Below are 115343 nucleotides of genomic sequence, written 5' to 3' on the forward strand. Positions count from 1 at the left end.
AAACCACAGATGCAAAAGGCAACGAAACAACAAAAATATATGATGGGGCAGGACGGCTGGCATACTTAATATCAGAAGGGAAAATAACCGGGTACACCTACGAAGCAAACGGGAACAGGCAAAGCGTAAAATATCCCGACGGGGCAACCGAAGAAAAATATGAATATGACAAAAACAACCGCCTGAAAAAGCTCACCAACATAAAAAAAGACGGAGCAATCCTGGAAGAATACAAATATACCTATGACGGAGCAGGAAATCAGACCACAAAAACAGAAACAATACAGGGAAAAGAAAAAGGCACCACAGCCTACCGCTATGACAGCCTGAACAGGCTCCTGGAAGTAACCGAGCCGGAGCAGGAAACAGGAAGCCGTAAAACCACAGGCTACACCTATGATGCCTCCGGCAACAGAGAAACAGAGCAGGTACAGGCAAAAACCGCAACAGGCACAGCCATAACCCTGACCACCTACAAAAACGACGAGCAGAACCACCTTGTAGCAGCAACGGAAGAAAAGGGTGACGGCACCAAAAAAACCACCGCCTACACCTATGACAACAACGGCAACCTGACCAGAAAAAGTATGGAGCAAACCCGTGAAATAGACCCGTCCAACCCTCCCAAGGCCAAATTCGGCATGTACATAGAAGGCCAGAAGGACGGAGCCACAAAAAATGCAAAGCCCATAGTGGCAGGCACAGCCAGCTATGAATATGACATGTGGAACCAGATGGTAAAAGCCACCACAGGAGAAGGCACAAGCACATATACATATAACGGGGAAGGCTACAGGACGGAAAAGACGGAAAACGGAAAAACCACCAGGAGCCTGTACGAAGGGGACAAGGTAATCCTGGAGACAGACGAAAACGGAAAACAAACTGCCAGGAACATATATGGAACAAACCTAATACAAAGGACAGTGACCACCAGGGAAAACGGGAACACAAAAGAGGAAACCTACAGCTACATGTACAACGGCCATGGGGACGTAACAGCCCTGCTGGGAGCAGATGGCACATTAGCCGCCAGCTATTACTATGATGCCTTTGGAAACGCATTGGAAACACACTACTACAATGCGTCAGGCACAGAAATCAGCAAGGCAGTTGACAATCCTTACCGCTATGCAGGATATGTATATGACAGCACAACAGACCTCTACTACCTTAACGCCAGAATGTATGATGCAAAGACAGCAAGATTTCTGCAGGAGGATACATATTTAGGAACTGCCAGTGACCCGCTGAGCTTGAATTTGTATACGTATTGTGCCAATAATCCGGTAATATATATAGACCCGACTGGGCATTACAAGGAAGGGGATGAAAAATATTCTGTAACAGTGCAGGAAAAGTTATATTTGTATGGATTGGCATATGCAGATGCGAAAACGGATAAAGATAAAAAAGATGCGGCAAATGCGGCAAATGCGTTAAGGCAACAGGCAGAAGCAAAAGAGGATTATCTATATACACCAAACGCAAACAATGAGGATATTGCATATGCACTGGGTTTAACGGCAAAAGCAAAAGCTGCATGTAATAACACAACAACTGCAAATGTAACTGCAAACAAAAGTACAACTGATGCTGGAAGGAATACATCAGGAAGCAATGCAAATAGTGCTACAAATACGGAGACAATTGAAAAAGAAAAATTCGCAAATCAGTATTATAGTGATGCAGTCCAGTATTACAATTATAGGAAAGATACAAATATGTTCTGGATTCCGTATAGTAATACGGTAAAAATATATATGGAAGCCCTGGACTATGCAGTGAAGAAGAATTTAATAGATAAAAATTCATCTGATTATAAACTAGCAGTTGCAAATATATATTTAAGTGCGTACTCTCAAGGAGATATAGCTGCTGATAGTTACTTACACATAATAGAAAATACTGACCCAAGTATTATGATGTTTGCGGCGGCTCTAAAATCATTGGAAAAGAGCGGAAAGTTTACTACTAATGAAATTTCTGACTTGCAAAATAGCTATGAGAAAATGAATATTGAAAGAACGAGTAAGGCTGCTGTACCAATGTCAATTGAAATGGTAGGAGAAGATGCTAACTTTGAGGCTGCTGCTAATAGAATAAAGCCGATGCAAGGATATACAGATGTTGTTGTTCATGGTGATGCGAATAGCTTCTATGTACTTAACAAAGGTCAATGGGTACAAATTGACCAACGCTCAATGGCAACATACTTAAAAAGCAATGGGTATACTGGTGGACCCATAAGATTAATATCATGTGAAACAGGGTCTCTCCCTAATGGAATAGCACAAAATCTATCAAACAAATTGGGTACTGAGGTAATAGCTCCGTCAAATACAGTATGGATACAGCCGAATGGTTCCTTGACAATTGGTAGAACAGGACAAGTCAATACTGGTAGATGGAATACCTTTACCCCAGGAAAACCTTAAAAAGGAGGACTGAAGATGAAGCTAAAAAAGTATGGGTTTTTTAAAGAATTACGTCACGGAGATGAAAATGGAATTAGCTTAAAAGTTTTAATAAATAAAAATGCAAGTACAAATGAAGACAAGTTTGTTAAGTACTTAAAGAAAGGTGTTGTATTCATAGCGTGTCCTGGGATTGTAAAAGATGTACTGGATGAAAAGGGCGGTATTATAGGAAGTCCACACATTCTTACTGATGGAGTTTGGGCATGGCCAGCTGATTTAATATACTACATAGAAAAATATCATATAAAAATACCAAATGACTTTGAAAAACATATGATGGATAATAGTTGGATACCACCTATTGAAGGGAATATAAATCTCGAAGAACTTGAACTGTAATTTTCAAGGTCACATAGCCTAGGCTGATGTTGCCTTCTCTTTATTGTACGAGTAGGCAACAAAAGAAAAAGGCACCACAGCCTACCGCTATGACAGCCTGAACAGGCTCCTGGAAGTAACCGAGCCGGAGCAGGAAACAGGAAGCCGTAAAACCACAGGCTACACCTATGATGCCTCCGGCAACAGAGAAACAGAGCAAGTACAGGCAAAAACCGCAACAGGCACAGCCATAACCCTGACCACCTACAAAAATGATGAGCAGAACCGCCTTGTAGCAGCAACGGAAGAAAAAGGTGACGGCACCAAAAAAACCACCGCCTACACCTATGACAACAACGGCAACCTGACCAGAAAAAGTATGGAGCAAACCCGTGAAATAGACCCGTCAAACCCTCCCAAGGCCAAATTCGGCATGTACATAGAAGGCCAGAAGGACGGAGCCACAAAAAATGCAAAGCCCATAGTGGCAGGCACCGCCAGCTACGAATATGACGTGTGGAACCAGATGGTAAAAGCCACCACAGGAGAAGGCACAAGCACGTATACATATAACGGGGAAGGCTACAGGACGGAAAAGACAGAAAACGGAAAAACCACCAGGAGCCTGTACGAAGGGGACAAGGTAATCCTGGAGACAGACGAAAACGGAAAAGAAACCGCCAGGAACATATATGGAACAAACCTCATACAAAGGACAGTGACCACCAGGGAGAACGGGAACACAAAAGAGGAAAGCTACAGCTACATGTACAACGGCCATGGGGACGTAACAGCCCTGCTGGGAGCAGATGGAACCTTGGCGGCCAGCTATTACTATGATGCCTTTGGAAACGCATTGGAAACACACTACTACAATGCGTCAGGCACAGAAATCAGCAAGGCAGTTGACAATCCTTACCGCTATGCAGGCTATGTATACGACAGCACAACAGACCTCTACTACCTGAACGCCAGAATGTATGATGCAAAGACAGCAAGATTTCTGCAGGAGGATACATATTTAGGAACTGCCAGTGACCCGCTGAGCTTGAATTTGTATACGTATTGCCACAATGAGCCTGTGATGTATAGTGATCCTACGGGGCATGCGGATGCAAAAATTACAGAGTTGGCTAAAGCAGCAGGAGGAGAAGCAAAATGGAATTCTCAAAACAGTTCTGTTACGGTAACTATCGGCGGGGTGTCCAGAACCTTTGGATATAACGAAATTAAATTGGTAAACGGAAGCGCAATTATTGAAAATGAAACTTTTGACATAAAATTCAACGCAACTGACAAGGGGGTTGAAATAAATACAACAGTAAATACAAAGACTGGAAAAATAGACGGTACTACTGAATACAGGAATACCTCAGCAGTATCCAAAAGTGTAACAAATACTTATAAGCCCACAAATACCCCTGCAAGTGGGAATAATACATCAACCAGTAATGCAAGCAGTACGACAAATAAGGGGACGGGGAATAGTGCTATTCAAACAGCAGGGAATGTGATACAGGGATTTTCAGCAGGTGTAATTGAAACAATAACATATGGTGTATCCGGCGATATGGATAAGTATTATTACAGGACAAATGAGCAATTATATTATACAGGTAAGGTAGTCGGTAATGTAGTAATAGGAACCGCAGGAACAGCAGAAGTAATTGCAGGTGGTGGATATATTGGAGTTACAGGTGGAATTGGAGCTTTGGTTGGGGGAATAGCTGTAGTCTCTCATGGTGTGTCTGTTATAGGTTCATCCGTTGTAAATGGTGTAAAAAACTATGTTATTTTGCAGGCTAATAGTGGTGAGAGTGCTCAGGGGGGGAGTAAAACTGGTTACGAACTCAAACCTGGAGTTGATGAAGACCTTCGAGGTACAGGCAAAACCTATCAGGACGCATTAGATGATGCTTTCAAAAAGACAGGAGTACCAAAGGAAGATTTTACAGTAACGAAATGGGCTAAAGACGCAAATGGTAAATCATATCCTGTAGAGTGGCGTGCATCTAACGGAGCTGAAGTCAATATTGATACAGGGCATACTACAAATGGTCCTGATGTTCCCCATATAGGGTATCAGACTGGTGGAAAAAGGGGAAGTGGCGGTGCAGTTCGTGGACATATACTTGTTGATGATGTACCTGTCAATAGGTAGAATACTAATAATATGGAGGTAATATCTGTGTGGAATATTAAGGGGCAAATTAAATCTGCAGCTGGCTCATTAAATGTTAATATCCAGGAGGTTCAAGTTTCTGATATTGATAATATAGTAAGTCAGGCGATAGACAAATTTGCAGGAGGAAACAAAGTAATTCCTTTTTGGGAGAACCTTATAGACTATATAAGTATAAATAATAAGGATGCATGGCTGTGGATAGGTGAGTTAATTGGTGATACTGAAACTATAATGTTTTTTAATACTTCGGACGAAAAAGCTGCATTTGCTTTCAACAATGGTGATAATGTAGTTTCAGTCTTGAGTGAAACCTACGGGTTTGAGTTTTATTTAACTAATAGAGCCACAGAATATTTATTATGTTTTAACCACCATGATGTTCTCATAGCTTGTGGTAATGCTATAAAATGGCTTAAAAAATATAAAACACCAGAGAACGATGCGTTCTTGCGGACTTAATATCAAAGTAGACAAGGAGCATATCAGGCTGTGTGACCTTGTTTTCTCTATGCCTAGGTTAACGTATAAAAAGTAAGGTGGACAGTTTGACCTTAGATTGAAACATAAATAGGATTAAAAAAAAGAATAAGAGATTTTCCATATATGCAGGCTATGTATATGACAGCACAACAGACCTCTACTACCTTAACGCCAGAATGTATGATGCAAAGACAGCCCGGTTCCTGCAGGAGGATACCTATCTGGGCAGTGCAGGTGACCCGCTGAGCTTGAATTTGTATACGTATTGCCATAATGAGCCTGTGATGTATGTGGACCCGACGGGGCATGCGGATGCAAAAATTACAGAGTTGGCTAAAGCAGCAGGAGGAGAAGCAAAATGGAATTCTCAAAACAGTTCTGTTACGGTAACTATCGGCGGGGTGTCCAGAACCTTTGGATATAACGAAATTAAATTGGTAAACGGAAGTGCAATTATTGAAAATGAAACTTTTGACAGAAAATTCAACGCAACTGACAAGGGGGTTGAAATAAATACAACCGTAAATACAAAGACTGGAAAAATAGACGGTACTACTGAATACAGGAATACCTCAGCAGTATCCAAAAGTGTAACAAATACTTATAAGCCCACAAATACCCCTGCAAGTGGGAATAATACATCAGGGAGTAATACAGGCAGTGCTAATAATACAAGTAGTGGGATGAATAATCATACGGAAAAAAGCTGGCCAACAACATCTGGAATATACAAGACAGAAAACTTGCCTAAACCGTTATTACATGACCCAATAGATGACTATTATGAACCTGTATATACTTTTTATATGACACAAGAGGATATAGACGGGTTTGTGGTAGTGACTTCCATGCTTCAGACAGAAATAAAAATGGCTTCAGGCGCAATAAAATATTTAGGATCATTATTTAAGGGAATTCCTAAAACTGGAAAGTTAGTTGGGTCAACTAGTGGACTTGAGTTACATGAGGTAACAATGATAGATGATTTAGTTGCAAAAGGGAATACTGTTGAAGTTGTCCCGCGCTCGAATGTTCAAGGTGTTAAGACATATGATTTAAAAGTAAATGGGGTTGCGACTGAGTTGAAAACACTTGCCAATCCTAATACAGGTACGGGAGCAAAAAGAATTTATGAGGGATTCCAACAAGGGGCTGATACAGTGATAATAGATGGTAGGCAGGCTGGATTAACATCCCAACAAGCACAAGAAGTATTGAGTAGGGCTGCAGGAAAATACACAAACAAGCAAATACCTGGGAATGTGCAGATTTGGACAAATGATGGAATAATTACTTATCCTTAAGGAAAAGAGAGGTGTGTTATTATGGCACGAATGACATGTAAGTGTGGAGAAGTCTTATCGAATACTCTTGCACCGAATGATATTCAATTAAGAGTGTTTACTGATAAAGAGTGGGATGATATTATCAATATTGGACAGATTGATACATTAGATTTACCGGACCCTAAAGTTGATGTTTGGAGATGCCCAAAATGTAAGAGGATGTACTTCTTTGAGGATGGTAATGATAAAGCTGCATTGATTTATAGGCTTGAAGAATAATAAATACTTTGTAGGTCACACAGCCTGATATGCTCCCTGCCAAGTAGACAAGGAGCATATCAGGCTGTGTGACCTTGTTTTCTCTATGCCTAGGTTAACGTATAAAAAGTAAGGTGGACAGTTTGACCTTAGATTGAAACATAAATAGGATTAAAAAAAAGAATAAGAGATTTTCCATATATGCAGGCTATGTATATGACAGCACAACAGACCTCTACTACCTGAACGCCAGAATGTATGACGCAAAGACAGCACGGTTCATGCAGGAGGATACATATACGGGCAATGCGGGTGACCCGCTGAGCTTGAATTTGTATACGTATTGCCATAATGAGCCTGTGATGTATAGTGATCCTACGGGGCATTTTGAAAAAACTGATGAACTAATTAAGGATCAAGCTACGCTTGGATTACTTGAAATTTACGGGAAAAACTGGGATACTTATAATAAAAAAGCTAATGAATATAAGAACAATGATAAAGAATTGTATGATTTCTATATTAGTTTAAGAAATGAACAGCATGACAAAGCAGAAGCCACTCGTGCAGATTATGTTGTCGATAATGGGAAATATGCATATGACTATGCTAAAGAAAAATTAGGTGAGGCAAAAGCAAATTATATATTAGCTGTTGAGAATTATTATAGTGATAATAAAGGAATGGCAAAAGAACAAGTCTATAGAGCAATGAATGTTAAACAGACAAATGATATAACATTTAATGAACAATTGCTATTTAATGCACAGCAACAAGCTAGGAATGGTTTGGATAAAATCCTCATGCAGAAAATAAATAAAAGTAATCCATGGGATATCTCCTTTAATTCTTTTTCTTTTGGTACTGAGTACTATAATAAGTCATATAATGCAAATACTAGTAATTCTGTTTGGCAAACTTTTGCATTTATTGGAGGTATGTTTCTCGATAAAAACAATCCATCAAATTCTGGACCAGATATAGCCGACAAAAGGTCACAAATAATAATTGATTATACATCACAAGGTTTATCTGGTTTGTTAATTGATGGGGGAGAACCAGGTGGAATGGAATTTTTAAATATAATTGATCCATTCCAGCATGCCAGAAATGCAAATAAAGCAGAAATGATATCAAATTTCGTGAATCAAAGTGAGTACAAATATTTAATTGATGCAGAACAAGGAAGTACAATTACAAAAAAATTTATTACTAAAGTTGATGAGTACAGAAAGGTGGTTGAAAAAAGAGAATATAAGTATGGAGATGATAAGCAAAGTAGGATATATAAAAAATTAATTCTTGAATATATAAATATTGTTATTAATGAAAATAAAAATCATGATGCAACAGTTAAGAAATTTAACTCACAATTAAGAAAATGTTTAATTAAAGATAGAAAGGGTAATTTTATGCATAGTAAAAGTAAAAAAACAATATATTGTATTTTTATTCTAATTCTAATAATTTTTACACAAAGCGCATGTGAAAGTAAATATAAAGAATTTGATTCGGCATTTATGTTGGACTATTATAAAATAATCCAGGACATAGATTCTGAAAAGGTTGATGATATTCTTTTTAAGTTACAATCAAAAGAAAATACTGAGATATTAGATAACATGAATAATTTATTAGAAGATAATAAAGAACTTAGAAAGAAAAATGAAAAAAGGTACGATGAATTACAAGAATTATATACCGGATTAATTGACTTGAAAGATGCATATAAAAAGTGGGAAAGTTATGATTTTGATAGACAGCAATACTTGAATACTCAATTAAATAATATATATGTTTATTTAAGTTTATTAGAGTCAGATAAAGAAGGGAACACTAAATAAAAATGAGTTAACAAGCACGAATAAAGTTGAGTTTCTCATTAGACTCACTTCAAAGGGTGTGTAAACCTCTTGGTTAATATAAGATGGTTAATTTTGCCAGGAGGTTTAATTTTGCCGCAAACAAATCAGAGTAGTCAGCTACAAAAGAATAGTTTTACCCTACAAAAACAAAACATCCCCCTGACCTTCCAGTCAGGGGGATGTTTGCATTACAAATATAGGTTTACAACCGGTATTTCATTGGACTAGAACTGGAATTGCCCCAGCAGGAAACCTTTAAGCTTGATTAAATCCAGAGCGTCTACCGAATCGCTTGAATCTACGTCTGCCGCCTTCAGACCGTCACCTGTCAGGAGCTGATTTCCCAGAAGATGGCTCTTTAAGAGCATCAAATCCAATGCATTTACTTCCTTGTCACCGTTTACATCACCCTTCATAATCTGTGAAGGAGTTTCAGGCTTGGTTCCGTCGGGTTCAATACCGCCTACCAGCACACCATTGTCGTACACGCAGATATTATCGGTTTTGACGGGAACTCCAGTCCAGTTGCTGGTTTCGATTTTTAATCCCTGATAACTCCAGTCGTCGGTAGGATTCCAGGAGTTCTGCCAGGCGTAGGTGCCCAACGCAAACTGGTACTTCTTATTGGAATTGGCTATTGCAAAGCCATCCCAGGTTATTTCAACGTAGTAGATCTTATTTGTTCCAAGTTTTGTACTGTTATATTTAATAGGCCCTGAGAGTACCGCATTATAATTGGTCTCTGCAGATGTCTGGTCGTATAGTTCTCTCATCTCAATATTATTGGGTTCCAGAGAGGACATTCCGGTTGCGTCGAAATAGTACCTTACTGAAAGATTTTTTGAGGTTTTCGGAGCATCGGAATTAACATAGAAGGTTACTTCTGTGGCTTTTGGTCCGTCAGACTGTTTTATATCCACACCAAAGGCATCTACCCAATAGGAGTTTCCGCCTTCGTCACCACCGCCCTGTTCTACCGGCGGGAAATCAGGTGTCACCTGCATGGAGGAATCGCCGAAGAAACGGTACAGACCTGCACATGCGCCAACGAATGCGGCATTATAGTCTATTGTTACTTCATTATAAATATAATCGGAAGTGACATCCTTATGCTCATCCTTTGAACCCGGGCCGCCCACCAGCGCCCCATAGAGCACGTGTTTATGCGGTGCGGGGTCTTCACATCTCGACAGGCCGGAAGCTGCCCTGTGATGTGGGAATTTAGCAGAAATATCACTGTAGCCTACTATGTAGCAGCGGTTTATTGGATTGTTGCCCATGAGGTACTGCATCTGGGATTTTGCCCATTGGCTGTATTTCGATGGAGTATCTCCGTGGTGCTTGTCATATACAAGGGCCAGAAGCTGAGTTGCCGTATTGTATCTTGCAGAACCCCACTGGTTGAGGAAAGCATAGCCCCCCGGCGTAATGGTTACATTTTTTCCTGACATCCAGCCGTCTACCGTTTTGGCGATCTGACTCCAGAAATTGATTTCCTCATAGGGACTCTTGTTTGTAGCGGCCTTGTAGCGATCTTCCAGAACTTGTCCGTTTTTATCGTACAAATCATCAATTTCTGCAATCAGGCATGCTGTGCCCGCCCACACATCATTCCAGCAGTGTGTCCAAGTGGAGGGAGCATAATAATCAAAATACTTGAGAACTTCACCTAAATAGTGGTCTTCCTTTGTTGCCAGATAAAGCCATGAACCCGCCCAGCAATAGTCATCCTGCCATTTGGAGGATGTATAGTAGCCCTTTGGTCCGTCTGCATTGCAGGATTTTGTGGGGCATCTTTCCGCAAATTCAAACAGAGCCTTTGCATATTTAAGGCATTTTGCAGCATATTGAGGGTCTTCATCCTTAAAGTTCATGTAATTTACCGCCAGTGAGGCTGCGGCAGCAGCAACACAGTCTGTTGAAGGCATTTCATCCGTGGCAAACCAGCCTCTTCTGAACATGTCATCATTTTCCGGTGCATTCCAGTAAGCATGGTCCACATCACCGTCCCCCACCTGGTAGCAGAAGGCAATTGCCTTTCCTGTACTGTCAAGGAAGGTGCATCTCATAAAATAGTCATTGAAATACCTGAGAAGGGTTTTTGCATGTTCAGCCTGCCCGGTAGTTTCGTATTGCTGCCTGAATTCATAAAAGCCCCAGCCAAGAGTAGAGCCGGAGTATGCTTCCGGCATACCGAATTTTACATGGTCGCCTGCATCGTGGAAACCGCCTGAAACATCAACAGCACCGTCACCGTCGGGGTCAAGCACGCTTTTGTTTTTTGTTATAAAACTCTGGGACATATTCGTATTAGTCGGGTCAAGGGGGAGTTTTGCGTCATATGTGTGACAGTCGTCTCTCCATTTGTATTGTCCGTTTTCATTAACGCCTGTGCCGCACATATTTGCATCATAGAAATATTGAGAATACTGAAGTGCCTTTGCGTAATTATAATCTATTCCTGCTGCACTGACGTTCGCACTGCCGGCAGGAACAGCCATAACTGTAAGAATAACCGCACTTATAACGGTACAGCCGGCCTTCTTTAAATAATTTAACACCTTCATGCTATTTCTTCCTTTCTTTTTGGCAAGTTGATTTTAATGGGCTATCAGCCTGTAAATAAGGCTTTCGGTCCCTATGGGCAAAAGAGTGAGGTTGGAGCATATGAAAATATGCTCTCATCCGGGGAATTTGCTATTTCCCGGCAGGAAATTCAGTTATCTGGCCAAGTAAATATTTTTTTATAAGGGAATAATCAATTGCATCTACTGAGCCGCTTCCATCAAGGTCTGCAGCTTTAATGGACTGATTGTTTTCAAGCACGCATTTCTTCATCAGGGCCAGGTCAATTGAATCTATCGACTTATCTCCATTTAAATCGCCATATAAAATTTCCGGTTCAACATTTATAGGATAGGTTTCAAGGTCCGGGAGCTCATCAAGGGTTATGCAGTACTCGCTTTTGTACATTTCTGCCAGCCAACTCACAGGATTGTTCTGTTCTCCTGTAAGATGCCAGCCATACCAGGGACAGAAATACAGCCAGGCGGCCCTTTCGTCAATAAGTCCGGAAACTCTCGGTATAGTATCGTTTTCGCTCATTGTAACCAGTTTTTTCCCGTTTGCCAGCTTGACCATATTATAGAAGGTGGAGGAAATAGCACTTCCGTTGGGCAGACCATCCTTGGCATTGTACTTGTCATAGCCCAGGATATCAACCACGTCGTCACCCGGATACCATTTGGGAGATGTATCGTAGGTATAGGAGGTCCAGACCCAGATAAGATTGTTAAGTTTATATTCGTTTGTAAATTTGTCATAGAGGAGCCTGTAGAGTTTGACACAATTTTCAGGACCCTGGGCACCCCACCAGAACCAGCCACCTTCTGCTTCGTGAAGAGGTCTGAAAAGGACTGGGACTCCTGCATCCTGAAGCTGTTTGAATTTGCCGGCCATAACCTTTATATCGTCCAGCAGCGCGGTATTTTCTGCCGTTCCGGAAGTCAGGGCTTTGGATATGCTGAAGGTTGTACTGTCGGTATAGAAACTGTTATCGGCTTTTTTGCCTATATTCCCCGGTGAGAACCAATGCCAGCAGACTGTGGGAATACCGCCCTTTACCTTGTACCAGTCGATGACTCTCTCGGCACAGAGATCATCCCAGAGCAGGCCGTTCCCCCTGTAATTCATAAAGTCAAAGCCTCTGACTGCAGGCATTTTGCCGGTTTTTTCCTTTATGTAGGTAAATTCGGCTTCCGAGCCTTCATAGTTGTGGGAGCCACACAACTCCTGCTGTCCTGAAAGAATGTGTTTTCCGTAAACATCCACAAGATAGCTCATGAGTGCCTTGGCCTCCTTGGTAGCGTTGGGATTGACCAGCTTTTTTTCCACGTTCAAGCCGGCTATGCTTTCATCGGCAGGCTTGACAATCAGGTAATCAAAAAAGGTATAGCCCCAGTAGCTTTCAAATTGGATATTATTTGTACCCTGATTGAGCTTCACAATGCCTGCCGACATTTCCTTCCAGCTAAGAGTGTAAGGAAAACTCACCTCTCCCTGGTTTGAGTCGTTAACATTGAGGTACTGCACCTTTTTGGTCTTGTCAAATGGCTGTGCATAACGTACGATAAGTTCGTAAAGACCGGTCTGGCTCACATTCACATTTACAGAAGTACTGGTGCCCTTTTGCCCTATAAAGCTGCAAGTGGCTCCTGTAAGATCGAAAGTCAGCCCGTCATCGGTTTTTCCCACGTAGTCCGTGTGAATTTCAGCATTGTTTTGAACGCCGTTTTCAAATTCATACTTGATTCCGTCAGGTGGTGCGGCTGCCGCCGCTGCACTGATGAATGACATTGCAGGTATAAATACTGCCAATGTCAATGCCAAGAAAACCCTAAATGTGGTTTTCTTCCTCATAAAATCGCCTCCTTTTCAAATATTTAGCAATATAATGCACTATTTTATCGCATTTTACATAAATGTAATAAAATAGGCTACATACACATATTATTACATTTTATCTCATCTTACAATTAGTTTATTTATATACTTAATAGGCAAATTTGTAAGGACAAATTTTAAATTCCGGATTTTGTGAATATAATTAGATAGAACTCCTCCGGCCCATTATGGGATGCAGGTATTGAAAAGAGGTCCAGGGTATGCCGAAAGTAAGCCCCAGGAAAGTAATCAGTATTTATAAGGGAAAAATTGATGTAAAGGAACTGATCTGCAAGATAATAATGCTGTCGGCTAAAGGATAGAAGTCAAGGATAGAAGGACACCAAAGTACCCCCGTCTTGCCGTGATAAAATAAAGGGATACAAACCAGGCAGAAGCTTGAGCTTCTGCCTGGTTTGTATCCATATATGCTGCAAGAACTGTTGTGTATAAACGGGTAATAATGATAGGTAAGGTTTGTGACAATAATATGTTAGAGCCGGAATCAATAATATGTATCAGCATGAAGTAATAAAGGGATCCCAGGTAACCACATGGGTTCCGTTTATTATTATTTTAACCTGGTAGGTCTGGCTGCCCTGGTTGATTGCGCGGCCCATCCAGTAGGTGTCGTCATCAGACTGGGGCTGGGGGGAGCCTTCTCCGCCGAAAACATTGCCGCTGGAAACCTGGAATCCTGCAATGGAAACAGTATCCTGGGTATCCGGGTCCAGTGGAACTGCCAGCCATGAGATATAGTCTCCTGTAAAGCATTTGGTGGATAGTTCAAGTGTTCCCTCGTTTGTACTGCCAAACTCTACCCTGTTGTCTATCATGTATATATTTCTGGTATCTCCGCTTATGACTCTGGCGGTATCAACTGTAATTATTATTTTGGTCTGGGCTCTGACCTGAGCCTGTAATTCATTTATAGTCATTGTTTGAGCCTCCTTCATAAAAATTTGCTTATTAAGCCTGTATTATTTTTAACCGCATATATTAAGACTTGGACTGATTTTTAACTGTACGGGATTTCTTCCGCTTTCCGAGATTAATAAATTGATGGGAGTGGCATAATTTCCGGAATTTTCTGCTCTTCCTACCCAAACATCTCCGGCGGTGCCGGATTGGGTGGGATTTCCCCCGTAGCCCCAGGCCAGGGATTGGTCAAAGCTTGTAATAACTACTGTGTCGTGGGTGTCCGGATCGATGGGCAAAATCCTCCAAGAGATATAGTCGTTGGTGTTGCAGTATGTATTTAGTGCGGCACTTCCCTCGTTGGTGCTTCTCGGAGCCCTGTTGTCTACCATGTAGATTCCCTGTGTGGAACCTGTTCTTGCCTTTGCAGTGTCAACATAAATTACAATTTTCACATTACAGTCTGATGGTGATGGTTTTGCTATTTGTACCATATTTTTACACTCCTTTCGGTATTTTTAAAATATTTTGTCATAAATGATATCATTTTCTGCTGTTATTATATGTCATTAAAAATGACGTGTCAATATATACTTTTATAAAATTTTCCAGTTATGATGAGGGCTCATGTCGAAATTTGAGACAGTAATATAATACAAAGAATAAAGCTGTGGCTGATAATATATGTCAGATATAATGAAAATTGATTGCCTATTGCAAAAAATTGTATTATTATTAATATAAATACAATTAGTCAAGTCAATTATCAGCGGCTGAAATCCAATAATTTAAACCGTAATTGACTTTGTGAAGCTGTAATAATACAAATGGAGGAAGAGTATGGGAGAGCAATTCAAGATTATTATTATTGATGATGAACAGGGGATTATTGATTCAATTAAGGCAAACCTGCCGCCTGAGTACATTGTAGACGGCTTTGCAACTTCCAAGGAAGGTATGGAGGCCATCAGGGATAACAGTTATGACCTCTTGATACTTGACTTTTTCATTGATGCCATGAACGGAAGACAGATAACCGAAAAAATAAGAAAGACAGATGATGAGATATACATAATGCTGCTCACAGGCAGGGCTGAAGAGGCTCCGGGAATGGAAATACTGAAGACCATGGACATCCAGATGTATTTTGAAAAATCAGCTAATTTTGAAGAATTGCTGATTATGATAGAATCTGCCCGAAAGTCCATAGAACACTCCCGAAGAGAGGGAAGCTTCGGAATACGCCTTAAAAGGCTCAGGAAAATACACAATATCAGTCAGGAGGATCTGGGTAAAATCCTCGGTGTGGGCCGTACCGCCGTGGCCAACTGGGAAACCAACCAAACTGAGCCCACTGGGGAAAATATTAAGAAGCTGGCTGACCTTTTCAGAGTCACAACAGATTATTTACTTTGTTACAATGCCAATTTCGGAGATTCTCCCAATCTGACCAAAAAATAATATTTTTATAGAGCTTTGACAGAGGCTTTAAAAGCAGAGGTTTTTATGCTTGAGACAACAATTAAAATATTAATTTACTTTTTTTCATCGGTAATACATTTTACCCTCTTCATACAAATAAAGAATATCAGGCATTCGAGGCTGCTGCATCGAATGTGCGCCTTGAATGTGCTGATATTATTCATCTGGACCGTACTGCGGCTGCTAAATGTTATTATAAGTGCTGCCACAGGCCAGATATTTTACCCCATATACCTGGCAGGCTCGGTATGTGTATTTTTTCTTCCGGCCACACTAGTGGCGCTGTCCATACTGCTGGTGAAAGAAAAAATAAACAGCATACTGATTTACATATTGATTTTTGCACCTCCGTCCATAAGTACCCTTATGCTTTTTACAAACAGCTTTCACCATCTGTTTATAAAAAGTTATTCTCCCAACGGCTATTCTTTCGTATTCGGCAGCTACTATTACGTTCACTGCACCTGGCAACTGATTTATGCAACCTTTGCCGTGGTTTACCTGCTGTTCTTCAGTTTAAAATATACCAACTGCCTTACCAGGCAAATTTTGCTTGTGGTTTTGGGAATCGTAACGCCCATAGCAGTTGACTACCTGGTATACGCCACGTATTTTTCACGGCTTCCTATTGCCATTCCTGACAGCATCTATACCTTGAGCTACTGTTTTACAGCAATCTGCCTGACCTTTGCAATTAGAAGATACAAATTCCTTGATATGCTCCCCATAGCTATCAGGAGTGTAGTGGATTTTATCAGCGATTCCTTTGTGGTAATAGACTATAAAAGCAATGTGCTTGAAGTAAGCAAAAACTTCAGAGAGCGTTTCGGGCAACTGATGGATATTGAGGAAAACAACTTTTTCACGGCTCTGAATGATGCCGGGCTGTATCAACTGGCAGGAAAATTGACTGAATATGTGTACCTGTCCGAACATTCTCATGAAAACGCAAAAATTGAATATGAACTTACACTTAAAAATGAACAGAGGTTTTTTGAGATTGAAATAATACATATCCATGCACACAAGCAGTTTATGGCCATACTGATTTTCTTCAGGGATATGACCGAGCACAGGCAGGTGTTAAGGCTTATGGAGGAAAACTCAAAACAGATGATGGAGCAGGCCCGGCTTATATCCCTGCAAAATCTTATCGGCGGCATATCTCACAATATAAAATCGCCGCTTATGTCGGCTTCAGGCGGAGTACTGGCGCTTAAAAACCAGACTTCAAAAATGGAAACCCTTCTGTCCGGCCTCAACCTGGGAGAAAAACATAGGGAATGTGCGGATATTATCAAAGATATGAAGAAATGGGAGGACTCCATAAAAAACTATCTTGTCTATATCTCGGATATTATCTCGGCGGTAAAGGAACAAACCACCAGTATGAACGGAAATCTTAACAAAAGCTTCACTGTTGATGACGTGCTGAGTAAAGTAACCATACTTCTGGATTTTGAGCTGAAAAAATCAAACTGTAAATTAGACTGCAGCGTGGACCTTGAGCGGGAAACCCAAATTGAAGGTGATATATCGGTGCTTACGCAGATTCTTGGCAATATCATAATCAATGCAACCCATTCCTATACCAACGGAGGAATTATCATTCTCAAGGCTGCAAGGAAGGGAGACGCGGTGCTTTTTACGGTACGGGATAACGGAAAGGGCATGCCTGCCGAGGTTAAGAGCAAGATTTTCAATGAAATGATTACTACAAAAGGCAAGGATGGTTCAGGACTGGGACTGTATTTTGCAGGCATAGCAATAAAAAGCAAATTCATGGGAGCCATTACTCTTGAATCGGAAGAGGGCGCGGGAACCACTGTTTATATAACAATACCTCTCAAGGAAAATAAAAACAAATAATATAAGACTTTGTACTAAAACTTAATTAAATTAATTGATAGTAAATAACATATTTGTTATAATTAAACAGAAAGTTACAAATTTTGTTATAATATGCAAAGAGGGGTGGTTTTATGTCGTTTATGGGCGCCAGGGTTGCGGTAAAACCCTGTAACGGAGAGTATCTGTCTTTTGAGTGCCATGGGAATTTGACATCGGTAGATTGTTGTGATGATACGGTACCCGAAATAATATTCAGTGTGCCTTTGGCAATAAATAATGCATACATTCAAACTCACACCAGGGATATGGTCACTGTTCGGGAAAATGGTCAATTGGGAATAAAATCCGGCAAGGAGAATATAAGTGAATCGGAGTTATTCGATTTCATTTGCCTGGGTTTGAACAGGGTTGCCATCAGGGCACATAATGGTAGGTTTGTAAGCTTCAACGCTGACAAAAACAAGATGTTGTGTGCAGAAAGCGAGTCAATCGGGCCAAATGAAACCTTTGAGGTCATTGTTGTATTCAAATAGGGCAAGTATGTAAAAAAGTCAGGCAGGTGAAACTGCAGGCTCATAGTTTAAACTGCAAAATTAAGGCTCCTGTTCATAATGAACAGGGCTTTATTTTTTGTACACGGAATCCGGCTGATTTTAACGACAGAAGACAAGGCAAGGTGGCTTCATTATTATTTGCAGAATAATACCCGTGCAGTTGCATACAATAATTAAAATATCATAGGTATGGTGATTATATTGACTTTTTGGAACAGAAGAAAGAGTATTGCAGGAAGAAATGGGCCGACCTCTCCCGAACAAGCTGATGCAGGCATTATAGGCACTTCCCTGGGAGAAAACATAGAGCTGTTTAAAAATATTTTTTGCGATGAGGACACCTTTGCTATAAGGAACATAGAAAACCAGCACAACAGGCACATAAAATGCTGTGTACTTTTTATGGAGGAAATGATTGATATCTCTACTGTCAACGAAAACATAATACGGCCGATAACACAGAACTCCAGCCTGAAAAGCTTAAGCGACACCCTGCTGCAGATGGAGAATAAAGTGATTACCTCCAGTCAGGTTAAGAAGAGCTCTGAAGTCAGCACGCTGATGCACTCAATCCTGATGGGAGACACGGTACTCCTGCTGGAGGGGGCACCACAGGCATTGATTATCAGTACCCTGGAGGTTAAGGGCAGAGCTGTGGAAGAGCCAGAGGGGGAAAAAACCATAAGAGGCCCGAGAGAGGGTTTCACAGAAGGGTTGATGGTCAATTTGTCCCTGATTAGAAGAAGGCTTGAAACCCCTGACCTGAAATCCAGGCTGCTGACAATAGGTGAAAAGACCCGTACAAAGGTATGCATCTGTTACATGGACAGTCTGGTCAACAAAGAAATACTAAGGGAGCTGGAGAGAAGAATAAAGAGAATCAATATAGACGGGGTTATAGCTTCAGGTTATATTGAAGAATTCATTGATGATGAGGCATATTCCCCCTTCAAGACAGTAGGGAGTACTGAGAGACCTGACGTTGTCGCGGGAAAGCTGCTGGAAGGGAGAATAGCGGTACTGGTGGACGGAACACCGGTTGTCCTGACAGTGCCATTTTTATTTCTGGAGTACTTTCAGGCAAGTGAAGACTATTATATAAATTTCTACTTTTCATCTATAAGCAGGATTCTCAGAATAATAGGCTTCATACTTACAGTGACAGTTCCTGCAATCTATGTTGCGCTGATGACCTTTCATCAGGAAATGATACCTACACCCTTGCTGATCAGCATATCTGCGGCCAGACAGGGAGTGCCCTTTCCCACCATAGTGGAGACAATGGTGCTTTTGTTTATTTTTGAGATACTGAGAGAAACCGGTACCCGCATGCCTACAAATATTGGACAGGCACTGAGCATTGTCGGCGCTCTGGTGCTGGGGCAGGCATCTGTGGAAGCAAAGCTTGTAAGTGCGCCTATTGTCATTGTGGTTGCCATTTCCGGCATCACCAGCCTTATGATTCCTAAAATACTGGGAGCGGCAATAATAATGAGGGTTATGTTACTGATATTAGCTTCATATATGGGTTTTTACGGGCTGATTTTCGGCATCACCGGTGTCCTGCTGCACCTGTGCGAGCTGCGCTCCTTTGGAGTGCCGTACCTGTTGTATTTAACCTCAATGAACCCCGGTGACTTGAAGGATGTTATCATAAGGGCTCCACTGTGGTACATGGATTCAAGACCAAAATTGATATCTGCGGGCAATAAGCTTCGTCACGCGATGGGAAGAAAAGGAAAATGATAAAAAGAGTGCTTTGTACCATTTTAATATGTTCAATACCTGCCCTTTTTACCACCGGCTGCTGGAACTACAGAGAAATAAATCAGATGTCCATTGTCTCGGGAGCTGCCGTTGATAAGACTCAGGACGGCAAATACAAGCTTACGGTAGAAATCATTGACCTGAAGAGCGGCGGAAAAGATGTGGTTATTCATTCAAAAAAGCTGGAGAGCTATGGAGATTCCTTTTTTGACGCAGTACGAAATACAATAAAATTCAATTCCCAGAAGCTGTACTGGGGCCATGTTGAAACAATTGTAATAAGCCAGAAAGTTGCCAGGGAAGGCATATTGCAGATTCTGGATTTTTTGGCCAGAGATGCCGAACCAAGATTATCCATTGATATTCTGATCTCAAAAGAGGATACTGCGGCCCAAATACTTAATTCCCAGAGCATAACCACTGAAGTCAGAGCATTTGAAGTAAATGAGATGCTTGATGTGGAAAAAGCTTTGTCCAAGTCTGTCAAGACGGAGGTATACCAATTTATTAATGCCCTGGGAGATGAGGGTGTTTCAGCAGTGGTGCCGGTTATAGGGTTAAAGAAAAATTCTGGGATTGAAACCTCCCAATTGTCGGGAACGGCAGTTTTCAAAAAGGATAAACTTGCTTACATGTTCAATGAAGAAGATACAAAATACTATCTCTTCATAATAAATAAGGTTTACGGCGGGCTATTGGTCCTGCAAGAAAAGCAGGGCAAGAACATTTCAGACATTACCCTTGAGATAGAGAAAAGCAAAACTGAAATAAAGCCGGTATACTCCAATGGTAAACTGCATTTTGAACTGACTATCAGGACAAAGACCAACCTGGGTGAAGTTGATAATAATGCGAAGTACAAAAATAATCTTGAATTTGAAAAAGTTGCAAACGAAGCTGAGAAAATGCTGAAAAAAGAGGTGGAGAGGGTTATTAGAGCTGTACAGCTTGAATATGATATTGACATTTTCGGCTTTGGAAAGAGTGTAAAAGAAGATATCCCTGATTTATGGAAAAAAATCCAACCTCAATGGGCTGATATTTTCAAGGATGTTCCGGTTAAAGTGGACGTTGATGTAAAAGTCAACCATTCAGGGCTGCTTTCCAAGTCGATTATGATGGGAGACTAGGTAATGATTTTTTTATTGGAATTAACAGGTATTATAATTTATTATATTGTAAGGGATCTTGTCCCAATAATCAAAGAAAAAAAGCGACTTGCTGCAGGAGCGTTTATATCGCTGATTATACTGGTGTATACCGCTTCAATACTGATTAGCCTTGAAGTAGTAATTCCAAGCCCTTCCCAGCCCTTGAAGAAGGTGGTAGCCACTATCTGGCATTTGCAATTGAAGTGATTTTATAAAACAGGGAAGGGAGGAAAGCATGGGTAAGGAGTTGATCACCGAAAGACAGGCTTTGGCCATAATGATTATGTTTACATTGGGCAGTACTCTTGTGCTGGGTGCGGGAGGTACGGCAAAGAATGATGTCTGGCTGTCAATATTGCTGTCCATGCTGATGTCAGTCCCCGTATTGCTTCTCTATTGCAGGCTTCAAAGGCTTTATCCGGATAAAAACATATATGGGATTTTTGACGCCGTGTATGGCAATATTATTGGAAAGCTCATGTCCTTTGTGTTTATCTGGTACGTATTTCATCTTGGTGCACTTGTAATCAGGAATTTTACAGAATTTATTGTCAGTGTTTCACTGCCCGAAACGCCGCAGAATATTATAGGCTTGTTTATGATAGTTTTATGCATATGGGCAGTGAAGGCGGGGATAGAGGTTATCAGCAGATGGACGTCCATTATGCTTCCCGTTATGGTACTGGTTATTTTGGCAGTGACCATGTTGTTTGCGCCCATACTTGATTTTGAAAACCTTAAGCCGGTTTTATATAATGGATTTGCTCCGGTGATGGACAGTGCTTTTTCAGTTTTTGCATTTCCGTTTTCTGAAACAGTAATTTTTTTAACTTTTTTCAACCAGCTCACTAAAAAAGAAAAGGTATACAAGGTGTACTTTTGGAATTTGATAATCAGCGGGACATTTATTCTGCTGGTTTCAGTCCGGACTCTTCTTTCCCTGGGATTTCCAAACATAGATATTTTGTTCTTTCCTACCTATGCTTCAGTAAGGTTGATAAATATTGGTGATTTTCTGGAGAGGATAGAAATTACCGTTGCAATGGTTTTCCTTTTTGCAGGCTTTATAAAGATAAGCGTGTGCCTGTATGGTACAGCCATTGGCGCCGCACATCTGCTGGGCTATTCAAATTACCGGAAAATAGTGGCGCCGCTGGGCCTGGCCATGTTAATCCTGTCAATAATCATTTATAAGAATACATCTGAAATGTTTGATTGGGCCAATAATATATACAAGTACTATTCCTTTACTTTCGAGGTATTTATGCCTGCAGTTACCTATATGGCAATTGGAGCCAGGAAGCTGCTTTCAAGGAAAAAGAAACCTGCCTGACCGGTGCTTGATTTTAGCTTTGACAAATGCTTTTTTTATTGATATACTGCTAAATAATTTAAATGGAAATATTAATTTATGCATGTCGGATTCCACAGGGGAATTTAAGGAGGTGGTGTTAAAGAAAGCAAGGGATTAATAGCAATACATAATTTATTTGCTCAGGTGCTTTGGGTATGTGAAAGCTCATAAACCCAAAGATAATAGGGAATCCGGTGAAATTCCGGAGCAGCACCCACTACTGTAACTTGGACGAAGCTTCCGTGAGACAAAATCTCGCCACTGATACCATATCGGGAAGGCAGGAAGCAGAGGAAGAAGAGAAGTCAGGAGACCTGCCTGGTCAAAAGCCGTTTATCGGCAAGAAAATATCTTGGGGAAGGAAGATAGGAGATAATTTATTATTGACCTGTTTTCTCCTGAAAAAATGGAGGGAATAACTATGTGTAAAAATGCAATTGTGGGCTATCCCAGAGTTGGTGGCCAAAGAGAGTTGAAATTCTGGACAGAGGACTTTTTAAAAGGCAAGCTCTCTGCCGAAACACTGGAAAGCAATTCAAGGAATTTAAGAAAAGAGCAGTGGCAACTGCTGCAGCAAACAGGTATAGATTTTATACCGTCAAATGATTTCTCTTTTTATGATGGGGTACTTGATACCGCATATCTGTTGAACGTAATACCTGAAACCTATCAGAAGCTGGAACTGAACGGCCTGGAAACATATTTTGCCATGGCCAGAGGATATCAGGGAAAAAAGGGCGATGCAAAAGCATTATCCATGCGAAAATGGTTCAATACAAACTATCATTACATGGTTCCTGTTCTTGACGAAAATACAAAAATCAGATTAAACGGAAGAAAGCCTTTGGAACAATATAATGAGGCATTATCCCTGGGAATTGAAACAGTTCCTGTAATAATCGGGCCCTTTACCTTTCTGAAGCTGGCCGATATAAGGGGTAATGCCGGCAGAGAGGCCTTTATACAGGACATTGCGGATGCATATGCTCAAATAATTCAGGAGTTGGGCAGCTTGAAGTGCAAATGGCTTCAGTTGGATGAACCTTCTCTTGTAACCGACCTTGACCAGGAGGATATCAGCCTGTTTACGGCAATATACACACGACTGCTTGGAGCCGGAAGAACTGTTAAAATAAAGCTTCAAACCTATTTCGGAGATATACGGGATATCTGCAGTGAGGTAATTAAACTTGGGTTTGACGGCATAGGCCTGGACTTTACAGAAGGTAAAAAAAATCTGGAGCTTGTGCAGGTTAACGGGTTTCCAAAAGCCACCCTGCTTTTTGCAGGTGTGGTGAACGGCAAGAACATCTGGCGGAACAATTATGAAAAGACTCTGCTGCTTCTCAGACAGTTGGAGGAGAAAGCCGAAAGGGACAGAATAGTTATTTCCACCTCCTGCTCTCTCCTGCATGTTCCCTATACCCTTGACAGTGAAAGCTCCATGGACGGCAAATACAAGCAGCACCTGGCCTTTGCACAGGAAAAACTTGAGGAATTGAGGGAATTAAGGGAATTATTCTCCGGCTCCGCATATTCTTCAAATGAAATATATCTGCGCAACAATTTGTTGCTGAAATCCAAACAGGAATTTTCAAACGAAAGTATAAAAGCAAAAATATCGGAGCTAAAAGAGGAGGATTTCATAAGAAATCCCGCTTTTGAAGTACGGGAGAAGCTTCAGAAAGAGAAACTGAAGCTGCCTGTGCTCCCCACAACCACAATAGGCTCTTTCCCGCAGACCGCCCCTGTGAAAGCCTGCAGGGCCAGCTATCGAAAAAAGGAAATATCCACTGAAGAGTACAAGGCATTCATAAGGCAAAAAATATCAGAGTGCATTGCCCTTCAGGAAGAAATAGGGCTGGATGTCCTGGTGCATGGGGAATTTGAGCGAAACGACATGGTGGAACACTTCGGTGAAAATCTGGAGGGTTGTCTGTTTACCGAAAAGGGTTGGGTGCAGTCCTATGGTACCCGCTGCGTAAAGCCCCCTGTCATATGGAATGACATAAAGAGAAGGAAGCCGATTACCGTAGAGTACAGCAAATATGCCCGGAGCCTGACCTCCAAGCCGGTCAAGGGCATGCTGACCGGTCCGGTGACAATACTTAACTGGTCCTTTCCAAGAGAGGATGTGTCAAACAGGGAAATGGCCCTGCAGTTGGCTCTGGCCATAAGGGAAGAAGTAATGGAGCTGGAAGCGGCAGGCATAGGAATAATACAGATAGATGAGGCCGCATTAAAAGAAAAGCTGCCCTTAAGAAGAGCCGACTGGGAGCAGGATTACCTGGACTGGGCCATTCCGGCCTTCAGACTGACACATTCCGGAGTAAGTGCCCAAACCCAGATTCACACGCACATGTGCTACAGCGAGTTTGAGGATATAGTCGGATATATTGATGCCATGGATGCGGATGTGATTTCCTTTGAGGCCTCCCGCTCAAACCTTTCAATCATTGACGCCCTGAACAAGGCCGGCTTTAAGACAGAAGTGGGTCCGGGAGTGTACGACATTCATTCGCCGCGAATACCCCACAGGAAAGAAATTGTTGAGGCATTGGGTTTAATGCTTGAAAAGATTAAGGCTGAGAAATTGTGGGTAAATCCCGACTGCGGTTTGAAAACCAGAGGCGAGCCTGAAACGGTGGAAAGCCTTAAAAACCTGGTGGCTGCCGCAAAGGAGCTGAGAAACTCGCTGGGCAGGCTGTAAAAACCTGACGGCGGCAATGCGGTACTGGATTATGCAAGGAAACACTGGAATAGCCTTATTACAAAGAGCTGTTCCAGTGTTTTTATATTTAGGGGCAGCATATACACAACGTGACGGATATCGTTTCGAGCAATATATTCAGCATTTGCTGCAATAAAAATTGCACTAAAATGTGATAATATGTATTATAAAAGGGGGAGTAAGGATGCATATGGATCATAAGAAACGCAGGGCTGATTGCAGCAGCCGGATGGATGTGGCGCAGCTTTCAGACATCCGGTATACCGTATATGACAATGAAACTTTTTACATTCAGGGGGAAGGCAATGCAAGAAACTGGCATTTTGATGCTCTGTCAGGAAAAATAGTAGTTTCGGTTCTTGTAAAATTGGACAATCCCACAAGGGGAGTAAACATTGCCACCTTATACTCGGAGACTGGTGAAAAGCTGCTGGAAGTAAATACCGAGGGCGCTTTTTTCTACGGCTATGACGGGAGCAGAAAATACAAATTGTGTCATTATAACAGTGATGACTGGTACTATGTATATATTTCCGTGGATATTAAAGCAAATACTTACAGCCTTTATATTGACGGAGAGAGGCAGCTCCTGAATGCAAAGCTTATGCATGCCGCCCGCTCACTGGCCTCGTTTTCCATGGGAAGTGCAGGGGGAACAATATGCAGCAGGCTGGTTTGTATATACAGAAATCCCATCCAGTCGGTTTTTGATGCGGCAATGGGCGGGAAAATCTGGAGTGCAAAAGACAGAGGGGTAATTGCAGACGGAAAGACAAACGTGACAGGAGAACTTCAGACTCTGATAGATGAATGCGGAGAAGCCGGAGGAGGTGTGGTTTATTTGCAGGAGGGTACATATCTGTCCTGTTCCATTGAATTGAGAGAAAATGTTACTTTGTATATTGAAGGTGATGCGGTATTAAAAGGAGTTTTAGACAGAGATGCCTATCCTGCAAGAATCAGCAGAGATAACCCAAACTGGAATATGCTGGTGCAAGGCCCCCAGAAATCTCTTATTTATGCCGATGGGAAGAACAATATAAGGATTATGGGAGGAGGAACCATAGATGGCAGCGGAGATTTCCAAGGGCCTTACGGGTCTGAAAGCAGCAGGCCTTGTGCGGTTTTGCTGGTTGGCTGTGATAATGCGGTAATCTGTGACTTATATGTCACAGATGCGGGCATGTGGACAATTCCCGTGGTGGAATGCGACAGACTGTATATACGTGATATCAATGAATATTCCTGCTGGTATCCAAACCGTGACGGTATAGACATTTGTGATTGCCTGGATGTGCTGATAGAAAACTGCAGTTTGAAATCAGATGATGATACCATTTGCTTTAAAAGCGGGAATGAAAGCGGCTGCGACAATGTACTGGTTCGCAATTGCATGGTTATCAGCACAATGGCAAATGGAATCAAGTTCGGAACATACAGTTACGGCGGGTTTACAAACTGCACGGTGCAAGACTGCATAGTAAAGGATACCCGTACCTGCGGAATAAGCATACAGAGCGTTGATGGCGGGATAATAGACAACCTTTTGTTTGAGAGGCTTATAATAAATAATGTTGAAAGTGCTTTTTTCATACTGATTGGAGACAAGGGACGAACTCCGCACTGGGGAGAAAAGCGGATTGGTTCCATTAAAAATGTATACTTTAAGGATATAGAAGTAAACCAGGTGAGAAGAAATTATGGAACCTATCTGGGAGGGTATAAAAAGGAGGGCATTGTATACCCTATCAGAAATATTTATTTTCAAAATGTCAATGCGGTATTTCCGGGAGGAGCCCATGAAATACCAGGCTCACCCGCAGAACTGGGCAGCCAGTATCCTGAATCAAATTGCTTTGGAATTTTGCCGGCTTCAGCATACTATATACGCCATGGAGAAAATATAGTCTTTGAAAATTGTTCAACAAAAATAGCACTGAATGATGCAAGGGAAAAAATAGTTTTTGAGGAGGAAGGATAATGGATAAGCTTTTTCACATTGAGTCAGGTAAGGAAGTGGCCTTTCACAACAATGCCACCTATTGTGTGGGAACCGGAAGAATGGGGCTTGCATTGCACAAGGAATACCAGGAGCAGCTCAAAATGGTCCAGGAGGAAATCGGTTTTTCTCATATAAGAGGCCATGGGCTGTTTTGTGATGACATGGCCATATATCAGGAGTATAAGGATGCGGAGGGAAATATTGTTTCCGAATACAAATTTACTTATCTGGACAGGGTTATGGATGATTATCTGTCTCTGAACATACGGCCCTTCCTGGAACTGGGCTTTATGCCCGAAAAGCTTGCAAGCGGGGATCAGACGGTGTTTTATTGGAAAGGGAACGTAACGCCTCCGGTCAGCTATGAAAGATGGGCGGCCCTTGTGCAGGAAACGCTCAGGCATCTCATAAAAAGGTATGGTGAAGCAGAGGTGACCGGCTGGCCCATTGAGGTCTGGAATGAACCAAATCTCAAAGGCTTCTGGAAGGATGCCGACATGAAGGAATATTTCAAGCTGTATGAATATACGGCAAATGCAATTAAAGCAGTAAATAAAAATTTCAAGGTTGGAGGTCCTGCCATATGCGGAGTTGACGACGAGGTGTGGATGACTGAATTTTTGGAGTTTGTAAAGAGCAGCCAGGCGCCGCTGGACTTTGTAACGCGGCACCACTATACCATCCATCCGCCGGAGAGGGAAGGCCATTACGAGTATGCACGCCTGGGAGACCCTGATGCGGGACTGAAAGAACTTAATACCACCCGAAAGATTGTAGACAGCTTTCCCGAATTCCAGGGCATGCACATACACATAACGGAGTTCAATACTGCATATATACCGGACAGCCCTCTGCATGACACCAACCGCAATGCCGCATATATAGCATACCTTCTGTCAAAGCTGGGGGAAGACAACGAGTCCTATTCATACTGGACCTTCGGTGATGTTTTTGAAGAACGGGGAGTGCCGTATACACCTTTCCATGGGGGCTTCGGCCTTGTGGCAAATGGGCTGGTTCCAAAGCCCACCTTCTGGACCTTTAAATTTTTCAGGGAATTGCAGGGGAAGTGTGTTTGCAGGGAAAGGGAACTGGTAGTAGTGCAAAAACAGGATAAGTACTGCGGAGTTGCATGGAATCTCAACTATGATAATACCGGAGAAATTCTTAATATTACCTGTGAATTGCCCGCGGGAGATGAGGAATATTGTCTGGTACAAAAAATTGTGGATGAAAAGCACTGCAATCCGCTGAAGGTGTGGCATGACCTGGGTGAACCGGCCAATCCCGGTACCGCTCAGCTTAAACTGCTGAGGGAGTCCGCACAGCCGCTGGTAACGACACAAAGGCTGAAGGGCTCAGCAGGCACGGTGGCTGTAGCACTGGAATTGCAGCAAAATGCAGTTGTGTATTTTGAAATATTTGAAGCCCCCGTGTCCTCCGACAGAGGCTATGATTACAACAAGGTTATGAATTCACTGGATATTTCAGTGGAATAAGGCCGGGCAGGAGACTGAGAATGACAGACAGGAGCGATACTATACTTCATCTGCTGGACAAGGAAATACATGGGACGCATATAACCTCTGTATATACCATTACAGCGCCATACCACCGCCATAACGGCTATGAAATATATCTGTTTCTGCAGGGGAATATCCGCTACTATATTGAGGACCACTGTTATGATCTGAGAAAAGGCGACATGGTGCTGATAAACAAGAAGGAGATGCATAGGGCGGTATGTATGGAGCAGCACCCGTATGAACGGATTTCCATATATATATCGGAAGCATACATGAGCCAGTTGTCCAGTGAGAATACCAACCTGGCAGCCTGCTTTAATATGAGAAATCAGGGTGAAAACAATGTTATACGGCTATCGGAGGAGGATTCCGCCCGTTTTGTAAAATTGGCCGGCAGGCTGATACTTGCCGAGAAAAAGAAAAATTTCGGCGATGACATAATGATACGGGCATGTGCCGAACAAATATTGATACTGGCCAATCAGGCTTATATGGATTCAAACCATGTGGTTAACAACATCATGCCCGAACTGATAAGAAATGTAATGAATTATATAGAGCAGAATATACCCAATGAAATAACTCTTGATAATATCAGTGAAAGATTCTATCTGGATGGAACACATATAAGCAGGTTGTTTAAAAAGCATACAGGCCTGACTATAAGGTCCTATATTGTAGCCAGAAGAGTTGCCTGTGCAAGGGAATTGCTTGGAGCGGGCAAAAGTGTCACCGAAGCAGGGGCTCTTGCGGGATTTAATAATTATGCAAACTTTATAAGGACTTTCCACAGGATAGAAGGAATTCCGCCGGGCCAGTATGCAAAGGAACATGGGAGTCCGGGAACAAAATGATATAAGGCCATACCTTGTAAAAAGCAGGGTATGGCTTTTTACATCCCCTTTTTTAACTGCCGTTTTGCCAAAGTCTCTTACGGTCCATAGTCGATGGATTCCAATTTTGTTTGGACAAATTTTAATATCAGCGGGTGCTGAATATAATTAGAATAGAAGTTCTCCAGCCTTCACGATTATTGCAAAGACCTGTCAAAAATAATTTGGAGGGCGGTAAGGGGGTAGCCGGATAATGCTTGGATTCAACAAGCCTGATATCAATTATCACATTGGAATATACGTACGGCAGAGCAGGGATGAAAATGAAGAAAATATCGAAACAATTGAAACTCAAAAAAAACTCCTGATTGATTTTGTCAGAAGAAACAACCTTGGAACAGTTTATAAGACCTATGTGGATGATAATGTTTCAGGCTCGGGTTTTGAACGGAATGCCCTGGAAGAGCTGAAGAAGGACGTGTTGTCCTGCAATGTCAATTTGATATTATTGAAGGATCTGTCAAGGCTGGGAAGGAACAATGCAAAAACGCTGCTCTTTCTTGATTTCCTGGAGGAATACGGAGTGAGGGTCATAACTACCGACGGACGGTATGACAGCCTGAAGGATAACGAAACTGTGGGCATAGACACCTGGTATAACGAAAGGTATATCCGGGATATTTCAAAAAAAATCAGAGCGAACCTCCGGTTTAAAATAGAACAGGGAGAATACATAGGAAATGCTCCTTACGGATATGTAAAATCCATAAATGAGAAAAACAAGCTTGTGGTGGATGCCAGGACCGCACCGGTGGTCCGTGAAATTTTCGGACTATACAAGCAGGGCTATGGATATGCCGCCATTGCGGATATCCTGAACAAGAAAGGCTATCCGTCGCCCTCCTCCAAAAATTCAGACATACCTATTACACCCTGGAATCAGGTGGCTGTCCAAAGGATTCTGTGCAACCGGGTATATATAGGTGATACCGTTCAGGGGGTCAGTGAAAAAATCAGCTTTAAAAATAAAAAAACCAGAAGGCTGCCCTTTGACAAATGGATTATTACTACTAATACCCATGAGCCTATTGTTAAAAATGAAGATTTCGAAGAAGTCCAGAAAATACGCGCCAAAAAGCGCTCCAGCCAGGGCTATAACCGCAATATATCCCATCTGCTGAGCAACATGCTTTATTGCGGGAAATGCGGTAAGGCCATGTATGTGAGAGTACGCAGAGACAGACCGGTGGGCTACATATGCAGTACCTATTCAAAGAACGGCAGCGAATGCTGTTCAAGCCACTATGTAACTGAACAGGCAATTCTGGACGTAATATCCGATGAACTGCTTGAAATGCTGTCAAACAGGGAACTGATAGAAAGTTTCAATCTGAAATACTGCAATGAGGAGGAGGAACGGCAGAGGAGGGCCGAGATGGCACAGAGGCTTGACCAGCAGGTGGCTGCAAAGCAAAAGCAGCAGGATATATTGTATCTTGACCGTCTGGAGGCAAAAATTTCAGAGCAGTTGTTTATCAGAATGAATAGGGGTATTGAGGAAAAAATCGCCTTGCTTAAAAAGGAAAAGGAACGGCTGCTGGAGGAGGAAAAAAAGCAGCTTGATAAGCTCCATATGGCCGAAAGCCTTATTAACAGGATAAAAACTCAGGGGATAAACAAAAATATAATTGAGCAGATGGTGAACAGAGTAATAGTATATGACGGAGGAGACAATACCGGGCTTGAAGGTATTGGCCTGGGCAGGGAAGAAATAAAGAACGGGCTTATAGTCATCGAGTACAATTATGATAACTGGAAAAAGAACTGAGTACGGGATTATTGCATAAGCCTCCGGAACCGCAGGAGCGGCCAAGGAGGCTTATGCTCGTCCGGGAGTGGGCAGCATCCAGGCAGTTTCCTGCCTGTTTACCACAAGTACAACAGGTTAATTTAATTTGATGTATTGACATTTTGGTCATATATGGTATATTATGTAACATAAGTTAATGCTTATGATATTTACATTTTTATGTTAGTGTCGGCTTTTTATTTTACAACCTTGTTTTAAATATTAATTTCTTATCTTTTTTGAACCCTGAATTTTGTAAAGTGACATATTTTCTTATAAAGCCCGGCAAGTTTGCACTATTGACTGAGCATTCTGCTTGTGCGTGTGCTGCCGGCCTTGTACCGCTCTATTTTCAATTAACCGGGGTTGCCGGGAAATGGGTGTTTCGGGCAACAAATCTTAAAATCCTTCAAAAAATGTGCCTTAATAATTTAACATAATGTAAGAAAGCAGGGAGAAAGCTATGAACTTTGTATCAAAAACAGCAAAAGCAGCAATAATTTCAGTGCTTATAGTCTCAATTTCAGTTCTCGCAAATTTTCAGGCTATCAGCGCTGATTCCGGTGCTAGATTTACAGACGTAAAAGCTACCTCCTGGTATTCTGCATATGTTGAGAAATTAGTGAAATTAAAGATAACCTCGGGAACTGGCAATAACAAATTCGGCCCTGATAAAAACGTAACACGGGCGGAATTTGTAACCTTCGTCTGCAAAGCCACAGGACTTGAAAAACTAAAGGGCTATGACCTGGAGGACACTTCCGGCCATTGGGCCGCAGAATGGATAACAGCAGCAGTAACAGCGGGCATAATAGATAGAGGGACAAGCTTTGAACCAAATAAGGCGGTTACCAGACAGCAGGCGGTTGAAATGCTGTGCAGGGCGTTAAAGCTTCAGGCCGACACCGCCATGCAAACACCCTATGCCGATGTGGACACAGAGCCGGGCTACAGCAGCACAGCCTACAAGGAATATTTAATGCTGGGTACACTGTCAGATAATAAGAGGTATTTTAAGCCGGACAGCAATATCACAAGGGCGGAAACAGCCGCAGTTATAGTAAATGTTTATGATTATAAAACAAATCCTGATAAATTCCGGGCGGGCAAGCTGGCTGAGGCACAGGAGGAAAAAGCAGCCCGGGAAGAGGCGGTACGGTTTGCAGCATGGAAGGATAGCGTGAAAAATGTACCTGCGACACTGCTGAGTAATACGAAGGGACTGTATAGGCCGTCTGTATATGAGAGCCATAAATATTTGCAGAGTACAGATTATTTAAAAAACTGGGGAGCTAAATATAAAATGACACCTGAAGAATTTGAAAAAGAGCTGGTGAGGGTGGGAACGAAATACGGCAATGTGTGGGCTAATGCGGACTATAGAAAGTTAGCTGAATTAGAAGCTAATCTAAGGTCACTTTGGGAGAAGAATGTTATTAATAATTACCTGAAGCGTAACTTGGATTATGTAAAAAACAACACACTTGTTTCAGAGGGGGATTTTACAACGAGTACTGGTATGCTTGTATTTGCTGACTTTGGAAACCCGGTGCTGAGAGGTACTATGAAATGTAAATATTTAAATTCAACAAGTACAAAAGTACTTAATGCTGATTGCGTAGAAGCAACAGGTAAACATTTAGAGCTTGGAGTATGGTATGAACAAGACTTTGAAATACACTTTTTGCCTGAAGATGAAGGCTTAAAAGTTACAAGTATGAATTCAATTTCAGGTATAAGGATTTCAAAATGATAATTAAGCAATTATTGGGAAAAACACTAATCTTAATATTCATTATAGCAGTATTGTTTAGCATAAGCCAGACTGTTTATGCTGATATTGGTGGAGGTAGTGGAACGGGTGTTTTGGAAATCAAATATGATAATGCAACACCAAGAGCACCAAGCACTAACCATGCTCGTGGACTCCGTTGCTTCAAACTCTCCCATCCAGGCCTTCTGCGTGGGATGGAACTTTACCTTCAGAAATCCAAGCGGAGGTGTGGAAGTATACGTTCCACTTTCACAAATTGATACGGACGGCGGAGGCAGGACATACACCTTTCCGCTGACTACGGGCTGGACCAGGGAATTTACAGGTATATCCGGCGGATTGTCCATTCGTGACCTTGTGAGCAATAAATCAAAATATGATGCAATCATAAAAGCTGGCTGCACCGTTTATGCTGAGGCACGGATAAGAAAATACAGTTATTTTAACGGAACGTATACGCCCCTCAATACATATGCAAACACCAAAGCTGAGATAGACAGTAACTTTTCAGAGTTTTCCGATGCTTTCAAAATCAATACAAAAAGTGACTATTTTGACCTGAGTTATCAACTGGAACCCGAACCAGTACTTCCAACTCCGGTTGTAAATATGACGCTGCCTATTGACGGCTCCACTGTGGCACAGGGAACCGAGGTAACCTTCAAGGGCTTTGGGACAGGAGTTCATCATATTGCAGGGTATGTAAACGGAAAGCACATAGGGGTACAAAATAATCCCAACAGCGATATAACTGTTCAAATGAAATACGAAACCACCGTAAAGCTTGATACTGTTGGTGATTATACCTTTCAGATAAGGGGCAGGAATACGGCAGCAGACAGCGAAGACGGAAGTCTCCTGGCTGTGTCGGCCATACATACAGTTCATGTAATTGCTTTGCCACCCAATTCAGGAGACGTATTTATTAAATGCATTGATATTGACACCAATACTGAAATTCCTGATTCAGCGCAAACAATACCCGGAGTAGCCTTGGGAACTGCAAAAACCATAGTGCTTCCGGTACTTTCAGGATTTGCCGGTCAAGGCTCCTATCACACTTTTTCAACAGAAATTCCGGATAAATCAAAAATGACCCCGGACTTATCTCAGACTGTTACTCTTACTTCCCACAAACAGAAGGCGTATGTATACTTCTGGTACAAAGCAAGGCCTGTGCAGATTTCCCGGCCTCCTGCGGCGGTTATAAACCTGCCGGTTCAGGAATATGCCGGTAATGATGTTAATTTTGACGGGTATCTCAGTCATGACCCGGACGGATATATTACAGAATACAAGTGGGGGCTTCCGGGAGCAGTTGAACAATTTACAGGCAACTCGGATCACGGTTCAACCTGGTATGCAGCACCTGGTATCTATAACGTAAACCTTACGGTAACTGATAATGAAAACAATTCCGGATATGACACCAGGTCGGTTCAGATTTCAGAACCATTCCCACAAGCAAAAATCATTGTTTCAGGAAAAATAAAGGAAAACAGAAAAATTACACTGGATGCTTCGCAAAGTTTCACACCGGAACATTATCCCATTGATTGGTCAAAAACTACCTGGAAGCTGGAACCGGTATGCAATCTGTCCGGGACTGCAATAGCCTGGAGCGATCTGGCGGAGGACGCTGCCGGAGTCAGACTGGAAGACGGTACTGTTACAACCATAGGAGCAGTAACCAATCAGGCCGCACTGTTAAAGGGACAAAGACGACTTGATTTTCAGACCAGGGAAGCAGGGGTATACAGGGTGACGCTGTATATTGAAAATACAGCCGGAGGGAAATATCACAGTACTGCCGTACAGTTGATTACCGTGGCTGGAGATTTGCCGCCTGTTGCAGGCTTTACTGCAACGGCAGCAAATATACGTGACAGGGAAACCGGAAAATCACAAAATTACGGGATTGGCCGATTATATTGTGTCAGTGTATCACCTGATGGAGATACAATTGGCAAGCGCTGCTGGAGCGTAGTATACGATGCGGACAATGACGGAGATTTTGATGGAAAATATGTGGACACAGACGGAATATACGGTTTAAAAGGTTTGGTAATTCCCGTTCCGGAAGAGAGGCCAATAACTCAAATTCTGAAAGAGGTATTTGATTTGCAGGGATTTATAAGCTTCTATAATCCAAAAGACCCGGATACCTGGATGCATTTGGTGGTGGATAGTGACATTGCTCCTGCGGCAGATTTATACACCTACGAGGTTGGCAATTACGGGGTGCAATTATATATTGAAGAATATATCGCTCCCGGGGAAGCAATTATGGAGCTTATAAAACCCGGAGATTATAAATCCCATATAATAAAAAGTTGGTGACAAAAAATGAAGCATAAATACTGCGGCTATCTATCCTTATTCACGATACTGAACATAATATTATCCTCTATTTACATAAATGCTGCGTCCAGCAGTTTCGATTTTGCCAATGTAGCACCAAATATTCCGCTTGTCCTGGCGGAAGCTGAAAACAATTCTGTTGACCTGGTAATTGCTACTGATTATCAGGGAACGAGGCTTGACGGAATCATAGCCAAAATAAATCAGCTTGAGCAGCGGGCGCGGGAAAGAGGGGTAGACCTGAAGGCTTCATTTTTGACCGGTAAAAAGGAAATTGTGAGCCGGACTGTAACCCGTAAGAAACAGAACCTTGTGAGATATGCATATATAAATACTTATGACTACAAATACGGAAGTACGACACTTAAAAACAGAATCCCCATTGAATATGACAGCTCTGTAAAATTTGAGCAGGACATATATCATACTCCTGAATTCCCCAAGGGAGAAGCTTTTTCCTGGACCAGGGGCTATGGCAGCTATGGGGCAGGTGGAGGACTTTACAGGGAGCTTTGCTGGCGCAGGTATGACGGCAGCGTATACGAATACTGGGCGCAGGGTTATATACCCATACAGATGTACAATCCTGATAACATAAGCGGTACGGTTGTAAATTATGATTTTATCACACAAAATTCTCATATCTACACACAAACCTATTCCAGTTCCTACTACTATAATTATCCTGATAACTTTGAGCCCATTGATTTTTACTCAATGGACGTTACCTGCCCCGCCCAATGGTCTGTTAAAGCCACCAGCGACAGTACCTATGTTGAAAAGGTGGAAGCCCTGGACTTTTCAAAGCTGGATGATGCTGTCAGGGAGGAAGGAAAAAAGTATTTGCTGCTGCTCACCGATTCAAAAAGGGATATTTCCTTTCAGTACCCCTTTGGACAGTATTATCCCTTTGGCAGCATGCGCAAGGACAACGTGGGAAAGTTCTGCAAGGAGGCAACCGTATATATAGCAGCTCCCTCTGAGGTCATAAATACAAAGATGCCGGTTAATTATCCTGATTACTTAAGTCCGGCAGATAAGCAGGATATGAGCCTTGCGGAGGTTTTCGCGGCAAGCTCCCGCAATAAGGTATATTTGCCTGCTGAATTGGATGCTGCCCTGGACAATTTGCTGGCCAATGCACTTCCCAAAGGTAAAAAGGTTGATGTGGTAATTGCAACTGATTACCGAAAGGAAAAACTTACTGCTCTGAATAATCAGCTCAATACTACGAGGGCAAATGCCCTTGAAAAAGGGGTTGACCTTCAGACCTGCGTTTTAAATAATGAGATGAAGATAGGAACCAGAAAGGTTTATGCTCCCAGAGAAGCTTACAGCAGAAATGTCAATATCACTTTTAACCAGCAGATTACCTATGAAAGAAGTTCATACGGTTCTCAAGTTTATTCATATCCTGATAAAACAGTTACATTGAAAATTCCTTACGAAACCTGTGATATCAGTCAGGGCGAAGCTTTGCCCGCCTTTAGCAAGTCTGAAAATTATTCTTGTACCATATCGGAGCAAAAGACCGATATAAGCTACATGAATACCTCCAACTGGGGACTGGTGGTAAACAAGGTGGAAAGATATTATGACCTGGAGATATTCGACCCCCATAATAAGGCGGCCACCCTTGTCACCTACAGGCTGGACAGTGAGCTTACCTTTATAGATTTCATTAATGGCGGACGGGACGGCTTCCAGAGCTGCATAACAAACATAAAAATCAATTCTGTGGATGCCGGCTGGCATTTGGACAATTGCTATGACAAAGAATATATCGGAGAGGTTAAAGCTGTTGATTTCAGCGGAATAGATACACTGGGACTGAGGGCTGACAGCCGGAAATATATTATATATCTGACCGCTGAAAGCGGGCTGCCGGGATATGGTGACGATTTTGGAGATTATTACGGCTTTGGTTCACTTACAAAAGCCTCATATGAAGGGTATATGAGCAAATATGATTTCACATCCTATGTAGCGGCACCTGAAGCAGCGCTGGACCTTTTGCTTTCCGATTCTTCCGGTGCAGTGGACTACACTGCGCAAAAACAGGATTTTTCACTGCAGGCTGTCTTAAATAAGCAGCCGTATGCCGGTATGTACTATGATACGGGCAGTTTAAAAACTGCCCTGGAGGATATAGTCTTTATAAACGGTATACATGTCCAGAATAAGGTGGATATAATAGCCGCCACTGATTATGGAGGCTCAGAGCTGGATATGCTTTCAGAAGGTTTGAAGGAAATAGGAGGTATTCTTGCAGACAGGGGCTATGATGTGAACAGCAGCATTATTGACGGTGCCTGCAGCAGGTTTTTGGCAGTGGATTCCTATAGGGGAGTCAACACTGAGAAGGTCCTGGAGGCTGCAAACCTGGCGGGACGCTCCGGCGCAGACAAAATATTTATAGCCGCCATGAAAGGGGAGGGGAATACCATATCCTCCGCCTACGGTACATATTATGGTTTTGGCAGCCTGTCCCGGAGCTTTATAAATGAGCTGGTCAATAGCAGGTTTACCACATATAACCTGACCTCAAAGGTCAATCTGGACTACAAGCTGACAGGCGCCGGCATCAGCCTGCCCTCACAAAATGCCACACTGAGAGATATAACAAATAATTCAGTTAATGGAGGAGGACAAAATACAGGCAGCCTGAAACAGCTTGAAAACCAGATTATTAACAGATATAAGCCTTTCAGCAAGGGAACCGGCCAGACGGTATATATGATAATCGGTGAAGCCTATCTGTCCACAAGCCTGCTGGGAAAGGATTACGAATCCGATCCGGTATGTGAACAGGAGTGGAAAATAGCAGCTCATGAGCCTGAGGTGTTTGAAAACAGCCAGGGCTTGAATTCCCGCGTTGGAAGGTATTTAAGCTCAATTGATACGGCTCTGGACAAAGTGGGCAAATATGATATAGTGGGACGGATTCAGGACAATCCCAAAAATGACCGTGAATGGCGGCACTTATTCGGAGCATTCAGCAAGTGGAGCGGGGATTCGGCGCCAATTACCGTATATGTCCACAGAAGGCCGGTGGCCGGATTTCAGGTGAGCCTGTCCAAAGCCGGAGAATTATGCAAGGTGTCAGTTGAAGATACTTCTTATGATATTGACCATATGAGCCTGTCAAACAGGGGGATTGTCCAATACAGGTGGCAATACAGGCAGCAGGGCTCTCAGAGCTGGCTTGACGGAAGGCTGCCTGTCCAATTGCCATATGGAGGCATTTATGATGTAAAGCTTCAGGTCAGGGATATGGAGGGAGCCTGGAGCCTTCCGTACCAGGTGGAAATCGACACGGCCGATTCACCGCCGTCAATTGATGCAAGCCCGTTTTCGTACACCGGAAACGGTCCATTGAATATAACCATAACCGCTGAGGACAACGGAGAAAACGATCTGGTACTTGCAGGGTCTCCAAGGTGGCCCAAAACAAGCTATGCCCTCACCCGCAGCAAGGTCAAACCGACCGCGGGCTGGGTCGGTCTTGAGTCAAAGGTGTACAGCCTGCCTCCTGTCACGGGAGATGGAACATATTATTTACATATGCAAGCCTTTGATACCTCGGGAAAATCCTTTTACAGGCTGAGGGGACCATATTCCATTGAACCCGTAAGTGCAGGAGGCTTTTTTATAACCATGATGCTGGATGCCGCGTGGCGGGATTATTATTTTGACACCTCCAGGGGCACGGACCGGAATCATGACGGGAAAATCGACTTGTATGAGAGACGACCTGACACAAATATTGGAACTTTGAAATTGCCGGTAAATTATTATGGCCTGATTGCATATCCCAGAACGCATATAAAAGCAGGCTACAGGATAAAGGGAAAAATAGAGCTTGGGGGGAAGCCTGACTGGGCCGCATTTAAGGCAAACTACCAGGTTAACCGTAAAAAATGTACTGATACCGTTGTTCTCACCTGTGACGGCGGACAGACCTATTCCTTTGACTGGGTGATACCCCCTGAAACAGATGACGGCTCATTTATAAATTTTGATATTGTAATGAAAAAAGGTGAAACTACATATGGAAATGAAAAATGGGAGGATGAGTGGTACATGAAAAATACCTCCCGTAACGTATTGTATATAAGAGGAAAAGCCACCGACGATCTGATTTTTGTCCAAAGCCATTAGTGACTTTACGGCGGCTATTTACCCTGCTTACCCTTGTATTTTGTGCTGAGCTCAGGATTGTCGGGGTTTTGTATTGCAGCCTGCTCTTCCTTGTTCTGAGCACCGGGCTTTGAAGTTGTCTTGTGCTTTTTTCCTTTAAACATGCTAAAAAAGTCTCCTTTATTGATATTAATGAGTATCTGGCCAGCAAAAAATAAATTCCCAGGGACTCTTTTATTATAATTTGTAGAATTGCGTTTTTTATTCAAAAATTTAAGTTGTTATTGTTGAACCCTCCTGACAGTATCTGCATATACTGAATAGGGGCTGTTATTAATTTCTGTCGGAGGTTGAAGCCGGATATGCGGAATACGGATACTGTCAAGCAGAACGGGCAGAACAAAAACTTCAATGGCTACGGCGGTATAGAAGATTTGGAGAAATATATTGCCTTCAAATATGGAACAGGCTGGGAACTGAAAAAAAGTAAGTTCATACACGGCGTTCCAAATTTCAAACAGTCCAGTCTGGGGCCGGATGACAATAACTGCACTCTGGCTGCCATCACCCGAATAATGAAATATTATTCGGAACAGGGTTTAGAGAAAATACCCGATGATGTGTCTGTAATATACGGGATAGTGAGGGAAATCGGGGTCAGGCACGGTTATGACCCGAATAAATCAGGCTTGCTGAGGGATTTGTTCGTGTATACTCCCTTTGAAATCAAGACAATGGTCAGGGATACCTGGAACAGCTTCGGCTACACAAAAAGCAGTTCACAAAACGTGTATTTAAATAAAATAAAGACAATCATAGCTAATGTTGATGATATGAATCCCGTACTTTTAAATATAGCCGGAGGGGATTACAAAGGGCATACCGTATCTGTTGTGGGGTACAGGATATTTGGAAGCAACAGAGAGGCCTCGGCAGATAAAGTTTTTGTTATGGTTATCGATGGTTGGAGTGAAACGAAAAGATTTATAGATTGGGGTGAATTTGGAAATACCCTGTCTAATGTAACAAAAATAATTTAACTGTTGACAACCTTATAATTATGGTTTAATATTTAATAAAATGTTAAAGGTAATGACTGGGAATAGTAGATGCCTGAAAACTTTCAGAGAGTCGGCGGTTGGTGTGAGCCGATAGTTCCAGGGTTTTGAACTCATCCATGAACTGCTGCCCGATTTGGTAAGGTAAGCCGGAGTTCCTCCGTTACAGGGATAGACGGTGCTAGCCGTTGAAAAAGTGAATTCTTAGGAATTAAGTAGAGTGGTACCGCGAGTCAGCCTCGTCTCTAGAACAGAGACAGAGGCTTTTTTATTTTGTTTTTCTTTTGTTTTGCTTCGGAAAAGTGCACTTCCGGTCAATAACATAAACACACGCAGTCCGGATTCCGGGTCTGGGCAGCAGCAAAATTTTGATTTATGGAGGTTTTATATGAGCAGAAAAATATTAGTACTTGATACCACCTTGCGGGATGGGGAACAGGTTCCCGGAGCAAAGCTGAATCTATACGAAAAACTTGAACTGGCACATCAGCTTAAGGCATTGAATGTGGATATAATTGAAGCGGGCTTTGCTGCTTCCTCACAGGGAGACTTTAATGCCATAAAGGAAATAGCTTCACAGGTGGGAAGCGGCGGCACCACCATTACCGCCCTTGCCAGAGCTGTAAAAGGAGATATTGACGCGGTTTATCAAAGCGTCAAATATGCACAGAACCCGTTAATACACATAGTGCTGGGAACCTCGGCAGTGCATGTGGACAAGAAGTTCAATAAAACCGGGGACCAGGTCCTGGAAATGGGAGTGGAGGCGGTCAAGTACGCAAAAACCTTGCTGCCCCATATCCAGTATTCTACTGAGGACGCCTCACGCTCGGATTTTGAATATTTGTGGAAGACCATAGAGGCTGTTGTTAAGGCAGGGGCAACTATGATAAATATTCCTGATACTGTTGGCTATGCCGTACCTGAAGAATTCGGCGAACTGGTAAGAAAAATAAATTACAGGCTCAAAAATATGAGTGACAGTTTGATTTTAAGCGTTCACTGCCATAACGATACGGGGCTTGCAACTGCAAACACCCTGGCTGCAATAAAAAATGGTGCGGACAAGATTGAATGTACTGTCAACGGGCTGGGGGAAAGGGCGGGAAATGCGGCTCTGGAAGAGGTCGTCATGGCAATGAAGCTGCGCTCAGCCTATTACGATGCCCATACGGACATAATTACAAAAGAGATTTTTAAGACCTCAAGGCTTGTAAGCAATCTCACAGGACTGGATATACAGGTGAATAAAGCCATAACGGGGGATAATGCTTTTGCACACTCCTCAGGTATTCATCAGGACGGCTTGCTTAAGTCCAGAGAGGTTTATGAGGTCATAGCACCGGAAGATGTGGGTGTGGAGAGCATGGACATAATCCTGACAGCCAGGTCGGGCCGCCATGCCTTTAGAAATGCGGCAGAAAAGCTGGGCTGCAGCTTTTCTGATGAAGCTGAATTTGGGGCATTATTCGCAAAATTCCTTGAGCTGGCTGATGCAAAGAAGGAAATTTACGACCACGATGTCTATTACCTGGTGGAAAAGCACAACGGCAGCAAGCCTGAAAAAGAAACAGGCGGGGATATGAAGGTGGATTTATATGAGCTGGTGTCCTTCCAGGTGGTCAGCAATGATATTTTCCCCACAGCAACCATCAAGCTGAAAAAAGGCGGCGATATATTCAAATACAGTGCTGTGGGAGACGGACCCATTGATGCCCTCTACACAGCCATAAAGGATGTGACCGGCCTTGAGGTGGATCTGAAGGAATACAAGATAAGCAGCATGTCCAGAGGGAAGGAAGCTCTTGGCAGGGTAGCCATACGGATAGGCTTCAATAATAAAATCTTTACTGCCAGAGCAATGGATACCGATGTAATAAAAGCCAGCGCCCTTGCTTTCATTAACGGCTTGAACGCAATACTCCTGGACAGGTAGGGTTCACGTATAAAAAGCTTCAGGGACTGCAGCCATGGGTGCGGTCCCTGAAGTATGAATCAACAGTTAATTGAGTATTGTCTATAGTTTTCCGGTTATGAACAAATCCATCAGCTTGTGGCCTTCTTCAACAAAAACACCCGTCTTTTTTGCCTCGGCTTCATCATAGCATTCTGCCGCCGACTGCAGTTCCTTGGTACTGTCATAAATTATAAAGGGAACCGGCTCGGAGGTATGTGTCCGTAAACTCAAGGGAGTTGGATGGTCGGGAAGCACCAGAACCCTGTAAGCCTTGTGCTTTTTCAGGCCCTCCAAAAGGGGAGCGACGATTTTTTGGTCAAGCAGTTCAATGGATTTTACCTTGTTTTCAATTTCGTACCTGTGGCCGCATTCATCAGGAGCCTCAACATGCACGTAAACAAAGTCCTTACCCTTGTCAAGCTCTTCAATTGCGGCATTCGCCTTGCCCAGGAAGTTGGTGTGAATGTTGCCGGTAGCGCCTTCCACATCAACTGATGCAAGGCCTGCACAAAGGCCTATGCCCTTAAGCAGATCCACGGCGGAAATCATTGTTCCCGATTTATCGTATTTCTCGCTGAAGGAGGTCAAAGCCGGCTTTTTGCCTTCACCCCACAGCCAGATGGAATTGGCTGGACGCAGTCCTCTCGCTTTTCTGGACTGGTTAACCGGGTGATCCTTTAAAATGCCATAGCTTTTTTCCATCATTTCCAGCAGAACTCCTGACTCCTCCTTTGGAAGATACTCTGTCACTTTTTTCTCCAGTATATCGTGGGGGGGAGTGCAGCCCAGACCTGTCCTGCCATTGCTCCAAACCATGCAGTGCCTGTAGCTTATTCCGGGATAAAAAATCATACTGTCACTTTTAAGTACTTCGTTAACAGCCTCTATGAGCACTTTTGCCTCTTCGGTAGAAATTTCATCCGAACTGTAGTCAATCATGGTCTTATGTGCATAGACCGGCTCGTCCTCAGAGAGATAAACCAGATTACAGCGGAGGGCCACATCTGTGGGAAGGAGCTGGATGCCCATACTGACAGCCTCCAGAGGAGAACGACCGGTATAGTATATTTCGGGGCTGTAGCCCATAACTGAAAGGTTGGCGGCATCACTTCCCGGAGGGATTCCCTCCGGAATTGTCTTAACCAGGCCTACAGTGCCTTTCTTTGCCAGCATGTCAATGTTTGGCTTTTTTGCATACTGCAGAGGTGTTTTGCCGTCTAATTCCTGCATGGGATAGTCTGCCATACCGTCACCCAATACAACAACATATTTCATAATTATCTCCATTCCGGCACAGGCCGGTTACCCTCCTGAGGAAGGCAACTGTACGCAGCCTGCGCCCATTATGACTTTAAATTAACCCTTTGAAGCAACCTTTGCCCAGGTATCTCTAAGACCCACAGTACGGTTGAAGACCAGCTTTTGTTCAGTTGATTCGCTATCCACACAATAATAGCCCATTCTCAGGAACTGGAATCTTTCACCGGGTACAGCCCTTATAAGATCAGGCTCTACCATGCAGCTTTCAAGAATTTCCAGGGAGCCGGGATTGATATTTGACCTGAAGTCCGCTCCAGCCTCAACATCCTCCGGATCGATTTTCATAAACAAATGGTCGTACAGACGAACCTGGGCCCTTACGGCATGAGATGCGGAAACCCAGTGGAGGGTTCCTTTAATTTTTCTGCCGTCCGGGGAATTTCCTCCCTTTGACTCAGGATCATAGGTGCATCTCAATTCAAGGATTTCTCCCGTCGCTTCATCCTTTACAGCACTCTGGCAGGTTATAAAGTAGGTATTCTTCAGACGTACCTCCTTGCCGGGTGCCAGGCGGAAAAACTTATTTGGAGGATTCTCCATAAAGTCGTCCTGTTCAATATATATTTCTCTTGAAAAAGGAAGTTTTCTTGTCCCCATCTCAGGATTTTCAGGGTTGTTTTCAACATCAAACCACTCTACCTGACCCTCAGGATAGTTCTCAATAACAACCTTAAGAGGCCTGAGCACGGCCATGACCCTTGAGGCACTGAAGTTGAGGTCATCCCTTATGCAGTGCTCCAGCAGAGCAAAGTCAACCATGCTGTTATTCTTTGCCACGCCTATTTTTTCACAGAAGGTTCTGATGGAGCCGGGCGTATAGCCTCGCCTTCTCAGACCGGAAATAGTGGGCATTCTGGGATCGTCCCAACCGCTGACATATTTCTCGTTTACCAGTTGCAGAAGCTTTCGCTTGCTCATCTGGGTGTATGCCAGATTCAGCCGTGCAAACTCTATCTGACGGGGCTTTGCAGGCAGCCCCACATTTTCTTTCACCCAGTCGTACAGGGGCCTGTGATCTTCAAATTCCAGAGAGCACAGGGAATGAGTTATGTTCTCCACAATATCCTCGATAGGGTGTGCATAATCATACATGGGATAGATGCACCACTGGTCACCTGTTCTGTGATGGTGGGCTCTTAAAATTCTGTATATGACCGGATCCCTCATATTGATATTGGGGGAGGCCATATCAATTTTTGCTCTTAAAACCTTGGAGCCGTCGGCAAATTCACCGTTCTTCATCTTTTGGAACAAATCCAGATTTTCTTCAATTGACCTGTCTCTGTAAGGGCTGTTCTTACCGGGCTCGGTAAGCGTTCCCCTGTGTTCTCTTATCTGCTCGGGTGTCAGATCGCACACAAAGGCCTTTCCCTCTTGTATAAGCTTTATGGCACAGTCATACATAATGCCGAAATATTCGGATGCATAGTACATATTGTCCCAGTTGAAGCCAAGCCATTTTACATCCTCCTGTATGGACTCCACATATTCGACGTCTTCCTTGCTGGGATTTGTATCATCAAAACGGAGATTGCACTTTCCACCGTATTTAAGCGCTGTTCCGAAATCGATGCAAATAGCCTTGGCATGGCCTATATGCAGATAGCCGTTGGGTTCGGGCGGGAACCTTGTAATAACAGTGTTACCGGGAACTCTTCCCTCTGCCAGGTCCTCATCTATAAAGTCATAGATAAAGTTCGAGGGAGCGGAATTCTCTATTTCATTTTCTGAACTGTTGATATTTTCATCAGGCATGGTAATACCTCCATTAAACTCGGTTAATTTATTTGATATTATTTATTACACAGCTATGGGTATTGCAGGCGTTATAAGCCCTGTCAGCCCATACTGCCTTTTAATTTTTCAATACCATTCCTTATTCTTTCAAGAGTCTCGGTTTTCCCCAGGATGTCGGCTATTTCCACAGCTCCGCCAGGAGTGACGGCCTTTCCGGAGATGGCGGTTCTTATAGGCCAGAGCATAAGGCTGTTCTTGATGCCAAGGGCTTCAATGTGAGCGAAAAGCTTCTCGTGAAGCACATCAAAGTTCCAGTCCTCAATGGCCTCCAACACCGGCAATGCAGAATTAAGGCTTTCAAGAGAGTTTTCCAGTGTGGTTTTACTCTTCTTGTGGACATACATCTGAATATCATAGTCCGGGAGACTGTCAATAAAATCGATGGTTTCCGGAATGGTAGTCAGTACCTCGGTCCTTAACTGCAACAGCTTGCTGAGCTTCAGGGTGTCAATATTCTTATTTGTAATCGCTTTTTCATAGTAGGGAAGTGCAAGCCTGTGAAAGTCCTCCACAGGCATTTTTCTGATATATTCACCGTTCATCCAGGTGAGCTTGTTTATATCAAAAATTGCCGGGGACTTGCTTATACCCTCTATATCAAATACCTGCTCCAGCTCTTTAAGGGAGTAGATTTCTCTTGTGTCTCCGGGGCTCCAGCCAAGCAGCACGACATAGTTTACTATAGCCTCTACAAGATAGCCCATGGCTACCAAATCTTCAAAGGAAGGATCTCCCGCCCTCTTGCTGAGCTTTTGTCCGGAAGACTTCAATATCAGAGGAACGTGCACATAGGTGGGAATATCCCAGCCATAAGCCTGGTACAAAAGGTTGTATTTGGGGGTTGAGGCCAGGTATTCATTTCCTCTTACTACATGAGAAATATTCATCTGATGGTCATCTATGACATTGGCAAAGTTATAGGTGGGAAGTCCGTCGGTTTTTATGAGTATCTGGTCATCCAGCTCGCTGTTGTCAACCGTAATGGTTCCATAAACGGCATCTTCAAAGCTTGTGGTGCCGGTATCGGGCATTTTTTGCCGTATGATATACGGCTCGTTTCCTGCAAGCTTCCGTTGTATTTCTTCCTTGGTCAGGTTGAGACAGTGGCGGTCATATCTGTGGCCGTGACCGGCAGCATCATGTTCCTCTTTAAGGGCGGAAAGCCTCTCCTTTGAGCAGAAGCAGTAATATGCCCCACCCAGCTCAACCAGTTTTTTTGCATATTCCAGGTACATGCCCTTTCTTTCGCTCTGGACATAGGGGCCGTAATCGCCTCCGATATCCGGGCCTTCATCATGCACAAGGCCTGCCAGCTTCAAGGTATTGTAAATAATATCAACGGCACCTTCTACAAAGCGTTCCTGGTCTGTATCTTCTATTCTTAAAATGAATTTACCATTTTCCTTTTTCGCTATTAAATATTCATACAGTGCAGTCCTTAGGTTTCCGATGTGCATATAGCCCGTCGGACTTGGGGCAAATCTTGTTCTGGTTTGCATATTGGCCAGCTCCCTTCCAAAATATAGATTGTATTATAAAAATAAAAAACCCTCCGTCCATATGCAGGACGAAAGGTTAACTTCCGCGGTACCACCGTGCTTGGCAAAGCCCACTTTTCTCTGTAACGGGAGTTTAACCGTCAGGCTTACTTCATTTCAGAATATCCATCATATATTTTGCTTAATAAATAAAAATATATGTCAATGAATCAAAATGAATTGAAATGTTTCTTCGGCCTGAAGCTCGGATACCTGTTTCCATCAGTGTTCATACCGGATTCCCACCACCTCCGGCTCTCTGCAGGTCAATTGCGCTGCAATTGACTTTAAGAACTTAAAGACGTACTTATTATCGTCATTGCTAATAAATTTCGTTTGTTCTCTATTATATTATTTAAATTTGACATGTGTCAAGGTTTTCAGATATTTAATAGTACAAGGCAAAACGCCAGTACAACATTATATTGTACTGATTGTTCTCATTTCAGCAGATCAAAAATTCCCTGAAGGCCTTTTTCCTTAAAATTTATCATATCCTTAAAGCCCTCCAGTTCGTCCTTCACAATATCGTTAAGCAGGCTTTGGCCCAGAACCTCCACAGGAGCCAGGTCATCGGTAAATACGAGCTTTGACTCGGTGACCTCTCTCAAGTTCTTTCCCACGTAATTTGAAACTCCCCGCAAGGGATTATCTCCGGCAAATTTTTCAGTATTTGCGTTAAAATTGTTCAGCATATCCTCGTCATTGGAGGCAAAAAGCAATAGATTTGTGGTGCCGTCTATATCACAGGTGAAAACCCTGTTCATTACACTTTTTACAGTCTGACTCAAATACCGGTTTATGGGATTGTCACCTTTGGACTTCATATTTATATTTAATATTATTACTCCTCCGGGTTTCAGATGCTCCGATACCTTGGTGAAAAACTCCCTTGTAGTCATGTGGAAGGGAATGGTTATATCATGATAGGCGTCCACCATGATTACGTCATATTGACTGCAGTTCTCATCCGACAAAAAGGTTCTCCCGTCAGTGGTATATACATTTGCCTCGTCCTGGGAGGCTCCGAAATATTTTCTGGACAGCTCCACAATTTTTGAGTCAATTTCCACAGCGTCGGTCCTTACATTGCCGTAGTATATTTTAGACTGCTTGGCATATGTACCTGTACCGTTGCCAAGAATCAGCAGGTCAAGATTTTTTTCCGCACTGAAATCCTTGATGAATTGGGGTGCCATAAGAGCGTAGTCGTAATAGAGCCCCGACAGCTTATTATCCTTCCTGTAAACCGACTGGACTCCAAAGGCCACATTTGTTGAGAGGTAAACCGCCCTGTCGTCCTCAGAAACCTGAAGGTAGTTATATAAGGATTCATCCTCCACCAGGCAGTCCTTCCAGAAGGCATAGGAATTGGAAATGGGAAGAAAAAGCACAACCAGCAGCAGGATAGAACTGACTATGAACCTGGCGGGCTTTGTCTTCTTAATTATGAAATAGCTTACGCATATCAGATTCAGTATCAGTGAAAAGAGCAAAAAGGTTTTGTTGGTGCCAATGTAAGGGATTGTCACAAAGGTGGGTAAAAATGTTCCTATGATACTTCCAATGGTATTCATGGCATAAATTTTGCCTGTGGTCCTGCCGGCATTTTCCAGGTCGGTCACTCCCAGCTTTACCAGATAGGGTGAAACCATTCCGAGACCTATCAGTGGAACTGAAAAAAGCACAAGGCAGGATATTGCCGTACCTGTCACCAGTAAGTCATTCGAGAAGAATAAAGCCAGTAAGCCTGTAACTGCCAGTATAACGTATTTTCCGATAAAGGGAATTATGCCGATCCAAATGGCAGCACCCCAGATTATCATATAGAGCTTGTTGAGGTTGTTGTTTTTATCCGCCCATCTTCCGCCCAGAATGTTTCCGATGCTTAAGGAAATCATAATAAGCCCGATTATGACTGTCCAGATAATCTGAGAGGTTCCGAAGGTGGGTGCCAACAATCTTGAAATACTAAGTTCAACAGCCATTACAGACATTCCGCAAAAAAACGAGGTGGCATACAAAAGAGTTTTTTTTTCCATTAGTCCTTTTTCCAATCCTTTCATAAGGCAATTACCGGTTATATCCAGCCACAGCCTTGAGGTCTGATAAATATTTGTCTACATAGCATATAGCTTGCAGGTTTATATAATATAGTTTATATCATAATGACTGTTTTGTGAAATGGTTATTGCTTTCAAAACATTCTTTATTTGCTGTAAGTATTTTGAAATATTTAAATGTAGCAAATGTGCATATTTGATTCAGATAAATTAGTATAAATTTTAATCTTGTATACAATGAACAAGTTGTATATAATAAAAGTGGTGAATATACTTGGTTTCAGGTGATATGACCAGGTGATAAAATAAAATGCATTAATTATTGAAATACTTTATATATAGAAAAGTTGAAAATAATTATGTAAATATAAGCGTGTTTTTTAGCTGAATTTTTAATTTAAGTTATATTGTTTGATCAGAAAGGGGACCATTAATATGAATTTTTTAGAGCAGATAGTCAGCAGGGCAAAAAGTGAAATCAAAACCATCGTACTTCCTGAAAGTACTGACATCAGGACCATAAAAGCTGCTGCCATGATTCAGGAACAGGGGATAGCCAATGTTATTCTCGTTGGAAACAGGGGGGAAATAGAGAAGCTGGCCGGAGACCTGGATATATCCAAGGCGCAAATTGTTGATCCTGCAGATTTTGATAAATTTGACGAATATGTAAATACCCTGTATGAGCTCAGAAAATCAAAGGGTATGACAGTGGAACAGGCGAAAAAACTGTTGAGTGAAAATGTATTGTATTTCGGCATAATGATGGTGAAAATGGGCGCTGCCGACGGAATGGTAGCCGGCGCCATAAACTCTACCGGAAACACCTTAAGACCTGCGCTCCAGATATTGAAAACCGCGCCAGGAGCAAAGCTTGTATCTGCCTTCTTCATAATGGTAGTGCCTGACTGCGAATACGGAGAAAAAGGCGTGTTTGTATACGGGGACAGCGGACTTGTTGAAAATCCCAACGCTGAAGAGCTTTCCGAAATTGCCATCGCATCTTCAAAATCTTTCAAGAGCCTGGTTCAGGCTGAGCCGGTTGTGGCAATGCTCTCCTATTCAACTTACGGCAGTGCAAAAAGTGAGTTGACGGAAAAGGTGGTGGAAGCTACCAGGCTTGCAAAACAAAAAGCTCCTGAGCTTCAGTTGGACGGAGAACTTCAGGCGGATGCGGCCATAGTTGCTTCAGTGGGACAGTCAAAGGCTCCCGGCAGTTCTGTGGCAGGAAAAGCAAATGTATTGATTTTCCCTGACCTGAATTGCGGAAACATTTCATACAAGCTCACACAGAGACTTGCAAAGGCAGACGCCTACGGACCTATAATCCAGGGGCTGGCAAGACCGGTAAACGACCTTTCCAGAGGCTGCAGCGCCGAGGATATAGTGGGAGTTGTGGCAATTACCTGCGTACAGGCTCAAAATATGTGATATGACGCTGACGCTCCTATTATAAGAGTGCCGGCGGAGAAACAGGCAAGCCGGCCGAAAGCCGGCTGAACTTATTGTAAAAGGGATATTTTTAAAATAAAAGCCAGTAAATAAACATTGGGGAGATGAAATATAAATGAAGGTTTTAGTTATTAATGCAGGAAGTTCTTCATTGAAATATCAGTTGATAGATATGACAAATGAAGCTGTACTTGCAAAGGGACTTTGTGACAGGATAGGTATTGAAAACTCATTTATCAAGCAATCAAAAGGGGACGAGGAAGCAGTTGTAATCAGCAAGGTTCTGAAAAACCATAAGGATGCTATTGAAGCTGTTATCAGTGCTCTCACCGACGATAAGATAGGTGTGATAAAGAGTATGTCGGAAATATCCGCCGTGGGTCACAGGATAGTGCATGGAGGAGAAAAGTTCAACAGCTCCGCCATAATAAATGAAAATGTAATGGAGGCTGTAAGAGAATGTATTGACATAGCACCGCTGCACAACCCTCCGAATATTATCGGTATTGAAGCCTGTCAGCAGATAATGCCCGGAATTCCCATGGTTGGAGTGTTCGATACAACCTTCCACAGCTCCATGCCGGATTATGCGTATCTCTACGCAATACCCTACGAGCTGTATCAGAAATACGGCATAAGAAAATATGGTTTCCATGGAACCTCACATAAGTACGTTTCTGAAAGAGCGGCAGAATTGCTTGGAAAGCCGCTGAGTGAATTAAAGATAATAACCTGCCATCTGGGCAACGGCTCAAGCATTTGTGCTGTTGACAAGGGCAAGTCCATAGACACCTCCATGGGCTTCACACCTTTGCAGGGGCTTGCAATGGGAACCAGAAGCGGTACCATTGACCCTGAGGTTGTGACCTTCCTCATGGAAAAAGAAGATCTTACCGTTAAGGGAGTAAGCAATCTGCTGAATAAAAAGTCCGGTGTACTTGGAGTTTCAGGAGTGAGCAGCGATTTCAGAGACCTGCATGCCGCCGCCGATGAAGGAAACAAAAGGGCGGAACTGGCTCTTGAGATATTTGCTTATGGTGTAAAGAAGTTTATAGGTGAATATATAGCGGTTATGAATGGTGTGGATGCAATCGTATTTACCGCAGGTATCGGTGAAAATAACTCTGTCATAAGGTCTCAGGTGCTTAAGAATATGGACTTCCTGGGAATCAAGATAGATGCGGACAAAAACAAGATCAGAGGCCAGGAAATAGATGTCAGTACTCCCGATGCTGCAGTGAGAACGCTGGTTATCCCAACAAACGAGGAGCTGGCCATTGCACGGGAGACTCTGAGGCTCTTAAAGTAGTTCCTACATTATTATTGTGATAATTCGTTGCCTGGAGCCATATAAAGCATAATTGAGGCTGTATGGCTCTTACTTTTATAGGGCAGCATTAATTTTTACGGAATTAATATAGTAAAATAGATATCAGGCAATACTAGTACAGCATCCGGTAAACAGGGTGCATAAATTTGGAGAAGATTTTTTGGAAATACAAAGCGGAGGAGTGCGGAATAATTGCTTTATTTCAATCAAGAACAACAAGGTTGTTCTTTTCGACAACGATGTAGTTCAAAAAATATACCCAAATTATGTGCCAGGATTTACCGAATGTTGTACCAGTAACAGGATGACTGGAAAAATCAATGCAAATAACCGAAATTGAATTATTGACAAAAGAGGTATTAGTTAGTATAATATCAGTTGTCGGTTTTTAAGAGGTTACTAATGAGAGTAAATGTGTCTGATATTGTTAAAACTGAAGGTGCCGGGCTAGACGTGGATTTTCTTGGCGATCTGCCGGAATTACGAGAGTATGATACTTCTGTAGAATTCAAGCCTTCATTTAAGTTCGCGGGGCGCATCGTTAATTTGGGTGGCCTGTTAAAGCTAAGTGGTGATCTTCATTTTGAATTTAATGCAAATTGCCTGAGATGCCTGAAGCAAGTGGATACTGTTTCTGATATCCAGGTGGAAGAGAACTTTGTCGAGGTTTCCAAATCCGATGATGTGGATGCATATACATTTGAAGGTAATGTTGTGGACATTGATAAGCCGCTTATTGACAACATAATTCTTGCTCTGCCCATGAAAACCATATGTAGTGATGACTGCAAAGGCTTATGCAGGGTGTGTGGTACCGATTTGAACTTGAAAAATTGTAATTGTGATGAACGCGAAATAGTAGACCCAAGAATGGAAATACTTAAAGATTATTTCAAGTAGGTTTCTACTGGAGATAGTTAGATAATAAAGTACGGTTTTCAAGGGACAAGATTTATTGTTTGATTATTTCTTGATGGTTGCATTATAGTAGGGAGGTGTTATTGATGGCAAATCCAAAGCGTAGATGGTCCAAGGCAAGAACCGGTAAGAGAAGATCCCAGTGGAAGCTGGCATCACCAACTCTGGTAAACTGCCCACAGTGTCATGTTTTCAAGCTGCCTCACAGGGTATGTGGTGAATGTGGATATTATGATGGCAAACAGGTAGTTAAAGTAGAAGCTAAATAATAATATGTCATTCAGGAACATGCGGAATTAATATTTAATTGTTCCTAAAGAGCAGCAGGAGTATTCTTGCTGCTCTTTGATTTGTCCGTACAACCACCGGTCGGCACGGCTGTGCTGACCGCGGGCAAAACAATACTGACAAAAGCATTTAAAAAAGCATAAATGTACAGGAATCAACTGAATCATGCGTATAAACGGCTTGTTCCGGGAGGAAACTGTTTATACCGACAAAACAGGTGGGAAGGTGCTTTACTTGAGCAAAAACAGGATTAAAATTTGTATGGTGCAGCCCGGAAGCATAGCAGAGGAAGCCGGTGTTGAAGCCGGAGATTTTCTGATGGCTATTAATAATAAAAGTATAAAGGATGTCTTTGACTACAGGTACTACCAGGCATCGGAAGAGCTGCTTCTGGAAATTGAGAAGTCCCATGGAGAGATATGGGAGATTGAAATAGATAAGGACGAAAATGAAGAGTTGGGCCTTGAATTTGAGGATTCTCTTATTGATGGAGCTAAAAGCTGCACCAACAAATGTATTTTTTGTTTTATAGACCAGCTTCCCAAGGGTATGCGTGAAACGGTTTATTTTAAAGATGACGATTCCCGCCTGTCTTTTCTTACCGGGAATTATGTCACATTGACGAATATAAAGAAGGATGAGCTGAAGCGCATCATACACTACAGGATGTCACCCATAAATGTCTCTGTGCACACTACCAATCCGGACCTGCGAAGGTTTATGCTTGGAAACAGGTTCGCAGGGGATGTGCTGGACAAGATAAGAATGCTGACAGACAACGGCATAGAAGTAAACTGCCAGATAGTCCTTTGCAGGAACATCAATGACAGTGAGGAGCTGGACAGAACCATAGCGGACCTCTCCGCCCAGGCTCCCGGAATTGGCAGCATTTCAATCGTGCCGGTGGGTATAAGCAGGCACAGGGAGAATTTGTTTGATTTGGTTCCCTTTGATAAGGATAGCAGCTTCAAGGTCATAGAGCAGGTACATAGGTGGCAGGCCAGGCTGTTGAAGGAAAAGGGCACCAGGCTTGTATACCTCTCGGATGAGTTCTACATCAATGCACAGGTTGAATTACCCAGGTTCAAGGATTACGAAGGCTTTCCCCAGATTGAAAACGGAGTTGGGATGGTAGCCGTGTTGAAAAAGGAAGTTATGGACACCCTGAGGCATATAAAGGGCGGTACCTTATCTGAAAAAAGGCATATAAGTATTGCCACGGGTAGACTTGTTAAAAAAATTATATTACAATTGGTAGAAGAAATAAAATCCAAATTTCACGGTTTGGAAGTTGAAGTCTATGATATTGAAAACAATTTTTTCGGGCCTCATGTTACTGTGTCCGGCCTTCTCACCGGGCAGGATATTGCGGCACAGCTCACAGGCAGGCTGCTGGGCCAGGAACTCCTCATCAGCAGAAGCATGCTGAGGGCGGGCGAGGAAGTGCTGCTGGACGACTATACTGTCCGACAGCTTGAAGGTGAACTTGGGGTGAAAATCCGGATAGTTGACAGCGGCGGAGAGAATTTTGTAAATGCATTGATTGGTAAATGAGGCTAATAATAATAGAAAGAAAGCTAAGCTGTTTTAAAAACACGGAGGTGTAATTTTGGGAAAACCCATAGTAGCAGTTGTTGGTAGGCCCAATGTGGGTAAATCGACATTTTTCAACTATCTGGCAGGGAGCAGGATATCTATTGTAGAAGATACACCTGGAGTCACCAGAGACAGAATATATACAGAAGTTGAGTGGAGAAGCAAAAAATTTACATTGATAGATACCGGGGGAATTGAACCCTATTCGGAAGATATAATAATGCAGCAAATGAAGCGCCAGGCGGAAATCGCCATAGAAACGGCAGATGTTATTGTATTTATGGTGGATGCCAGGGACGGCATGACGGCTACAGACAAGGAAGTGGCCACAATGCTAAGAAAATCCAAAAAGCCGGTTATACTCACCGTAAACAAGGTGGACAGGGTGGGAGATCCTCCGCCGGAGGTATATGAATTTTATAATCTTGGCATGGGAGATATGGTAGTCATATCCTCGGTGCATGGACTGGGCATGGGAGACCTGCTGGATGCTGTTTTTGAGCATTTTCCCCAAGATGCTGACAGTGAGTCCGATGAGGAGGTCATAAAGGTTGCCGTTGTGGGCAAGCCAAATGCGGGCAAATCTTCATTAATAAATACCATACTGGGTGAGGAAAGGGTAATTGTAAGCAATATCCCCGGAACCACCAGGGATGCCATTGATACCCATGTGGAAAATAACGGGCAGAAATACACTTTTATTGACACTGCCGGTATCAGGAAGAGAGCAAAGATAAACGAAAGCATAGAAAAGTACAGTACCATAAGATCCTGGACGGCTATAGAAAGAGCTGATGTATGCCTGATAATGATAGATGCCGAAGACGGCGTCACGGAGCAGGACACAAAGATTGCAGGCTATGCACATCAGCAGGGAAAAGCCTCGATTATAGTGATAAACAAATGGGATTTGATTGAAAAGGAGACCGGCACACTGGAGGAATACAGGAAACAGGTGCATGAGAAGCTGGGTTTCATGACTTACGCACCTGTATTGTTTATATCTGCAAAGACAGGCCAGAGAGTGCACAAGATTTATGAGCTGATCAAGTTTGTAGCCGATCAGGCTGCCTTCAGGATTTCCACCGGAATGCTCAATGACCTGGTCAATGAAGCTATTGCCATGGTTCAGCCTCCGTCTGACAAGGGCAAGAGACTGAAAATATACTATATGACACAGGCCGGAGTCAAACCGCCTTCCTTTGTTGTCTTTGTAAATGATCTGGAGCTGTTCCATTATTCATATGAGCGGTATCTTGAAAATCAACTGAGAAAAAATTTCGGGTTTGAAGGTACTCCTATCAGGTTCATTCACAGGCAGAGGGACAAGGATTAAACCAAACGGGCTGTGGATGTCGGATTCAGCAAAATTTGGTTAGTGGAGGTTTTGTATGGGTATTTTAATAATCAGGCTTATTGCTGTTGCAGTTATAGGATATCTTCTGGGAAGCTTGAATACTTCCATTATAGTAGGAAAGCTTTATGGCACGGATATACGAAAGCATGGAAGCGGCAACGCGGGCATGACCAATACGCTGAGAACGCTGGGAAAGGCTGCAGCGCTGATGGTAATAGCGGGAGACATCTTAAAGGGGGTAGTATCCTACCTTATAGGACAGCTAGTAGTGAGTACGATACCCGAAACTGTAACCCTTGATCTTGCCGGCATTGGTGGTATGGCTGCAGGCATGGCGGCAATAGCAGGACATAACTGGCCTGTTTATTTCGGCTTCAGAGGAGGAAAAGGAATACTTACCTCTTTTGCTGTGGTAATGATGATGGACTGGAAGCTGGGGCTTATACTGCTGGGCATATTTGCAGTCATAGTAGCTGTTACAAGGTATGTATCCCTGGGTTCCATAATTGCTTCGGCGGCATTTCCGGTGGGTGCGGCTATCAAGGGAAACGGCCCCGTTTTTATTGTCTTTTCCGCAGTATTGGCAATTCTTGCTGTGGCAAGGCATAGTGGAAATATCAAAAGATTGCTTAGTGGTTCGGAAGCTAAGCTGGGTCAAAAGAAAAAAGCCAACGGTTAATTTCTATTGGTAACATACAATTTAATTATAACAGGAGGGGAATATGAATAGAAATGTTGCAGTTGTCGGCGCTGGAAGCATGGGTACAGCGATGGCGGTTTTGCTGTCTAAGAACGGCAATAATGTAAGACTTTGGTCTCCCATGAAGGATGAAATAGGTATGTTGAAGGCGAACAAAGAGCATGTGACCAGATTACCGGGTGTGAAAATCCCTGATAGTGTGGAATTCACAAATGAGATAGAATTTGCGGTAAAGGATGCGGAGGTTGTAGTTCTGGCGGTTCCTTCCCAGACGACCAGACAGAATTGCAAAACCCTGGCAGGGCTTATCACCAGGGATACTGTTGTGGTAACCTGTTCCAAAGGAATAGAGGACGGCAGTTGCAAGCTGCTTTCCGAAATAATGCAGGAAGAACTGCCGGACAACAGTGTTGCAGTTTTGTCAGGCCCCAGCCATGCCGAAGAAATAGGCAGGGACATACCTACTACCGTGGTGGCCGCTTCTGAAAAGGTTGAGGTTGCAAGCTTCCTGCAGGATTTGTTTATGACTCCCAACTTCAGAGTTTACACAAATACAGATGTCATAGGAGTAGAGCTGGGGGGAGCTTTGAAAAACATAATAGCCTTGTGCGCGGGCATTTCCGATGGCCTGGGCTATGGTGACAATACCAAGGCTGCCTTGATGACCAGAGGTATTGCAGAGATTTCCAGACTGGGAGTTGCCATGGGCGGAAATTCCGAGACATTCTCAGGACTTACGGGAGTTGGAGACCTTATAGTTACCTGTACCAGCATGCATAGCAGGAACAGGAGGGCCGGAATCCTGATAGGTCAGGGAAAGTCTGTACAGGAAGCCCTTGACGAGGTTAATATGGTTGTAGAGGGTGTAGCCACTACCAAGCCGGCCTACGAGCTTGCAAAAAGACTGGGAGTATCCATGCCCATAACCAATGAGGCATACAGTGTCCTGTTCGAGGGAAAAGACCCAAGGACTGCGGTGGGCGACCTTATGACCAGGGATAAGAAAACGGAAATGTAATAAATATTTAAGGCGGAGTGTCCGGCCAGGCTTATGCCAGGACTGGCCGGACTACCCAATAGAATAAGAGAAGCGGGCTGCATATGGTTTTCTGCCGTATGCAGTTCTTTTTTATGTAAATACGCAGGCTGTGTGATATCCTCCCTTGAACTTCACCTGAGAAAAGTCAATTTTATTATAATTTTTTTGTAATAATAACTTTTTTCGGACATATATTTAATATTGAAAGTGACAACGTACATAGTCCTATTTGGGCGTGTAGCAATATAGGGGAGGGTTCTAAGCGTGGAAAAATTCAATATATACCAGCAAATTGCTGAAAGAACTCAAGGGGATATTTATATAGGAATAGTGGGACCTGTAAGAACGGGTAAATCAACCTTCATAAAGAGATTTATGGATTTGCTGATTATTCCCAATATAGAGAACACTTACCAGAAGGAAAGGGCAATAGATGAACTTCCACAAAGTGCGTCGGGAAGAACCATAATGACCACTGAACCTAAATTCATCCCCAATGAGGCAGTAGAAGTAGTTATTGATGACAATGTACAGCTAAAAGTCAGAATGATCGATTGTGTAGGGTATATGGTAAGAGGTGCCATGGGCCACCTTGAAAACAATGCACCCAGAATGGTATCCACTCCGTGGTATGAATACCAGATTCCTTTTGAAGAAGCAGCCGAAATCGGAACCAGAAAGGTAATCAACGAGCATTCTACCATTGGTATAGTTGTGACCACAGACGGAAGTATAGCCGATATTCCCAGAGAAGATTACATAGATGCCGAAAGAAGGGTAATTGCCGAGCTTAAGGCCATTAATAAGCCGTTTGTAGTAATAATTAATACCATAAGGCCGCGAGATCCGGAAACTCTCAGGCTGCGGGAGGAAATGGAGCAGAAGTACGGTGTGACGGCTCTTACCATGGACTGCCTCCAGATGAGAATCGATGATATTGATTCGGTAATGGAAAAAATCCTGCATGAATTTCCCATATTCGAAATCGGTGTAAATATACCCAGGTGGGTGGAAGCTCTGGAGGATTCTCACTGGCTCAAGTCCAACGTACTTGATTCCATAAGGGAGACTTTCCGGTCGGCAGGCAGGATAAGGGATATAAAGTCGGCCATGCCCGGTTTTGAAAACTATGACTTTATTAAAAGAGCTGTAATAGACAAGGTCAGCCTGGGTGAAGGTTCGGTGCTTGTGGATTTGTCCACCACGGACGGACTGCTGTACAGGATTCTCAGCGAGGAATCAGGAATGGAAATAGAGGGAGAGCACAAGCTGATCCGTCTCATAAAGGATCTGGCAAGAGTAAAACGCGAGTATGACAGGGTTGAATATGCCTTGCATGAAGTCAAGGTAAAGGGTTACGGAATGGTGTCTCCACAGCTCGAGGAGCTTACCCTTGAGGAGCCTGAAATCATCAAGCAGGGCAACAAGTTCGGAGTCAGGCTGAGAGCCAGTGCCCCGTCCATACATATGATAAGGGCTGATATCGAAACTGAAATAGCACCGCTGGTAGGGACTGAAAAACAGTCGGAAGAGCTGGTGACATATTTGCTCAGGGAGTTTGAAAATGATACTGCAAGACTGTGGGAGTCAAACATATTCGGCAAGTCACTGCACGAGCTTGTAAATGAAGGACTGCAGAATAAGCTTTTCAGAATGCCGGAGGATGCGCAGCTCAAGCTTCAGGAAACCTTGCAGAAAATTATAAATGAGGGCAGCGGAGGCCTGATCTGCATCATATTGTAATACAGAGCTGCTGCTGCACCCGGACAGAACAGAATTTCAGGTTTGATGAAATTTATGCTCCGGACATATATAATAAATGGAATTCAGTAAAAAGGGGAGGGCCGCCCAAGCGGCCTTCCCCTTTTTATAATCAGCCTGCCGGCAGATAGCTTTCTTTTAAAAATCTCTTCAAGGGAATGTACAGCAGACCCAGCAGGACAAGTGTGCTTATAAGCTCAGGCAGCATGTAGCTTGCATTATATACCAGGGAATACAAGTATACATTCTGACCTTCCGGTGTTGTATAGGCCCATACTATAACTCCGGAGAGAAAATGAAAAACGAATCTTGCAAACATGGCGGTAAAGGTGCTGAGCAGGTTCAATGCAGCATTTTTTCTGAACAGACCGGAAAGACCTATGCTGGCAAAAGGCATGAGGTAGTCAAGCAGAATACTTAGGGGATGGTATGAATACTTGGGCCCCAGGAGAAACTGCAAAATCCCGAAAACCAGACCCGCAAGCATACCCGGCCGTGTGCCCCATCTGATTGCGAATATTATCACCGGTATCATGCTTCCGGCAGTCACAGACCCTCCATAGGGAGATTCATAGACCTTAAAATAACTGAGAACCTGGGCCAGGGCAATCATAATTCCGGCCTCCACCATCATTCTGGTAGACATTTTTTTCATGGAAAATCCTCCTTATCATAATAACATACGTACAGTAACGTTTTTTTAATGCATTCTTGCAGGAAACCTGCTTTTCCGGACAATAAAAAATGCCATGCCTGTTTGGAAAAATGCAGCATGACATTGTACTTTCCTACGCTGGCATTACCCAGATCAGGTATATGGAATATTGCATTCCATGGAATGAGAAGCATCCCTTGGGGTTTTAAGTAAACATACTTATCTCAGCCGAATCCATTATCAGCTCCCCCGTAAAGACAAAGCTCAACCAAAAGCCGGAGCACAACCCGTGTATTGGTCAGTATTGCTTATATCTTTCAATATTCAATTGAAATCGGATTTGATATCCGTTGCTATTATAACAGAAGGTTAAATGAATAGCAATGTCCGATGTTGCAAGGAGGCTGTTCACTCCGGGACACGGACGGATTCTTTTAAAAAATCCTGCATGCAAATTCTAGAAATTACCGAACAAACGTTTGCATTATTTTGTTTATTTGATATAATATAAATGCACTAAATATATAAGAGTTTTTCTTTATAACAGTTCAATATTTTATATTTATTTTATATTTATAGATGTCAAAGTCGGAAAGGGAATACTTTTTTGACAGCACAGCAGAAATGGAGCAGAAAATGATCAGGGATAATATTTTTATAAAGGGTGCAAGGGAGCACAACCTCAAGAATGTTGACATTGAAATACCAAGGGACAAGTTTGTTGTTATCACAGGCCTCAGCGGCTCCGGCAAATCCTCGCTGGCTTTTGATACCATATATGCAGAAGGCCAGAGACGTTACGTGGAATCCCTGTCCTCATATGCAAGACAGTTTTTAGGGCAGATGGAAAAGCCGGATGTGGATTATATTGACGGACTTTCTCCTGCCATATCCATAGACCAGAAGACTACCAGCCGAAATCCGCGTTCCACAGTGGGAACGGTTACCGAGATACATGATTATCTCAGGCTGCTTTATGCCCGAATAGGCATTCCTCACTGCCCCAAGTGCGGAAAAGAGATAGCCCAGCAGACTGTGGACCAGATGGTGGATCAGATCCTTTCCTTTGAAGAGGGGACCAGGATACAGCTCCTGGCTCCGGTGGTCAGAGGCCGCAAGGGTGAGTATCATAAGCTTATAGAAGACGCAAAAAAAGGCGGCTTTGTGAGAATCAGAGTGGACGGCCAGGTGTATGACATAAATGAAGAGATTGTCATGGACAAAAACAAGAAACACAATATTGAGATTGTTGTGGACAGGCTCATTATAAGGGAGGACATCCAAAAAAGACTGTCCGATTCCCTTGAAACAGTGCTCCAGTTAAGCGGGGGCACCGCAATCATAGATGTTGTCGGAAAGGAGGAATTCCTTTTCAGCCAGAATTTTGCCTGCAGTGATTGCGGCATCAGCATAGAAGAACTCACCCCCAGAATGTTTTCCTTCAACAATCCCTTTGGAGCCTGCCCCACATGTACAGGTCTGGGAAATCTGCTCAAGGTTGACCCCGACCTGATAATACCCGACAGGTCCCTGTCGCTGGAAGAGGGGGCTATAACCGTATCAGGCTGGAATGTGGAAAGCGAGGATGCTTACACCAGGATGATATTCAACGCTCTTGCCAAGCATTACAAGTTCAAGCTGAGCACACCTGTCCATAAGCTGCCGGCTGAAATATTGGACATAATACTGTTGGGAACCAAAGGTGAAAAAATCAAGGTGGAATACGAGAGAGAATATGGCAGCGGCTCATATCTGGCTGCATTTGAAGGCGTAGTAAATGTTGTGGAGCGCCGTTACAAGGAAACCCAGTCAGAGGGTATGAAGCAGTATTATGAACAGTTTATGAGCAATACCCCGTGTCCGGACTGTCAGGGTGCAAGGCTGAAACCGGAGAGCCTCGCAGTTACTGTGGGAGATAAAAATATCCACCAGCTTTCAACCATGTCGGTGGCTGAGACCAAGGACTTCTTTCTCAACGTGCAGTTGACGGACAGGCAGAAGATGATTGCCAATCAGATTTTAAAAGAGATAAATGCCAGAATAGGCTTTCTGGTGGATGTGGGGTTGGATTACCTCACTCTTTCCAGAGGAGCAGGAACCTTGTCAGGCGGTGAAGCTCAGAGAATCAGGCTTGCCACACAGATTGGCTCAGGCCTGATGGGAGTTTTGTATATACTTGACGAACCCAGCATAGGCCTGCATCAGAGAGATAACGCAAGGCTGCTGACTACACTGAACCGCCTGAGAAATCTGGGGAATACCTTGATTGTCGTAGAGCATGATGAGGATACCATGCATGCTGCCGATCACATAATTGATATGGGGCCTGGTGCGGGTATCCACGGGGGAAATGTTGTGGCAGAGGGCCCTCTGGATAAAATACTCAAGTGCGAGGAGTCGCTGACAGGCCAGTACCTCAGCGGCAAGAAGTCCATTGAAATACCTGCCAGGCGCAGGAAACCCAACGGTAAATGGCTTGAAATAGTGGGAGCAAGGGAAAACAACCTGAAAAATATAGATGCAAAAATACCCCTTGGCGTATTAACCTCCATTACCGGAGTATCAGGTTCAGGAAAGAGCTCTCTGATAAATGAGATTTTGTACAACAGTCTGGCCGGCAAGCTGAACAGGGCCAGAACCAAACCGGGAAGTCATGATGCCATAAAAGGAATTGAAAACCTGGACAAGGTTATAAATATAGACCAGTCTCCTATAGGAAGGACACCACGGTCAAATCCGGCAACGTATACAGGGGTGTTTGACCTTATCAGGGAGGTGTTTGCTTCCACTACCGAAGCAAAAATGAAGGGTTATAAAAACGGAAGATTCAGTTTCAATATAAAGGGTGGACGGTGTGAGGCCTGCAGCGGGGATGGAATCATAAAAATCGAAATGCATTTCCTGCCTGATATCTATGTTCCGTGTGAGGTATGCAAGGGAAAGAGGTATAACCGCGAGACCCTTGAGGTCAAATACAAGGGAAAGAGCATATCCGATGTACTTAATATGACTGTTGAAGATGCACTTGAGTTTTTCAAAAATATTCCAAAGATTCAAAGAAAGCTTCAGACTCTCTATGATGTGGGCTTGGGCTATGTAAAAGTGGGACAGCCTTCCACAACCCTTTCAGGAGGTGAGGCACAGAGAGTCAAGCTGGCCACCGAGCTGTCCAAAAAAAGTACGGGGAGTACGTTGTATATACTGGACGAGCCCACCACCGGCCTGCACATAGCTGATGTCCACAGACTCATTGATATTTTGCAGAGACTGGTGGATGCGGGAAACTCCATAGTTGTCATAGAACACAACCTGGATGTGATCAAGACCTCGGATTATATACTGGATCTTGGGCCAGAGGGAGGAAACAGGGGAGGAACCATTATTGCCCGGGGCACTCCCGAGGAAGTAGCCGGGGTTGAGGGCTCCTATACGGGAAATTATCTGAAAAAGATTTTAGACCAGAGTAAAAGTAATTATGAACAAAAAACCATATAAGTAAAAAATAATTTGTAGAGTTCCTATAAAATCTGATTTTGTAGGAACTCTATTTATATGTCATAAATTATATTGATTTTGTACAGAAATATTGCCGCTGAGGTTTGTTAATTCTATGTTAACTTTGTTGTAAATTACTTAACAATACTATATAATGGAAACGGTTAAGTGTTATATTTTGTCGAAAGAGGGTACTTCATAATGTTTAGAATTACATCGAAAGAGGAAATGTTTTTTGACTATTTTATTGAGACTTGTGAGATAATTTGTAAGGCTGCAAATCTTTTAGATGATTTGACAAACAATTATGTCAACGTCAATGAGAAAATCATGAGTATTGAAGAGGCTGAACATGCATGTGACAACAATGTGCACAAAATACTCAATGAACTTAACAAATCCTTTATAACTCCTATTGACAGGGAAGATATTTTTACCATTGCAAAAGAGCTGGACAACATAACTGATGACATTGAGAGTACTGCTCACCGTTTCAGTATGTTCAATGTCAAGGAAGTAAGGCCTGAGGCTCTTACCCTTACAAAGCTTGTTGTCAGGGCTACAGATGAGTTGAGAAATGTAATGATCGAAGTTAAGAATATGAAGAAGAGCAAACAGCTTCAGAACAAAATTATTGAAGTAAACAATGTTGAGGACGAAGCGGATACCATATTCAGGGATGCCATGGCCAGCCTGTTCACTTCTGAGACAGATGCTGTGGAAGTAATAAAATGGAAGGCAATATTTGAGTTGCTGGAAAACACTATTGATGCTTGTGAGGATGTGGCAAATATAATAGAAGGGGTTGTAATGAAAAATGCTTAGTGTTTCGTTGGTAGTAGTTGTTTTACTGGCACTAGGATTTGACTTTATAAACGGCTTCCACGATACTGCAAATTCTATCGCTACATCTGTTTCCACCAGGGTACTGTCTCCAAGACAGGCCATCATAATGTCGGCCATTTTAAATTTTGTGGGTGCACTTACGAGCAGCAAGGTTGCCAAGACTATTTCCACCGGATTGGTTGATGGAGAAATGATAAAGGTGCAATACGTTATAATTGCAACTTTGATAGCTGCAATTATATGGGATTTGATTACCTGGTATTTCGGAATACCCAGCAGTTCCTCCCATGCACTCATAGGAGCGCTTGTGGGTTCCTCCATTGCTTATTCCGGCGGCTTGAGCATAGTTAAGTGGCAGGGAGTTCTGGACAAGGTAATAATTCCGCTGATCACTTCACCTGTGATTGGTTTTGGTATGGGTTTTCTGTTTATGACCCTGCTGTACAGATTGCTTCGTAATCTTACGCCAACATTTATTAACAAATGGTTTTCAAAGCTGCAGATTCTATCTGCTGCATTTATGGCATACTCCCACGGCAATAATGATGCACAGAAATCAATGGGTATCATAACACTTGCTCTGGTGGGAGTCGGATTGAACGGAGGACATACGGATGTTCAACCCTGGGTAATGATAGCATGTGCCATATCAATGGCTCTGGGAACGTCCATAGGCGGATGGAAGATCATTAAAACCATGGGAGTCAATATGATAAGGCTTCAGCCCATAGGCGGTTTTGCCGCTGAAACAGGCGCTGCCATCGTCATTGAAACCATGACTCATTTCGGTGCTCCCGTAAGTACCACCCATGTCATATCTACCTCCATAATGGGTGTTGGTGCTTCAAAAAGGTTGTCTGCCGTAAAATGGGCGCTGGCCAGAAACATTGTATGGGCGTGGATAATTACCATTCCTATAACAGCTCTGATGGGTGCGTTTATTACAACAATATTTAAATTGTTTGCCTGACAGCCTGTGCAGTGTAAGCAAGGCGGAAGGCAAACGGCGCAAACGGCCGGAAATATTACCGACATAAGGATGATAAAGCTGGATTTGATTATACTTAAATAGAGAAACGGTGAATTAGACATGGTTTAATTTATCGTTTTTTTGTTTTAAGCGGCTTTTCAAGCGGCTAAAGATAATCTATATGAATTGTAGGGTTTGTAACAGATTGTTTACAACTTTAATTAAAAAATAACTGGATAACAAGCGTACAAACACGCTACAATGATTATAGGCATGCCTGATAAATTTGCTTTGCCCTTAATAGCCAATATAACTCAATAGTAGCAAAAATGGCTGTAAGGCAGTTAGACCTAAGAATACAGTTATGTTATACTATTAAAAACCATATAGTCCGTAAATATGGCTCAAAATAAAAAAATTATAGACATTTATGGAAATAATATAGTATATATGTATATATAAAGCTACCTGCAAGAGAAACTTTAAAATATTGTTTGTATATATGGTATGTATGGTATATTTAATATACTTAATAGGGATGTTTTCAGATACATTGGGTTGGCTATGATAACCAATAATATGCGGTAGTTTTAGGAACAAAGTGCTGACCGCAGGCAGCAACTTGGGTTTGTTTAACTATTAATGGAGGTTGAAAATGATAAAATGTTCAATTTGTAATAAAAATATAGCAGTAGTTTTTGTAACGAAAGTAGTTGATGGAAGACAGGTACAGGAGGGTCTTTGTGTCAGTTGTGCCAGAAAGCAGAATTTACAGCCCATTGATCAACTGTTGTCCCAGACGGGGATGACCGAGGATGAGCTTGACAATATAAGCAAGCAGGTTGGGGATATGCTGGAAGATATGGAGGGAAATGAACTGTTGGAAGCATTGCAGGGAGATCCTGGAAATGTGAATCAGACAAATCCTTTTTTCGGGATACTGAACAAGGCATTTCCAAAGGCTGCCGACGGTGGCCATGAAGCCGAGGTTCCTGCTGTAAGCAGTCAGGATAAGGACAACGGAGATGACAAGGACGCAAAGAATTCCACAAAAACCAAGGTGCAGGACAAAAAAGTCAACAAGAAGAAAAAGTACCTTGACATGTATGGCTCAAATCTTATAGACAAGGCAAGAGAAGGCGCAATAGACAGGGTTATAGGAAGAAACAGGGAAATAGAAAGAGTTATACAGATACTGAACAGAAGGACAAAAAACAATCCTGTACTCATCGGAGAGCCCGGTGTGGGAAAAACTGCCATAGCAGAAGGTCTGGCGGTAAGAATTGCAGAAAAGAACGTACCGCAGAAATTATTTAACTCAGAGGTCTACCTGCTGGACATGACAAGCGTTGTTGCGGGCACACAGTTCAGAGGTCAGTTTGAAAGCAGGATGAAGGGCATAATCGAAGAGGCCAAGTCATTTGGAAATATTATTCTTGTAATAGATGAGCTCCACAACATTATGGGGGCAGGTGAGGCTGAGGGTGCCATGAATGCCGCAAACATACTGAAGCCTGCTCTTTCAAGAGGGGAAATCCAGGTGATTGGGGCAACCACCCTCAATGAGTACAGAAAGCACATTGAAAAGGATTCGGCCCTTGAAAGGAGATTTCAGCCGGTTATAGTTGATGAACCGTCAATAGAGGAATCCATTGAAATTTTAATGGGCATCAAGCATTACTATGAGGAGTACCACAGGGTCAAAATAAGCGACGATATTGTCAAGGCAGCCGTAAACTACTCCGAGAGATATATTACAGACAGACTGCTGCCGGACAAGGCCATAGATGTAATTGATGAGGCAGGTTCCAGGGCAAATCTGAGAAATGTCAAACTGGTGGAACTTCAATCCTACAAGGATGAACTCAAAAGAGTGCAGGAGGAAAAGGAAACTGCCGTTTCGGCAGATTCAATCGAGGATTACCAGAAGGCTGCTGATTTGAAAGTTTATGAATGCAAGCTGATAAGTATGATAAAGGATATTGAAGATACCAGCAAAGATGTGGAATTGACTGCGGAGGATATTGCCAGCGTTATTGAGGCCTGGACCAAGATTCCTATTCAAAGGCTTAGCGAAGCCGAATCAGAAAAGCTTGTAAATCTTGAAACCCGCCTGCACAAGCGGGTAATCGGGCAGAGCAAAGCCGTTGAAGGAGTATCTAAGGCAATACGGCGCAGCAGGTCAGGTTTCAAGAAGAAGAAAAAACCTGCTTCATTTATTTTCGTTGGCCCCACCGGTGTGGGTAAGACCGAGCTTGTGAGAGCTTTGGCAATGGAACTGTTTGAGAGCGAAGAAGCACTTATAAGGCTGGATATGTCCGAATATATGGAAAAGCATACTGTATCCAAGCTGATAGGCTCACCTCCGGGTTATGTAGGCTATGACGACGCAGGACAGCTTACCGAGAAGGTAAGAAGAAAGCCTTATTCCGTCATCCTGTTGGATGAGATAGAAAAGGCTCACCCGGATGTTTTCAATATGCTGCTGCAGATACTCGAGGACGGAAGACTTACGGACAGTCACGGAAGAACTGTAAGCTTTGAAAATACCATAATCATAATGACCTCCAACGCCGGAACCAACTTCAAATCCAGCGGCATCGGTTTTGCCAACAATGCCTATGCCTCTCTGGAAAGCAAGGTAAAGGATGTTATAAAGGAGACCTTCAGGCCTGAATTTTTAAACAGGATTGACGATGTAATCGTATTTACCGAGCTCAATCAGGAAGAACTCAAGCAAATAGTGGAACTAATGCTTGAGGAGGTTTATGCCGAGGCCAGGGATAAGGATATCAGAGTCAATGTTTCTGAAAAGGCCAAGGAATTTATTCTTGAAAAGGGCTATGATGTGAAATTTGGAGCAAGACCTTTAAGGAGAGCAATTCAGAACTATATAGAAGACAGGTTGTCGGAGGAATTCCTGAAGGGAACCATCAAGGAAGGCTCCCTGGTGGGAGTGGATTTGAATGACCAGAAAGAAATAACACTGTCCATTATTTAATATAACCATAAAATAGCTGCCGGAAGCAAAGTATTCCAGCAGCTATTTATTTGCACCGGTTTCCAATTCATACTATATCCATATTTTACAATTTCCAGTTATTTTAATATTTTTTATTGCAAATTGTACTGATTAATAATTATAATAACAGTATACGAAATTTCTTTATTGTCTTTTCCAAAAATAGAACTGTATTCAAACAGTGCAGAGTGGGGTGAAATTAATGAAATACTCAAAACGGTTTTTGAGTATTGCAATTCTATCCGTATTGTGTTTTTCCGTGGTCGCGTGTGCAGGGAACAGGCCAAAGGACCCCGAGGGTCCTGACAGTGCCGCCTTGCCCGAGCAGAGAACCACAATTGAATTAATGACGACCTGGGGTGGGGTTGACAGTATGGCCGGAACCTTGAAGGAAATCATTGCCAGATTTGAAAATGAAAACAGCACAATAAAGGTATCAAACCAATCAATTTTTGGAGACGAATATTTACCTACACTGAAAACCAGGTTTGCATCGGGAACCGAGCCTGATGTCTTCGGGCTTTGGCCGGGTTCGGACATTACCTATCTGGTCAAGGCGAATAAGGTTGCAGACCTTACAGACATACTGAAGCAGGACCGGGCCTGGATGGACAGCTTCAACCTTTCCAGTTTTACGTATACCACTTACGGCAACAAAATTTATGGTATACCCTTTGAAATGGTTTTTGAGGGTCTCTTTATAAACAAGGACCTCTTTGAAAAATATAAGGTCGAAAAGCCACAAAATTATGAAGAGCTGAAAACCGCCATTACTGCCTTCCGGTCATACGGAATTATTCCCATAGCCTATAACTCCTCGGCAGAGGGCTCATACATTTATCAGAATATGGTTGCCAGCCTTGGCGGCAAAAAGGGTGTTGAACAAAGCATAAGTGACGGCAAGATAAACCAGATTTATATAGATGCAATGAAATATATGAAAGAGCTGTATGACATGCATGCGTTCCCAAAGGACGCTCTTGCACTCAACAGCAATGAGAGGAACCAGCTTTTCTTTACAAAGCAGGCGGCCATGATTGTTCAGGGCTCATGGTTCATACCCTATTTTGACAAGTACGATCAAAGTGTTGAAATGATACCTTTTCCTTCTATGAACAACAGCAGTCCCAAAGTGCCCACCGGACTGGGCGGAGGGACCTTTTACATCAGCAGGAGCGCCTGGGATGAATCTCCTGGAGAAGATGCCACAATACTTTTCCTGAAATATCTGACCTCAAAAGAGACAGCCACCTTTTTTTACGAGAAGACTGCTCTGATGAGTAATCTTAAAATTCAACAGGAAAGACCGTATAGCTCACTGGCTCAGAAGAGCATAGACTTGTATGAGAAAACCCGTGAAGAGAATAAAACTTCCATTCCCGACCACATTATTGACAGAAGTGCCTGGAATGACGTAGTGATTCAGCAGTTCCCGTATTTCCTGGAAGGCAAGAAGTCGGCCGAGGAAATATGGAGCGAGGTGGTTATAAGAATACAACAAAACTAATTGCGTGTTAGAACACCATAGAGGTTAAAATGTGGAATAAAATTACTTCAGGTATGTTTTCCAAGTTAATGAGTGCCCTGCAGTTCTACCGGAATATTTCCATAAAGAAAAAGCTGCTGCTGGTATTATATATACAAATATTATTGCCACTTATTTTTATTGGCTTTTTCAGCTTTAAGAGTTCTGAGGAGATCATAACAAATAAGTCCATCTCCTATTCAAAGGATATATTGAGCTTGATTGAACTGAGGCTTCAGGATACTGTAAGAAACCTGAATATTATTTCACAGGATTTAAGGAGCAATGAAAATATATACCAGGCACTTATAAATGATTATAACAACAATATCAACAAACTGAACAACTATGAGGTGGCAAGCCAGCTTAACAATGTATTTCTCAAGGCGGCCATAACCAGAAACGAGATAGAGTCCATATGTATTGTTTCAAACAGTAAAAGGTTTTTTACCTTTGATAACAACAACGATACAGACGGATCAAATATTAAATCGGTAGTTAAACAGAACTATACCCAAATCAGGGAATCAGTGGCAGCTTCCAACGGAAAAGCGGTCTGGTTTTTCAATTCCAGGAATGGCATGGTTCAGAACGCATATTTGATAAGAATGATATATCACAAGGATACATATAAGGAAATAGGGCTGCTGGTGGTTCAGATAAACATGGAGTTTCTGGATTCGGTGCTGCAGGGGCTTGAATCCGAGGTTATGCAGAATACCACGATTCTTTCCTCGGATAATGAAGTCATACTCTATAAAAACAAAGCTGCCATGGATAAATATGAGCAGGTTATAAAGAAAATCCCTTATGACAAGGATTCCTTCGTAGACAAGAAAAATAATATTTTTGTGGCCTATACCACACTCTCTGAGCCAAACTGGAGGATTGTGACGTATATTCCCTTGAATCAGTTGTATTATGATGTGGGAGAACTTAGAAACAGAATAATCATGTTGTGTGTGGTGTCCATACTGATATTGTCCATAGTGAGCATATTCATGTCCTTTGATATGATAAAGCCTATAAATCAATTGGTTAAAGCCATGAAGGGCATGAATATCGACAATATATCCGACAGCTATATAGAGATTGAAAGACGTGATGAGCTGGGCTTCCTGCACAAGACCTTCAACAATATGACCAAAGAAATCGATCATCTGGTCACCTGGATATACAGGGAGCAGATAACCCGGAAGGAGGCCGAAATCAAGGCCCTGCAGTCACAGATAAATCCGCATTTTCTCTTTAATACCCTGGAATCAATAAACTGGATGGCCCAGTTGAACAATGTCCCAGAAATCAGCGAGACGGTTTCAGACCTGTCAACCTTGATGGAGGCCAGTATCGGCCGGGATGACAGGCTGATAACCATAGAAGAGGAATTTATTTATATAGACAAGTATATTGCTCTTTTAAAGAGAAGATTTGAAGACCGTCTGACCCTTATAAAGGAAGTCGACCCAAAGGTGCTTTACCTGAAAATTCCCAGGCTTCTTATACAGCCTTTGATTGAAAATGCAGTATACCATGGGGTGGAAAGCAGCAGGGGAAAAGGCATCATTTCACTCACCGCAAGAATAAAAGGCGAGCTGATGGTGATAGAAGTCATAGACAACGGAAACGGCATTTCTGCCGACGATCTGATAAAGCTCAACAAGGGACTTGATATGGACAATGACACCTATTTCAAATCCTTGAGCAGCAAAAAGAACAAAAGCATAGGCATAGACAATGTTAACAGAAGAATCAAGCTCTTTTACGGAGAAAAATACGGAATCAAGATTGAAAGCAAATTGAATATATACACAAAGGTATCTGTAACTTTACCGGCACAAATTTATAACAAGGAGGGCTTTTATGTACAAAGTACTAATAATTGATGATGAGTCCATTATACGTAAAGGAATTAAAAACATCGTTAATTGGAAACAACTGGATTGTGAAGTATGTGCGGACGCTTGTGACGGTATTGAAGGAATAGAGCTGATAAAAAAGTTCCTGCCTGAAATAATTATTACAGATATCCGTATGCCCGGTCTGGATGGTCTGAGTATGATAAAACAGGTAAAGGCCATAGTTCCCTATACTAAAATTATAATTCTCACAGGCTACAGGGATTTTGACTATGTACAGGAGGCCATCAAATTCGGCGCCTTTGATTTCCTGCTGAAACCGTCCAAGATTGAGGAGCTGACCGCGGTGCTCACAAGAGCGGTAAACGAACTTAACGATCAGCAAATCAGGCACATGGAAAAAGACAGGTTCAAGCTGCTGTTTGAGCAGAGCATACCAATACTCAGGGAAAAACTTTTATATGATATCATATACGGCCTTAATACCAATGAATATGAAATAACCGAAAAAATGAAGCTGTTCAACATAGACATTCAAAATTTTGTGCTGGTTCTGATGGAAAATGATTACGATGAAAAATCCAACAGCTCTCAATACGACAAGCACCTGTACCAGTTTGGCATAGTCAATTCCTTTGAAGAGATATTTGCCGAAAAGTATGAGGTTCTGAGCATCATGCTAAACAGCAGCAGGGTGGGCTTTATCATTCAAAAGCCGGACAAGATCCCTCTGGATATCGAAGAGGTAAGTGAAAAATGCGGTTATTTGCAGGAGGTAATAAATAACGGCTTTGGCTTTACGGTTACAATAGCTGTGAGCTCCAGCGGGATTTCAGCCCTGGAGCTTCCGGATAAACTTAAGGAGTGCCTGGGTTCTCTGGAATATAAAAGCTACATGGGTGCAAATTCGATTATTCAGTACAGCGACTTAAATTCATTTTTCAGATATGAGGACTATTCAACTCTGGACAAGTATCAGAAGCAGCTTCTGGAAAGTATAAAGTCAGGGAATGAAGACCTGGTGAGGGTCACTACTCAAAACATAGCCAGATATGTTACTGCCAATAACATAAATATAAATTACATGAAGAATTTTTACTACACCACCCTGTCCTCCATAAACAACATCAGGATTTCCGTTTCTGCCATTGAGGTGGATAAAAAGCATGAAGAAGGGAAGGATATCGCCAGTCTGCTGAAGCTCATAGAAAAAAGTGAAAGTGCCGAGGAGCTCAATTCCCTGCTGGAGGATGTGGCAGTCAGAATAGCAGGAAAGGTAAACTGCTTTAACAACAAGAGCATAAAGCTTATTTTAAGAAAGGCCATAGATTATATACAGGAACACTATAATGAACAGGTTACCCTCAATGAGGTGGCCGATAATATTTATGTCAGTACCTTTTATATAAGCAGGATGTTTAAGAGGGAGCTGGGCAAAAGCTTTGTGGACTATCTTAACGACGTAAGAATCGAAAAGTCCAAGGAACTGTTGAAGGATGTCAAGTATAAAACCTACGAGGTGGCGGAAATAGTCGGAATCCCCGATCCCCACTATTTTTCCAAGCTTTTTAAAAAGCATTCAGGCATGACGCCCTCGGAGTATCGGGAGACCCTGGCACTAAGTTAGAAAAAGGTTAAATATGCTGTTGTTTAATTTTGATATTTAATTAGATATTATTGCATAATAATTGGTAAATAATTGCTAATTCAAGGCTAAAAAAATGAAAGCGGATTTATTTTGAAAAAGACACATTTTCCCAGAAAATGTGTCTTTTTTGTGTTCAATTTTGTGGTAGGCACATTGTCAATATATTCAAAGATAAAGCAACATTATCTATTTAGAAACAAAGCACCATTTTATAGAATAAAATTGCAAAGGTGGCGGGCACTGTACTTGCAGGCATAATGGCATTAAGCATGGCAGCCTGCGGTGACAAGGACAGTGCAGCCACAGGAAGTCCAGCGACAGATTCAACGGCTGAAAGGACTGAAGCAGCAGGAAGGTCAACAGTACAGGCAACAACATCTGCTGAGCCTGTTAAACTGGAAGATGCAGAAGGAACGGTTGTAATGTGGAACTGGGGAAATCAGGATCAGCTCAAGGAAACACTGGCCAATTTCAACACCAGGTATCCAAAGGTAAAGGTTGAATCAGTGCCGGTAGCAAGTGCTGATTATGTTAAAAAAGATCAAGACTGCCGTAGCAGCAAAAACTGCTCTGCCCGACGTAATCAGGGGTGAACTTAATTTCAGGGGTACACTGTTTGATATGGGTATACTGGATGACCTTTCACAGGCCCCCTACAACTTTGATAAGGAAGAAGGTTCCTGAACAAGCCTGGCCGCTGGTTCTAAATGACAAACAGCAGGTATTGGGAGCTCTCACCCAGTTCAATCCTTCAGGCATAGCTTACAGAAGAAGCATGGTTAAACAACTGTTTGGAACTGATAATCCTGCTTCACTGGCAGATAAGTTTAAAACCCGGGACGATATAATCAATGCTTTCAAGGATGCCAGGATAGACGGTAAGAAAGTCTATGCCTCCAGATCCGTAAGAGATATATTCCATATAGTTGATGGATATAATCCCACAAATCCTATTCAGGATGGGGTTGTAAAATTCCAGGAGGTTTATCTCCCAACCTTCGAACTTATTGAAAAGATGTTTAAAGCCGGAGTAATAAATAAATATGACTTCTGGACTCCTGCATGGAATGCCTCCTTTGCAAAAAAGAGGATGTATTTACCGCAGCAGCACCTTGGTTTCTGAAATACGTTGTTGAACCAAATGATCCAAAAGGCTCCGGAGACTGGGGTATAACTACGAAGCTTTTCAAAAAGCATTCCGGCATGACACCTTCGGAGTATCGGGAGACCCTTGAGGTAAAATAAGGCAGGCAGCGGAAAGGTGCAGTATATGGAAAGCGTCAGAAGCCGGATTATAACAATCCGGCTTCTGACGCTTTTATAAAATATGCCGACAAATATTTACCCGTTATAAGTATTCTTAACCAATAATAATGTTGAGAGGCTTCCTTAAATGTAGGAACCGTAACAACGGCCTGTGCAGGTAGCCGAACAACTGCCTGTACAGCCTCTGCTGCAGCTTACGGAGCAAACTGCCGTACAATCTGAAGGACAGTGTGCTATTACATCCTTCTGGGGGTTAGTAATTTTTTTAGCTGAAAACAAGTATTTCATGGTATCACCTCCTGTTAAAAAATTATTTAAATCTCAAGTTATAGGTATATACGGCTGAAAAAGGGTGCTATATGCCGGCATATAGCTGGTGAAGTGATTGGCGGCTACGGAGTGTTTTTATCCAGAAAAATTTCATTTGTCTGGAAATCAATGTGCCAGTTGCAGCCTTCCAGGCTCTTCCAGTGGTATTTGCAGTACATGTCATCCCACCAGTTTTGCAGCTTCAATTTTGTGGCACCTATATCCGTTACAAGCCTTTCATAGAGTTCATCCTTTTCTTCCTGGATATTTGCCTGCCTGCCGTAAGAAACCAGAAGCTCTTCCAGTCCTAATATCCTTTCGTGGAGGCTCATAACCCTGTTTTTTTCCTCCTGGGTAACCATGCCTACTTTCTCACTATGCATTTGCCGCACTTCCTTTCCTTAATATCTTATCCAGAGGGTCGATATAATCTATTGCCTTAAGCAGGTTATCAAATTTCGCCTGTGAATTTTCCATCAAGAGTTTTTGAAGCTCCATGGACTTATTTCTTTCAATGTGGCTTACCAGGCACTGAATTCTTGAAGGAGTGTTTATTTCACCGGTCAGTTTAATATTGAGCTGCTTGCACCTTCTGCAACTGTATACGTCACAGGCGGAGCATATGGGGGCGTTGCAAAGCTCCATAAGCTGGGGGTTTTTCATGTGGATACCCTGCTCGGGTGTACCTGCATAATTGTCTTCATCCTCAAAATAAAATGCAGGGCACAGGTATATCCTGCCGTTAGGAGCCAGTGCAAAGGAGCTTTGCCCGGCCTCACAGTTTCTCATTGTATTGAGCTCCCATATATCTGATAAAACGCTTAATTCAAATGGATCACCCTTTTTATAAGTGCCTGCAATGAAAGGAAGGAGCTTATCCAACTGGCGGCTGTAGCTTTCCGTCTCCTTATCACTCCAATGCTCAATATCCTCAAGAACAAGATTTACTCTTCTGTATTGAAAATAAAGGCTTGCTGCAAAATCATAGAGGCGTTCAAGATTCTCCCTGTTAACTATAAGTATGGATATGGCTGATGTCCCGGAGGAGGCTGCAGCGGTATTGTCATGAACGGCTATGGAAGTGTTTGCTCCGGATTGGGCATCCTCTATGCTCAGGCAGTTATCCGGCAGCTCATCCTTCATAAATGGGGGTCTTCCCAGCAATACCGGTATAAAGCCGTTCTTGAGGCAGAACTCCATGCCTTTTTCATAGGTGGCTTGTGACATGAGGTTGCCTGTGCCTTTTGTGTTTCTATATGAGCAATGGGGAGTTATATTATCTGAGGTGATAAACTGCATATATTTTGCCGGGATTTCAGAATTTCGGTTTTCCCGTGTCCGGCCTATTATCGTTCTCTCGGAAATTAAGCCGGTTGCCCGCTCAAAGCTGTTCCAAAAATATTCACAGCTCCTTACAGTGGCTTTATGTATTTTGCAGAGATAGGTGGCTCTCTGATAGATAGTTGCCGTTTCAGCCAGGTCATAATTGCAGCCCTGGCACCAGCCGCATCCGCTGGCAACTTCGCAGTCCACGCATTCAGCCCTGCTTTGAGCTTTTAGAGTCAGGCCGAGAAAGGGTCTTATCCTGTCGGAATCAATGCCTTTGTGTATGTCTCCGATAACGGGTCCCTTACGGTTGTTCAGGCTGAAATCGTAAAAGCGTATACACGGGAAAAAATTTCCCTTGCAGTCGATAGCCAGCATCCTTCCGGCTCCGCAATAATTCCTTTGCTTGTCTTCCTCTGTCAGGGGATGGCCGATATTGGGGTCAAAGAAGCGTACGGAGTAGTCCTTCCATAGCTTGTTTTCAATAATGTAGTCCGCCAGCCCTTTTAGCTGCTCTTCAAAAACAGAGTCGTCGCCTTCTTCCCAGACATCCTCAAAAACCACATTTGCAGCAACTATTTTTATACCCAGCTCCCAGAGGCTTATAATACTATCCTTTAAATACGGAAGGTCGTCATGGGAAAAGGTAGCCTTTGTGCTGCTGCCCGGGAACTGCTCAAGCCAGAGCGGCACATTTTTTACCACGTCGTCATAGGAACCGCCGCCGTTTGGACGTATCCTTTGAAGATCGTGCTTCATTTTATTTCCGTCAACACTCATGCCGATTGACAGATGGTTTTTATTTTTGAGAATATATTCCTGGACTTTGTCCGTATGATATAGGAGTCCATTGGTGGAGAAGCTGAATCTATAGCTGTTGAACCATGGATGCTCCAGCAGGTACATTTGCCTCTTGATATAATCGCATATCCTGTCAATGAGCTCAATTTCCATAAAGGGCTCTCCGCCGATAAAGTCGAATACCACCGAGGGCTCGGGAAATTCCGCTGGATTTGTCAATATGTAGTCCACGGCTTTTCTGGCTGTTTCAAAGGACATTTTTATCTTATCGTTTTTGCCCGTCATGTAGCAGTATTTACAGGCAAGGTTGCAGTCTTCCGTGACGCAGAAGGTAATTGATTTTGCAGTACCGTCGTTCCAGGCGGGAGAAAGCTTGCCCATCAATATTGTGGGATCATTATTCAAGTTTACCACTCCTCATTATGATTGATTTTCCAAAAGTATTTTTTTTAAATTCCTGTTGTTTATAGGACCTGTATTCAGCCTGATATTTGCCAGATGTCCCGTAATGAATGCCGCGGAAATGCTTGTTCCGCTTGCCCTGCTCAAATCCTCTCCGCCATAGCCGGGAACACCTGCCGCATTGAGCGGAGCGTAAAAGAAGCCTGATTTATAACTATAATGCAGATTTTCACTGAAGTTTCCGCCCTTGACTCCGAATACTCCTTTGACACAAGCGGGATAGGATTCAGGCCCCTGATTGCTGGCTGCGGCCACTAAAGCTATATTCCTCCTGTCTGCTTCCCGGGCGATTCTTCTTATATACCTTTTATACTTCCATCTGGCAGTTCCGAGACTCATGTGTACAATGTCCGGTTGATAGTCCAAAGCCCTGCTCATGGCATAGAGCAATATCCGCCCGTCTGTTGCAGCATTCTCATTGAGGATGTTCAGGCTGATCAGCTCTATACTGCTGCATATATGACGGATAATAAGTGATATTATTGTTCCGTGCTGATATCTGACTTCCATTTGAGGATATTCGGTAATATAGCCCTCCTCATTCAGCCTGAAACCGGTGGATACTGCCACATATTTGCCCAAATCAGAGATTTCAGTGTCTATACCGCTGTCTATTACCACAATTCTTACCGTATTTTTAAATTTTATATAACCACCTCCTATAGCTTTTCTTTTAAAGAGCTGATGTTTATTTTTAGCTGCCTTTTTGATACACTATATAATGGAATAAAAGTATTATTAAGTAAGAAGCTGCAAATTTTTCTACAGGAACAAATCTATCATAGACGGTGCTTTCAGTGAAGCTTTGAGGAGTGACTGCATGTTGACCTGTAATTGCTTATTGATAGACTAAAGAAAATGAAGGGTGTGTATATAATGGAAGAGGCCAGGCTGTTGTATGGGGATTTGGTAAGGTTTATAGTGGAGTTTCAAAATCTCAGCGGAAGGAATATACAGTATAATAATTTCCTGCTGGAAATGGGCAACTGGAGTTCAAAGCCCGGGTTTAACCCTGAATCAAACGATCAGTTCAGCAAGATTGTGAATAATTGCAAGAAACCCGTAAATGCATATTACAAGTATAATAACCAGATTATCCATCATCTGTGCGGCATTCTGGACAGTGATATATCAATATTCCCCACAGAAATAAATATGCGCAGTCAACTGATGAAGGAAATACTTGAAAAGCTTTGTAAAAATGAAAACAAGCAGAGTGTACAATATAAGAATATTGAAGGTTGTTACATAAAACAGGATTTTGTAAATTTTATGACGGCAGTTTTTGAACTGGCTCATTATAACAGCGTAATATACTTCAACAACAAACTCAAAGAGGAAAAGATGGCCCGGGACGGCTGCCCGTCTCCCGGCTCAGAGAACATTACGCCTGTGGGTACTCCTGTCATTGTATCTGCTGATATACTTCCCGGCAATATACCCGACAATTCATATGAAAATCAGCTTATGACAAACCATGATTTGCTTTTAGCTTCCTTTGTGCATAAAAAGAGGACCGCTCTCAGGTTAGCCTGTCTGGTTTTGCTTGTCATGGCAGGTACTTTTCTGTTTTCCTTAATGAACTCCTACAAGTCGTATATACTGCCTGCAAACAGTCAGGTACAGGCAGGAAACGCGGTGGATAGGCCCGGGGTGGATTCACCGGACAGCGGATATGAAAAAAAGGCTGAGATCACTCCAGGTGCTCCAGCTCCGGACAAGCCTGCAAAAAATGGACAACAGGAGACCCAGAAAGAGAATGGTGCCGGAAGTGCAAAGAGCGTAAACGGCGGGCCGGCACAGGCGACTTCTTCCGGAAGCGGGGAGGCAGCGCCGAAAAACAATGGTCCGGAGGCTCAGAAGAGATCCTCAGAACAGAAGTCCGGCCAAGATAAAAAAGATAACGGAGAAAAGGATAATAAAGCAAGTATAACAATAAACGGAAACGGAATTTTCACCATAGGTGACAATAACGTCATAAATGTACGCTAGTGGTCTGTGGCATCTGAAGCTTATATTGCCCGGCAATGCAAGGATTCAGATGTTACAGACCGCCAGTCGGTCAGTTACGGAGAGCAAACCATGTGGTACAAGAAAAAAAGTCTGTCTGGCATCTCTTTTATTTTGACATGTTTTCTGCTAATGAGCACAGGTGCCGTGCAAGGACAGAATAATAAAATTGAAGCGGAAAAAATCTTAAAAGAAAAGATAACCCCAAAAGTCGTCAACGGCATTGCCTATATTCCTGTAAGGAAGTTTTATGAGTCACTTGGCTGGCAGGTTCTGTGGGATCAGCAGAAAAGTGCCGTTACTGTAAAAAATGACAACAGGCAGGTTGAATTCCTGAAGGGCAGCAGTACCGCCATAATTGACAAAGACTATGAAGTCAGGCTGGAATCGCCCTTAGCCATCCTGGAAGACAGGGCATATATCTGCAGTACATTTATCATACAGGAATTCGGCCTTAAAATAAAATGGGACAAGGAAAAAAATATACTGCTTGTGCCGGAGAAGGAAAGCCGCAGGGTTGAAATAAACGGAAGCGGAAATGTGATAATACTCTCAGACAGTCTTATCTTAAATATTTATGAGGCATATGGTATGGATACGGTCAGGGACATGCTGCGGCATGCCGACAGCCTGCTCAGCGGCGGAAATCCCGGGGAGGCGCTTCAAAAGTACAGGGAAGTGCTTGATAATATATCCCGGGAGCAATGCCCGGATACATATGCCTATGTTCTGTGCGGCATGGGGAATGCTTTAAGTGCGCTTGCCGGATTTAGCGAGTCCGGAGCCGGCATAGATGATGCTATTGATTTATATTTCAGAGCGGCCGGCATATTTAATGAGAATGGGAACTACGAATACCGGCGCATATACAACAATATCGGCCTTTGCTACAGCCGTTTGTACGAACTCACAGACCAAAAGGAGTATCTGGAGCTTGCCAAAGACATGTTCTGTGCGGCAATGGAGGGCATGGGTGCGGTGAAGGATGAATTTGCCGCAGCCACTGTAGAAGAGAACCTGGGGAAAACCTGCAACGCCCTGGGAGATAAGGAAGCAGCAGAAGAGCATCTATCAGTAGCCTTGAATGCATATAAAAGCCGGCTTGAGGCATACAGCGCCGTTGAAAACCCGGAATCCTGGTCCGATTTAATGCTGAGGCTGGGAGAGGTGTATATCGAGCTCTCTTTTTTATATGACGGAGAAAATAATCTGCTGTTATCAAAAGAATACTTTGAAAAGGCTCTGAAGGTCAGAGATATCGAAAGCTGCCCCCTGGATTATGCAAAGATTCAGCAAACTCTCGGGGATATATATTCATATCTTTTTGAAATTCACCAGGTATCTGATTACCTCCATAGCGCCATTGAAGCTTATAAGGAAAGTCTTAGGATATATTCCGCTGAAAAATATACCGCAAGGGCTGCTGCGGTGAATAATAAGCTGGGCAGGTTATATCTGAGGCTGGGGGCCATTGAAGGAGACCGCTAAAAGCAGGCATAAAAGGCAAAACATAAAAGGAAAAATCGGACAAGGCAGGTCACAGGCGAGGTGGGGGAAAGGACAGGCCAAGCCGGCAGGAATACTTTAAATAAATAACTACGGAAAACAGGAGGAACCCCATATGTATATTTACAGATTGAGAGTAACCATAGTTTTAATACTTGTCTTTATATTGATGTCAGGCATTTGTATTGCAGCCTCAGGGGAGGCGCGGGTGGAGCTGAACGGCAGGGCCGTAGCTATGGAGACAGTTCCTATTATTGTGGAGGACAGGGTATTTATTCCTGTAAAGGAGACCTTAAAGCTTTTGGGCTTTGAGGTGACTTGGGATTCCAAAGCCGGGTGGGCCGCCTGTGTAAAAGATAGGAAACAAATAGCTGTCAGGCCCAACAGTAAAACCGTACAGCTTGACGGAGGGAACTTGCCGCTTACCGGTGAGACCTTTATCCTCCAGGGCAAAATGTATGCTCCGCTGGATTTGATAGATAACTGCATGGAAATGCAGACATATTGGAATGCCGGAGATAAAAAAATTGAAATCTGGGCCAAAAACGAAGTGGGTATCCGGCTTCTCACCGATGACAGCATTGTTTTAATCGGAAGTGACAATATAGTGGGAGTCAGTAAAATATTAAGCCCCGGCAAGGTCAGGGACAGGATAGATAAGGCCCAGAAGCTACTGCAGGGAAATAACATTACCGGGTCACTTTATGAGTATGAAGAACTGCTGAAAAGCGTTTCCAGTACAAAGAACCCTGTGGAATACGGTGAGATAAAAATCGGGCTGTGCAGAGCATATATGGCTTTGTCCATGCTAGTAAACAAGGAGGAAAATCTGCTGAAAGCTGTCGGGTGTGCGGATGAAGCCTTAAAGGTATGTTCCGGGGAAAAATACGCTGAAATCTACGGAAACGCACAATTATGCCTGTCAAAGGCTTACTGCGAATTGTCAATGGTAAGAAACGCTGAAAAAAATATTGCCAAGTCACTGGAAGCCTCCAACAATGCATTAAAGGTATGCTCACCCAAGAAAAATACCGGCTTGTACTCAAATGTCCAGTACACTATGGGAAATGCGTATGTCAGAATGAATGGCATAAGGTACAGCGATGAGCAGCTTATAGCAGCAGACAAGGCATATGTACAGGCATTGGAGTACGTGGATAAAAAGCGGAATCCCCTGGATTACGCAAAAATAAAAACCGGCAGGGCCGATGTTTTTTACAGCCTTTCCCGCAAGCAGGATTCGGATAATTTACATAGAGCGATAGAAGAGCTTAACCAGGCGTTGGAGGCGCTGGAATACGATAAAGATTCATATTCCTACATCAGGGCATTAAATAATCTGGGTCTGTGCCATACCCGGCTGGCTGAGATGGAGGAACCTGAAAAAAATCTTCTTAAGGCAATCGGCATATATAACGACATGGTTGGAAAAAGCAAGGGGTATGTATTTGATCTGGCTCTTGCCAATGCTGAGATGGGGAAAGCCTATGGTGATTTGAGCGATATTTCAGATACCCGGGATAATCTGTACAAATCCTTAAGCGCCTTCAACAAGTCGTTGGAAGTAATAACCATCACGCGTTTTCCATTATTTTATGCCGACATACAGCGCTGTCTGGCAAATTCCTACAATGGACTGGCCAACTTAACAGACAAGGAGAAGAACCTGAACCTGTCCATTGCGGCACTGGGAGAGGCACTGAAGATATCCACCCTTGATAAATATCCCACTGACTATGCTTTCGTCAAGCTGGCATTGGGAACGGCATATATGAATTTATGGGAGATAAGGGAGCCGGAAAAAAATCTTCTTAAGGCAATAGAAAATTTTAAGGCTGCACTTTCGGTAATTACACCGGAAAACTATCCGCATCAGTATGCAGGTACTTATAATAATATCGGGAATGCGTGCTATTATTTATGCATCGTAAAGAATGACGGCCAGAACGCGCCGGAAGGTATAGCGGCTTTTGAAAAGGCCCTTGCCATATTCACCTATGATTCGTATCCCGTCAGGTTCGGACTTGCACACAACAATCTTGGAAACATTTATCTGTTTTTGGCCGACCTGAAGAACCAGGAGGAAAATTTACAAAAGGCTGCAAAGGAATATGAGCTGGCTTTGAATATCTTTACTCCGGAAGCGTATCCCCTGGATTTTGCCATGGCAAAATTCAATCTGGGAACGGTTTATTACAAGTATTCAGAAAAAAATAACGATGAGGAATACCTGTCAAAAACTATGGATGCCTTTAATGAAGTGCTCCGAGTATGTACCCTTGAGGGCTACCCCTTGTACCATGCCAAGGCTCAGATAGCCCAGGCCGGGGCATATTCAGATTTTGCAAGGGCGGGTCATGAAGAATATTATACCAGGGCTTTTGAAGCATATACTCAGGCCTTGAAGGTCATTACTCCAGAAAATGATCCTCTGGATTATGCCCTGATATTAAAGGGACAGGCGACAAACTACAGGAATATTGGAGTGGGCAGGGGGAAGGAAGCAGATTTAAGCAAGGCAATAGAATATTATTCAAAAGCACTTGAAATATGTACCAGCCGGGATTATCCCCTTTATCATGGTGAAGTGAAGAGCGATATGGGTCTTGCATACCTGGAGCTTGCAAAGATAAATAATTCACGGGCAGATGCTTCCCAGGCAATAAAGTGTTTTGACGAGGCCTTAAAGGTTCTTCAGCAGAACCTTGATTCCATGGCATACAATAATGCATTGAAATACAGAGACGCAGCACTGAAAATCCTGCAAGGCTGAAAGCCTCACATATATCCGTAAAATCATACAGGTCAATTCCCGGTCAACAATAAGACAGCCTGTTTATATTAAGCTGTTAAGTCAAATGTGATAGTCTATGACTGAGTTATGACTGAATCATGTAAAAATATTCATATTGATTATCAAGGTGTCCGCTAAAGACAGGGTGTGAGGTTAAAATGCTGAAGCTGAAGGATTTAAAACAAAAAAAAGATTTTCTGCTGCTAAGGAGAGCCTTTAAATATTTACGACCGCATAAAAAAAGCTTCATCCTCGCATTTATAATGATTCTGGGCGGTATAGGTACGGGCCTTGCAGGACCGGTGCTCTGGGGCAGGATACTTGACAGTCTTTTTGAGAAGAACCTGGAAGGGGCACTGTACAATATCTTTTACAGTCTCATAGCAGGAATGCTTACCTGTATACTGGCATATTTCCAGTCACATATGTTTGCCTCTCTTAACCAGAATATAATATTTGACCTGAAGAAAGACATGTATAAGGCGCTGCTGGACCTCCCTGTGAATGCCTATGACAATACCGACAGCGGGGAACTGATGTCCAGGCTCCACGGAGATGCGGCAGAGGTTGCAAATACCCTTACCGGTACTCTGCTGAATGCCGCTGTGGATGTGTTGCGCCTTATGGCCATTGGCTTTGCTGTTCTTGTCATAAGCGGCAGATTGGCATTAATAGTAGCTGTTTCATTTCCGGTCTCTTATCTTATAGCCCAAAAAACAGGTAAAAAAATCAGAGCCTGCAACAAACAGTTGTCGGAGTTGAATGATAAATACTACAGTAATACCGGAGGAGCTATCTGGGGTATCAGGGAGGTAAAAAGCCTTGGTATAAAAGGAGAAAGGCTGGCTTCCTTTACAAGGCTTGCTGTCAGTCTTAAGGAAAAGCTGATTTCAATACAGCTACTAGGTGCCATGGCTCAACTTATGCTGAATTCTGTAAATACCCTTGCCCAGGCGGCAATAACAATAGCTGGAGGAGTATTCGTCATAACCGGCGCATTGCATATCCGGCTCTTCATAGCTTTTTACGCATATTCCGGCCAGCTCACCGGGGCTCTGTCCAATATAAGCAGGGTGGGGCTCAGCCTGCAGCAGGTCATGAATTCCCTTGAAAGAATTTTTCTGTTGCAGGACGGACTGGAATATCCGCCAGACAGCTTTGGAAATAAAAGTCTGAAAGATATAAAAGGAAATATAAGATTTGAAAATGTCTCATTTGGATATACCCAGGGGCAAAAGGTTCTGGACAAGGTAACGATGGATATTCCCGCAAGGGGGAGAACTGCTGTCGTGGGCAGCAGCGGAAGCGGGAAAACCACCCTGTTCAATCTGATGCTCAGGTTCTACCAGCCCTGCGCGGGCAGGATACTTGTGGACGGCATTGATATAAAGGAAATCAAGGAGGAGGATTTGCGCAAAAATATTTCAGTTGTACGTCAGGAGCCATATCTTTTCACAATGTCCATCCGGGACAACCTGCTGCTGGCAAACCCCCATGCAACGCAGCAGCAGATGGAAACCGCATGCAAAAGAGCCTATATACATGAATTTATTGAAAGCCTGCCCCACAAATATGATTCCCTGTTGGGGGAAAACGGTATAAACCTGTCAGGGGGACAGAGGCAGAGAATTGCCATAGCCAGGGCTCTTATGAAAGAATCAAAAATAATACTCTTTGATGAGGCGACTTCGTCTCTCGACAACGAATCACAATTTTTTATCAGCAGGGCAATAAATGAAATATCGGGGGAATGTACGGTAGTTGTCATAGCACACAGGCTTTCTACAATAATTGAAGCCGATGTCATATATGTCATGGACAAGGGCGGCATAGCCGGACAGGGCAGCCATAAATCCCTTATAAACGTAAACAGCGTATACAGAGATTTATACAGGGCCGAGGTTGAACTTATCAGTGATAACTGTGCAGAAGTGGTCTGATGCAAGGGTAGCAGACGGGAAACCCATTATATATGGAAGCATTTTCAAATATGTGTAAATATTTTGTTGTATAATTTTGCACTAAGTTGTAGACAAGAATTTGCACATTTAAACAAGTTGTTCTATTTTGTATAGCTGTCCAATTAATTAAAATGTAAATATACAAAACAGGTTAAAAGGTGATTTTTGGACTATGAATGCCTGTTGGTGACATTTATATATATAATACATTATGAAGGGTGGCATTTACTCATGGAATCGAGTTTGACTACTAAAAGGGGCAAAGCCTTAAAGTCAGTGCATAAACACGGGTTTTTGTACGAACTGAAAAAGAATAAAGTACTGTTTTTGATGATGCTCCCTGCATTGGCTGTAATATTAGTGAACAACTATTTACCGATGGCAGGAGTGTTAATCGCTTTTAAGAATTTCAAGTATTTCGGAAGGAACTTTTTTGAGAACTTCTTTAAAAGTAAATGGGTGGGTCTTGAAAATTTTGAATTCTTCACAGCTACGCCGGACGCCTTCACAATAACAAGAAATACACTTTTGTACAATCTTGCATTTATTGTTATAGGCTTGGTAATTTCAGTTTTCTTTGCAATCATCCTCAATGAGATCAAAGGAAAATATACATCGAAATTTTATCAGGCAAGCATGTTTCTTCCGTATTTCATGTCATGGATAGTAGTCAGCTATCTTGTGTTTGCATTATTAAGTGAAGAACAGGGTTTTGTAAACAAGAGCCTGCTTCCGATGCTGGGTGTGAGTGCCGACGCACTGCCTACCTGGTACGGTGACCCGGGCAAATGGCCGATTATATTGACCCTTGTAAATACGTGGAAGTTTACAGGCTACAACTGTGTTGTTTATGTGGCCGCAATAGCAGGTATCGATCAGGAGTATTACGAAGCTGCAACTGTTGACGGAGCTTCAAGGTTCTATCAGATAAGAAAGATTACAATACCGTTGCTGACACCTTTGATGGTAATATTGACCCTGCTTGCAGTGGGACGTGTCTTCTATTCGGATTTCGGTCTGTTCTTCAGTGTTACCAGAAATGTTGGTACCTTGTTCGAGACAATTGGAGTTATAGACACTTATGTGTATAATGCCCTGCGTAACCTCAATGATGTGGGAATGGCATCGGCAGCCGGTTTATATCAATCACTGTGCGGATTTATCCTGGTTTTGTCCTCTAACCTGATTGTCAGGAAGATAGACCCGGATAAAGCACTCTTTTAGGAGGTAGGAAGAGATGAAACATAATGAGAACTCAAATACATTAAATACGGTTTCACCTTTTTGGAACGGACTATTTCATGTAATTTTTACATTGTATTCACTGGCCTGTATCATACCGCTGCTGCTGGTAATCGGGGTTTCCTTCACTGATGAAAAGACAGTAGTTACCTCAGGTTACAATTTTATACCCAAGGTGTTCAGTCTTGAGGCTTACAAGTGGGTTGTAAAAAGCGGAGATGCCATAGTAAGGGCTTACGGCTTATCCATAATGATTACCATAGTGGGTACTATCCTAAGTGTTTCAATAATAGCAATGTTTGCCTATGTAATATCAAGAAAGGACTTTAAGTACAGAAATACTTTTTCCTTTATAGTGTTTTTCACCATGATATTTAATGGCGGTCTGGTTCCCTGGTATATGGTATATACAAACTTCCTCCACATCAATGATACCCTGCTGGCATATATTATTCCTTCGCTGGTAAATGCATGGTATGTAATGATTATGAGGACCTTCTTCCAGACAAATGTACCTGATTCTATTATAGAATCGGCAAAGATTGACGGAGCCGGAGAATTCAGAACTTTCATTCAGATAGTAATACCACTGGCAAAACCCGGTTTGGCGACAATAGCACTATTTCAGACACTGGGCTTCTGGAATGACTGGTATCTGCCATTAATGCTTATTGAAAATGCCAAGCTTTATAATCTCCAATACATTTTGTACAAGACACTTACTGCCATACAGTATTTGGCAACAGCTTCAAACATGACTCAGGGTACAGCGGAAATATTGGCAAAGCTGCCTTCGGAAACAGCGCGTATGGCCATGTGCGTACTGGCAATCGGTCCTATAATACTGGCCTATCCGTTCTTCCAGAAATACTTTGTAAAAGGTCTTACAGTTGGTGCAGTAAAAGGCTAATACCATATTGGGCTTATTTTTATTAAGTTCCAAATATGGACAAAGCATAAATAATATTTATAATTTTAAGGAGGTTAACACATGCAAAAGGCAAAAAGACTTATTGGTTTGATTTTGGTTCTGTGTTTGGCAGTCACTTTTGTGGTTGGTTGCGGAAATGATGATGGTGCATCAAATTCAACATCACCTTCAACTTCCACTGCTTCAGGTTCATCAGTTGCTGCAGATTCATCAGTAGTACTTGATCCTGTTGAATTGAAGTGGTATGTTATCGGTAATGGTCAGCCTAAGGACATGGATGCAGTTTTAGCGAAGGTTAATGACTATTTGAAGCCTAAAATTAACGCTACATTAAAACTGAGCATATTTACCTGGGGAGATGACTTTGAGCAGAAGATGGGTGCAAAGGTTGCTTCTGGTGAAGAATTCGATATAACCTTTACTTCAAACTGGGCACTTAACTACCTGCAGAATGCTCCAAAGGGCGCATTTGTAGATCTCACTCCTATGTTGGATCAGTACGCTCCACAGACTAAGGCTCTGTTGGGTGACAAGGTTATCAAGGGTGCTTCTATCGATGGAAAGCTCTTTGCTATCCCAACTAACAAGGAAATGGCTCACAACTGGGGCTTCCTTATAAACAAGGACCTTGCAGACAAGAATGGTATCGATATTTCAACTATAAAGAAGTTTGAAGATATCGAACCTGCTCTTAAGATAATCAAAGAAAAAGAACCTGGCGTAGAACCTTTCCAGACTGTTGTTGGAGAATCTGCTTACAGAATTCTTGATTTTGAAAAGATGGTTGATGATAATGTTCCCGGAGCTATCTATGGCGACGGAAGAGATACCAAGGTTATAAATGACTTTGATTCTCCTGAAGCAAAGACATTGTTTACAACTTTACACAACTGGTTCAAAGCCGGCTATATCAGAAAAGATGCTGATACAATAACCGACTGGCAGGCAAACAGAAAAGCTGGTAAGGTATTCTCAGCAGTAGCTTCATTGAAGCCTGGTAAAGATGGTGAAGAAAGTGTATCATCAGGAATAAACTGGGTACAGGTTGACATTACTAAGCCAATGGCAACTACTCGTGAAATGACTGGTGCTATGCAGGCTATATCCAAGTCATCAAAGAATCCTGAAAGATCTTTGATGTTCCTTGAATTATTCAATACTGATCCAGAACTTTGTAACCTGATCAACTATGGTATAGAAGGAACTCACTATACTAAGGTTGCAGATACCAAGATTGAGGTGACTCAGGCAGGTAAAGACGGTTACAACCCAGGAACTCCTTGGATGTTTGGTAACCAGTTCAACACTTACATCTATGATTCAGAGAAATTTGATTCAGCAACTGCTAAGTGGGATCAGTTCAAAGCTTACAATGAATCAGCAACAGCTTCACCAATACTTGGTTTCACTTTCAACTCTGAGCCTGTAAAGACTAAGGTTGCAGCGTTGACCGGTATTAAGAAGCAGTTTATGCCAGGTCTTGAAACTGGTAAATCAGATCCTGCAACAGTACTTCCTAAGTTTATTGATAAGCTTAAGGCTGCCGGCTTGGACGATGTTCTTGCTGAAATGCAGAAGCAGGTTGATACTTTCTCAGCTAATAAATAATAGAGAAATTGGTTGTAGTTAATCCAACTTGACTTTAATTACCAATTAGATGTAAAATAGGGCTAGCGCTTTTAGTATAGCGCTGGCCCTGTTTTAGTTAAAATCTGTAAATAGTTTAAATAAGGTGAAGTGGATATGAAAAGTGAGGAAATAGCAAAAATTGCAGGAGTGTCCCGCAGTACGGTATCAAGGGTTATCAATAACTATTCCAATGTACCGGAGGATACGAAGAAAAAGGTTCTTGATGTTATAACAAAATACAACTATCAGCCAAATACCTCGGCACGAGTGCTTGCAGGAAAGAAAAATGATACTATAGGCTTGTTCATAGTCAGTATCGCCGATGCTTTTAATCCAAACAGATTATACAACAACAACTATTTCACACAATTTGTTGATGCGGTTGTTGAGTGCGCAAATGCAAGGGGATATTATGTACTTGTAAATATTGTCTATTGCGAGAATGACTACAATAAGGTTAGTGAGGTCTTTCTTCAAAAGCGTATAGACGGGGGAATTGTCATAGGAACCGAACGTGATGCGGAGGTTCTGATAAATGTATCTAAAAGAGGCTTCCCTGTGGCTTTGATTGATTATGACGCCGATGAAATCAAAAGGAACAAGTCCGACAATGACAATTTAATTGTAATAGGTTCAAATGACTATGACGGAGCGGTTTCAGCGGTTGAACACCTTATTGGCCTGGGACACAAGGATATAGGCCTTCTGGCGGGACGGCTTTCCACCTACTCGGGAAGGCAAAGGTACAATGCTTTTTTTGACACTATGAAAAAACACGGCTTGAACGTAAATGAAGAATTTGTTCTCCACGGAGACTTCATTAAGTCTAAAACTGCAGACGAAGTAAATAAGCTTATTCAGAGGAGAAAGCTGCCAAGTGCAATATTCTCATCCAACGATGATATGGCAATCACTGCCATGGATTTGTTCAGAGAAAGCAATATAAAAATTCCTGAGGATATTTCCATTATAGGTTTTGACAACATTCCACTGTCATCCTTGGTCAAGCCTGCACTTTCTACGGTATCCACACCTGTTTATGACATTGTTGACAGGGCGGTAACCGAGCTTATTTCATACATAAAAAGAAATAAAAAAGGTTTTACCAGCTTTAGCTATGACGCTAAAATGGTTATGCGTGACACTTGTTTGAGGAAATAAGAGTACTCGAAAGAGTACTGTTTTTATATCTTTATTTATTATTTGAGAGGAGCAAAAAAATATGAAGTACGGATTTTTTGACGATCAAAACCGGGAATACGTTATCACTACTCCCAAAACACCTTATCCATGGATTAATTACCTGGGAACTCAAGATTTTTTTTCTTTGATTTCAAACACTGCAGGTGGTTATTGTTTTTATAAGGACGCGCGTTTACGGAGAATCACCAGGTACAGGTATAATAATGTGCCTATCGACATGGGGGGAAGATATTTTTATATCAACGACAATGGCAGCTTATGGTCCCCAGGCTGGTCTCCGGTGAAAGCCGACCTGGACAGCTATGAATGCAGACATGGTTTGGGATATACAAAAATCACCGGAAGCAAGGATGGAATCAGCACTGAAGTTTTATTCTTCGTGCCGCTGAACTTTAATGGTGAAATACATAGAGTAAGAGTTAAAAATACAACCCAGGCGGATAAAGCCGTAAAGCTGTTTTCCTGTGTGGAATTCTGTTTGTGGAATGCATACGATGACATGACCAATTACCAGAGAAACTTTAGCACCGGGGAAGTTGAGATTGAAAAGTCTGTAATTTACCACAAGACTGAGTATAAGGAAAGAAGAAACCACTATTCCTTTTATTCAGTAAACGCGAGTTTAACCGGCTTTGACACTGACAGAGATTCCTTTGTAGGATTATATAACGGCTTTGAAGCACCTCAGGTGCCTGTAAGCGGTGAACCGCAGAATACGGTGGCCGACGGCTGGGGCCCCATGGCCTCACACTGTATTACCGTTGAACTAAAGCCTGGTGAGGAAAAAGAGTACGATTTCATACTGGGCTATGTGGAAAATGATGAGGACGACAAGTGGGAAAGCAAAGGTGTTATCAATAAGAAAAAGGCACATGCAATGATTGAGGAAAAGGGCAACCCTGCGGGAGTGCAGGCTGCGTTTCTTGAGATGCAGGATTACTGGAACCAGTTGTTTACACAGTACAGACTGGAGCACAAGGATGAGAAGCTGACCAGGATGGTAAATATCTGGAACCAGTATCAGTGTATGGTAACCTTTAATATGTCCAGAAGCGCTTCATATTTTGAAACCGGCATAGGCAGGGGAATGGGCTTTAGAGACTCAAACCAGGATATTCTCGGCTTTGTGCATCAGATACCTGACAGAGCAAGAGAGAGAATACTGGACATAGCTGCCACCCAGTTGGAAACAGGTGGTGCGTATCACCAGTACCAGCCTCTGACCAAGAAGGGGAATAATGAAATAGGCGGTAACTTTAACGATGATCCGTTGTGGCTTATAGCCTCAGTAGCGGCTTACATAAAGGAAACAGGAGATATGGACATCCTGAAGGAAATGGTGCCGTATGACAATGATGACTCAAAGGCTGCGTCGCTTTTTGATCACTTGAGACGCTCCTTCTATCATGTTGTCAATAACCTCGGTCCTCACGGGCTCCCTCTGATTGGAAGGGCTGACTGGAATGACTGTCTCAATCTGAACTGTTTCTCCAACGTACCCGGAGAATCCTTCCAGACAACCACAAGCAAGGACGGAAAGGTGGCAGAGTCTGTATTCATAGCAGGAATGTTTGTATTCTATGGCCCTGAATATGTCAAGCTGTGCATCTTAAACGGGTTGGAGGAGGAAGCTCAGAAGGCTCAGACACACATAGACAAAATGACAGAGACCGTGCTTGAGAATGGCTGGGATGGAGAATGGTTCATCCGTGCCTATGATGATTTTGGACAAAAAATAGGCAGCAAGGAAAATGAGGAAGGTAAGATATTCATAGAGTCACAGGGCTTCTGTACAATGGCAGGCATCGGTCTGGAGACCGGGCATGTGGAAAAGGCTCTGGACTCGGCTAAAAAATATCTGGACAGCGATCACGGCATGGTTCTCAACAATCCTGCCTTTACAAAATACTATATCAACATGGGTGAAATCTCAACATATCCTGCGGGCTATAAGGAAAACGCAGGCATATTCTGCCACAACAATCCATGGGTGGCAGCAGGAGAAACCGTTCTTGGAAGAGGAGACAGGGCCTTTGAGATATACTCCAAGATTGCTCCGGCCTACACTGAGGAAATAAGTGATATTCATAAGACAGAACCTTATGTATACTCCCAGATGATTGCCGGAAAGGATGCAAAAAGGCATGGAGAAGCCAAGAATTCCTGGCTGACAGGAACTGCTGCCTGGAATTTCGTTGTAATTTCGCAGAATATTCTGGGAATAAAGCCTGATTATAACGGACTTATGATTGACCCGTGCATTCCACAGGAATGGGAGGGCTACAAGGTGAGCAGGAAGTTCAGAAAGGCCACTTATGAAGTGACTGTCAGCAACCCGCGGCATGTATCAAAGGGTGTCAGTCAGCTTATAGTGGACGGAAAGGAAGTAGAAGGCAATATTGTTCCGGTGTTCGGCGACGGAAAGACTCATGAAGTCAAGGTTGTCCTGGTCTAAGGAGTCTGATTCCTGATAATATCAATAATACTAATAATACCAAACAAAATAAAAAATGGCTTCAGAATATGAAGTCATTTTTTTATTGTCCGGAAAAGTATAAATTTTTAAGGGCATTAAAATGTCTGAAACCAGGGCGGCTTACGTAAATAAAGTGGCTTTGCCACACTTGTTTTTGTACCAAAGGGCATTAAAGAGGAAGCTGTATTAAAAACTCAGTGCCCTGGCCCTGCTGGCTGACAACTCGTATATCACCGCTGTACAGGTTTACAATATGCTTGACGATTGATAAGCCCAGCCCTGTACCACCCATATTCCTTGAACGGCCCTTGTCGACCCGGTAAAACCTTTCAAAAATTCTGGAATGATGTTTTTCGGAAATTCCTATCCCTGTATCTTTAATTGAAATATAGGTCTTGCCGCTGGAACGGCCTGCTCTTATATATACTGCTCCGTTTTCCACATTATATTTTATGGCATTGTCCACCAGATTTATAAGCATCTGTTTGATCCTGTTTTTGTTGACCAGCAGGTTTATGGTTTGGTCCACTTCCACAATCAGCCTTACTCCCTTTTTTTGTGCCGCTGCCTCAAGTATCAATACAACTTCACCAATTATGGTATTTAAATTAGTCTCCATGATGTTGTCGTCTTTTCTCATGCCTTCAATTTCGGAAAGCTGCAGGATATCGTTAATCAGCATGTAGAGCCGTTCGGCCTCAATATCTATAATATCCAGGAACTTTGCAGCTACTGCGGTATCTTCTATAGCTCCGTTCTTAAGTGTCTCTACAAAGCCTCTTATGGAGGTGAGGGGGGTTTTCAGCTCATGGGTTACATTTGAAACGAATTCTGTTCTTATCTGTTCCAGCTTCTTGACTGAGGTTACGTCATGAAGGGTAATCACTCCTCCTGAATTTACACTCCTGACGGTATCAGTGTTCTTTATGGGATTGGTATATACCTTGTAAATCTTGTCCGTGTTGGTGGCTGGGGAGAACATGATTATCTCATCCGTTAAGGGGGTGTTGTTTTTAATGGTATCAATCAGCAAAGAATTGACCTTGGAATTTCTGGCAATCTGTATAAGGTTTTTGCCCATAATCCCGGGGCCGTGCCTGACGCCGAAAATGTCGCAGGCAATGGTGTTGATAATGAGGATCTTGTAGTCGGTGTCGACGGCGATAATCCCATCTCTCATACTGTTTATTACCGTGTCCACCCGCACATTTTTGTCCATCATTCCCAGAAGGGTTTCATCCAGTTTATCGGCCATTTCATTAAAGGTATATGCCAACTGCCCGATTTCGTCTTTTGAAGTGATATTCACTCTTTTCTTATAATTTCCTCCCGCAATTTCCTTGGAAGTATTGATTAACTGCCGGATGGGATCGGTTATTACCTTGGACAACTGGACTGAAATCAGTATCGTCAGCAGCAGGCCGGCAAGGATGCCGATAATAGTATAAAAGAAGAAGGCTTTATTTATGGAGTTGATCTGGTAGAGCGGTATGGATACCCTTACTATGATATTGTGGGCTTCTATGGGGAAAGCGACATAAAGATAGGTAACCTTCAGGGTTTCGCTGAAACGCTCATCCGTGCCCATTTTACCCTGTATGGCTTCCTTGACTTCCTTCCTGTTCAGATGGTTCTGCATGCCGTTTGCATCAGAATCTGATTCCCCCAGTACCTTGCCGCTATAATCTATAATTGTTATCCTGGTAAAAAATGAAAAGCTTTCGATTGCAGAAGGCTTTTCATTCAGGAGCTTTGCGTATTCCTTTGCCAGTTTGTCAAAGTCGGTAAGTTTGTTTTGTGATATTTCAGTGTCAATTTGATGCGTTAAAAGAACAGCAGTGTTTTCAATGCTGTTCTGAACCTCATATTTATAAAAATACCTTGCAAGAGCAGATGTAAAAATTCCGGTAATGGTTATGGCTATTATAACCAGAAAAATAGTATACTTAACAATTTTTGATTTCAAAAAGCATCGGCACCTCCTGTGGAGAGCATATGTAAATTATTTGGCACTGGCAGGGGAGGTTTTATCGGTAAACCTGTAGCCAATACCTCTGATGGTTTCAATAAATGTAGGATTATCATCGTTATCTTCTATCTTTTGCCGCAGATATCTGATATGAACATCAACAGTCCTGGTTTCGCCATAGTAGTCAAAGCCCCAGATTTTATCAAGCAGATGCTCTCTGGACAAAACCTTGCCCTTGTTCAAAACCAGCATTTTCAGCAGTTCAAATTCCTTAAGCGGCATTTCAATAAGACGGTCGCCCTTATAGACTTCTCTTCTTGTACAGTCTATGGAAATGTCGGCGTGGGTGATAACGTCAACCTTGGGTTCGGCAACGGTGTTAATGCGGCGGAAAAGTGCCTTTATCCTGGCCAGCAGTTCCCTGACGCTGAAGGGTTTGGTTATATAGTCGTCAGCACCCAGCTCAAGGCCCAGGACCTTGTCAAACTCTTCACTTTTGGCAGTGAGCATTATTATAGGTATGTTTTTGGTGACGGTATTCTGCCTGAGCTGCCTGCAAACCTCCAGACCATCAATTCCAGGCAGCATGATATCCAGAATGAAAAGTGAGGGAACGCTCTCCAGAGCATGCTCTATCAAATCTTCACCGTTATCGAACACAGTAACCTTGAAGCCGTTGGCTTCAAGATTATATTTAATCAGTTGCTGGATATGCATTTCATCTTCAACGACAAAAATTGATTGTTTAGACATTTTTTATCCCCCCTGTCCGCTCTGAGGACATAAATTCAAAGGGTTGAAAGTGGTTTTCTTTCAACCTTGCATCTCTTACTCTGTTTTTCTGGCAAGATGACCGTGTGAACCGGTAACATTGAATACAACCCATTCGGCAATATTGGTTGCATGATCACCTATCCGTTCCAGATATTTTACTATAAACATAAAGTCTGTTGCCTGCTCAACCGTTTCAGGGTTGTTCTTCATGATGTTGATAAGTTCAAGTACAATTTTTGAGAAGAGATCGTCAACCTCATCATCGGAGCTGCAAACATCCCTGGCCAGGTCTATATCCTGCTTTATATAGGAATCAATGGACCTTATGACCATTTTTTTTGCCAGCTCAGCCATAAGGGGAATGTCCACCAGGGGCTTGATATATTTCATATCTGCCATTCTTATGGTAAGCTCGGCAATATCGGCGGCATGATCAGCTATGCGCTCCATGTCGGTAATTATTTTCAAAGCGGTGCTTATGGTTCTCAGGTCCTTTGCAAGCGGCTGCTGCCTTGCAATAAGGTTTATACATATTTTCTCAATCCTGCCTTCAAGCTCGTCAACTTCGTCATCACTTTCATATACTTTTCTGGCCAGGTCTATATCCTGCCTCTTTAAAGCCAGAATGGAATTCTCTATGGATTCTTCAACCAGTCCGGCCATTTTAACCATCAAATCGTGCAATTGTTCCAGTTCTTTGTCAAATGAGTGTCTAACCATATATATCTCCTATCTACGCGCCAACACGTATGTTACTGTAATGATAAATAACAATGCCGCTTAACCGAATCTTCCCGTAATATAATCTTCGGTTCTCTTATCCTGAGGGTTGCTGAAAAGGTGATTTGTGGTTCCTGATTCAACTATCTCACCATGCAGGAAAAATGCGGTGCTGTCCGAGATTCTGGCTGCCTGCTGCATATTGTGGGTAACAATAATTATAGTATAGTTTTTCTTTAAGTCCTCTATCAGGTCCTCTATTTTAAGGGTTGATATGGGATCAAGTGCAGAGGTGGGTTCATCCATTAATACAACCTCGGGCTCCACAGCCAGTACTCTGGCAATACATAAGCGCTGCTGCTGTCCTCCGGATAAGCCCAGGGCATTCTGCTTGAGTCTGTCCTTGACTTCATCCCACAGGGCACTGTTCCTTAAACTCTTTTCAACAATATCATCCAACCTGGACTTGGATTTTATACCATGAATACGGGGACCGTAAGCAATGTTATCGTATATTGACATAGGAAATGGATTTGGTTTTTGGAATACCATTCCAACATTTTTTCTCAACTCAACTATATCATACTCTTTGTAAACATTCAAACCGTCGAAATACACATCTCCGGTTATTTTAACATTTGCTATGAGGTCGTTCATCCTGTTAAGGGTCTTTAAAAAGGTCGACTTTCCGCAGCCGGAAGGACCTATAAATGCAGTTACCTGATTGCTGGATATATTTATGGAGACATTTTTCAGGGCTTGAAGGTCTCCGTAAAACAGATTTAAATTATTGGTTGTTATTCTATAATCATTAGTCATATCAGTAATCCTCTATCCCAAATATTTAGTAGGTAGCTTTATCATAACAACACTTTTTTAATGCAGGTTTAATTCTATGTTAACTTGATGTTAATAATATTTTGGGGCAACTGTAAATTACCTTATATTATGTACAAAGCTGCAGTTTAAATTCATGTTAAATTAACTCGTTGTGCTAGTTAAAAATGTGATAAACAGGCAAAAGCTGCATAGATGCATGCCATTCCCGGACGAGCTTTAAATAAATGCTTGTATATAACGCTTTTAACGAAATTGTATACCTTACAGCATGCTTTTTTAGCCGTCGCGGCAACTCGACCACCCAGGTCTCGAATGCCTCTTAAATTGACATCCTGTCAATTTAACTGCCAAAGCAGCAAGCTGTAAGCCTACAATTTCAGCAAAAAGCTTTTAATCATACTACGCATTTCTTTAAAGTCGTCCTCGCATGTCATGCAAACTTATCTGTTAAATTAACTAGCACAACGGGTTAAGTTACCCTGCAGTGATGTCCCAAATATCAGCAAGCAATAAATCAAGGCTTTTTGGAGAAAAATAACCCTGACAGCCAATTTACTTAACATTTTATTAACATGGGCTTAACAGCAGTTTACTTTTTGCATTTTTATAATAGTGCTATCATGAAGTTGTGAAGGAGGGCTCAACAATGACTCAGAGCGCAAACGCAGCACAGGACAGAAAGGCTGCCGGTAATAGAATCAGAAGAATGAAGCTTTCAAATACAGTGGCAAGAAACATTCTTTTTCTATTTGCAAGCATTACTATTTTAACAACCCTGGGAATTATTATTTCATTACTCAGAGATTCCATAGGCTTTTTTGCCGAGGTTCCTATAAAGGATTTTTTGCTGGGAAGGGTCTGGACCCCTCTTTTCAATGATCCCCAGTTTGGTGTGCTTCCTCTTGTAAGCGGAACGGTACTTATTACGTTTGTTTCCGGGCTGATATCAATACCCATTGGACTGTTTACCGCAATTTATTTAAGTGAGTATGCAAACAGAAAAGTCAGGAAGGTTATAAAACCAATTCTTGAGGTTCTGGCAGGAATTCCCTCCATAGTTTTCGGTTATTTTGCACTGACCGCAATTACACCTTTTCTGAAAAACATAATACCGCAGACGGAAATTTTTAATGCATTAAGTGCAAGCATAGCGGTGGGCGTCATGACCATACCGCTGGTTTCTTCCCTGAGTGAGGATGCGTTGAGGGCGGTGCCCGACAGCTTGAGACAGGGGGCGTTGGCTCTGGGCTCTACAAAGATGGAAACCTCTTTGAAGGTAGTGGTTCCCGCAGCCATTTCAGGAATATCTGCATCCTTTGTGCTGGCCATATCCAGGGCAATAGGTGAAACCATGATTGTTACCATAGCCGCAGGAGCCAGGCCGAATCTTACCTTCAACCCCCTGCAGAGTGTTCAGACCATGACCTCATTTATAGTGCAGGCAAGCCAGGGAGACAATCCCCATGGAACTGTGGGCTATTATTCGCTTTTCGCCGTGGGTTTGCTGCTCTTTCTTATTACTCTCGGTCTTAATGTTTTTTCGCATCATATGGTGGATAAGTACAGAAAGGAATATTAAACGGAAAAATCATTCTTTAATATAGATGAAAGCAACAGATAATAAGAGTTTAGCTTTGGAGGCGTCAAATGAATTATGTCAAGTATAGAAAGCTTAAAAATTCAATATTTCATGGAATAATATTCTGCGTAACCTTAATTGGAATCGTGATTTTGGCCATTCTTCTTATTGATATAATCAGAAGGGGAATTCCGTTTTTGACCAAGACCTTCTTTACAAATTTCCCTTCCAGATTTCCAAATAAGGCGGGAATCCTGCCGGGTATCGTGGGGAGTGTAAATATTATTCTGCTGACCATTGCCTTTGCAGTGCCTGTGGGACTGGGAACGGCAGTGTACCTGGAGGAATATGCCAAGAACAACCGGCTTACGAAATTCATCAAGATTAACATTTCCAACCTGTCGGGAACTCCTTCCATTGTGTATGGCCTGCTTGGACTGGCGGTATTTGTAAGGGTCATGGGTCTGGGGAAAAGTATATTGTCGGGAGCTCTTACCATGTCGCTGGTGGTGCTTCCCATAGTCATAGTTTCCTCTCAGGAGGCGATTAAGGCGGTTCCCCAGTATCTGAGGCACGGCTCCTACGCCCTGGGTGCTACAAAATGGCAGACAATAAGAAAAATAGTAATACCTGCTGCACTGCCCGGAATATTCACCGGAGTTATCCTGTCGGTATCGAGGGCACTGGGTGAAAGTGCACCGCTGCTTATGGTAGGGGCCGCAACCTATGTATCAAAGCTGCCGGACAGCGTCTTCTCGGTTTTTACCGCACTGCCGCTTCAAATATACTACTGGATGGGTCTTCCCAAGGAGGACTTCAAAGACCTGGCTGCTGCCGGAATAATTGTGCTGCTGGCCATACTTCTGACTACCAACGCAATTACCATAGTATTGAGAAACAAGTATCAAAGATCCGTAGAATAGGGGATTCAACAGGGTGCTATATAATCAACTTTTGCAATAGATTTAAAAACATTCCCTCTTAGAATATGACATTGACTTTGCTGCTGTGTGCCCATAGCTTAAATACAAATGACAGGATTATTTGCAGCAGGCCTCGCCAGAATTATATGCAGCTTGTACAGTATTAACAACTTGTTAATAATCACTACCAAAAGAAAACATATGCTGAAGTTGACTTATATATAAGGCACTGCACAGCGCTTGAAAAAGCCGGTGCAGTGCCCTTGTCCGTTACAGGGGATGCAGACCGGGGTGACGCGCTCCCTATTGTTAAGCTTTCTTAATATGCAATTAACAATTGTTAACCTAAAACAAATATTCTCTTTAAAAACCGCTAATATAATTAAATTGTGGTAAGCAGAAAATAGTTTCCTACAGAATAATATAAAGCTGTTTACTTAGAGATACTAAAAATTGATTACTAATGGGAGGTTTCAAGATGAGTAAATCCGTAATATTGAAAAGAATAACAGCATTAGCACTGGGTGTTGCCCTTACAGCAACCCTTGCAGCATGTGGAGACAGTTCTGGCAGCGCTTCCGATTCTGCAGCTCCAAGTTCTTCCGCTCAAGGTTCTTCCGCTTCAAGTGAGAAGCTTGGGGGAAAAATAGTAATTGACGGGTCCAGTACTGTTTATCCTATAACCATGGCTGTAGCCGAGGAATTTAAAAATGAGCAGCCGGATGTTGAAGTCTCGGTTGCAATGTCAGGAACAGGCGGGGGAATGAAGAAATTTTCTGCAGGTGAGATTGATATCTGCGATGCATCAAGACCCATAAAGCAGGAAGAAATCGACAAGGCCAAAGCAAACGGAATTGATTTTGTCGAGCTGGAAATAGCTTATGACGGCATATCGGTAGTTGTAAATAAAGATAACACCTGGGTGAATACAATAACGACTGCGGAACTCAATAAAATCTGGGCAAAGGACAGCACCGTGAAGACCTGGAAGGATGTAAACCCTGCATGGCCGGCCGAGCCCCTCAAGTTGTATGGACCGGGTACGGATTCAGGTACATTTGAATTCTTTACTGAAAAAATAAATAAGGTAGCCAAGGAATCCAGAACGGATTACACGCCCAGCGAAGATGACAATGTACTTGTTCAGGGTATTGCAGGTGACAAGAATGCAATGGGCTATTTCGGATTTGCATACTACGAGGAAAATACCGATAAGCTGAAGGTTCTAAAAATAGACGACGGTAAGGGTCCTGTAGAGCCTACTCCAGAGTCCATAAAGGATAAGAGCTACAGTCCTCTTTCAAGGCCGCTGTTCATATACATCAACAAGGCAAAAATGGATCAGCCTCAGGTAAAAGCATTTGTACACTATTACATTGAAAATGCGGCAACCTTATCCAAGGAAGTGGGATATGTACCTCTGGACAGCTATGATGCGGTAAAGGAAAAAGTAAAGTAATAAACTTCTGATTGGATCGTGGTACTTACAAGCGCTTTTCGTGGTAAGTACCACGATTTTTTATAAAACAATTTCGGGGAAGATTATATGGACATTGCCAAAACTATCAAAAAAATAACTGTGAAAAAAAATTCTCTCAGGACACAGCTAATGCTTGTGCTGATTTTAACAGCCCTGGTTCCGATAATTGCCATCGGCGCTTCTACCTACATAACAACCATAGGAAAATTGACAGATCTTTCGCTGAATACTCTCAAAACCAATTCTATAAACATAAGAAATAACATTGATGTAAAGATAAACAGCATTGACAGCATAATAAAAGGAGTTTCCTCCCAGCCTGATTTTCTGGTTGCGCTGGAAATGGTGAATAATGCCAGAGGGCTGGATAATGAAGTATACAGCAATGTCCAGCTTTCAATGAAAAATGCCGTGGAAGGTTCAAGCAGGCTGGTAAGCGCTATGTACCTGTGTGACGGCAGCGGCAGGATAATTGCCGCCGGTGCAAGGGATTACAAGCTGTTCAAGGACAAAAGCTTTTATGATCCAAAGCTTTTTGAAGAGCTGAAAAAACTGAATAAAGATGGCGTAACAGTAGGTGACCCTGTGTATTCCCAGGAGCTGAAAAAGCTGGTAATACCCGTCTCAAAGCCGGTCAGAAGCCTGGCTGCCTTTGCCGGCAGCATAACGGCCCTTGTGGATTACAACGGCTTCTTTGATTTCATTTCAAAGGAAGATACGGAAAATGAGATAATAATACTTGATGAAGCTAAAAAAATCATATTTCATCAGGACAGGGAAAAGCTGAACACAATAATTGAGGATGAAGGTCTGAACAGGTACTTGTCGGATAAAACTGCAGCCAGGCCGGTCACCTATGATGATGAAAATGTCAGGAAGGTAATGTATGCCAATGAATCCGGGCTCACTTACTGGAGCGTTTGCGCACAGACGGAATATTCCGCTGTCATGTCCCCTGTAAGGCAGTATATTGCAGTGATTCTCATTGTAATGCTGGCTACTCTGTTTATTACCCTGCTTGTGGCAATTCTTTATTCCAAGCATATTTCAAGGCCGGTTGTGGAATTGACCAGGCAAATGAAGAAAATTCAGGAGGGCTGTCTGGATATTGAGCTTAACGGCAGCAAAACCGGTATTGAGGAAATAAACAGTCTCAGGGACAATTTCTATAATATGGCGGAAAATCTTAAAAGGCTCATCAGGGATATAGGCTCGGCTTCCGGGGAAATAGGCGGCATGTCCGGAGTGATGGTGGAAGCTGCCTCCAGCTCCATTGAACAGTCTGAGAATACCGGAATAGCTGTTGCCAGAATAAATGAAAATATAAAAAAGCAGGCCGACGACACCAATTGTGCCGCAAAAGGGATAGAAAGCCTGGCAGGCCAGATAGCCACTTCCAGGGAGCTGTCCCACAATATATACAGTTATCTGGGCCTATTGAACAAATCAACTGAGAATGGAAAAACTCAAATAGATATTCTTGACGCTACCTCTGAGAGAAACCTTAAAAACACAACACTGATGGAAGAGGTGATTGTGCAGTTGCAGGGTCAGATGAAGCAGATAAACACCATTACGGCTACCATACAGAACATCGCAAAACAAACCCATCTGCTGTCGCTCAACGCAACTATAGAGGCCTCCAGGGCAGGAGAGGCGGGGAAGGGTTTTTCGGTGGTGGCACAGGAAATAAAGGGGTTGTCCGAGCAAACCAATATACAGGCAGGCTCCATAAGGAATATGCTGGACAGTATTGTGAAGAATACCCTGCTGCTCACGGACTCCTTCAGAGAGGTCAGTGAAGGCACTGATTCCCAGAATAAATCGGTAACCGGTACAAAGCACAGCTTTGCAGAAATAGCGGGATATATAGAAAATATCAACGCTCAAATGAGACATATTAATGACTACCTGCAGGAAATGGACTCTCAAAAGGATAATCTTGTACAACTGGTAAATCATATAAATATGACAGCCGCTGAGATAGCAGACGGCTCAAATCAGGTGGGGCTGTATATGGATGAACAGATTGCCTCGGTTAACAATCTGCACCGGGATTCAAATCTTTTCAGTAACCTGGCAACTCAACTGGAGAAGTCGGTAAGTATCTTTAAAATGTAGCGGGTGTGAGCATTAAAGGCAGAAAGCTGCTTGGGATGCATGCCACTTCCGGGCGAGCTTTTAGTCATACTACGCATTTCTCTAAAGTCGTCCTCCCGTGGCATGCAAACTTATCTGTTAAATTAAATGGCTCAGCAAGGGGAACTTTACCGCAGACTGCGATAAAATAATCCTTGCTGAGCCAACAATTTTTAAAAATATATGTGCCTTATTTCTCAAACAGCTTGTCCAGGTCCAGTATAAGAACAATCTTGCCGTCCTTCTCTACAACTCCGCTGAAAAATTTTCCCGACAGACCGGAGATGAGATCCGGAGCCGGTTTAATGCCGGAGTCCTCAGTGCTGAATATTTCAAATACTTCATCCACCAGCAAGCCTACCATGGATTCGTGGTTTAATATAATAATACGGGTATTATCGTCAAAATCAATGGGCTGGTAGCCAAACTTTTTCCGCAGGTTGAAAACGGTGTGAACCTTGCCTCTCAAGTTAATCAAACCTTCAATATAAACAGGTGTATCAGGTACTTTGTATATATCGCTAATCTTTTCAATGATATTAACGTGGTTGATACTTATGGCAAATACTTCATTGTTAACTTTAAACAAGACCAATTGTGTTGACATCAGCAATACCCCCTAGTCAAATTCTGTTAATTATATATATTATACCAGTATAAGTATTTTTCAGCAAACATTTTTGTTGGTTTTTGTAGTATAATGCAGTTTAAAGTTAGCTCCTGTAGCTTCCGTTTATTTTTACGTAATCATATGAAAGATCACAGGTCCACATGCGGTCGGAAACCTTGCCCTTCTTAAGGTTGACCTTTATTGTTATTTCCTTTTGCTTCAACAACTGCTTGGCAGCGGCTTCGTCAAAATCCACAGCCGCTCCGTTCCTGCACACCAGGATGTTTCCGATTGCTATATCCGTGAGATTTGGGTCAAAAACAGCACCGGAGTATCCGGCAGCAGTTATTATCCTGCCCCAGTTCGCGTCTTCTCCGAAAATAGTGGTTTTGACCAACGGAGATTTGGCAATGGAACTCACTACCTTATAGGCATCCTGTTCGTCGTTGGCTCCGTCAACAATGATTTCAATCAGCTTTGTAGCACCTTCGCCGTCTTTTGCCATTAGTTTTGCAAGATAGGTACATACAAACATCAGAGCGTCAACAAATTTTGAGTATTCATAATCATCCTTTACAATGGCATCGTTATCGGCAAAACCGTTTGCCAGTACAAATACCGAATCACAGACACTGGTGTCACCGTCAACCGAAATCCTGTTGAAGGTGGACTTTACACAGGTTTTCAGAGCTTTGTCCAGCAGGCTTCTGGAGATGTTTGCATCTGTGGTTATAATGCCTATCATGGTTGCCATGTTGGGATGAATCATGCCTGAACCCTTTGCCATCCCTCCGATACGCACCGTCTCGCCCTGTATTTCAATTTCAACGGCAATTTCCTTTTTCAGCAGGTCGGTGGTCATAATCGCCTCTTCAGCATCCGTACTGCCTTCCCTGCTTAAAACATTCACAGCCGACCGGATTCCTGACCGTACGGAGGGCATGTTCAGCTTTGTACCGATGACACCGGTTGAGTTGACCAGTATGTCCTCCGGCTCACAGTGCAGCAGTTCTGCGGTAAGGGCGGTGATTTCCTTGGCATCTCTGTGGCCGGTTTCTCCAACACATGCATTGGCATTGCCGCTGTTAATAACGATGGCCCTGGCTATGCCGTTTTTTATGTGTTCCATTGATACCTGCAGGGAGTGTCCTTTGACAACATTCGTGGTAAATACACCTGATGCTACTGCGTTATCTTCCGAGCACACTATGGCAAGATCCTTTTTGTTGTTCTTTTTTATGCCGCAGGCAACACCAGCGGCGGTAAAGCCTTTTGGAGCCGTAACTCCGCCTTCGATCACATTCATATTTATCTCCATTTCCGGCGGCAGATAATTGCGGTGAAACCGGATTCCAATCCTCCCGGCCGGCAAAACAGTAGGACATGTAAGTTCAACCGGGAAATCGGGGCATATCTGCTGCCTGTGATTTGATTAACACTTCCATAGCAGGGCCTGGACCCGCCCTGGCGGGCAATAACTGTCCCGCTGCTTATTGTGTTGTTTCATCTGATTTACAGTCTTAAAAAGTTTAAAACCTAAAAATCAAAAAATAGCAATTATTTGTAAGTAATTATACATAAATATGACAAATGAATCAATTAAAAATAGCATGTTCATAATGGCGTTTATATATTCGGAAATAAAAAAACAATCTGACCAGCCTGAAATTATGTATCAAATCCTGCCCATAAACTGTTATAATGTTTTTAAACGTAAAGCGCAGGAGGCATTATGATATTCAAGGCAGCAATTTTTGATCTGGACGGCACGCTGATAGATTCCCTTGAGGATTTGGCGGACAGTGCCAACGCAGCATTGGCAAAGCATGGCTTTGGCAGTCATCCGGCAATTGCATACAAGAAATTTGTGGGCAACGGTGTAAGACAACTTATAAAAAGAGCGGCACCGGCAGGAACGGCCGAAGAGGAGATAGACAGTATTCTGGCTGATTACAGGGAGATTTACAATAAGAACTATGTAAATAAGACCAGGCCATATGCCCGCATTCCCGAAATGCTGGCAATGCTTGAAAAATTGGGTATAAAAATGGCCGTATGTTCAAATAAGCCACATGAGCCCACCGCTGAAATAGTTGAAAAGGTTCTTGGCTCCGGCTATTTTCAGGTGGTTTTCGGGGAACGGGAGGGGATACCCAGGAAGCCTGACCCGGCAGCCTTGGCGGAAGCTGCTGCGGTTATGGGTGTTGAGCCCTCCGAAGCCATATATCTGGGAGATTCGGGGGGAGATATGGTTGCGGCTGTGAGAGCCGGAATGTATGCCGCCGGCGCACTGTGGGGATTTCGTGAAAGGGAGGAGCTGGAAGCCGGCGGTTCGCAGGTGCTTTTTGAAGATCCGCTGCAGATGGTTGAATTCATTCGGCTGCATAATTTCAAGGAATGAAGGCTACAATTATTCTTGACATGATATTACAGGATTGTATATAATTTTTTAAGGTGAACGGCTTTGAAGGAAAGAAGTAGCCCTTTATTTGTACCAGAGAGAGGGAGCGGCTGGTGAAAGCTCCTGTACGGTATCGGGTGAAGCAGTTCCTGAGCTTCCCGCCGGTAAAAAGGCAGGACGTACAACGGCGTTAACGTATGAACCAAGAGCCCCTGTTCCAGGGGAATTAGGGTGGTACCGCGTGAGAATATCTCTCGTCCCTTATATAGGCTCGCTGCAGCAGCTTTAGCAAAATGGCAGCGGAGCTTTAAAGGATGGGAGTTTTTTTATTGTCTGTATTATTTATGAGCTTTCCAGGTATAAACTATCGATAGAAAAGCGTGTATGACATGCGGATGGAGGATTAAATGCAAAAATTGGGATTGAATGAGCTAAGAGAACGTTATCTCAGCTTTTTTGAAGGAAAGGGCCACATACGGATGGCAAGTGCTCCGCTTGTGCCTAAAAATGACCCCAGCCTTTTACTTATCAACTCGGGAATGGCTCCGCTGAAGCCGTATTTTACCGGGCAGGAGGAGCCTCCCGGAAAGAGGGTTACTACCTGTCAGAAGTGTATCAGGACTCCGGATATAGAAAATGTGGGAAAAACAGCCCGCCATGGTACTTACTTTGAAATGCTGGGTAATTTCTCCTTCGGCGACTACTTTAAAAAAGAAGCTATTCCGTGGGCCTGGGAATTCTGCACTCAGGACTTGAAAATGCCGGTTGACAAGCTGTGGGTAACAATATATGAAGATGACGACGAGGCTTTTGAAATATGGAATAAGGATATAGGTCTGTCTCCTGAGAGAATTGTGAGAATGGGAAAGAAGGACAATTTCTGGGAACATGGCACAGGTCCCTGCGGCCCCTGCTCGGAGATTTACTTTGACAGAGGCCCTGAAAAGGGCTGTGGCAGCCCGGATTGCAAGGTGGGCTGTGAATGCGACCGATATGTAGAGTTCTGGAATAATGTATTTACGCAGTTTAACAGGGATGAAAACGGCAATTACACAAGGCTGTCACATCCAAATATAGACACAGGCATGGGCTTGGAGAGACTTGCCTGTATTTCCCAGGGAGTGGATAATCTCTTTGAGGTAGATACTGTCCTCAATATTTTGAATTACATCTGTAAAATAGCAGGGGTCCAGTATAAAAAATCAGAGAAGACCGACATTTCCATACGGGTTATCACAGACCATATCAGAAGCACTACCATGATGGCCTGTGATGGTGTGCTGCCTTCAAACGAGGGCAGGGGCTACGTATTGAGAAGACTGCTCAGAAGGGCTGCGCGGCACGGCAGGCTGCTCGGGATAAACAAGCCCTTCCTTTATGAAGTTGCCATGGTTGTAATCAGTGAGTCCAAGGAAGCTTATCCTGAGCTTTCCGAAAAGGCGGAGTACATTAAAAAGGTTATCAGAATAGAGGAAGAGCGCTTTGAGGCCACCGTTGACCAGGGTATAGTAATTCTCAATGAATTCATAACCGAAGTCAAGGAAAAGCAGCAGACTGTACTGCCGGGTGAAATGGTGTTCAAGCTCCATGACACCTATGGCTTCCCTCTTGACCTGACAAGAGAAATAGCTGAGGAAAACGGACTGGGCATAGACGAAGAGGGCTTTAAAAAGGAAATGGATGCCCAAAAGAAAAAGGCCAGGGATGCCCATAACAGCAAGGATACTTCCGCCTGGGCCGACAGCGTGTTTGACAAGCTGGATAAAAGCCTTAAGACTGTCTTTACAGGCTATGAAGAAACTTCTGCCAATGCCAGGCTGCTTTATATAGTCAGGGATGGAGAGATTGTTGAAACCGCTCAGGAGGGGGATGAGGTTACCATCATAACCGATGTGACTCCCTTCTATGCTGAAAGCGGCGGACAGGTGGGAGATACAGGTATGTTCACCACCCGGAACGCAAAGGTAGTGATAAATGATTGCACCAGGACCGCCGACGGAAAATACCTGCACACCGGTGCAGTTGAAAGCGGACTTATAGAGACGGGCAATCAGGGTGTACTTCAGATAGACCTGAAAAGAAGAATGGCCATATCCAGAAACCATACAACCACACATCTCCTGCACAAGGCACTGAGAACAGTGCTTGGGGATCATGTTCATCAGGCCGGTTCTCTGGTTGAGCCAAACAAGCTGAGATTTGACTTCAGCCACTTTTCGGCTATGACTCCCGGGGAACTGAAAAAAGTTGAGGATATGACCAATGCTGCCATACTTGAAAGTATGGAGGTGGACGTAAGGGAAATGCCCATAGACGAAGCAAAGAAACTTGGCGCAATGGCTCTTTTCGGAGAAAAGTACGGGAGCACCGTAAGAGTTGTAAAGGTTGAGGACTACAGCGTAGAATTCTGCGGGGGTACTCACTTGAGCAACACTGCACAGGCAGGCCTGGTCAAGGTGTTGGGAGAGAGCGGCGTAGCAGCCGGTGTAAGAAGGCTGGAAGCTCTTACCGGAGAAGCTGCCATAAGATATTATGCCGACAGGGAAAAGCTGTTGAACGAGGTCTCACAGGCTCTGAAGGCATCTCCCCAGGACAGCCTGAAAAAAGTTGAAACCTTGGGCCAGGAGCTTAAAAATGCCGAGAGGGAGATTGAACAGTTAAGAAACAGGCTTGTCAGCGGAGAAGCTGACGAGGTTATTTCCAAAGCGGCTGAAATTAAGGGAGTGAAGGTGGTTACAGCCCGTTTCGACACTTTGGACATAGATGGCTTGAGAAATACCGGAGACATGCTTAAAACCAGGCTGGAGTCCGGAGTTGTAGTACTGGCGTCAAATTACGGCGGCAAGGTCAGCTTTATTGTTACGGCTACAAAGGATGTTCTGGCAAAGGGTGTACATTCCGGAAATATTATAAAGGAAGTTGCGAAAACAGCCGGAGGAGGAGGCGGAGGACGCCCTGACATGGCTCAGGCGGGAGGAAAGGATGCCTCTAAAATAAATGATGCCCTGAAGGCTTCTCTTGCCGTCATAGACTCACAAATAAAGTAATCCGGCAACGTCTTGCTGCGGAGGCGGTTTTGGCTGCAATATCAGGCTGAAACTGCCAGGGCTGGATGGAATGTGGTATAATTGCAGATATAAGGTTGAAACATTGAAGGGTATTTTGATTTGATACGTCATGCATGTCCGGTATGTTTATTTCCGGTATGCAGATGAGATGGAGGTTTTTATGAGCGACTGCATTTTTTGCAAGATCATCAACGGGGAGATTCCCTCAAAAAAGGTATATGAGACCGAAAAGGTTTATGCTTTTCACGACATCAGTCCGGAGGCGCCGGTTCACGTGCTTATAGTGCCGAAGGAGCACATTGCTTCACACAATGAATTAACTGCCGGAAATGTTGGTATAATGATGGATATACATCTTGCGGCCAATGAAATAGCACGGCTGATGGGCATAGCGGACAGCGGGTACAGGCTTATAAACAACTGCGGGACGGATGTGGGACAGACTGTGTTCCATCTTCACTATCATTTGGTTGGCGGAAAGTCCATGGGCAGCAAAATATTGTAACTTGTCCTTCTTTTATAAATAAATGTTGACACTTTTTTGAAAATTAATATATAATATACTGTGTGCTGTATTTAGCTTGATTCCCTATAGTATTAAATAAATACTACGGCTTATTCCCGGCACAATTGTTACCATCGGAGGGAGGGAAGTTGTGTGTCTGAAGTAAGAGTTAAAGAGAATGAGTCTTTGGATAGTGCTCTCAAAAGGTTTAAGAGATCTTGTGCTAAATCAGGTGTTTTAGCTGAGGTAAGAAAGAGAGAACATTACGAAAAGCCAAGTGTTAAGAGAAAAAAGAAATCTGAAGCCGCAAGAAAAAGAAAATTCAAATAATATTGTGACAGTAGTAGCTTATGGCTAATAGGAGATATTTATTATGTCACTAAAAGATTTGCTTCTACAGGATTTAAAAGATGCCATGAAGGATGGCGATGCAGTTAGAAAGACGGCTGTTCAGATGGCCAGGTCGGCAGTGCTTCAGGTTGAAAAGGATACAAAGGTCACCCTTGACGATGATGGTATAGTTGAGATTATTGCTAAGGAAGTTAAGAAAAGAATGGACACCTTGCCCGACTTTGAAAAAAGCGGCAGGGACGATCTTATAGATAATCTAAAGGCTGAAATTGAAGTTTTGAAAAAATATTTACCACAGCAGTTAAGTGAATCTGAGATTGAAATTATTGTTAAAAATGCAATTGCTTCAACTGGAGCCGCTTCTGCTAAGGATATCGGAAAGGTAATGCAGGCTGTGATGCCTGAAACCAGAGGCAAAGCCGACGGTAAATTGGTTAACCAAATAGTTAAAAATTTATTAGGATAAAGAAAAGTCCGGTATTGACCGGACTTTTCTTTTTTTGCAGTTTATTTATTAGCATATTGGAAAACGCCGGACACTGGGATATAATATTATTTGATAAAAGACCATTAAAAGATAAGAATGCTTTTTAAGGTGCCGGATACGGTTTTACCCCAACCGGCGTGGACATGGAGGAGTTGGATGGCAACGGAGATTGAAAGAAAATTTCTAGTGAGCAGTGAGGATTACAAAAAGGATGCCCGTGCATTTGTGTTCAAACAGGGCTATCTGTCTGTTACAACAGGGAGAACGGTTCGGATAAGAACATATGACGATAAGGGAGTTATAACCATAAAGGGAAAAAGGCACTCCTATACCAGGGATGAGTTTGAGTATGAGATTCCGGTGGAGGAGGCGGATATAATGCTTGAAAATTTATGTATAAAGCCGCTGATCGAAAAAATAAGGCACTTTGTGGTCTATGCCGGAAATGAATGGGTAATAGACGAGTTTCTGGGTGTTAATAAGGGCCTGGTAGTAGCAGAAATAGAATTGAAAAGCGAGGACCAGTCTTTTGAAAAACCCCATTGGCTGGGTGAGGAGGTTACCTTTGATAACAGGTATGGGAACTCCCATCTGGTGAGCAAGCCCTATAGCCAGTGGTGAGGATATAAAACTAAGGAGGTGGCTCCCCGGTGGAATGCAGAGAAGGCTGCGGGGCATGCTGCATTTCGCCCTCGATTTCATCAGCTATTCCCGGTATGCCCCATGGCAAGCCGGCAGGTGTGAAATGCATACAATTGGATGATAATTATAAATGCAGGCTATTCGGAAAGCCTGAGAGACCCAGGGTATGCTTAAGCCTTGGACCATCCGCAGAAATGTGCGGCAAAACCAGGGAGGAGGCCCTGTATTATCTGGAGTTTCTTGAGGTACAGACAAGATAGTTTAATTGCATTAATATAGATTAGTTGAATTTATAAAGTTGAATTAATGAATTAATAAAGAACGGAGATGGAATTATGAGTAAAATATTGGTGTTTATGTACGATGACATGGCTGACTTTGAAATAACCTATGCAACCCATTTGCTTGGACACGAACTGTCCATGGAAATTGTCCCATGTGCATATGATATGAAGCCTGTGAAAAGCAAGGGCGGTCTGCAGTTCCTTCCCGCTATCACTATAGCCGAAGCAAGGGCCGCTGATTTTGCAGGGTTTATAATACCGGGCGGCTGGAATCCTGTTGTAAAGGAGGAAATCCTTACCCTTATAAGAGATTTTTATCATGGCGGAAAGCTGCTGGCAGCTATTTGTGCAGGCCCGCGCTATTTTGCCAAGGCCGGAATACTGGACAAGGTCAAATATACCACATCAATAGTGGAGTGGAACGAAATGAGAAGGCAGCAGTTTAAGGAAGAGGACCCCTTCCCAAGGGAAAACTTTGTTAACACGAGAGTGGTCAGAGACGGAGATGTTATAACCTCACAGGGGATATCCTTTGTTGACTTCGGAGTGGAAGTTGCCGACTATTTCGGACAGTTCAAGAGTCCGGAGGACAAAACGGCATTTTTAAATACTATTACAGGCCGGTAAATGGAAGCATAAACTTTTTGGAGGTAATATGGGTCGAACTGTTCTGGTCACCGGGGCATCAAGAGGCATCGGGCAAGACACTGCCCGGCTTTTTGCCGACAGGGGCTGCAAGGTTGCAATAAATTACAATTCCAGTGAAGAAGCTGCGGCAGGGCTGTACAGTGAACTGCAGACAGCCGGTTGCAGGGCAATGCTGGTGCAGGCTGATGTATCCAATGAGGAGCAGGTTCAAAAAATGCTGCAACTGGTTAATGAGAAGCTGGGAGATATAGACATACTGGTCAACAATGCAGGCATTGCAAAGCAACAGTTGTTTACGGATATTTCCGCTGAGGAATGGGACAGGTATTTCCAGGTAAATGTGAAGAGCATGTTTCTGTGTACCCGCGGAGTGCTGCCTGCCATGATAAGAAAGCAGGCGGGAAAGATAATAAACATATCTTCCATTTGGGGGATTACCGGGGCATCCTGCGAGGTGCTTTATTCTTCCACAAAGGCTGCTGTAATAGGTATGACGAAATCTCTTGCCAAGGAGCTTGGTCCGTCAAATATACAGGTCAATTGTGTTGCGCCGGGAGTAATAGCTACAGCTATGAATTCCGGCTTGTCCCAGGCGGATTTGGAGGATTTAAAGGATCAGACCCCGCTGGGGGTCATAGGCAAGAGCAGGGACATAGCCGAGACGGTGTATTTTCTTGCGTCTGGCAAGGCCGATTTTATAACCGGACAGGTAATAAGTCCCAACGGTGGCTTCCTTATTTAATTTAACTAAAATTCCATAGGGTTTTAGGGCATTTATAAGCTTGAATTTTTACTGCTTTATTGTATACTTAGCTAATATATTTGCTTTATGATTCTGCTTTATGTGGACTTTTTTCTATATCAGTATTTTAGGCATGTTACATAATTTCCGGGAGGAAAACTTTTTATGAATGATACTTCAGGAGTCAAACGTTTTTTTGAGTATCTTCCTGCCTGCATCCGGTTTCACAAGCTGAAAAGCGAAGGACTTGCGCGATTGATTTTTCTGCTTGTGCTGCTTTTCCAGATGGCAGGAAGCTATATTCAATATAAAATACTTAATCAAATATCTTCAGAGGATTTGGATTTTCTGCAGTCGGCAATTGCCATGCCTTCTGCCACCGTGCAAAATGCCAATTCCGCTGAAAAAATACTGTTTACGCTGCTCATGGTTATTGTTGCAAACCTGGTAATCCGCCTGATAACAAATTTGTTTCTGTCTGTATACATGTATTCGTATATATCAGAGCTGAAAGGCAAGACCTCAGGTATTGCCGCAAGCTTTAAGGGTGCATTCAGGAATTTCGGAAGATTGGTTGTTTATAACATATTGTTCGGATTGCTGGTGCTCATGGGCTTGATATTTTTTGTCATACCAGGGATAATTGCATATATCATATTTATATTCGGTTTCTGCTATATTCTTGATTTGAAGCTGAATGTTGCCGATGCCTTCACTGCCAGCAGTGAGCTTACAAAGCGCCGCAAAATGCAGATTGTAAGTGTCTTCATGGGATTTTATCTGATGTTCGAATTACCTATTGTACTGCTGATTTCAGGAAGCACTCTGGGTTCTGCATATCTGGCATCCTTTTTCAGTACTATAGCAGGTATTATCCTGCAAAGACTCATAACACAGCTATACATGGATATGGAATATAAAAAGGAACGGACCGGCAAGTAAGGCATTTTATTTACCCGCAATATTTTTTTATTCACAATTTTGTCACAGCATATATCTGATATTAAACGGGGGATAAACCAAGTGAGCGCCAGAGAGGTTTTTAACAAGCTGGGATTGGCCGGCGGAGCAATTACCGATGAAAACTATGAACTCAGCAGGCGGAAGTTTGTAATAGAAGGCTGCCTTGCAAATGCAATATTCACCTTGACCAGCGGGGCTTTTTTGGTGGGCTATTCCAGTTACCTGGGGGCAAGTGACCAGTTTAACGGTATAATTGTGGCGCTTCCGCTGCTGGCAAATATAATACAGATGTTCAGTCCTCTTTTATTTGAGAGGATAGCGGGCAGGAGGAAGCTGATTGTTGCCCTGTGCCTGTTTTACAGAGTACTTTTGGGAATGATGATGTTCGTTCCGTTCATGACCGACAGCAAGCCTGCCAGGCTGATTATACTGGGCAGCATGTATTTTGTGGCATACTGTGCATCAGGCTTTTTAACCCCTGCTGCTGCGAGCTGGATTATAAG

86 protein-coding genes, 1 riboswitch and 2 other annotated features (1 of these 89 running past the window's edge) are annotated in these 115343 nt (G+C 42.9%); of the genes, 66 read left to right on the plus strand and 20 right to left on the minus strand.

Translation table 11 applies throughout. The features are described from left to right. From CLHUN_RS08735 to CLHUN_RS08770, 7 genes are all read left to right on the plus strand, one after another. Window positions 1-2438 (plus strand): RHS repeat domain-containing protein (locus CLHUN_RS08735; protein ID WP_165755712.1); only part of this gene is annotated, 2438 nt, incomplete at its 5' end. Between the two features lie 15 nt (window positions 2439-2453). Further along, window positions 2454-2819, plus strand: a complete 366-nt coding sequence (locus CLHUN_RS08740; protein WP_080064209.1) for a hypothetical protein — start codon at window positions 2454-2456, stop codon at window positions 2817-2819. 358 nt (window positions 2820-3177) lie between these two features. Beyond that, window positions 3178-4959, plus strand: coding sequence for a polymorphic toxin type 47 domain-containing protein (locus CLHUN_RS08750; protein ID WP_080064211.1), 1782 nt, complete (start codon window positions 3178-3180; stop codon window positions 4957-4959). Window positions 4960-4986: 27 nt separating this feature from the next. Next, complete coding sequence (locus CLHUN_RS08755; protein ID WP_080064212.1) at window positions 4987-5442, plus strand: DUF6756 family protein; 456 nt, start codon at window positions 4987-4989, stop codon at window positions 5440-5442. 140 nt (window positions 5443-5582) lie between these two features. Next, window positions 5583-6767, plus strand: coding sequence for an RHS repeat-associated core domain-containing protein (locus tag CLHUN_RS08760; protein ID WP_278247530.1), 1185 nt, complete (start codon window positions 5583-5585; stop codon window positions 6765-6767). A 21-nt stretch (window positions 6768-6788) separates the two neighbouring features. Continuing rightward, window positions 6789-7028: a hypothetical protein gene (locus tag CLHUN_RS08765; protein WP_080064214.1), complete on the plus strand. Its 240-nt coding sequence runs from the start codon at window positions 6789-6791 to the stop codon at window positions 7026-7028. 176 nt (window positions 7029-7204) lie between these two features. Further along, complete coding sequence (locus CLHUN_RS08770) at window positions 7205-8851, plus strand: RHS repeat-associated core domain-containing protein (protein WP_278247531.1); 1647 nt, start codon at window positions 7205-7207, stop codon at window positions 8849-8851. A gap of 245 nt (window positions 8852-9096) precedes the next feature. Here CLHUN_RS08770 and CLHUN_RS08775 read toward each other — a convergent pair whose 3' ends face one another. The 4 genes from CLHUN_RS08775 to CLHUN_RS08790 all read right to left on the minus strand — a co-directional run bounded on the left by CLHUN_RS08775 (window position 9097) and on the right by CLHUN_RS08790 (window position 14727). Further along, on the minus strand, window positions 9097-11439 hold the full coding sequence (locus CLHUN_RS08775; RefSeq protein WP_080064216.1) for a glycoside hydrolase family 9 protein: 2343 nt from the start codon (window positions 11437-11439) through the stop codon (window positions 9097-9099). A gap of 130 nt (window positions 11440-11569) precedes the next feature. Next, window positions 11570-13291 carry a glycosyl hydrolase gene (locus tag CLHUN_RS08780; RefSeq protein WP_080064217.1) on the minus strand — a complete coding sequence of 574 codons (1722 nt, stop codon included), beginning with the start codon at window positions 13289-13291 and terminating at the stop codon, window positions 11570-11572. 542 nt (window positions 13292-13833) lie between these two features. After that, window positions 13834-14253, minus strand: coding sequence for an AidA/PixA family protein (locus CLHUN_RS08785; protein ID WP_117387032.1), 420 nt, complete (start codon window positions 14251-14253; stop codon window positions 13834-13836). 48 nt (window positions 14254-14301) lie between these two features. Then, on the minus strand, window positions 14302-14727 hold the full coding sequence (locus CLHUN_RS08790) for an AidA/PixA family protein (protein WP_080064219.1): 426 nt from the start codon (window positions 14725-14727) through the stop codon (window positions 14302-14304). 346 nt (window positions 14728-15073) lie between these two features. On the opposite strand from CLHUN_RS08790, the gene CLHUN_RS08795 reads away from it, so the two are divergent. From CLHUN_RS08795 to CLHUN_RS08865, 15 genes are all read left to right on the plus strand, one after another. Beyond that, complete coding sequence (locus tag CLHUN_RS08795; protein ID WP_080064220.1) at window positions 15074-15694, plus strand: helix-turn-helix domain-containing protein; 621 nt, start codon at window positions 15074-15076, stop codon at window positions 15692-15694. Between the two features lie 45 nt (window positions 15695-15739). Next, window positions 15740-17584 carry a sensor histidine kinase gene (locus CLHUN_RS08800; protein WP_080064221.1) on the plus strand — a complete coding sequence of 615 codons (1845 nt, stop codon included), beginning with the start codon at window positions 15740-15742 and terminating at the stop codon, window positions 17582-17584. A 113-nt stretch (window positions 17585-17697) separates the two neighbouring features. Continuing rightward, the gene (locus CLHUN_RS08805) at window positions 17698-18099 is read left to right on the plus strand and encodes a fascin domain-containing protein (RefSeq protein ID WP_080064222.1); all 402 of its coding nucleotides are present in this window, start codon (window positions 17698-17700) and stop codon (window positions 18097-18099) included. A gap of 210 nt (window positions 18100-18309) precedes the next feature. After that, window positions 18310-19866, plus strand: coding sequence for a spore germination protein (locus tag CLHUN_RS08810; protein WP_207559151.1), 1557 nt, complete (start codon window positions 18310-18312; stop codon window positions 19864-19866). Continuing rightward, window positions 19863-21017: a Ger(x)C family spore germination protein gene (locus CLHUN_RS08815; RefSeq protein WP_080064224.1), complete on the plus strand. Its 1155-nt coding sequence runs from the start codon at window positions 19863-19865 to the stop codon at window positions 21015-21017. Before CLHUN_RS08810 ends, CLHUN_RS08815 begins: the two co-directional genes overlap by 4 nt. Window positions 21018-21020: 3 nt before the next feature. Continuing rightward, the gene (locus CLHUN_RS08820) at window positions 21021-21245 is read left to right on the plus strand and encodes a hypothetical protein (RefSeq protein WP_080064225.1); all 225 of its coding nucleotides are present in this window, start codon (window positions 21021-21023) and stop codon (window positions 21243-21245) included. A gap of 28 nt (window positions 21246-21273) precedes the next feature. Continuing rightward, window positions 21274-22371 (plus strand): GerAB/ArcD/ProY family transporter, encoded by a 1098-nt coding sequence (locus CLHUN_RS08825; protein ID WP_080064226.1) that lies wholly within the window; start codon window positions 21274-21276, stop codon window positions 22369-22371. A 146-nt stretch (window positions 22372-22517) separates the two neighbouring features. Continuing rightward, window positions 22518-22728, plus strand: a riboswitch (cobalamin riboswitch). An 85-nt stretch (window positions 22729-22813) separates the two neighbouring features. After that, on the plus strand, window positions 22814-25102 hold the full coding sequence (gene metE / locus CLHUN_RS08830; protein ID WP_080064227.1) for a 5-methyltetrahydropteroyltriglutamate--homocysteine S-methyltransferase: 2289 nt from the start codon (window positions 22814-22816) through the stop codon (window positions 25100-25102). 211 nt (window positions 25103-25313) lie between these two features. Continuing rightward, entirely contained in the window at window positions 25314-27104 is a 1791-nt protein-coding gene (locus CLHUN_RS08835; protein ID WP_165755713.1) for a glycoside hydrolase family 28 protein, read from the plus strand. Then, entirely contained in the window at window positions 27104-28624 is a 1521-nt protein-coding gene (locus CLHUN_RS08840; RefSeq protein ID WP_080064229.1) for a GH39 family glycosyl hydrolase, read from the plus strand. The genes CLHUN_RS08835 and CLHUN_RS08840 overlap by 1 nt, the downstream gene beginning before the upstream one ends. Before the next feature lie 20 nt (window positions 28625-28644). After that, complete coding sequence (locus CLHUN_RS08845; protein ID WP_080064230.1) at window positions 28645-29505, plus strand: AraC family transcriptional regulator; 861 nt, start codon at window positions 28645-28647, stop codon at window positions 29503-29505. 232 nt (window positions 29506-29737) lie between these two features. Then, window positions 29738-31312 carry a recombinase family protein gene (locus CLHUN_RS08850; RefSeq protein WP_080064231.1) on the plus strand — a complete coding sequence of 525 codons (1575 nt, stop codon included), beginning with the start codon at window positions 29738-29740 and terminating at the stop codon, window positions 31310-31312. Window positions 31313-31796: 484 nt separating this feature from the next. Continuing rightward, on the plus strand, window positions 31797-33086 hold the full coding sequence (locus tag CLHUN_RS08855; RefSeq protein WP_080064232.1) for an S-layer homology domain-containing protein: 1290 nt from the start codon (window positions 31797-31799) through the stop codon (window positions 33084-33086). Window positions 33087-33212: 126 nt separating this feature from the next. Continuing rightward, a complete protein-coding gene (locus CLHUN_RS08860) occupies window positions 33213-35447 on the plus strand; it encodes a PKD domain-containing protein (protein ID WP_080064233.1) in 2235 nt (744 codons plus the stop codon). Between the two features lie 6 nt (window positions 35448-35453). After that, window positions 35454-39629, plus strand: coding sequence for a hypothetical protein (locus CLHUN_RS08865; protein WP_080064234.1), 4176 nt, complete (start codon window positions 35454-35456; stop codon window positions 39627-39629). Between the two features lie 14 nt (window positions 39630-39643). Here CLHUN_RS08865 and CLHUN_RS22680 read toward each other — a convergent pair whose 3' ends face one another. Continuing rightward, window positions 39644-39772, minus strand: coding sequence for a hypothetical protein (locus tag CLHUN_RS22680; protein WP_278247529.1), 129 nt, complete (start codon window positions 39770-39772; stop codon window positions 39644-39646). Between the two features lie 198 nt (window positions 39773-39970). Here CLHUN_RS22680 and CLHUN_RS08870 point away from each other — a divergent pair, with 198 nt between their 5' ends. Continuing rightward, complete coding sequence (locus tag CLHUN_RS08870) at window positions 39971-40648, plus strand: hypothetical protein (protein WP_080064235.1); 678 nt, start codon at window positions 39971-39973, stop codon at window positions 40646-40648. 43 nt (window positions 40649-40691) lie between these two features. Next, window positions 40692-40916: a binding site (T-box leader), on the plus strand. Between the two features lie 138 nt (window positions 40917-41054). Further along, on the plus strand, window positions 41055-42602 hold the full coding sequence (locus tag CLHUN_RS08875; RefSeq protein ID WP_080064236.1) for a 2-isopropylmalate synthase: 1548 nt from the start codon (window positions 41055-41057) through the stop codon (window positions 42600-42602). Window positions 42603-42683: 81 nt separating this feature from the next. Here the strand turns inward: CLHUN_RS08875 and CLHUN_RS08880 are convergent, their stop codons facing one another. From CLHUN_RS08880 to CLHUN_RS08895, 4 genes are all read right to left on the minus strand, one after another. Then, window positions 42684-43898: a cofactor-independent phosphoglycerate mutase gene (locus tag CLHUN_RS08880; protein WP_080064314.1), complete on the minus strand. Its 1215-nt coding sequence runs from the start codon at window positions 43896-43898 to the stop codon at window positions 42684-42686. Between the two features lie 81 nt (window positions 43899-43979). After that, window positions 43980-45698 (minus strand): glutamine--tRNA ligase/YqeY domain fusion protein, encoded by a 1719-nt coding sequence (locus CLHUN_RS08885; RefSeq protein ID WP_080064237.1) that lies wholly within the window; start codon window positions 45696-45698, stop codon window positions 43980-43982. Window positions 45699-45781: 83 nt separating this feature from the next. Then, window positions 45782-47239 (minus strand): glutamate--tRNA ligase, encoded by a 1458-nt coding sequence (gene gltX, locus CLHUN_RS08890; protein ID WP_080064238.1) that lies wholly within the window; start codon window positions 47237-47239, stop codon window positions 45782-45784. 479 nt (window positions 47240-47718) lie between these two features. After that, complete coding sequence (locus tag CLHUN_RS08895) at window positions 47719-49320, minus strand: spermidine synthase (RefSeq protein ID WP_080064239.1); 1602 nt, start codon at window positions 49318-49320, stop codon at window positions 47719-47721. A gap of 456 nt (window positions 49321-49776) precedes the next feature. Here CLHUN_RS08895 and pta point away from each other — a divergent pair, with 456 nt between their 5' ends. The 9 genes from pta (at window position 49777) to spoIVA (ending at window position 59764) form a co-directional block, all read left to right on the plus strand. Then, window positions 49777-50772, plus strand: a complete 996-nt coding sequence (gene pta / locus CLHUN_RS08900; RefSeq protein ID WP_080064240.1) for a phosphate acetyltransferase — start codon at window positions 49777-49779, stop codon at window positions 50770-50772. Between the two features lie 136 nt (window positions 50773-50908). Continuing rightward, window positions 50909-52102 (plus strand): acetate/propionate family kinase, encoded by a 1194-nt coding sequence (locus CLHUN_RS08905; RefSeq protein ID WP_080064241.1) that lies wholly within the window; start codon window positions 50909-50911, stop codon window positions 52100-52102. A 423-nt stretch (window positions 52103-52525) separates the two neighbouring features. Then, window positions 52526-53023, plus strand: coding sequence for a YceD family protein (locus CLHUN_RS08915; protein ID WP_080064243.1), 498 nt, complete (start codon window positions 52526-52528; stop codon window positions 53021-53023). Window positions 53024-53127: 104 nt separating this feature from the next. After that, complete coding sequence (gene rpmF / locus CLHUN_RS08920) at window positions 53128-53310, plus strand: 50S ribosomal protein L32 (RefSeq protein ID WP_080064244.1); 183 nt, start codon at window positions 53128-53130, stop codon at window positions 53308-53310. 184 nt (window positions 53311-53494) lie between these two features. Further along, window positions 53495-54883, plus strand: a complete 1389-nt coding sequence (locus CLHUN_RS08925; RefSeq protein WP_080064245.1) for a DUF512 domain-containing protein — start codon at window positions 53495-53497, stop codon at window positions 54881-54883. Window positions 54884-54938: 55 nt separating this feature from the next. After that, window positions 54939-56261: a ribosome biogenesis GTPase Der gene (gene der, locus CLHUN_RS08930; RefSeq protein ID WP_080064246.1), complete on the plus strand. Its 1323-nt coding sequence runs from the start codon at window positions 54939-54941 to the stop codon at window positions 56259-56261. 55 nt (window positions 56262-56316) lie between these two features. Continuing rightward, the gene (gene plsY, locus CLHUN_RS08935) at window positions 56317-56961 is read left to right on the plus strand and encodes a glycerol-3-phosphate 1-O-acyltransferase PlsY (protein ID WP_080064247.1); all 645 of its coding nucleotides are present in this window, start codon (window positions 56317-56319) and stop codon (window positions 56959-56961) included. Between the two features lie 43 nt (window positions 56962-57004). Continuing rightward, window positions 57005-58000, plus strand: coding sequence for an NAD(P)H-dependent glycerol-3-phosphate dehydrogenase (locus CLHUN_RS08940; RefSeq protein ID WP_080064248.1), 996 nt, complete (start codon window positions 57005-57007; stop codon window positions 57998-58000). Between the two features lie 285 nt (window positions 58001-58285). Further along, window positions 58286-59764, plus strand: coding sequence for a stage IV sporulation protein A (gene spoIVA, locus CLHUN_RS08945; RefSeq protein ID WP_080064249.1), 1479 nt, complete (start codon window positions 58286-58288; stop codon window positions 59762-59764). Between the two features lie 130 nt (window positions 59765-59894). Here the strand turns inward: spoIVA and thiT are convergent, their stop codons facing one another. Next, on the minus strand, window positions 59895-60437 hold the full coding sequence (thiT, locus tag CLHUN_RS08950) for an energy-coupled thiamine transporter ThiT (protein WP_080064250.1): 543 nt from the start codon (window positions 60435-60437) through the stop codon (window positions 59895-59897). Window positions 60438-61073: 636 nt separating this feature from the next. Between thiT and uvrA the strand changes: the two genes are divergently transcribed. The 9 genes from uvrA to CLHUN_RS22515 all read left to right on the plus strand — a co-directional run bounded on the left by uvrA (window position 61074) and on the right by CLHUN_RS22515 (window position 74922). After that, window positions 61074-63932, plus strand: coding sequence for an excinuclease ABC subunit UvrA (uvrA, locus tag CLHUN_RS08955; protein WP_080064315.1), 2859 nt, complete (start codon window positions 61074-61076; stop codon window positions 63930-63932). Between the two features lie 201 nt (window positions 63933-64133). Beyond that, on the plus strand, window positions 64134-64757 hold the full coding sequence (locus tag CLHUN_RS08960) for a DUF47 domain-containing protein (protein ID WP_080064251.1): 624 nt from the start codon (window positions 64134-64136) through the stop codon (window positions 64755-64757). After that, entirely contained in the window at window positions 64750-65748 is a 999-nt protein-coding gene (locus CLHUN_RS08965) for an inorganic phosphate transporter (RefSeq protein ID WP_080064252.1), read from the plus strand. The genes CLHUN_RS08960 and CLHUN_RS08965 overlap by 8 nt, the downstream gene beginning before the upstream one ends. A gap of 655 nt (window positions 65749-66403) precedes the next feature. Continuing rightward, window positions 66404-68749 (plus strand): ATP-dependent Clp protease ATP-binding subunit, encoded by a 2346-nt coding sequence (locus tag CLHUN_RS08970; RefSeq protein WP_080064253.1) that lies wholly within the window; start codon window positions 66404-66406, stop codon window positions 68747-68749. A 223-nt stretch (window positions 68750-68972) separates the two neighbouring features. After that, on the plus strand, window positions 68973-70277 hold the full coding sequence (locus tag CLHUN_RS08975; protein ID WP_080064254.1) for an ABC transporter substrate-binding protein: 1305 nt from the start codon (window positions 68973-68975) through the stop codon (window positions 70275-70277). A gap of 29 nt (window positions 70278-70306) precedes the next feature. After that, window positions 70307-72178: a sensor histidine kinase gene (locus CLHUN_RS08980; protein WP_080064255.1), complete on the plus strand. Its 1872-nt coding sequence runs from the start codon at window positions 70307-70309 to the stop codon at window positions 72176-72178. Then, complete coding sequence (locus CLHUN_RS08985) at window positions 72156-73778, plus strand: response regulator transcription factor (protein WP_080064256.1); 1623 nt, start codon at window positions 72156-72158, stop codon at window positions 73776-73778. Before CLHUN_RS08980 ends, CLHUN_RS08985 begins: the two co-directional genes overlap by 23 nt. Window positions 73779-74056: 278 nt before the next feature. Next, complete coding sequence (locus CLHUN_RS22510; RefSeq protein WP_242656476.1) at window positions 74057-74392, plus strand: hypothetical protein; 336 nt, start codon at window positions 74057-74059, stop codon at window positions 74390-74392. A gap of 23 nt (window positions 74393-74415) precedes the next feature. Beyond that, a complete protein-coding gene (locus CLHUN_RS22515; protein ID WP_242656477.1) occupies window positions 74416-74922 on the plus strand; it encodes a hypothetical protein in 507 nt (168 codons plus the stop codon). 266 nt (window positions 74923-75188) lie between these two features. On the opposite strand, the gene CLHUN_RS08995 is transcribed toward CLHUN_RS22515, so the two are convergent. From CLHUN_RS08995 to CLHUN_RS09010, 4 genes are all read right to left on the minus strand, one after another. Continuing rightward, complete coding sequence (locus CLHUN_RS08995; protein WP_080064257.1) at window positions 75189-75353, minus strand: AC3_0185 family rSAM-modified Cys-rich RiPP; 165 nt, start codon at window positions 75351-75353, stop codon at window positions 75189-75191. A 104-nt stretch (window positions 75354-75457) separates the two neighbouring features. Next, window positions 75458-75757, minus strand: a complete 300-nt coding sequence (locus CLHUN_RS09000) for a CXXX repeat peptide modification system protein (RefSeq protein ID WP_080064258.1) — start codon at window positions 75755-75757, stop codon at window positions 75458-75460. After that, window positions 75750-77915 (minus strand): radical SAM peptide maturase, CXXX-repeat target family, encoded by a 2166-nt coding sequence (locus CLHUN_RS09005; RefSeq protein ID WP_242656478.1) that lies wholly within the window; start codon window positions 77913-77915, stop codon window positions 75750-75752. Before CLHUN_RS09005 ends, CLHUN_RS09000 begins: the two co-directional genes overlap by 8 nt. A gap of 6 nt (window positions 77916-77921) precedes the next feature. Beyond that, window positions 77922-78584 carry a S8 family serine peptidase gene (locus CLHUN_RS09010; RefSeq protein ID WP_242656479.1) on the minus strand — a complete coding sequence of 221 codons (663 nt, stop codon included), beginning with the start codon at window positions 78582-78584 and terminating at the stop codon, window positions 77922-77924. A 255-nt stretch (window positions 78585-78839) separates the two neighbouring features. Here CLHUN_RS09010 and CLHUN_RS09015 point away from each other — a divergent pair, with 255 nt between their 5' ends. From CLHUN_RS09015 to CLHUN_RS09055, 9 genes are all read left to right on the plus strand, one after another. Next, the gene (locus tag CLHUN_RS09015; RefSeq protein ID WP_080064261.1) at window positions 78840-79955 is read left to right on the plus strand and encodes a hypothetical protein; all 1116 of its coding nucleotides are present in this window, start codon (window positions 78840-78842) and stop codon (window positions 79953-79955) included. 90 nt (window positions 79956-80045) lie between these two features. Next, window positions 80046-81461, plus strand: coding sequence for a copper amine oxidase N-terminal domain-containing protein (locus CLHUN_RS09020; protein ID WP_080064262.1), 1416 nt, complete (start codon window positions 80046-80048; stop codon window positions 81459-81461). Between the two features lie 133 nt (window positions 81462-81594). Further along, window positions 81595-84252 (plus strand): stalk domain-containing protein, encoded by a 2658-nt coding sequence (locus tag CLHUN_RS09025; RefSeq protein WP_080064263.1) that lies wholly within the window; start codon window positions 81595-81597, stop codon window positions 84250-84252. A 179-nt stretch (window positions 84253-84431) separates the two neighbouring features. Next, a complete protein-coding gene (locus CLHUN_RS09030; RefSeq protein WP_242656480.1) occupies window positions 84432-86213 on the plus strand; it encodes an ABC transporter ATP-binding protein in 1782 nt (593 codons plus the stop codon). Between the two features lie 252 nt (window positions 86214-86465). Further along, the gene (locus tag CLHUN_RS09035; RefSeq protein WP_080064264.1) at window positions 86466-87458 is read left to right on the plus strand and encodes an ABC transporter permease; all 993 of its coding nucleotides are present in this window, start codon (window positions 86466-86468) and stop codon (window positions 87456-87458) included. Between the two features lie 13 nt (window positions 87459-87471). After that, on the plus strand, window positions 87472-88386 hold the full coding sequence (locus CLHUN_RS09040; protein ID WP_080064265.1) for a carbohydrate ABC transporter permease: 915 nt from the start codon (window positions 87472-87474) through the stop codon (window positions 88384-88386). Between the two features lie 81 nt (window positions 88387-88467). After that, complete coding sequence (locus tag CLHUN_RS09045; protein WP_080064266.1) at window positions 88468-90015, plus strand: ABC transporter substrate-binding protein; 1548 nt, start codon at window positions 88468-88470, stop codon at window positions 90013-90015. Window positions 90016-90150: 135 nt separating this feature from the next. After that, the gene (locus tag CLHUN_RS09050; protein WP_080064267.1) at window positions 90151-91197 is read left to right on the plus strand and encodes a LacI family DNA-binding transcriptional regulator; all 1047 of its coding nucleotides are present in this window, start codon (window positions 90151-90153) and stop codon (window positions 91195-91197) included. Window positions 91198-91258: 61 nt separating this feature from the next. Further along, window positions 91259-93694: a glycoside hydrolase family 94 protein gene (locus tag CLHUN_RS09055; protein ID WP_080064268.1), complete on the plus strand. Its 2436-nt coding sequence runs from the start codon at window positions 91259-91261 to the stop codon at window positions 93692-93694. Window positions 93695-93884: 190 nt separating this feature from the next. Here CLHUN_RS09055 and CLHUN_RS09060 read toward each other — a convergent pair whose 3' ends face one another. The 4 genes from CLHUN_RS09060 to pstB all read right to left on the minus strand — a co-directional run bounded on the left by CLHUN_RS09060 (window position 93885) and on the right by pstB (window position 97997). Then, window positions 93885-95681 carry an ATP-binding protein gene (locus CLHUN_RS09060; RefSeq protein ID WP_080064269.1) on the minus strand — a complete coding sequence of 599 codons (1797 nt, stop codon included), beginning with the start codon at window positions 95679-95681 and terminating at the stop codon, window positions 93885-93887. Window positions 95682-95717: 36 nt separating this feature from the next. Continuing rightward, the gene (locus CLHUN_RS09065; RefSeq protein WP_080064270.1) at window positions 95718-96437 is read right to left on the minus strand and encodes a response regulator; all 720 of its coding nucleotides are present in this window, start codon (window positions 96435-96437) and stop codon (window positions 95718-95720) included. A gap of 75 nt (window positions 96438-96512) precedes the next feature. Continuing rightward, window positions 96513-97178 (minus strand): phosphate signaling complex protein PhoU, encoded by a 666-nt coding sequence (gene phoU, locus CLHUN_RS09070; RefSeq protein WP_080064271.1) that lies wholly within the window; start codon window positions 97176-97178, stop codon window positions 96513-96515. Window positions 97179-97238: 60 nt separating this feature from the next. Further along, complete coding sequence (pstB, locus tag CLHUN_RS09075; RefSeq protein ID WP_080064272.1) at window positions 97239-97997, minus strand: phosphate ABC transporter ATP-binding protein PstB; 759 nt, start codon at window positions 97995-97997, stop codon at window positions 97239-97241. Window positions 97998-98664: 667 nt separating this feature from the next. On the opposite strand from pstB, the gene pstC reads away from it, so the two are divergent. From pstC to CLHUN_RS09095, 4 genes are all read left to right on the plus strand, one after another. Continuing rightward, entirely contained in the window at window positions 98665-99597 is a 933-nt protein-coding gene (gene pstC / locus CLHUN_RS09080) for a phosphate ABC transporter permease subunit PstC (RefSeq protein ID WP_080064273.1), read from the plus strand. A 68-nt stretch (window positions 99598-99665) separates the two neighbouring features. Beyond that, window positions 99666-100520 (plus strand): phosphate ABC transporter permease PstA, encoded by an 855-nt coding sequence (pstA, locus tag CLHUN_RS09085; protein WP_080064274.1) that lies wholly within the window; start codon window positions 99666-99668, stop codon window positions 100518-100520. 478 nt (window positions 100521-100998) lie between these two features. Continuing rightward, complete coding sequence (locus tag CLHUN_RS09090) at window positions 100999-101979, plus strand: PstS family phosphate ABC transporter substrate-binding protein (protein ID WP_080064275.1); 981 nt, start codon at window positions 100999-101001, stop codon at window positions 101977-101979. Window positions 101980-102066: 87 nt separating this feature from the next. Beyond that, a complete protein-coding gene (locus CLHUN_RS09095) occupies window positions 102067-104121 on the plus strand; it encodes a methyl-accepting chemotaxis protein (protein WP_080064276.1) in 2055 nt (684 codons plus the stop codon). Window positions 104122-104329: 208 nt separating this feature from the next. On the opposite strand, the gene CLHUN_RS09100 is transcribed toward CLHUN_RS09095, so the two are convergent. Then, window positions 104330-104746 carry a chemotaxis protein CheW gene (locus CLHUN_RS09100; RefSeq protein WP_080064277.1) on the minus strand — a complete coding sequence of 139 codons (417 nt, stop codon included), beginning with the start codon at window positions 104744-104746 and terminating at the stop codon, window positions 104330-104332. Window positions 104747-104852: 106 nt separating this feature from the next. Continuing rightward, window positions 104853-106055 carry a bifunctional glutamate N-acetyltransferase/amino-acid acetyltransferase ArgJ gene (gene argJ / locus CLHUN_RS09105; RefSeq protein ID WP_080064278.1) on the minus strand — a complete coding sequence of 401 codons (1203 nt, stop codon included), beginning with the start codon at window positions 106053-106055 and terminating at the stop codon, window positions 104853-104855. 426 nt (window positions 106056-106481) lie between these two features. On the opposite strand from argJ, the gene CLHUN_RS09110 reads away from it, so the two are divergent. From CLHUN_RS09110 to CLHUN_RS09155, 11 genes are all read left to right on the plus strand, one after another. Beyond that, a complete protein-coding gene (locus CLHUN_RS09110) occupies window positions 106482-107150 on the plus strand; it encodes an HAD family hydrolase (RefSeq protein ID WP_080064279.1) in 669 nt (222 codons plus the stop codon). Between the two features lie 54 nt (window positions 107151-107204). Then, window positions 107205-107415: a binding site (T-box leader), on the plus strand. A gap of 142 nt (window positions 107416-107557) precedes the next feature. After that, window positions 107558-110197, plus strand: coding sequence for an alanine--tRNA ligase (gene alaS, locus CLHUN_RS09115; RefSeq protein ID WP_080064280.1), 2640 nt, complete (start codon window positions 107558-107560; stop codon window positions 110195-110197). 181 nt (window positions 110198-110378) lie between these two features. Beyond that, complete coding sequence (locus tag CLHUN_RS09120) at window positions 110379-110723, plus strand: histidine triad nucleotide-binding protein (RefSeq protein ID WP_080064281.1); 345 nt, start codon at window positions 110379-110381, stop codon at window positions 110721-110723. 153 nt (window positions 110724-110876) lie between these two features. Beyond that, window positions 110877-111053 (plus strand): 30S ribosomal protein S21, encoded by a 177-nt coding sequence (rpsU, locus tag CLHUN_RS09125; RefSeq protein WP_004622093.1) that lies wholly within the window; start codon window positions 110877-110879, stop codon window positions 111051-111053. A 43-nt stretch (window positions 111054-111096) separates the two neighbouring features. Further along, complete coding sequence (locus CLHUN_RS09130) at window positions 111097-111540, plus strand: GatB/YqeY domain-containing protein (RefSeq protein WP_080064282.1); 444 nt, start codon at window positions 111097-111099, stop codon at window positions 111538-111540. Between the two features lie 177 nt (window positions 111541-111717). Continuing rightward, complete coding sequence (locus CLHUN_RS09135) at window positions 111718-112182, plus strand: CYTH domain-containing protein (RefSeq protein ID WP_080064283.1); 465 nt, start codon at window positions 111718-111720, stop codon at window positions 112180-112182. Window positions 112183-112211: 29 nt separating this feature from the next. Further along, window positions 112212-112463 carry a YkgJ family cysteine cluster protein gene (locus CLHUN_RS21785; RefSeq protein ID WP_117387033.1) on the plus strand — a complete coding sequence of 84 codons (252 nt, stop codon included), beginning with the start codon at window positions 112212-112214 and terminating at the stop codon, window positions 112461-112463. Window positions 112464-112538: 75 nt separating this feature from the next. Then, window positions 112539-113114: a DJ-1/PfpI family protein gene (locus CLHUN_RS21790; RefSeq protein ID WP_117387034.1), complete on the plus strand. Its 576-nt coding sequence runs from the start codon at window positions 112539-112541 to the stop codon at window positions 113112-113114. A gap of 28 nt (window positions 113115-113142) precedes the next feature. Next, the gene (gene ymfI, locus CLHUN_RS09145; protein ID WP_080064284.1) at window positions 113143-113877 is read left to right on the plus strand and encodes an elongation factor P 5-aminopentanone reductase; all 735 of its coding nucleotides are present in this window, start codon (window positions 113143-113145) and stop codon (window positions 113875-113877) included. A 165-nt stretch (window positions 113878-114042) separates the two neighbouring features. Continuing rightward, window positions 114043-114819: a YciC family protein gene (locus CLHUN_RS09150; protein WP_080064285.1), complete on the plus strand. Its 777-nt coding sequence runs from the start codon at window positions 114043-114045 to the stop codon at window positions 114817-114819. A gap of 81 nt (window positions 114820-114900) precedes the next feature. Then, window positions 114901-115343, plus strand: partial view of an MFS transporter gene (locus tag CLHUN_RS09155; protein WP_080064286.1) — the beginning only. The gene runs 874 nt beyond the window's last position; only the first 443 of its 1317 coding nucleotides appear in the window; it begins with the start codon at window positions 114901-114903; its stop codon lies beyond the right edge, outside the window.

It is taken from the genome of Ruminiclostridium hungatei (genome assembly GCF_002051585.1).
In the GTDB taxonomy this organism is placed as follows: domain Bacteria; phylum Bacillota; class Clostridia; order Acetivibrionales; family DSM-1351; genus Ruminiclostridium; species Ruminiclostridium hungatei.

Coding starts and splice junctions, on each gene's coding strand:
- CLHUN_RS09110 (WP_080064279.1), top strand. CDS start 106,482: ATGATATTCAAGGCAGCAATTTTTGATCTGGACGGCACGCTGATAGAT.
- CLHUN_RS09015 (WP_080064261.1), top strand. CDS start 78,840: ATGGAAGAGGCCAGGCTGTTGTATGGGGATTTGGTAAGGTTTATAGTG.
- CLHUN_RS09100 (WP_080064277.1), bottom strand. CDS start 104,746: ATGTCAACACAATTGGTCTTGTTTAAAGTTAACAATGAAGTATTTGCC.
- CLHUN_RS09095 (WP_080064276.1), top strand. CDS start 102,067: ATGGACATTGCCAAAACTATCAAAAAAATAACTGTGAAAAAAAATTCT.
- CLHUN_RS08780 (WP_080064217.1), bottom strand. CDS start 13,291: ATGAGGAAGAAAACCACATTTAGGGTTTTCTTGGCATTGACATTGGCA.
- CLHUN_RS09120 (WP_080064281.1), top strand. CDS start 110,379: ATGAGCGACTGCATTTTTTGCAAGATCATCAACGGGGAGATTCCCTCA.
- CLHUN_RS09090 (WP_080064275.1), top strand. CDS start 100,999: ATGAGTAAATCCGTAATATTGAAAAGAATAACAGCATTAGCACTGGGT.
- CLHUN_RS22510 (WP_242656476.1), top strand. CDS start 74,057: ATGGCATTAAGCATGGCAGCCTGCGGTGACAAGGACAGTGCAGCCACA.
- CLHUN_RS09025 (WP_080064263.1), top strand. CDS start 81,595: ATGTATATTTACAGATTGAGAGTAACCATAGTTTTAATACTTGTCTTT.
- CLHUN_RS09050 (WP_080064267.1), top strand. CDS start 90,151: ATGAAAAGTGAGGAAATAGCAAAAATTGCAGGAGTGTCCCGCAGTACG.
- CLHUN_RS08835 (WP_165755713.1), top strand. CDS start 25,314: ATGGATCATAAGAAACGCAGGGCTGATTGCAGCAGCCGGATGGATGTG.
- CLHUN_RS08885 (WP_080064237.1), bottom strand. CDS start 45,698: ATGCCTGATGAAAATATCAACAGTTCAGAAAATGAAATAGAGAATTCC.
- CLHUN_RS08840 (WP_080064229.1), top strand. CDS start 27,104: ATGGATAAGCTTTTTCACATTGAGTCAGGTAAGGAAGTGGCCTTTCAC.
- CLHUN_RS08800 (WP_080064221.1), top strand. CDS start 15,740: ATGCTTGAGACAACAATTAAAATATTAATTTACTTTTTTTCATCGGTA.
- pstC (WP_080064273.1), top strand. CDS start 98,665: ATGACTCAGAGCGCAAACGCAGCACAGGACAGAAAGGCTGCCGGTAAT.
- CLHUN_RS08985 (WP_080064256.1), top strand. CDS start 72,156: ATGTACAAAGTACTAATAATTGATGATGAGTCCATTATACGTAAAGGA.
- CLHUN_RS08995 (WP_080064257.1), bottom strand. CDS start 75,353: ATGAAATACTTGTTTTCAGCTAAAAAAATTACTAACCCCCAGAAGGAT.
- thiT (WP_080064250.1), bottom strand. CDS start 60,437: ATGAAAAAAATGTCTACCAGAATGATGGTGGAGGCCGGAATTATGATT.
- CLHUN_RS08855 (WP_080064232.1), top strand. CDS start 31,797: ATGAACTTTGTATCAAAAACAGCAAAAGCAGCAATAATTTCAGTGCTT.
- CLHUN_RS08775 (WP_080064216.1), bottom strand. CDS start 11,439: ATGAAGGTGTTAAATTATTTAAAGAAGGCCGGCTGTACCGTTATAAGT.
- CLHUN_RS09045 (WP_080064266.1), top strand. CDS start 88,468: ATGCAAAAGGCAAAAAGACTTATTGGTTTGATTTTGGTTCTGTGTTTG.
- CLHUN_RS09035 (WP_080064264.1), top strand. CDS start 86,466: ATGGAATCGAGTTTGACTACTAAAAGGGGCAAAGCCTTAAAGTCAGTG.
- pta (WP_080064240.1), top strand. CDS start 49,777: ATGAATTTTTTAGAGCAGATAGTCAGCAGGGCAAAAAGTGAAATCAAA.
- CLHUN_RS09020 (WP_080064262.1), top strand. CDS start 80,046: ATGTGGTACAAGAAAAAAAGTCTGTCTGGCATCTCTTTTATTTTGACA.
- CLHUN_RS09030 (WP_242656480.1), top strand. CDS start 84,432: ATGCTGAAGCTGAAGGATTTAAAACAAAAAAAAGATTTTCTGCTGCTA.
- alaS (WP_080064280.1), top strand. CDS start 107,558: ATGCAAAAATTGGGATTGAATGAGCTAAGAGAACGTTATCTCAGCTTT.
- CLHUN_RS09000 (WP_080064258.1), bottom strand. CDS start 75,757: ATGCATAGTGAGAAAGTAGGCATGGTTACCCAGGAGGAAAAAAACAGG.
- metE (WP_080064227.1), top strand. CDS start 22,814: ATGTGTAAAAATGCAATTGTGGGCTATCCCAGAGTTGGTGGCCAAAGA.
- CLHUN_RS22680 (WP_278247529.1), bottom strand. CDS start 39,772: ATGTTTAAAGGAAAAAAGCACAAGACAACTTCAAAGCCCGGTGCTCAG.
- CLHUN_RS09055 (WP_080064268.1), top strand. CDS start 91,259: ATGAAGTACGGATTTTTTGACGATCAAAACCGGGAATACGTTATCACT.
- gltX (WP_080064238.1), bottom strand. CDS start 47,239: ATGCAAACCAGAACAAGATTTGCCCCAAGTCCGACGGGCTATATGCAC.
- CLHUN_RS08805 (WP_080064222.1), top strand. CDS start 17,698: ATGTCGTTTATGGGCGCCAGGGTTGCGGTAAAACCCTGTAACGGAGAG.
- ymfI (WP_080064284.1), top strand. CDS start 113,143: ATGGGTCGAACTGTTCTGGTCACCGGGGCATCAAGAGGCATCGGGCAA.
- CLHUN_RS08940 (WP_080064248.1), top strand. CDS start 57,005: ATGAATAGAAATGTTGCAGTTGTCGGCGCTGGAAGCATGGGTACAGCG.
- CLHUN_RS08925 (WP_080064245.1), top strand. CDS start 53,495: ATGCGTATAAACGGCTTGTTCCGGGAGGAAACTGTTTATACCGACAAA.
- CLHUN_RS08795 (WP_080064220.1), top strand. CDS start 15,074: ATGGGAGAGCAATTCAAGATTATTATTATTGATGATGAACAGGGGATT.
- phoU (WP_080064271.1), bottom strand. CDS start 97,178: ATGGTTAGACACTCATTTGACAAAGAACTGGAACAATTGCACGATTTG.
- CLHUN_RS08750 (WP_080064211.1), top strand. CDS start 3,178: ATGGAGCAAACCCGTGAAATAGACCCGTCAAACCCTCCCAAGGCCAAA.
- CLHUN_RS09130 (WP_080064282.1), top strand. CDS start 111,097: ATGTCACTAAAAGATTTGCTTCTACAGGATTTAAAAGATGCCATGAAG.
- CLHUN_RS08960 (WP_080064251.1), top strand. CDS start 64,134: ATGTTTAGAATTACATCGAAAGAGGAAATGTTTTTTGACTATTTTATT.
- CLHUN_RS08740 (WP_080064209.1), top strand. CDS start 2,454: ATGAAGCTAAAAAAGTATGGGTTTTTTAAAGAATTACGTCACGGAGAT.
- CLHUN_RS08880 (WP_080064314.1), bottom strand. CDS start 43,898: ATGAAATATGTTGTTGTATTGGGTGACGGTATGGCAGACTATCCCATG.
- pstA (WP_080064274.1), top strand. CDS start 99,666: ATGAATTATGTCAAGTATAGAAAGCTTAAAAATTCAATATTTCATGGA.
- plsY (WP_080064247.1), top strand. CDS start 56,317: ATGGGTATTTTAATAATCAGGCTTATTGCTGTTGCAGTTATAGGATAT.
- CLHUN_RS08810 (WP_207559151.1), top strand. CDS start 18,310: ATGGTGATTATATTGACTTTTTGGAACAGAAGAAAGAGTATTGCAGGA.
- uvrA (WP_080064315.1), top strand. CDS start 61,074: ATGATCAGGGATAATATTTTTATAAAGGGTGCAAGGGAGCACAACCTC.
- CLHUN_RS08915 (WP_080064243.1), top strand. CDS start 52,526: ATGAGAGTAAATGTGTCTGATATTGTTAAAACTGAAGGTGCCGGGCTA.
- CLHUN_RS08875 (WP_080064236.1), top strand. CDS start 41,055: ATGAGCAGAAAAATATTAGTACTTGATACCACCTTGCGGGATGGGGAA.
- CLHUN_RS08965 (WP_080064252.1), top strand. CDS start 64,750: ATGCTTAGTGTTTCGTTGGTAGTAGTTGTTTTACTGGCACTAGGATTT.
- CLHUN_RS08765 (WP_080064214.1), top strand. CDS start 6,789: ATGGCACGAATGACATGTAAGTGTGGAGAAGTCTTATCGAATACTCTT.
- rpmF (WP_080064244.1), top strand. CDS start 53,128: ATGGCAAATCCAAAGCGTAGATGGTCCAAGGCAAGAACCGGTAAGAGA.
- CLHUN_RS09135 (WP_080064283.1), top strand. CDS start 111,718: ATGGCAACGGAGATTGAAAGAAAATTTCTAGTGAGCAGTGAGGATTAC.
- argJ (WP_080064278.1), bottom strand. CDS start 106,055: ATGAATGTGATCGAAGGCGGAGTTACGGCTCCAAAAGGCTTTACCGCC.
- CLHUN_RS08825 (WP_080064226.1), top strand. CDS start 21,274: ATGGGTAAGGAGTTGATCACCGAAAGACAGGCTTTGGCCATAATGATT.
- CLHUN_RS09040 (WP_080064265.1), top strand. CDS start 87,472: ATGAAACATAATGAGAACTCAAATACATTAAATACGGTTTCACCTTTT.
- CLHUN_RS21790 (WP_117387034.1), top strand. CDS start 112,539: ATGAGTAAAATATTGGTGTTTATGTACGATGACATGGCTGACTTTGAA.
- CLHUN_RS08785 (WP_117387032.1), bottom strand. CDS start 14,253: ATGACTATAAATGAATTACAGGCTCAGGTCAGAGCCCAGACCAAAATA.
- CLHUN_RS08850 (WP_080064231.1), top strand. CDS start 29,738: ATGCTTGGATTCAACAAGCCTGATATCAATTATCACATTGGAATATAC.
- CLHUN_RS09065 (WP_080064270.1), bottom strand. CDS start 96,437: ATGTCTAAACAATCAATTTTTGTCGTTGAAGATGAAATGCATATCCAG.
- CLHUN_RS08980 (WP_080064255.1), top strand. CDS start 70,307: ATGTGGAATAAAATTACTTCAGGTATGTTTTCCAAGTTAATGAGTGCC.
- CLHUN_RS09150 (WP_080064285.1), top strand. CDS start 114,043: ATGAATGATACTTCAGGAGTCAAACGTTTTTTTGAGTATCTTCCTGCC.
- CLHUN_RS08815 (WP_080064224.1), top strand. CDS start 19,863: ATGATAAAAAGAGTGCTTTGTACCATTTTAATATGTTCAATACCTGCC.
- CLHUN_RS08845 (WP_080064230.1), top strand. CDS start 28,645: ATGACAGACAGGAGCGATACTATACTTCATCTGCTGGACAAGGAAATA.
- pstB (WP_080064272.1), bottom strand. CDS start 97,997: ATGACTAATGATTATAGAATAACAACCAATAATTTAAATCTGTTTTAC.
- CLHUN_RS08895 (WP_080064239.1), bottom strand. CDS start 49,320: ATGGAAAAAAAAACTCTTTTGTATGCCACCTCGTTTTTTTGCGGAATG.
- CLHUN_RS08860 (WP_080064233.1), top strand. CDS start 33,213: ATGATAATGCAACACCAAGAGCACCAAGCACTAACCATGCTCGTGGAC.
- CLHUN_RS08970 (WP_080064253.1), top strand. CDS start 66,404: ATGATAAAATGTTCAATTTGTAATAAAAATATAGCAGTAGTTTTTGTA.
- CLHUN_RS08975 (WP_080064254.1), top strand. CDS start 68,973: ATGAAATACTCAAAACGGTTTTTGAGTATTGCAATTCTATCCGTATTG.
- CLHUN_RS08870 (WP_080064235.1), top strand. CDS start 39,971: ATGCGGAATACGGATACTGTCAAGCAGAACGGGCAGAACAAAAACTTC.
- CLHUN_RS08820 (WP_080064225.1), top strand. CDS start 21,021: ATGATTTTTTTATTGGAATTAACAGGTATTATAATTTATTATATTGTA.
- CLHUN_RS08865 (WP_080064234.1), top strand. CDS start 35,454: ATGAAGCATAAATACTGCGGCTATCTATCCTTATTCACGATACTGAAC.
- CLHUN_RS08790 (WP_080064219.1), bottom strand. CDS start 14,727: ATGGTACAAATAGCAAAACCATCACCATCAGACTGTAATGTGAAAATT.
- CLHUN_RS08905 (WP_080064241.1), top strand. CDS start 50,909: ATGAAGGTTTTAGTTATTAATGCAGGAAGTTCTTCATTGAAATATCAG.